Genomic DNA, 115343 nt, shown 5'->3' on the forward strand with positions numbered 1-115343 from the left:
CAAAATGTCTAATAAAAGGGGGTTAATGGACATTTTGAGTTTGGAGTTCTTTCAAAATGTCTAATAAAAGAGGTTTAATGGACGTTTTGAGCAAGGAATTCATTCGAAATGTCTAATAAAAGAGGTTTAATGGACATTTTGAGCAAGGAATTCATTCGAAATGTCTAATAAAAGAGGTTTAATGGACATTTCGATTAAGGATGTCACTCAAAATGTCTAATAAGCAAACACTGTTGGGCGTGCTGCTACTAAAATCAATTTAATGAGTAGAACTCTACCTCTCATCTCCCTTTGTTTTAAATATTAAATCCTCAACAATTCAGACAAGTATTGTTTCATTCCTTAAAATGTGATAAATTTAAAATACTGTTAGCAGTTTTATCGGGAGGTACGTCATGCATACATTGTTAGTTGTTCTTTTAGTGATCGTCAGCATTGCTCTTATTGGAGTTGTTCTTCTTCAATCAGGCAAGAGTGCTGGTCTGTCCGGTGCGATTTCCGGCGGCGCTGAGCAATTGTTCGGTAAGCAAAAGGCAAGAGGCCTTGACCTTGTCTTGCACCGTGTTACGATCGTGTTGTCTGTTTTATTTTTTATCTTGACTATTGCCGTTACTTATTTCGAACTATAATACACACAATGACCCGGCTTCAATAGAGGCCGGGTTTTATTGTGTTTACATAAGCAAAATCCTCACATATTTCTGATGAATGTGGGTATTTACATATATAAAGGCTTTTAATTGAATGTTATAAGCATGTTTGTTAAAACTAAGTAAGATATCTGATAGAGGGAGTAGGAAAATGAGAAAGTTAGTGCCAAGACCTTTTACATTTAAAGCTGGAAAAAGAGCGGTATTGCTGCTCCATGGATTTACCGGCAATTCTGCAGACGTCAGAATGATGGGCCGATTTTTAGAAGGAAAAGGATATACATGCCATGCGCCTGTTTTTAAAGGACATGGTGTCCCGCCTGAAGAACTGATACATACTGGTCCTGAGGATTGGTGGCAGGATGCGCTTAATGGCTACGAATTCCTGAAAAGCGAAGGCTATGAGGAGATTGCTGTAGCTGGTTTATCACTAGGCGGCATCCTTTCGCTGAAACTCGGATATACCAAGCCACTCAAGGGAATCGTGCCAATGTGCGCGCCAATGCATCTTAAGACGGAAGAGTTGATGTACCGCGGTGTGCTTGAGTATGCGCGCGAATATAAGAGGATGGAAGGCAAGCCTGAAGAGCAAATCGAGGCGGAAGTAAAGGACCTCGAACAGAAATCGATGGCCACTTTAAAAGACCTCCAGGAACTGATCAAGGAAGTCCGAGGAAGCATCGACTTGATATATACCCCGACCTTTGTTGTCCAGGCCCGGAATGACATCATCATCGATCCTGACAGCGCCAATATCATCCATGACAACATCGAGTCTGAACATAAAAAGTTGAAGTGGTATGAGGAATCAGGCCATGTCATCACACTTGATAAAGAGCGTGATCAGCTGCACGAGGATGTTTACGAGTTTCTTGAGTCATTAAATTGGAAAGAATAAAAACATAGAAAAATTTATTGAGTTGTTTTTCACACCATGAGCGACAAAATTACGAAAATAGCCCAATAAAGGAGGGATTTATTAATGGATGAGAATATTAAAGGCCATATAGACAGGCTATTGCATTATATGAAGGATGAAGCTTACAAACCTCTTACAGTTCAGGAACTCGAAAGCGCCTTTGGAATCGAGGACTCCTCGACATTCAAGGATTTTGTTAAAGCGCTAGTGGTTATGGAGGAAAAGGGGCTAGTCGTCAGGACTCGAAGTGATAGGTACGGACTCCCTGAAAAAATGAATCTCGTACGCGGACGCTACAGTGCCCATGCCAAGGGGTTTGCTTTTGTCATCACAGAAGAACAGGGAATGGATGACGTCTTCATCCCGCCCAATGAAACAAGCAATGCAATGAATGGGGATACAGTTCTTGTACGAGTTTCATCAGACAGCTCTGGGCAGCGCCGAGAAGGCACTGTTGTACGTATCATTGAGAGAGGTGTCTCGCAAATCGTTGGTACCTATACCGAAAGCAAGCACTTCGGGTTTGTGATTCCTGATGATAAAAAGTTCACGAGTGACATCTTCATTCCTAAAGAGGCTGGAATGGGTGCAGTCGAGGGGCATAAGGTCGTCGTAAAACTGACGAGCTACCCTGAAGGCCGCAAAAGTGCTGAGGGTGAGGTTACCGCGATTCTTGGTCATAAAAATGATCCTGGCGTCGATATCCTGTCGGTTATTCACAAGCACGGACTGCCAATGGAGTTCCCGGATGAAGTTCTCAAGCAGGCGAATGATGCGCCTGACCAGATTAATGAGAGTGAGATTGCGAACCGCCGCGACCTGCGTGATGAAGTCATCGTGACGATTGACGGCGCAGATGCAAAGGACCTCGATGATGCAGTCCAGGTTACAAGGCTTGAAAACGGCAACTATAAACTTGGTGTCCATATCGCGGATGTTACGTATTATGTAACCGAGGACTCACCGATTGACCGCGAAGCAGAAGACCGTGCGACGAGTGTTTATTTGGTTGACCGGGTCATCCCGATGATTCCGCACCGCTTATCGAACGGTATTTGCTCGCTGAATCCGAAGGTCGACCGACTGACGCTTTCTTGTAATATGGAGATCGCTCCAGATGGACAAGTGGTAGACCATGAAATTTACCAGAGTGTCATCAAAACGACTGAGCGAATGACGTATTTTGATGTGAACAGGATTCTTGTTGATCAGGACGAAGAAACTCGCTCACGTTACGATTCTCTTGTTCCAATGTTCGAGATGATGGAAGAGCTTGCTGCTATCCTTCGTAAAAAAAGGATGGAAAGAGGCGCGATCGATTTTGATTTTAAAGAATCAAAGGTACTGGTTGATGAAGAAGGCCACCCAACGGAGGTCGTCCTGCGAGAGCGTTCTGTCGCTGAAAAGCTGATTGAAGAATTCATGCTGGCGGCGAACGAAACGGTAGCTGAGCATTTCCACTGGCTTGATGTGCCATTCATCTATCGTATTCACGAAGATCCAAAAGAGGATAAGCTAAGAAAGTTCTTTGATTTCATTACAAACTTCGGATACCTTGTCAGAGGATCTGCAAATGGAGTGCATCCAAGAGCGCTGCAGGAAATCATCGAGGAAGTCCAGGGCAAGCCGGAGGAAATGGTGGTTTCAACTGTCATGCTCCGTTCGATGCAGCAGGCGAAATACTATCCTGAAAGTCTTGGACACTTTGGTCTTTCAACAGAATTCTACACGCACTTCACATCACCTATCCGTCGTTATCCTGACTTGATTGTCCACCGCTTGATCAGGACCTACTTGATCGATGGCAAGCTTGACCAGGCAACGAAGGAAAAATGGAATGCGATGCTGCCGGATATCGCAGAGCATTCATCTAACATGGAACGCCGCGCAGTTGAAGCCGAACGTGAAACAGATGAGCTCAAGAAAGCGGAGTACATGGAAGACAAGGTTGGAACGGAATACGATGGAATCATCAGTTCCGTTACGAACTTTGGGATGTTCGTCGAGCTTCCTAACACAATCGAAGGCCTGGTACATGTCAGCTACATGACGGATGATTATTACCGGTATGATGAACGCCACCTGGCGATGATTGGCGAGCGAACAGGCAATGTCTTTAGAATCGGTGATGAAATTACTGTCCGAGTCATCAAGGTAAACAAAGATGAGCGCTCGATTGATTTTGAAATCGTCGGCATGAAGGGCACGCCAAGACGTGAGCGTCCGGCCCAGCCAAAGATCTTCAAAACCGGCAGCAGCGACAAAAAGCCGCGCCGCGGTAAAGAAGAAGAAGGCAAGCGAGGCGGCAGAGGTTCAGGCGGAGGCAGAAATGGCTCTGGTACCGGTTCAGGCTCCGGTTCAAAACCAAAGAACAAGAAGAAAAAATTCTTTGAGAACTCTCCGGCCGCTAAACGAAAATCAAAAAAGAGAAAATAGACAACCTAAAAAAAGAGAGCTCCTGGTGAAGGGGCTCTCTGTTGTCCTAGTGATACGAAGTACAAATTTTACTTTGAAAATTGTCTAGCTCCAGCGCCTAGTCAGTTTTCTTCCCTGAGAGAGCTTCTTAGAGTATCTTGCGAGAAGCGTTAGCTTTGAGCAGCTCGAGTCGCTTGTCTAGCTGCGGCTCCTAACTCCTCGAGACGTTTCGGTCCTGCCAATGAAGTCAAAAAGCGACTTCACTGTCTGGCCCTCCAACGCTTGTCGGAGTTGGGTAGTCGCCTCCGCTTTGCGAATTGTCTAGTGTCGCCTCCTAGAAACTCCGAAATTTCAACTCCGCCGGCAGAAGCAAAAAACACTTCTTTGTCGGAGTCTCCAGTTTCTGCGTTTCTGGACAGTCGGCTATACATTTCAATTTCGATCCGCCCAATGAAGTCAAAGAACGACTTCACCGGTCGACCCTCTGAGGCACAGGACGTGCAGACCCGCCAGCCACAGGATGTGGCGTTATAGGCGGGCGGCGCTTGTCGGGGCTGACCAAGGCGCTTTCGCTTTTAATTGTGGGAGAATGGGATATTTGCTAAAATGAGAGAAATAGAAGGGGGAAGTTTTAATGCCAAAAGGTGAGGGTAAAGTCGTCGCACAGAATAAAAAAGCAAACCACGACTATTTCATCGAAGAAACTTATGAAGCCGGAGTGGTCCTTCAGGGAACAGAGATTAAATCAATCCGTAACGGACGCGTCCAGCTAAAGGATTCATACGCAAAAGTCCATAATGGTGAGTTATTCTTATATAACCTTCACATCAGCCCATATGAACAGGGAAACCGTTATAACCATGATCCGCTGCGCACAAGGAAGCTATTGCTCCACAAACGGCAAATCGCCCAGCTGATTGGTGAAACGAAGGAAGCAGGCTATGCGCTTGTACCATTGAAGATTTATCTGAAGAACGGTTATGCGAAAGTTTTAATCGGTCTAGGTAAGGGTAAAAAGAACTATGACAAGCGTGAAACTCTGAAGAAGAAGGAAGCAGGCCGTGATATAGAGCGTGCATTCCGCGAACGCCAGAAAATGTAAGCTTGTCAACTGAGGAAGAGTGTACCAGTTGAAAAAAGTACTCAGTGTGTTATAATAAGAACTGTCACCACGAGTGACACATTACTTAATGCTCGGCTTAACCGAGTTCTCCTAACGTCTGTATCATGTATACAGCAACCTTTTATATGGGGACGTTACGGATTCGACAGGGGTAGTTTGAGCTTAGGTGGCGAGTCGAGGGGATCGGCCTCGTAAAAACGTCAACGCCTATAACTGGCAAAGAAAACAACAACTTCGCTTTCGCAGCTTAATACTGCATAGCGGTTCGCCCCTCCATCGCCCATGTGGTAGGGTAGCGGACTCACTCTAAGTGGGCTACGCCGGATTCCACCGCCTGAGGATGAAGGAAGAGAACAACCAGGCTAGCTGGCCGGCCGCCTGTCGGTAGGCAAAAGGACCAGCGAATCGCCAATATGCCGACTACACTCGTAGAAGCTTAAGTGCCAATATCTTTGGACGTGGGTTCGACTCCCACCGTCTCCACCAATACATATGTTGGTGGATTTTTATTTTTTGTAACTTAAAGCATAAGTTTGCCAATTGGCAGGCTTATGCTTTATTTTATTTTTGGCAAACTTATACTTTATTTATGATGATTAATGAACCATAGAGATAAGGCCAAATAGTCTACAATTAGTAAAATGTGTTTATAACTACGAAGTAAAATTAAACCTGCAAAACGCTATGATGAATCGCTTTTTGTAAAATAAATTACATTTATATCGTAGTGATATGGTCATTACATGGTACTATTAATATAAATGTGTATTTATGTCTAAGTATATTCTTAATTTATATTCAGATGACAAGACACTAATTTTATAGGAGGTAAAGTATGTCAACAGCAAACATTGGTTATGAAGAAAAGTTGTGGTTAATGGCAGATAAGTTAAGAGGAAGTATGGATGCCTCTGAATATAAAAATGTTGTATTAGGATTATTGTTCTTAAAATATGTATCTGATGCTTTTGAGGAGAAATACGCTGAATTACTGGTAGACGAGTTTGCCGATCCTGAAGACCAGGATGAATATCTAGCGGAAAATATATTTTGGGTTCCTAAAGAAGCCCGTTGGTCATATATAAAGGAAAATGCTAAAAAACCGGAGATAGGTCAAATCATCGACCAGGGTATGATTTCAATCGAAAAGGAAAATGATTCATTACGTGGGGTACTTCCTAAGGACTATGCACGCCCAGCACTTGATAAGGCTAGACTAGGGGAAACCATAGATTTGTTTTCCTTTAAAGTCGGAGATAAAGGTAGCCGTTCCAAAGATGTTCTTGGAAGAGTTTATGAATATTTCTTAAGCAAGTTTGCAAGTGCAGAAGGAAAGAACGGTGGAGAATTCTATACCCCTACATCTATAGTGAAATTATTAGTTGAAATGCTCGAGCCATATAAGGGGCGCATATATGACCCATGTTGCGGTTCGGGTGGCATGTTTGTCCAGAGTGAAAAATTTGTAGAAGAGCACCAAGGACGTTTAGGTGATATTGCTGTTTATGGTCAAGAATCAAACCCTACAACATGGCGTTTGTGTAAAATGAACCTTGCAATTCGCGGAATCGATGGAAATATTGGAGAACATAATGCTGATACTTTCCACAATGATCTTCATAAAGGATTAAAAGCTGACTATATCCTTGCCAATCCACCTTTTAACATCAGCGACTGGGGTGGGGAAAAACTTCGAGATGATGTCCGCTGGCAATATGGTATTCCGCCAGCGGGAAATGCAAACTATGCATGGATTCAACATATGGTTTCTAAGCTTGCTCCATCTGGAACTGCAGGTTTTGTCTTAGCGAACGGATCAATGTCTACAAGCACAACAAGTGAATTAGAAATTCGTAAAAATCTTATTCAGAACGATTTGATTGAATGTATTGTCACTCTTCCTGGACAGCTTTTCTATTCAACACAAATACCAGTGAGCTTATGGTTCTTAACTAGAAATAAAGCAGCCAAAGGGCAAAGGGATCGTAAAGAAGAAATCCTCTTCATAGATGCTCGGAAAATTGGCTTCATGGCTGACCGTACTCATAAAGAACTTTCCAAAAAGGACATTGCTAAGGTAACAGAAGTTTTCCATGCTTGGCGGGGTAAAAATGGACAATCCTATGAAGATATTGCGGGATTCTGTAGATCAGTCTCCATTGGTGAAGTTCGAGAACATGAGTATATTCTGACACCAGGCCGGTATGTTGGATTAGAAGAAGTCGAGGAGGATGGTGAGCCTTTTGAAGAAAAAATGCAACGTCTTACTACTGAGCTTGCTGAACAGTTAGCAAAATCAAAAAAACTAGAGAGTGAGATCCGTCAAGCACTTGGGGGCATTGGATATGAAATCTAGTCTGAAATTAAAAAACCTAACTATAAAAATAGGAAGTGGATCTACTCCACGAGGTGGAAAAGATTCGTATCTTGAAGAAGGCGTAATTAGTCTAATCAGAAGCCAAAATGTATATAATCATGAATTTACAACGGATGGTAGAGTTTTTATTTCAGAAGAACAAGCTAAAAAATTGAATAATGTTACACTACAGAAAAACGATGTATTACTTAATATTACTGGAGACTCAGTAGCAAGGTGTTGCATAGTTCCAGAAACAATTCTGCCAGCTAGGGTTAATCAACACGTAGCTATTATTAGGTGTGATACCGAGTTGTTAAATCCTCACTATCTTTTAGCGGTGTTAACATCTCCATTAATGCAACAATATCTTTTGTCCATAGCCCAAACTGGAGGGACGAGAGCTGCATTAACCAAAGGAATGATAGAGAATTTAGATATTCCTTATGTTCCTCTAATTATTCAAAATCAAATTGGTAATCTATTGAATAACATAAATTCAAAAATTGAATGTAATAATGCTTCTATCTCTACACTAAATCAACTTACACAAACAATTTTTAAATATTGGTTCATCGATTATGAATTTCCGAATGAACATGGTGAACCATATAATACTAGTGGAGGGAGTTTTAAAGAGAGCGATTTAGGTTATATCCCCACTGGGTGGGAAGTAAGAAGTTTAGGAGAGCTAATTGAATTTCAAAATGGCTATGCTTTTAAAAGTAAAGAATTATTAAAACAAGACACTGGTGATACCTTTCATGTATTTAAAATGGGTCATATTAACAAAGGAGGTGGCTTAAACAAATCAGGTACCAAAAGTTATATCGAAAGAGAAAAATGTAAAAGGTTAAATAGATATATAATAAAAAAAGGCGATTTATTAATGTGTATGACAGATATGAAAAGTAATGTGGCGTTACTTGGACATACTGCTCTTATGGATGAAGATGACAAATATATATTAAATCAACGAGTTGGGTTAATAAGGACATATAACCCAGAAATATTAAACTATTCTTATTTATATCTTTTGACAAATAGCCCAGATTTTATTGAAAATCTAAGAAATAGAGCTAATAGTGGAGTACAAGTAAATCTCACTACAAAGGAAATTAAAGACTCATTAATAGTCGTTCCTAATTCTAGTGTGCATAAGAAGTTTGATTTATTAGTATCAAAGTTATTCGATAAGATATTTCTTTTGAATCATGAAAATGTAATTCTAAAGAATTTAAGGGATAGTTTACTTCCAAAAATCCTTTCAGGAGAAATCGAAATTCCATTAGAAAGCGAGGAAATGGAACATGTACAGCTTTAATGAAGATGAATTAGAGCATGCTACGCTAGATTGGCTTGAAGAGTTAGGATATGAAGTTGCAAATGGTCCGGTTCTTGCTCCTGATGGCGATTCTCCAGAGCGGCAGGACTATTCCACTGTGTTTTTAGAAGGGCGTTTAATAGACGCTCTTTCTCGTATTAATAATAATGTGAAAATTTCGGAAATTGAGGAAGCAGTTCGGAAAATAACAGTTCCTCAGCATCCCAATCTTTTGATTAACAATCGTGCTTTTCATCGATTAATTACCGATGGAGTTGATGTTGAAGTTAGAGAAGAGGATGGCCGTAATTCAACAAAGAAGCTTTGGTTATTTGATTTTAAGAACCCTAAGAACAATGACTTTTTAGCTTTAAATCAGTTTACCATTATTGAGGGTTCATTAAATAAGCGCCCTGATGTAATATTGTTTATCAACGGGTTGCCGATGGTTGTATTCGAATTGAAAAATTCCACTGATGAACATGTTGGGATTTCTCAAGCTTATAACCAACTTCAAACCTATAAAAAGACGATTCCTTCGTTGTTTCACTACAATGCCTTTATGGTTACAAGTGATGGAGTAAATGCGCGTGCAGGTACACTTTCTTCAAATGAAGAACGTTTCATGATGTGGAGAACGATTGATGGACAGACTACTGCACCTAATAATATTCCACAATTAGAAGTTTTAATTAAAGGGATGTGTCAACCTGCCGTTCTAATAGATTTGATTCGTCATTTCATTCTGTTTCAGACCGATGGGGAAAAAATAGTAAAAATCCTTGCTGCATATCATCAATATTATGCAGTAAATAAAGCGGTTGAAGAGGCTAAGCGTGCGGCCGGTGAAGATGGTGACCGGAAAATTGGAGTCATTTGGCATACTCAGGGATCAGGAAAAAGTTTATCCATGGTCTTCTACACAGGAAAACTTGTCTTAGAAATGAACAATCCAACTATAGTTGTTTTAACAGACCGAAATGATTTGGATGATCAGCTATTTGCAACATTCAGCCAATCTAGTGATCTTCTTAGGCAGTCTCCCAAACAAGCAGAGAAACGCACCGATTTAAAGGAACTGTTAGCTGTTGAATCAGGAGGTATTATTTTTACCACCATGCAAAAATTCGCGCCTGAAGAAGGTTCAGATAAAATGGGCGCGTTAACTGAACGTCGAAATGTTATTGTTATGGTGGATGAAGCACATCGGTCCCAGTATGGATTTCAAGCACAAATGCAACGTAACTCTTCTGAAGCGAATGTAAAATACGGCTTTGCAAAACACCTTCGAGATGCTTTGCCAAATGCGTCTTACGTAGGATTTACGGGAACACCTATTGAAGCCACGGATAAAAACACACCAGCGGTATTTGGAAACTATATCGATATTTATGATATGACTCAAGCTGTCGAAGATGGTGCGACTGTTAAAATTTTTTATGAGAGTCGGATTGTAAAGCTCGATCTTCCAGAGGGTCTTGAGATTGACAGTGAATATGACGAAATCACAGAATATCAAGAAGTAGATGAACGTGAAAAGTTAAAGTCCAAATGGTCCAGGTTAGAAGCGCTTGCAGGTGCAAATGAAAGACTCAAACGTGTTGCTAAAGATGTAGTCAATCACTTTGAAAATCGCCAAGAAGCAATTTTTGGAAAAGCAATGATAGTTGTTATGTCCCGTAGGATAGCCATAGATCTATATAAGGAGATTGTAGCTCTACGTCCGGAATGGCATTCAGAGGACGATGACAAAGGGGTTATTAAAATTGTCATGACGGGATCCTCAAGTGATCCTGAAGAATGGCAAGGATTTATTGGTAATAAGCGTAGGCGTGAATACTTAGCTAAGAGAATGAAAGATACGAATGACGAGTTAAAACTTGTTCTGGTTCGTGATATGTGGTTGACTGGTTTCGATGTGCCATCAATGCATACTATGTATATCGATAAACCGATGAAGGGACATAATTTGATGCAGGCAATTGCCCGTGTAAATCGTGTCTTTAGGGATAAACCTGGCGGTTTGATTGTTGATTATATAGGAATTGCTGATAGTTTGAAAGAGGCATTAAAGCAATATACAGAGAGTGATCGTGAAAACGCTGGAGTCGATACATCGGTCGCTCTAGACCTTATGATGGAAAAATATGAATTGATACAGAGCATGCTTTACAGTCATGATTATAATCATTTTAACTCTGAACGTCCTACTGAGCGTATGAAAGCCATCATTGAAACTGTCGATTTTGTTATTGGTCTAGGGGAAGAGCAAAAGAAGTCATTCCTCCGTCTTGTTACAGAGTTAGCCAAAGCCTTTGCCCTGTGCTCCACAGAAGAGGAAGCACAAGAGTTGAACGCCGAAATTGGTTTCTTTAAAGCAGTTAAATCTGGAATTATAAAGTTGCTTCCTGATGATAAGAAAAAGAAAACTTCTTCACAGTTGGATGCGCAAATCAATCAGCTTATATCTAAGTCGGTTATTTCAGATGAAGTTGTTGATATTTACAGTTCACTCGGACTGGAGAACCCAGATATCTCTATACTGTCCGATCAATTCTTAGCAGATGTGCGTGCATTACCACATAAAAACCTGGCAGTCGAATTGTTAAATCGTTTGCTGCAAGGGAAGGTAAGAAGTGTTCAACGTACGAATCTTGTACAAGCTAAGAAGTTTTCTGACCTGCTGAATAACGCTATTAATAAATACAATAAACGAGCAATTGAGACTTCGAAGGTAATTGAAGAACTAATTGAATTAGCCAAAGAAATGAATGAATCCTACAAGCGTGGTGAAGAAACAGGGCTGATTAAAGAGGAAATAGCATTTTATGACGCGCTTGCATCTCATGAAACAGCTGAAGAGGTTTTAGGTGACGAAATACTAAAAGCTATTGCCCACGAACTTTCCAAGGCTATCAAGGAAAATATGAGTATTGACTGGAACCTACGCGAATCAGCCAGAGCAAAAATGCGTATTACAGTCCGAAGACTGCTTAAAAAGTATGGTTATCCGCCGGATTTACAGAAGATGGCTGTTGAGACAGTTGTAAAGCAGGCTGAGTTAATGGCAGAAAACATAGAGGTTTAGAAAGGTTCCAGGTTAATATAAAACTTGTCACTAAATAGACAAAATGATTATCGACTACTTTAATTCTTTTTATGATACTATTTGGGTGTAAGTCGAGTTGTCTTTTGACGAAAATATTTTGAATATGCCCGGAAATTGAATGGGAAGAATCTGACGCTGAGGAAGAACCACAGGTCGCACTAATTTATTTAGTGCGGCCTTTTTTGTTGGAAAATTAAAGGAATAGAATGAATGTTATTTGGAATAATACCTCAAAAAAAGAGGTTTATCCATGACATACCAATCCTTTTTAAAAAAACGATCAATTCTATACGATATTTCTCCTATTGGTGTAGGTTCGGCTGAAGTAGAAAGCATAACTAGTTACTTAATCAGACTCTCATACGAGCATAATCTATCAGTAGGACAGATTGTTAGTAAAGTGTTAGCCCCTTTAATGAAAAAAAACTCTTTATTAAGGAGTAGTCGAGAAGGAGGGAATCGATTTTATGATGGAGCCAAAACCTTAAATGGATATATGGAATACTCAGTTGATTTAGTAAATACTATTGAGTCGGCAACAGGTAGAGGTAATTTAGGAATTTTAACTCTACAAAAGTGGAAAGAGGTAATCCCTTTAAGAGAGCTACTAGATGAATCTCTTTCTTGGTGTCCTTATTGTTTACGAGAATCGAGTGAGAGCCAACAAACAATTTACTATCCTATGATTTGGAACTTTAAAATCATCACAACCTGTGTTCATCACCAGTGTGAGTTGTTAAAGGTGTGTGTAAATTGTAACAATAAAATTCCTATACTTCATAGACATTCAATTATTGGCTTGTGTCCAAATTGCGGCTCTAAACTAGATCAATTTTGTTCACCGATAGGCGGTAATCGAGAGCAGGATTCTTGGCAATCATTTGTTCTTAAGGAGATAGGAGAACTCCTAGCATTTGATTCTCTAAATGATGATAAACCTATTCGTAACAATATTGTTTCCCAGTTAACGCAAATCAATGATGATGAATTTTCGGGAAATATAACCAGTTTCTCTAAAGCCATAAAAACTCCTAACTCTACAATTAGGAGCTGGATTTCGGGTGATGCAATACCAACATTAGAAAGCCAATTGAGGATTTGTTATGCCCTGAATATTTCCTTAATTGATTTCCTTTTAAATCGATCATTGAGAGTCAGAATGAATTCTCCTATAACGTTTAAGAAGGACAGCAACATAGGGAAAGTAAAAAAGTTTGATCGGGAATTAGCTGAAAAGAAACTAAATGAATACCTAACAGGAAATGAAATTATCTCTATGACTCAAATAGCTATCGAGATTGGATTTAACAAAAGGGTTTTATACAGAAATTTTCCTTGGTTATGTCGTCAATTATCTAAAAGGTATATGGATTTGATTAGTATACAAAAAGAAAAGCGGTTACAGGGACTAAAGGGAAAAGTTAATTTTGCAGTTGAAACTTTGGTTAAGCAGGGAAATTATCCAAGTAGGCGAAAGGTTGAAGGTTACTTAAAGCTACCTGGACTATTGAAAGAAAGAGAGATCCAGGAATTCTGGAAGAAATTAATAACTGATAAAAGATAGTTATTTAACAAAGTTCAGAAGCGTATGGAGGTATTTTAGATGTTAACAAAAGAGCAGTTTAATCAATGGGCAGAAAACTCTGGATTACCTGAAAAGGCGATTAAAGAAATACAACTTATCAGGAATTCTCCTCCAGCAAGGCGAGTAGGTGGCGGGAAAAATAATGTACCTGGTGACCTCAAGAGTGCAAAAATGGGGTTCAGCATTCAATTTGAGAGTAATGATGTCGAGTTACCTACTGTATATATGATGGAAATAGATGAAAATATACTTGAGTATTATGATCAGCCACCATCCTTAAAAGTCAATTATGTAAATGACATTGGTCGTAATATTGGCTATATGTATACACCTGATTACTTTGTCATTAGTAAAAGTGGTGCTTACTGGATAGAGGTAAAAACGGAAGGTGACCTAATAAAGCTATCGCAAAAAAAGAATTCTAAGTACTTCAAAGACAAAGATAAAAGATGGCGCTACTCACCAGGTGAAGAATATGCAAAAAGACTAGGGTTGGACTTTAAAGTAATTTCAACTGAAGTCTTTAGCTGGACATTCATCAGGAATATGATGTTCTTAGAAGACTATATTGTGGATAAAGAGACGATAGTTAGTGAAGCTCATAGGTTGGCAATTCAGGAAAAGCTCATGGGCAATCCGGGTATATCCTTGTATGAAATGATTCATGATTCTGAGGGTAAATATACTGCAGATGATATTTACTATCTAGTAGCAAACCAATCAATTTATGTGAATCTTAATAAATATTTATTGGCTGAACCTATAGACACAAAGATTTTTATAAACAGGTCTCAAAATAAGGCCTTTAATAATCTGCTTGAGTCTACCAAAGAAATTAAGGTTCCGGCAAAGATTGAGTTGTCTATTGGTAACAAGGTCGTTTGGGGCGAGGGACAAATTTGGACGATCCTCAATAAGGATGCAAGTAGTATTTACTTGCTATCCGAGCAAAAGGTCGATATTAAAGTACCGTTAGATATCTTTGAAAATTATGTAAATGATGGTGATATTACTGCCTTAGAAAATGAGAAGGCAATCACATTTAAAGAGGTCGATGAGTTTTTTAGACGAGCAAATGACGATGATCTGGGAGTCGCAAACATGAAATACGACATCGTTCGCTCCGTATTGGAGGGGCAAGATTATGATAAAAAGGGCTACTCAGATAGGACGATAAGAGATTGGGTGAAAAAGTTTAACGATGCGCAAGAGTTGTATGGAAATGGTTTTGTAGGCCTTTTGCCAAAGCATAAGGATAAAGGAAATAAACAAAATCGATTACCTGATAGAACTCATCAACTAATGGATGAGTTAATCTCAAAAAGCTATGAAAACATCAAGTTAAAAACAGCATTAGAAGTACATAGAGAATTAATCGTTATATGCGAGGATGAGGGTGTACCAGCTCCTACTTATCAAAGTTTTTGTGAAAATATAAATAATAGAAGCAAGTATGAACAGGAAAAGAAAAGAAAGGGAGATAGGGCAGCATATAAATACCAGGAGTTCTACTGGGCAATGGAGCCTACAGTTCCTAAGCATGGGGATCGGCCGTTCGAAATATGCCATATTGATCATACACAGTTAGATGTAGAGTTAGTATCTAGTAGTACAGGGAAGAATTTAGGCCGTCCATGGTTAACTTTGTTAATTGATGCATTCACTAGAAAGATATTAGCACATTATATTACTTTTGATGCACCAAGTTATAGGTCAAATATGATGGTAATTCGTGAGTGTGTTAAACGTTACAATCGATTACCTTACTTCTTAGTAGTTGATGGAGGGAAAGACTTCCACAGCATCTATTTTGATACTCTTTTAGCCAAGTATTCTGTTCATAAGAAGACAAGACCAGCAGCTAAAGCGAGATTTGGAAGCGTCATTGAGAGAATATTTGGGATAGGTAATAAAATGTTTATTCACAACCTACAGGGAAATACCCAAATTATGAAGAATGTCCGTCAAGTTACAAAAACTGTTAACCCGAAAAATCATGCGGTCTGGAATCTAGCAGAGCTAAATGAACGGCTAACTTTATGGATAGATGAGGTTTACCATAAGATTGAGCATTCCTCTTTATTCCAATCACCAAATGAACTCTTTAATAGCTCCCTTTTAATGACAGGGAATAGACCTCTTACTTATATTCCCTACGATGAATCATTCATCATAATGACTTTACCTTCACCAAAAAGAAAAATGGTTAAAGTAGATCCAGGTAGGGGAATTAAGGTGAATTACTTTCACTATTGGAATGAAAAATTCCGCAGTCCTAGAATTGAGAGTACCACTGTAGAGGTGAGGTATGATCCATTTAATTTGGGAATAGTTTATGCGTATATTGATAATCGATGGGAAAAGTGCTTTTCGTCGTATCAAGGTCTATTGTGGAATAAAACAGAGAAGCAATTGCAATATATAACAACTGAAATTAGAAAGCAAAAACGGGATCAATCGAGAAACGGTTCTATTACTGCAAAAATGATTGCAACCTTTATTCTAAGAACCGAAGAAATTGAAGATGAGCTTACTGAGAAGCAGAAAGAAATCAAGAAAGTAGAAATGAATTTACAAATAGTTAAAAAGAACGGGGGAGTAGAGGAAAAAAGCAATATTGTAGAAACTCTAATGATCGAAGATGATAAATTTGAGTTTTTCGGTGAGTTCTAAAGACAAACAGTAGTTGGTACTCAACAATGTTTAAAACTAAAGTGACTCAGAGTAAGGTGGGATAGAATTGATAGAAAACGGAAGGGGATTTCCAATTGAATTACTTTCCAAATCTAATGAAGATAAGGAGGAGTTCTTCAGTAACTATACAATAACCCATCCAAAATTATTAGAAGTATACTCCGAATTAAATAGATCAATCAATAATTCTGGGGAGTCAGATATCATCTTAGTAATCGGTCCTTCAGGAGTTGGTAAGTCTCGGGTATTCGAAAAAATGATTGAAAATGTTTACAACGAAATGCTGCCAACGATGGAACTGGATAAATGTATTATCCCATTAGCAGGGATAGAGGTACCTAATCCTGAAACAGGTAAATTCAACTGGAAGGATTTCTATTTCAGAGTATTAGACGCTGTTAATGAACCCCTAATAACTGAAAAAGTAGATGTTGAGAAGTTACTTTTCAAAGACATCGTTAGCAAGAAAAAGATTAGTCCCTATCAACCAGGGACTAGTCCTGAATTAAGAAGATCTATAGAAAATGCTTTTAGGTACAGAAAGCCTAGAGCATTTCTAATAGATGAAGCCCAACATATTTTTAAAACCTCTACAGGAAAAGGATTAAATATCCAATTTGACAGTATTAAATCCCTGGCTAATATGACAAAAACCAAGTTTGTATTGATAGGGACCTATGAGATGAATGAGGTTATCAATCTTAGTGGTCAATTATCCAGACGTGTAAAGGAAATTCATTTCCCAAGATATGATGTACTGGATTCAAAGGATATTAAGCATTTTAGTAGCGTTCTTCATACATTTCAAAAAATTATTCCTGTTGAAGTAGAGCCGGACTTTATTTCAGAGTTTAATTTTCTCTATACTTTCAGTGTTGGATGTGTAGGGATATTGAAGCAATGGTTAGAAAGATCGTTATCCTACTCCCTTGAAAAAAATGAGAAAACAATAACACTTGAAACTTTAAAAAGAAATGCGTTAAAGCCAAGGAAAATTGACACTTTAGTTAACGAAGCCATTTCGGGTGAACAAGGTTTTTCATTTAGTATGGATGTGATTAATTCGATAGAAGAAAAACTAGGTGTTAGGGTGGAACAACAAGTGAAAAAGAAGTCTGGAAATTCAACGCCAGGTAAACGCAAACCGGAAAGAGATACAGTAGGAAGAAACGAAGCTGATGTAGGGTAACACTTCTAGTGATATTGAATTGTTATTTATAACTGCTTGTTCCAATCAATTTCAAAAGGGGAAGTCTAAATTGATTGTTATGCCAGAGAGAAGTATTTGTTATAACTTAGAACCTTATAATATTGAATCAGCTAATGTAGAAAGTCTGACGAATTTCATAAAGAGACTTTCAGAAGAACACGTGATTCCCCCTGGAGCCTTTTTGAGAGAATTTATTCCAAGATATTCAAATGAGGAATCTTACGAAGAAAGAAATAAAACTAATACGATTTATAGTAATTTTACAAAGGGTTATGCAATAAATAGTATTGGAAAAAAGGCTGAAAATCTGTCTGAAATTCTTAATATATTGACTGGGAGAGATGATCTTCAGAATTTGACCCTTTTACCATTAAAAACCTTAATAGAGATTAGTGATATTAGAACTAATCTCTATTGGTGTCCAAAATGCTGGGAGAGTGAAAATGGTAGGTATGAAAAGTTAGTATGGAATTTAAAGGTGGTTCGGGTTTGCACCAAACATGGTTGTTATCTTGAGTCGATTTGTCCGAGTTGTAAAAGAAAGATTAAGCATTTAGACACTAGAACTACGAGAGCAGGGTGTAACTATTGCGGTAAGGAAATTCCTAATGATTTAGTTCCTCAGCAGGTCGAAGAATTAGAGTTGGAATATCAAAAATACATATACCTCTGCCTGGATTTTTTAATTTATGAAGTTTTTGCAACTCAGAAGGGGTTAGAAGGTGAGAATCTATATGGCAATATAAAATATCTAATCGAGAATTGTATGGTTGGACTAAGTATTAAAGAATTAGCCATTAAGAGCAACGTGAATAGACATACTATTTTCTCATGGCTAAATGGTTCAAAAAGAATATCCTTGGAAACTCTATTGAAGTTAGCATTTTCACTTGGCGTTCAATTTAGTGAGATTTACTCTTTAAACCTGACTGACATAAAACTTATTAAAATACTAGAATTAAAAACTACTCCAATTTCAAAACTAGAATCTAAAATTGATACTAGCTTAAAGGTTGATATAACAGAAAGAGAAGTTTATTTAGATAAAGTTATCAATGAAAATTCTAATCCTCCTCAATCATTAGAAGAAGTTACTAGATCACTTGGATATAAGAGTATTGAGTCATTAAGAGAACATTTCCCAGAAAAGTGTTCTTTAATAAGTAAAAGGTATAAAGAATATAAAAGAAACTTACGAGAAAATAATGAAAAAGCAATAGAAAATCAAATAAAAAATGAGGTGTATAAGTGTTTTAAAACAGGAGTAAATCCTACGATACAGCATATAGAAGATATAATAGGGATTAACGGAGTATTTATGGCAAAGAGGTTTAGAGCATTTAGAAGACAAACGATAGAAGAAATTCACAAAATAAAAGATCAAGAATTATAGTAAGTGGTAATTTCAATTAATAATAGAGAGGATTGCTATAACTAGTAATCCTCTTTATTCTATTATACAAACCACATATAATTTATAGTTATTGTAGTTATTGATTGAAATAAGAAAATAGATATACACCCTTTGCATATCTAATATTGCCTTTCCTAAGATATATAAATTGATGGTATAATTTAGTAAATGGTATTTAGGCGATGTTATTCAGTAGGGGGTGTTATATTATGCAGAAACGATTAACTGAGGAAGAGTTAATCGATTTTGGGTTTAAAAAAACTAAATTTGGTGGCTTTGAAACCCTGTTTGGAGGCATATGTTTTACGCTTATTTACGACCCTATTCATCAAAGCTATGAACTAATATGGAATATGGTAAGCCAGCGTAGAGCTATAGAAGGCCAGAAGTTATTACCACAACATGCTACGATAAAAACAATTATTATTGAACTTGCTAGAATAAACGACGAGTGTTATGAATTCATTAATTGTAAAACTAAAGAAGAAGCAGAAAAAATGGTTGTGAAAAGGGGGTTCGAGGTTGACGAATCCACTTTCATAGCAGCGATTGAACACAACTACCCTAATTTACTTAAACTTTTATGCATAGCTGGAATCCAACCCAACAAGGTATATATACATGGATATGATATTCTTCAAGCAGCTATTTCTTATTATAAATATCATAAGGATCCTTCGCGTTTAGAAATCGTGCAAATATTAGTCAATAACTCTAATTTTGATGACATAAATTACTATGAGCATGCTTTGGAAGATATAAATTTGTTGAAGGTATTATTAGAAGGAAACATCGACACAGATGGAAAGATGAAAATGGAAGCATTACATCAAAGTGTTGGATTCGATAAATATGATCCTACTCATCTCCTTTTAAACGACGGGGTAAATCCTAACGAAAAAGATAAAAAGAATGAATCCCTAATTAATAAGGCTATTCGGAATGATAATATTGATATAGTTCATTTACTTTTAAAGTCTGGAGCAGACCCTGCAACCGTAAATGTAGATATAAGATATATTCCGGAAGGTATATTATTATTGCTTTTTCAATATGGTATGCCACTGAAAGATGATAAAGTTTCTACTATTCTTAATAAGATAGATTCTAACCTGGATTCTATTGAAGAGTTACTATGTTACTTAATAAAGTATGGTTATACAAAAAAATATATATTGGAAGAGAACAGTAGTGTACTTTTTGGTAGGGTTTCTGACCTTCTTCTTACTGATGCTACAAAAGCAATCGAAATGAATCTATATTGGGAAGAGTATCTCATATTAACTATTTTTCAAACTCTATATCCTGAAATCCAAAAGGACACACAAATAGCCATTATAAGACTTTTATTGAGTGAGTATCGTGATGAAAGTGCAAATAGAAATGAAAAAATACAACTTATTTTTAAAGCGGTTAACCTTCATGACGAACTTAAAAATAATACATTAACTATTTTTTTGAAGAACTTATATTTTTACCATAAAGAATTCTTGTTACCTGAATTACAAGAGGATTTAGAAAATACAAGAGGCTTTTGGGAATCTATTGAAATTGACACTTCCGATGAAGAAGAGGAAACCGTAAGAACATTAATTAGACGACTTAGTAAATATGTACCTTGGATTCCTTGGAGATATTACTTATACGAATATACTGGCTCTGATGAACCTATTACTTGGCCAGAGATAAGAGTTCCTTATTATTTTTCTGGCATTGCAGGTGAAGTATACCAAGCGTATAAGGCAACGAATGAAGTTGTAAAATTTTAAATACGCCTATACAAAAGATAATTGGTACCTAAAAACCGGTATAGAAGAATTAAAGGATCTCATTCACAAAATGAATTTTAATTAATTATTTTTAGCTATCAAGGAGGAATTTTCATGGCAATAGAACGTTTTGAAAATGAGTCTGTTACTCAATTGTATGAAGGCTGGAGAATAAGAAACCCACATGGTTATGTTCTTAACATAAATATTAAGAATCCAGGAACATCTAATTGTATAAACATTATACATAGAGCGGGAGGATGTGCTTCTTTAGATAGCCCACCTATAGTTAATCGTGATCGCCCAGTAACAATTGAACATCCCAAACTTTGCTCAACAGATGCTCAAGAGCTTATTAAAGAAATGCAGGTTAGGAATTTACCATATAAAGCTTGTGGTAGATGTAAGCCCGAAATTTTATAGTTTTTTTTCCTCTATATTAAAATAATTCAAGAAAGTATTAATATGATGGAGTTTAAGGGTTTTTTACGTGCTATACACTAATCTTGTTTATAGAATAATTATCATATATTCAACAAGAAGGTAGAGATTACTCTCTACCCTTTTGTTTTATCGAATCCTTTTTAAAACATATTTACCTTCGTCAACCCGCTTGAATATCTTTTTAAAGTTCTTGCTATGATCAGGACTTGAGGAGTTTGCTAAGAAGACGTTTAAGTAGTTCTCAGGAGGATACCATCCATTAGAGTTCATATGATTTTTTACATCTTGAGCACTAATAGGTTCTTTTAGCTTACCTTTATTAATAGCATCGATTATTTCATTTCCTAGTCCTCTACCATATTTAGGTGCCATCTTACTTACCCCCTTCTTACAATTAATTTTATTAAAAGATGAATAATTTGGAAATAACAATTTGTATATTTAAAGAGAAATAAAGTACGTGAGTTTGAGTTTGTATCTTTTCATGCGATAAGACTATCTAAATTTAATGTATGAGAACGTTTGTTTTGGGGAAGCTGGAATGATATAATAAAAGAAAAATAGGAATATATTTACAATAGGGGGAGTTAATATGGTTTTATGTCAGACTCAGTTCATAAGTTTCCACGAAGCTATTAAGCTAAAAGAAGAGAATGAAGAGCTTGCTTCGAAGAGAGAAATCATACTTAAGCGACTTAGGGATTGCATGCCTGAAGAGGCAAAGTCTTTTGATGTATTCACTCAAGGATCGTATGCTATGAACACAGGAATTAAACCACTTGATGGGGATTTCGATATTGACGTTGGGTTATGGTTTGATATGTCACGTGAGGATGCCGGACCTGTTGAGGCAAAAGAATGGGTGTTCAAGGCACTCGAAGGCCATACGAAGGATGTGAAAATGAAAACCCCTTGTGTGACAGTAACCTATGCTGCCGGTTATCACGTGGATGTAACAGTATATTCAGCCACAAATGAAAACTGCAAGGTATATCTTGCAAAAGGAAAGACAACGAGTAAAAGGGAAGAAAAATACTGGGATGAGTCCAATCCTAAAGATTTAATAAAAGAGATTAGGGATCATCTAACTGATAAGGACGACCGGAGGCAGTTCCGCCGTGTTGTAAGGTATCTAAAAAGGTGGAAAGATGTAAATTTTAAAAGCGCTACTGGGAAACCGTCTGGTATTGCTCTAACCTCTTGTGTATATCATTGGCTTGATATCCAAAAAGATATTGATCTTTTTAACGGAAAGGTTACCTATCGGGATTTAGATGCTCTTATTTCTCTTATACGAAGCATGATTAGCCGTTTCCAGACTGTTTATGAGGTTGAAGGAGGAGAACTTGTCAGTTATCCAAGGATAAATGTCGAATTGCCAGTATCACCGTGGCCTAACTTGTTTGAGCTAATGACTAATAAACAGATGGTAACATTCAAGGAAAAACTGGAGTGTCTCCTTGATGCTTTGGAAGAGGCGAAGGCGAAAAGCGATCCAACAGACGCGTGCGAAATATTAAGAAAGCAGTTTGGCGATGATTTTCCAGTTCCGCCCCGTCCTATGACAGGAAAGAGGTCTGTTGCACCAGCTGTTCTGCCAAGCACGGAATCCGCCTAAGGAGTCAAGGGGATGGAAATTCTAAACAGCTTGGAACAAGAACTGGAAGTTTTAGATCAGACCCTATTCCATAGATATGAAAGAATAGATGACATTGATCCAAAAGAATTTAGGGGCTGTAGGGTTGCTTATGATATCGAAGTAACCATTAATGGCAAGCAGGCGAAACTCCGGGTTGGAATTCCGCCTCGCTTTCCTGCAGAACTTCCGGACTTTTACGACATTGAAAATTTATTTGGATCGATACCGCATAAAGAATCGGATGGGTTCTTTTGCTATACCAGAAACGAATCTTTAATACTCGATGAACGGTTTCCAGGTTCTATTTTAGTTAACTGTCTGGAGAAAGTTTTGAAGCTTATTGAAGATGGGATAAACGGTATAAATCGTATAGATTTCTTTAAAGAATTTGAAGTTTATTGGAGAAGGCAGAAAGGCTGTGGAACCCTTTTTGGGAACATAAACACCGAACTGAATTATGTCAGACAACTTGATTTTTGGGTGGTCCCGGTGGAAGAGGGACTTGCAATGATTGCAATGGAGAAAGAAGAAGGGTTGACAAGGGTAGTTGAAAGTTTGTTTAAAGTAAATATTAAGGACGGGCACAAAGTACGCTGCATCTATTTACCCCTTGAAAGAGAGCCTTTATTACTTCCGCCTTTATACGGTGAATTATGGGATTTTAAGATGCTGAAAGAGGTAGTCTTATCTAACCTATCATCCGACAACTGGAAGCGGTTTCGGAAGATAACACGAAAAAGTATCCCGGGTGATGTTTCAGTGGGAGGGGAATGTGTTATTTTGGGTGTTCCTTTACCAGAAGGCGGCCATGTATTATTTGGTTCACTTATGACCCTCCCCAACAAAGGCAAACTGAGAGATAGGAAAGGAAGGCAGATGCCTGATCTTCAGATTCACCCATTTGTTCAGAAGCCGGCAGGAATAAAAAATTATCCTTTGAGTATCAAACGTTGGAACAAAGAACATCTCATCGAGCGAACTGGTGGCGAAGCTTCCATTATTGATAAACATGTTGTAATTGTCGGAACTGGTGCTGTTGGTGGTGAAATCACTGTAAGGATGGCAAAAGCAGGAGTGAAAAAGTTAACATTAATAGACAACGACACATATAGCCTTGAGAATATTCACCGCCACCCGCTCGGGAGCGAGCATGTGTATATAAAAAGTAAAAAAGGTATAGAGGTGAAAGACAAAGTCCACGCACTAATGGACGAATTGAATCGAAAGTACCCATTCACATCTGTTGAACCAATCCCCAAACGATGGGACAGAGTTGAAAAAGAAGGAAATATCGATTGGGAAACAGTCGATTTAGTGATTGTAGCCATAGGTAGCCCGAATATTGAAATGGGAATAAATCGTTTTCTCGCCTATAAAAATATTCCAACAATTTTCACTTGGGTAGAACCTCTTGGTATTGGTGGACACGCAATTGTTTCACATAACAACAATCGGAATGGCTGTTATCAATGTCTGTTTAAACCTGAAGAAGGGGATCCCTTGATGAACCGTTCTGCTTTTGCTAAACCGAACCAATCATTTACAAAGGCAATTACAGGATGTGGCTCTACTTTTGTTCCATACAGTTTCTTAGATAGTGAAAGGACAGCAATCCTTGCTACAGAAATCGCTATAAAAACCCTCATAGGCCAAGAAGAGGACAATCCCCTTTTATCATGGAAAGGAGACCAGAATTTATTTATAAAGAATGGGTTTCTTACAACCAGGAGATTCGACTTCTCAGCAGAGGAGCTTTTTGATAAGAGGTACCTGTATAAGGATCCTAATTGTCCTGTTTGTAGCGGAGGTAGAAAAATGTCATGAAAGAACTATTGTTTAATTTACCAGATGGCAGGACACTATTTATTCGTGAACCTGCCATTCAAAAAATGCTTGGATATCAACAGAGCAATGAGAATGATTGCGAAGCAGGCGGGATTCTGATCGGGAGGATTCTCATAGAAAACAATCATTTTATCATTGATGAGGTTTCGGAACCCTATCCAACGGATACAAGGAAGCGGCACAGATTTATCCGGTCTCAAAAAGGGCACCAGGAATATTTTAATGCTCTTTGGGAGGAATATGAGGGGCGCTGTTTTTATCTAGGAGAATGGCATACACATCCTGAAAAAGTGCCTCTCCCTTCTACAGTAGATCGGCGAGGCTGGAGGGAGAATCTAAGTTTACTCTACGAGACGGATTCGTTATTTTTTATTATTGTTGGAACTGAAAAGATAAAAGTCTGGTACGGTAAATGTGGAACAGGGGAAATTGCTTGTATGGAAGGCGGATGGGAAAATGAAAGAAAAACCTCGAAAAAAACCATCTAGAAGGTCACTGTCTCAAGCAGAACTTAATTATTTATGGATGGTTTCTGGAGGGTTATGCTCATTTGAGAAATGCAGGAAGCGCTTGGTCGCTTCTACAAACGGGGCATTAACAAATGTAGGCATTGTCGCTCATATTATCGGACATGCGGAAGGGTCAGCAAGGCATGAACATGCTAATATATATAATTTTGAGACACTCGAGGATGTCAGGAATCTTATGCTAATGTGCTATCATCATTCAAAACTGATAGATGATAAGCATACTAGAAATGAATTTCCTCCTGAAAGGTTGTTTCAAATGAAAAAAGATCATGAAGATTGGGTCCGTTCATGGTCTGGGAATAAGAAGAAGAAAAGCATAGCTTTGATACATAAAAAATTGGGTCCGCCTTTAACTGAGCTTACGTTCGAAGGCGGAGAAGCCCCTTTTATCATGATTGAGGCGGTAGAGGATCAGGAGGAGTTTGTTAATTATACGTATGAATCTTGGGAGAAGGCAAAGCGAAATAATGAAGCAATATACTCGAAATTTAAGAAGAAAGTAAGGGAAAGAGAGGCCAATGTAGCAGAGGTATTCCCTCTTTCACCTATACCGCTTCTCATTCATTTGGGTTTTCTTTTAACGGATACGGTTCCGTTAACTGTTTACCAATATGATCGGGTAAGGGAAGTTTGGGTTTCTGAATTCCAAAATCCGAAAGGAATAGAAAGAGTTCAGGTAGATAAGAGTTTTACTTCTAAAGGAAGCAATGAACTAGCTGTTGCTGTATCGGTTAGTGGGACGATTCATAAGAAAGATATGGAGGAATCGTTAGGAAAGCCTGTAGATTTTTTAAAAATTGGGATTCCGAGTCCTGGTGTAAAAAGGGTTCTCTACAAAGAAGATGTGAAAATCATTCAGGAAGTAATTAAAGATACTACTGAAGAAATTTTCCAAGCCAATGGGTATGAAAAAATTCACTTTTTTTATGCTGGTCCAGCTGGACTAGCAATAGAAATCGGACGGGGGATCAACCCTCGAATATGGAGTGAGGTGCTCCTATATGAATATGCTACAAGAAGCCAACCAAAATATCAATTTGCATTGAAAATATAAAAGAAAAGATGACTAAAAGTGTACGGAATATTAGAAGAATAGCTAAGTAAAGTAGAGCAGCGATTTAACTTTAAGTTTTAAAGGGAAGCAAGAAATTGTAACTTCCTTAAGGAATTATCTATTGCCTGTCAAGGTCAAATCCCTTATTGCGTTAACCGGGAATTAGAGAAACTTAATCTAAGTAAAGAAGCTGTTTCTTTGTATTTCCATTTATTCCTCAGTTTCAGGTGATTTTGTGAAAGAGTTGAAAAAATGATCCCTTACAACTAGGAATAACAAATATTAAAAATAATCGTTAGATTATTTGGAAATGCGTATTGATAAAGTTACCTCTATAGGAAGATAATTAAAGAAAAGTTAATAAAGTGGGGGGACTGCAACACTAGGTTCATTAATATTATTTTTAGAAAATCCATTAAAGGAGGAGTTTAAATTGGAAGAGATTTTTGATGTTTTCAATATAAAAGAAATATCAACAAATACTTCTTTTAACCGGGAGTATTTAGTCAATAAAGCATTGCATGGTGAGTATAACCTTCTTATTGATCAAGCGAGGTATCCTTTAGAAAACTTACCGCTTATTTTTGTTAATTACAATTTAAATCCAGAATATCAGAGAAAAAGAGTGTGGGATATTAAAAGAAAATCAAAATTAATAGAGAGTTGTTTGGTTAATGTTCCTATACCTCCCGTTTTTCTCTATGAGACAGACTATAATAAATATGAAGTAATGGATGGGCTCCAAAGAATTTCAACAATAATAAGTTTCTTTAATAATGAATTTAAGCTAGAGGGACTGGAATTGTGGAGTGAAATAAATGAATATACATATAGCGACTTACCTGAGGAGTTAAGAAATTTAATCCACAGACGCTATTTGTCTGCAATAATAATTTTAAAAGAATCGAACAAGGGAAAAGAAAGAGAGTTAGAGTTAAAACAATTTGTATTTGAAAGACTTAACACGGGGGGGATGGAATTATCTCCACAAGAAATTAGAAACGCACTACATCCTTCTCCTTTTAATAATATGGTAAATGAAATAGCCAACAATCAGATATTTAAATCTATGATAAAGAATACTGAGGATGAACTCATCCGCATGGAAGACAGAGAAATGATTCTTAGGTTTTTTGCATTCAAAAGTGCTATTAAGTGTAATTACAAAAGAGGAATTAAAGTAACCCTCGACAACTATCAAAATGTAGCAACAAATTTTGATGAAGACCAAGTTGAACAAGCATATGAATATTTTTTGAATGTTATTGAAAACGTGCATGCTATATACGGAGATAAGGCATTCATCAAGAGTAATAAAGGTAAGTTCGAAAAAATGGTATACGATACTGTAATGCAATCAGTGTCTAAATTATTAGATGAAGGTTATGATTTGGGGGTGCTTCGTCGGAAGGGTGCTATAAATGCAACTAAAAAATATGGTCTATTTAAAAAAAATAAGGACCAATTTAACGGAAAATATACAGCTTTGGTAAATGTAAAAGCAAGGATAGACATATTTTATAATTTTTTAATTGAGGAATTATCTAATGAGTAAGAAAGTTGCTTTTGAGACATTGGATGAATTACTAAAAACATTAGAACTTAAACGGAAATATCCATCAAAAAGATTGGAAAAAATATTAATTAGAAACTACATTTTATCACTCTATACAATTTGGGAAACATATGCTAAAAATAAGATTTATGACACTTATTCAGACTTCGAGTATATATTGCATACAGAGGAATTTATAAAAAGATATTTAAAGAAAAGTTTTGGTAAATCATATCTTTCTAAGGAATTTTTAAAAGATATAAAAGATACAAAAGTAAAGAAAGAAATTTTATGTCAATCTAATAATCTTAATTGGACTGAATTTGCAGAGTTATTTTCTATTGTAGGTCTTGATATTAATCCGCTGGTTTCATTAATCGATGATTCCGAAGAAATTGAGAAAATAGTTAACTTATTAAAAAGTTCTGGCCTCATTCCTGTTCATACAAATATTTCAACTAGACTTTCAGGATCTGTAAGTGGCTATTTTCAACTTGTTGTAGATTTAAGAAATACAATATCACATACGTATAAGATGGAAATTGGTGAACAGTTAAATTCAAAACAGATGACACTACTTATTCATTTATTTAAGTGTACGATTAACTTAATTGAGAAACATATCGAGACTGAGATTTCAAAAAAATACATAGAGAGTTCAAACTTAAGGCCTGTTATTTCGGTTACAAACGTTATTAGAGGTTGTAATGCTTCCGGGAACCAGGAGGCTATAATTGAGATTAATGTTCTTGACCAAACAATTGACCAAGCTACAAAAAAACTAGTGATAAAAAGTGCAACAAATAGTGGCTATTGTAACATATCTGGAATAAGAATCGGTAATTTCAATCTTAATAAGATACCACTGAATAAAACTTGTACTTTAACAGTAACATCCACAATGAAAATTCGTAATGGATATCAGTATGAGTTATGTATGGGACCACATAAGAGTACAAGAAGTCAAAATATTATTCAATACGCGTAAAAATTCTACTCAGAGGCTATAACTATATTTTTTTATTTGGTGTCATTTAAAGAAAAAGCAACACAAAAAAGATAAGTTTCTTTCAGTTCGTAACTATTCCACCATTAAGGATTACTTTGAGCAATTTCCTAGTGGAAGATAATTCAAGTTAGAACTATGCAACTTGTGTCGACGGAGAAAATGGAATAAATGGAACCTTTGTTGAGGATCCTCCAAAATAAATCAAAAGCTTGCCTAAGTCAAAAAAATAAAGTAAAAAAATGCCTTGTAGAACCAAAAACAAGAAAAATATATATAATTTTGTTTTTGGGTTACCCAAATAAGCTTTTAAAGATATGCCATCACCTTTAGAAGTTCCGCCATATCAAGGGTTGGAAGGTAATTGATTTATTCCTTGGCAATCTTTTAGTTTAAGTCACATTTTTTATGTGACTTAAAGCATAAACTTTCCGATTGGGAAGCTTATGCTTTATTTTATTTCAGGATATTTTAATGCTATATTTTATAAATTTAATAAAAGTATGGTGCTTTTATTGGAGTTAATCTGAGTCCTTTAGGGATACATATTTGTTTTACGATAAAAGTTTATGTCGATAATTTAACATAAAGGAAGGCTGCTTCCGTAATGATTGTTGTTAGTATCATAAAGCGGTTTAAATAACGTAATATAAAGCCATTTTGTAGGTCGGTATTAAGTTTGAATGCTCTTTCCTCATTTCAGGAGTCTACTTTGCGAAGAAAAAATAGTTCATTTTCTTCTATTATGTAGTCATTAGCAACAAAGTTTGAGAAAAGTGCCTAAAGAAAATATCCCAAAAATATGCTTCACTTTGTGAATGGAATGCTTTACGTGATAAACTAATATTAAGTATAAATTTACAAAAGTTAACATAGGGGAATTCAGGTTTATTTTAAAAAGAAAGTTTGGCCCCTTGTTGTTCTCCACAGCGAATTTCTAAGAAGAGTAACTTTCAGACAGGACGGTTACTCTTTTTTCCTTACACTAAAATAAGTTTACATTTTATAAACAATATGTATACTAAAATAGGATTTGGTGAATTTTTAAAGAAGGGCAACGGGTGGTTTTATGAAAGTAGCGGTTTTATTACCTTGTTACAATGAAGAAAAAACAATTGGTAAAGTCATTGATGATTTCCGAAAAGAGTTACCTCATACTGATATATATGTTTATGATAACAATTCAACAGATCGTACCTTTGAAGTTGCTACCGAACATGGTGCTATTGTAAGAAGGGAACCTTTACAAGGTAAAGGGAATGTTGTGAGATCCATGTTCAGAGAAATTGATGCCGATTATTATATTATGGTGGATGGAGACGATACCTACCCTGCCGAATTTATTCATGAGATATTAAAACCTCTTCAATCAGGAGAGGCGAATATGGTCATCGGTGACAGGCTATCAAACCAAACATATTATAAGGAAAATAAACGTAACTTCCATGGTTTAGGAAATAACCTTGTAAAAGGATTAATAAATAAATTATATGGTAGTAAATTATCTGATATTATGACTGGATACCGCGGATTCGACCGCTTGTTTGTTAAGTCCATGCCAGTTTTAAGTCCTGGCTTTGAGATAGAAACTGAAATGAGTATACATGCACTGGATAAACGATTTAAAATTAAAGAGATTCCAATTGATTATAGGGACCGACCAGAAGGCAGTGAATCAAAACTAAATACATTTTCAGATGGCTATAAAGTTTTGAAAATGATCTTTATTTTATTTAAAGATTATAAGCCATTTCTATTTTTTTTAATTTGGGCATTAATTTTTCTGGTTTTTGGGTTGCTTGTGGGAACACCAGTTATTTATGAGTTCTTGAAAACTCATTATATAACAAAAGTTCCTTCGGCTATTTTAGCAGTAGGCTTAGTTATTTTATCTATGCTTTCTTTTAGTTGTGGATTAATACTAGATACAGTTGCTTCAGTAAACAAAAAGCAATATGAGTTAGAATTAAATAAAATTTATAGTAAATTGGTGAAGAATAGTGATGAATAATCAAACAAGGTTTCTAGTTACTATTTTTCTTTCTGCTTTGGCTAGTTTAGGTTTAGGTTATTTTTTTGACGTAAAGGAATGGATACTCTACGTGTTCATTTTCTTAGTCGGAGTTATAGCTATTCATTTTGTAAACAAAAATCTATCTACGTATACGATAGGAAATTATATAATAATATCCCTATTTTCCATTTTTCTATTAGTTAGCACAAAAGGAGAACAATTACTTCTACAAGGTAATCATTTTATTCTATATCTCCTTGTCTTTCTATTGGGGTTTATTTATGTAAACTTCATATTATTGGCCATTTTAACCATTGTTTTAAGGTATAAAGTCGAAAGTAAGGAGCTGGAAATCAGTAAATTCAGAATCCTAATCTATGGATTGCCAACTATTTTAATTGCTCCGCTCTATTTAATTGCGTTTTTTCCTGGGGTTTTAACACCTGACTCTTTTGCGCAATGGGGGCAAGCACATGGGGCGCCTTATAATAACTGGCATCCCCTCATGTATACTCTCCTTATTGAAACGTTAATACAAATTATTGATTCACCTGCTATAGTGGCTGGATTTCAAATACTTTTAATGGTGCTGATCTTTGGCTATTGTCTATATCGTTTTGAGTTACGAGGGGTTCCACGGAAAATCTTATATATAGTAGCTATAGTTTTAGCCCTGCTACCTATGAACGGAATCTACTCAGTTACCGTTTGGAAGGATATTCTTTATAACTTGTTTCTTTTGTTATTTACTATGAACATTATTGAGATGGTCCTTTCGAAAGGAAGATGGATCAGTAAAAGTGGAAATATTAGTGTTTTTATTTTCTCTTCATTAGGCTTAATTTTCTTCAGACATAACGGATTCCCGGTGTTTCTAGTGTTTTCTATGTTTTTATTTCTAGCTTATTGGAGACAGTGGAAACAATTATTACCTATTACACTTAGTATTGTTATTGTTCATTCTATATACACTGGGCCGATTTTTGAAGCGTTGAAGGTAAGGGATTCGGATCCTAATGAGCTGTTGAGTATTCCATCTCAACAGCTAGCTAACGTCATTGTCCATGATGGTATAATGACAGAGGGTCAAAAGAATTACATAAATGAAATCTTTCCTTTAGCTATGTGGAAGGAGTATTACCACCCATATACATCAGATCCTATAAAGTTTTCCGATGAATACAATCGTGAAGCGATATTCCCTAATCGATTTAATGAATATTTAAAGGTTTGGTGGAGTGTTAGCCTGCAAAATCCAACCCTAGTTATAGACGCCTTTGTAAAGCAAACATCTATTGTATGGCAGATAAATGAGCCAGAAGGTCTTGGACAACAATCAACCTATGTAACATATATTCATGAGAATAAATATGGAATTGAACGAATAACAGTAAGTGAAAATATTCGGAACATGATGACCGAATATCTTGAGGTTTCAAAAACAGAAGGAGTAGTAAAAATGGTCATTTGGAGACCTGCACTTCATATGTTTATCGCTTTATATTTTGGATATATCGCGTATCTCAGGTTTGGGATGAAATCTCTATTGGTTCTATTACCTTTCATGCTAAATATCATGAGTATATTTGTTGCTGTTCCAGCTCAGAGTTATCGTTATTTGTATGGGACCACGTTAGTCATGGTCATAATCATCTTGTATAGTTTTCTATCCGAGAAGGAGAAAAGTAAGAATGTTAGCTAATCTTTCTGCCTTCAAAAATAATCAAAAAGGTATAATATTCATGATACTGGCAGCAGTTTGTACATCAACTGGTCAGCTATTTTGGAAAGTCTCAGAAGGACAACTTAGTTGGTCCTTATTTTTAGGGCTTGTATTATATGGCCTAGGTGCCATTACCATGATGGTTGCCTTTCGTTATGGAAAACTGTCTGTCCTTCATCCGCTAATGAGTATAAGTTATGTACTGGCTATCTTACTTGGACAATGGTTCCTTCAGGAAGCGCTATCCTTAATCAATTATGTGGGAATACTATTCATAATATTTGGATCAATTATTATGGGTGGAGAAACAGAATGATTACACCATTTTTAATGATTGTTCTCATGACTATTCTTGGTGCACTTGGGGGATTTTGTTTTAAGCTAGCTACTGCGGGGCAAAAGTTAATTAGTACTAAATTTGTAGTTATGTTTAGCCTAGGTGGGTTGTTGTATCTAACAGCAGCGATTATAAATATATATGTACTAAAATTACTTCCCTATACAGTTGTTTTTCCTTTAACGTCAATCACGTATATTTGGACGTTAATCATTTCTTCTAAATGGTTAGATGAAAAGGTGACTAAGAAAAAAATGATTGGCGTATTATCGATTCTTCTTGGGGCTTACCTTCTTGTCCTGTAAAATGAAGTTCTGATGGGATAGATTGGAAATGAACAAGTATAATGATAAATCATAAATTTTCTTATGTTTCCTAAAGTATGATAATACCTATTATTTTCAAAAGTATTTTTATTTTATATGTAATAAATGCCCGTTTATTAGCTGAAAAGTAGTAATTAAAGCCTTGGGTATTTAGGGTTGGAAACTTTATGCTTTGTTCTTTGAAAATAAATTTGTTTACGTCACGTTTTATAGGAAAAAAAGCATAAGATTGCCAAATGGCAGGCTTATGCTTTTTTTAATTTTTTCATTCTGTTAGACACCCAGAACGGCAAATACAAAATAAAGAATGTAACAAGCGCAATGGCTTCTAATGAAAGGATATACCATGGCCATGGTCCGAGATAGTCAATCAGCGACGGGTTGACTGGTTTTTCGGAAATGTACATATAGTTGCCTTCGATCAAAAAGTTGACGATGAAGACGATGAGTGTATAGACGTTCAGCCAGAGAAATGCTTTCCAGATGGATTTCCCGGTCGGCCTGTATCCAGCCACAAACACCATGAACAGGTTGGCAAACACCGTCCCTCCATGGGATATGAAGAAATGGACATAGCGGTAGTGGGGGAAGGTGTACAGGCTGATGTCTGGCGTGATCATTGCCTGCAGCGCGCTGCCGACTCCGACAAAATAGGTGAATTCAAATAATCTATAACTTTTAGTTAAAAGTAGAATGGCGGATAGGATGAGTGAAATACTGCTCAGATGAAGGGGGAGTGAATATTGGTAGCTCCAATTGCCGCTCCACCAAAGCCATGCTTGCAGGCTAATTTCAGAAATGATCAAAACAAGAAATAATCCAACTCGTGTAATACGGTTGATACTTGGATTTTTCAGCTCTTTGCGAAGCAAGAATAGCATGATGATAATAAACAGGAAAGCCGCGAGCGTAAACAGGTGAACACTGGAAAATAGCTGAAAGACATTTTCTGTACCTGGCTCAAATAGTTCTCTCATAAGCCCTCCTCCAATCGTTTAATAGTTCAATTTTTCCAAATCATACTCTTAATTTAACATATTCTCAGCTGGCATATATATGGTTAGAAAAACACTCTAATAATTTAGTATATGAAAATATGTATTTCATCAGTAAAATAAAGGTAACGAAAAAAGAATCTGGAACAGCCAGTGGATGCTGACTAGTTCCAAATTCTTCATCATCAAAAACAGCTGATGTTTGAGAGGGTTTACCATGAAAGTATTGATTTTTTCCTTTAAAAGAATCATGATCGCCATTCCTAGTTTGCTGCTGACCTCCATGGTTGTCTTCTTTTTGTTCATGATGATGCCAAGGGTGATGGGGACGGACTATGACCTTGCAATTCTATGGGTGGAATATAAAAAGTGGATTGTCAGTTTTCTGACGGGCGATCTGGGGATGTCGTCGTATTATCGTGTGCCCGTTTCGATGATTCTCCGGGAAAAAATGACCAATACCCTTGTTCTCGGAATTGTATCCTTGCTGATTACCTATGTGCTGTCTTTTTTCATGGGGAGGTACGCTGGCCGGAACCCTAATACAATGGGAGACAGGCTGATCAGTGGGTTGAATTATACTGGACTTTCCCTGCCGTTGATTGTTGTTTCCGTTTACTCGATCTATTTCTTTTCGTTCGAGCTGAACTGGTTTCCTTCCAATGGCTCAGTCGATATCACTGTGCCTGAAGGGACATGGGAATATTGGCTGGACAGGGTTCATCATCTCATTTTGCCGGCAACTGTATTGGGGATTGTCGGGACAGCTACATACACACAATTTCTGAGAGATGATATCGTGGAAAACAGTCGAAAGGAATTTGTCAGAACGGCAAAATCCATTGGGCTATCGGAAAAGAGAATTTACAATGTCCATATCTTAAAAAATTCCCTGATTCCAATCGTCACCTTTCTGGGAATTGATTTAGTCAACATCGTGAATGGTGCAATCATTGTTGAAACAATTTTTACTTATCCAGGCATCGGCCAGCTGTTCATCAAGTCGATTAACATGCGGGATCACGCGATGGTAATGAATCTGACGATGATGTTCTCCACCATCATGATCATTGGAAATATGATCTCCGATATCCTCTACGGTATGGTTGACCCGCGAATTAAGCTGGAGTAGCTCATCCAATTGGGTTAGTTTTTTTGTGATAAAACTCCTAGTTTTAAAACTTTCGTTTATAGAAGGATATCTGATATGATTATAATGAAATAGAGAAAAGGAGGAATTTTCCTATGTATGATGTAGCAATTATTGGAGCAGGCCCTGCAGGCGGAAGCGCAGCGATTTTCGCAGCAAAGGCTGGCAAGAAAACAGTCGTGCTGGACAACAATAAAAGTGTAACGAAGCGTGCCTGGATGGAGAACCACTACGGAGCTCCTGAAATCGCAGGTCCTGACCTAGTAGAAACTGGCATCAAGCAGGCGAAAAAATTTGGTGCTGAGTTCGTTGAAACAACAGTGACTTCTGTCAGCAAAACAGACAGCGGCGTTAAAGTCGTAACGGAAAGCGGCGAGTATGAAGCAAAGCATGTCATCATCGCGTCAGGCATGATGACGGATGTAGCTGAAGCATCAGGTCTTGCAACAAAGGATGGCACAGAGCCAAGAATCAAGACAATTTTTGATGTCGATGCTGCTGGTAAAACAAATGTTGAAGGCGTTTGGGCTGCAGGCACATGCGCAGGCGTAAGCATGCACACAATCATCACAGCTGGAGACGGTGCGAAGGTTGCCATCAACGTCATCAGTGAACTGAACGGTGAGCGTTATGTCGATCATGATGTTTTAAAAGCTTAATTGTAAAAAGCCTTGCAGCAATCTGCAAGGCTTCGCTTATTTTAATAGGTTGTTAGAGATATTTGCCATTTGAGTAGATTATGGCGTCCTGCTTAAAATGTCCGCTAATTGTTATATTTAAACTGGTCCTCGATTCTTCCATCCTTATCGTGGATGTAAGCCATCGTGCCAGCATCTTCAGCCATTCGTTTTGCTTCACTCACAGCCTCAGATCTTGAGTCAGTAGTAAGCTCTGGGTCATCCTGGCCTTCCTTCTTTACAGCCCAACCCTTTTCGTCATGAGGCACAGCATGGAATCGTGCATCAACTGTACCGGCACGGTCCTTGAAATATTCCTCACGTTCCATTCCATTTTCCTGATTCTTTGCCATGTAAAAATACCTCCTCGAATGCTGGATTACCTAATAAAGGTATTATAAATTTACCCAGGCTATTTTTAAGGAAACAAGAATATTTCTGCTTTTCACCCAGTTTCATCCATATAATCTATTGTGGAACCAACTGCCTCAATAATGGAGCCTGTAGCCTGAATCCAGCTCCCGGCTGTATTGATATTTTTCCCTTCCCCGCCTTGAAGCTCAATGATGCCTGAGATCGCTTGCATTGAATTCCCGATGATTTGAAGCAGGCTTCCGTATAAATGGTAGAGTGACTCAACGGAATGATCATTTGCTAAAGTATCTTTAAGGACGGCGCTGCCTCCTAGTGCCTGCATCAGATTACCTTTGATATCCAGCACCTGTTCCGTTTCTTCATTCACAGGAAGAAGAATGCCCGCAACCACCGTAATATTCCCTGCCGACTGGATCATGTTTTCCAATCTTCTCCATTGTAAAATAGAGCTCACTGTCTGCAATCAGTGCATTACCCAAAGCCTGAAGCTCGTTTCCCCACAGGTTAAAGCTGGTCAGCTGGCCTTCGGTAAAATTCTTCAAAGGGGTGCTTCCAATTGCCGCAAGAGTGGTTCCGGATGCCTGAATCCACGCGCCAAAAAGTTCCTTCCGCTCATTTTCCATGATTATCGCCGCCTTCGTCCTGATATCATCTTATACGTGCAAAGGGGATTTGTTATGGACTATGAACAAGAAATCCGTATAGCCCAAGCTCTTGAATAATAGGAATAGAAGTGAAGGAGTGTAGCCCTGGAACCAGGTGGGTTATATACCTATGAACGGAGAATCCGATGGTGGAGGTTATGCCATGGCAGTAGTAAAGCATACGGAGGCTGATGTCGATCTGCTGGCGCGATTGTTACGAGCGGAGGCTGAGGCTGAGGGGCAACAGGGAATGCTGATGGTGGGAAACGTAGGGATTAACAGGATACGTGCGAACTGTTCGGATTTTGAGGGGTTAAGGACGGTTCCGCAGATGATTTATCAGGAACATGCTTTTGAAGCAACACAAAAGGGATATTTTTATCAGCGGGCAAGAGAGTCTGAAAAAAGACTTGCGAGGCGTGCACTTAAGGGAGAAAGACTATGGCCGTCAAAATTTAGCCTCTGGTATTTCCGTCCGCCAGGGGATTGTCCGCCAACATGGTACAATCAGCCGCATGTCGGCCGATTTAAGCTTCACTGCTTTTATGAGCCAACAGGTGAAGAGTGTGCGAATATTTATAACACCTTTTAAATAGCTGGACTGTCTGGTTTTGAACCTGGCAGTCTTTTTTTGTTTCCATATTGACATAGGAAGTGGTTAGGATTAAAGTTAAAAAGGTTAATAGTTAAACAGTTGAACAGTTAAACAATGGAATAAGTTTTAGACGGGGTGAATATATAAACATGTGTGATAAATCGATCAAGGATTTAGTTGACCATTATATCCATGTTTCTTTCTCGGTCAACAAGATTGCCGAGGGGATGATCAAGGAAGAAATAAGTTCTGATCTGACCAATGACCAGCACTATACACTGCGTTATATCAATAAAGTCGGCACTTGTACGTCCTCCGAGCTGGCAGAAGTATTCGATGTCAAAAAAAGTGCAATCACAGCGATTATTACACGGTTATGGGAAAAAGGGCTGATACTAAGGACACGAGATGAAAATGACAGACGTCTCGTGCACCTGTCTTTGACTGAAGAGGGAGATGAATTATTCCGGAAGACGGAGGAGCGAATCCAGGCATTGGTAGGATCGTTTATAGAAAAGTTTGATCAAGATGAAATCGTCCAGTTCCTCAAGACTTACGACAAACTGAATGAAATTTTAACAGATAGAAAGAGCAGGGTGGAATAAAAGTGAACTTTATCATTAAACAGAAATGGTTTGTTATCTTTGCTTGGATTTTGGTTGCTGCTGGCCTGTTCATGGCTGCGCCGAACATGGCTGAACTTGTCAGAGAAAAGGGGCAGATTACTGTACCTGACGAGTACTCGTCAACTTTGGCTGGTAAAATAATGGATGACGTAAGAAAACAAGAAGGCGGAGGGGATGATACCCAGGTCGCACTTGTTTTCCATAGTGAAAAGAAATTGACACCGAAGGAAATCGAAGAAGCGGAGAAGGCGATTTCCGAGCTTGAAAAAAACAGCGAAGAAATCGGGATCACCGATATCCTGACACACTTTAATGAAGAGAGTTTGAAGGATCAGCTCGTCTCCGACGATGGGAAATCGATCCTGACCTCAGTCACGGTAAACTGGAACGACCGCGAACCAGGCGAGGTCAGCAAGCTGCTCTATGAAACTATTGAGGATGTTAAAGTGGACCACTACTACACAAGTCAATGGCTAATCAACGAGGATTTGATGAACAGCTCTGAAGAAGGGTTGAAAAAGACTGAGGGAATCACGGTCGTCTTTATTCTTGTCGTGCTTTTGCTCGTATTCAGATCAGTTGTCGCACCTGTCATTCCGTTGTTAACAGTCGGGATGTCCTATCTTGTTTCACAATCAATCGTAGCAATGCTTGTTGATCGGTTCGATTTCCCGCTTTCGAACTATACGCAGATTTTCCTTGTTGCTGTATTATTTGGGATTGGAACGGATTACTGTATTTTGCTCCTCAGCCGATTTAAAGAAGAGATGGCGCATAACGAAAGCGTGCCGGCTGCGATTGTCGCAACATACAAGAATGCGGGACGTACAGTATTTTTTAGCGGTGTAGCTGTTATGATTGGGTTTGCCGCTATTGGGTTCTCGCAATTCATTCTCTACCAGTCTGCTGCAGCCGTAGCGATAGGTGTCGCGATGCTTTTGCTTGGATTATTCACTATTGTCCCATTTTTTATGGCGGTATTAGGACATAAGATATTCTGGCCTTCTAAACAAAGCGCCGAACATGGTGAAAGCAAGCTATGGGGAACGGTCGGCAGCTTTTCACTCGCCCGTCCATTCCTCAGCCTCCTGATTGTAGCCGCGGTATGCGTTCCGTTCCTGTTCGCCTACGATGGGGAGTTAAGCTATAACTCACTGGATGAAATCAGCGGCGATGTAAACTCAATCAAGGCCTTTAACGCCATTGCTGACAGTTTTGGCCCTGGTGAATCGATGCCGACACAGGTCATCCTGAAAAATGACGAAAGAATGGATTCAGCTGAATACATCGAGCTGGCTGAGAAAATCAGCTCCGAATTGGAAAAGGTCAATCTCGTTGATACAGTTCGCTCGGTCACCAGACCAACTGGTGAACCGATTGAAGACTTCTTTGTGTCGAAGCAAGCAGAGACCCTGGGTTCAGGCATTGGTGAAGGAAAAGAAGGCCTGGATAAAATCAGTGAAGGCCTTCAGGAAGCAGAAACTGAGCTGTCTAAATCAGCTCCAGAATTGGAAGGTGCTGCTGACGGTATCAACCAGTTAATTAATGGCACAACCGAAATCAAGTCAGGCCTTGGTGAAATCCAGAACAACCTGGTAAAAATCGAAAATGGTATCCGCCAGGGTTCTTCCGGATCTGATCAGATTCAGGCTGGGTTAGCCGAAGCTAAGGCTGGAGCGGAGGCGTTGCTGGCGGGGTATAAACAGCTTCAGTCTAAATATGTTGAGATGCAGACTGGTTTGGCACAGCTTGAAGGTGGATATCAGCGAATAGGTGATGGGCTTTCTGGATTATCTGCAGGTATATCACAGACACAGCAAACATTATTCAGTCACATTGAAAGTGAATACGGGGCAGACGATGACACATATAAAACCCTTAAAACTAATCTCTTAGGTATGCAGAATCAATTAGCTCAAACATCTGCTGGACTGGATCAGCTGAATGACGGTCTCTCCCAGCTAACCGGCGGCATGGCCCAAGCAAATGAAGCCTTTGCCGGAGCGCTTGCACAGCAAGCTAATTTCGGACCTGGACTTCAGCAGCTCATCGACGGAATCGAGCAGCAACAGGCGGGATTGAATCAGCTCGCTGACGGGCAGGGGCAGATTGTTGCTAACTTCCCTAAGTTATCGGATGGATTGACTGGTATCAATGCCGGCCAGCAACAGCTGCTTGCCGGATTTGGCGGTCTGGGAGGCCAGTTGGACCAGCTTACAGACGGTCTTGGACAGAGTACCGATGGCTTGAACCAGGTATCTGAAGGTCTTGGCTCTGCGCAGGAATATCTGGCTGGACTGGCTAAATCGGATTCCAACAGCTTCTATTTGCCAGCTGATGTTCTTGAGAGTGAAGAATTCACCCGGGTATTTGATGTTTATATGTCAAACGACCGTAAAGTCATGACGATGGACGTCATTTTCGAAGCAAATCCTTATTCAAACGAAGCAATGGCTCAGGTGGCTGAAATCGAGGAAGCAGTCGAGCGTGCGACGAAAGGTACGAAACTTGAGAACGCAGATGTAGCAATCGGTGGCATAACGAGTACGAACGCAGACCTTGATACAATGTCCGGACAGGATTACTCACGTACGGTCATCTTGATGCTGCTAGGGATCGGAATCATTCTGGTATTCCTGTTCCGTTCGATCATCATGCCAATCTACATCATAGGCTCGCTGATTTTAACCTATTATACGGCAATGGCTGTCAACGAGGTTATCTATGTTGATATCCTTGGTTACTCAGGCATCAGCTGGGCAGTACCGTTCTTTGCCTTTGTTATCCTTGTTGCCCTAGGTGTAGACTACAGCATCTTCTTGATGGACCGTTTCAATGAATATAAGAATCTATCAATCTCTGAAGCGATGCTGCTGTCGATGAAAAAGATGGGAACAGTCATCATTTCGGCAGCCATCATCCTAGGTGGAACATTCGCGGCTATGATGCCCTCGGGAATGATGTCCTTGCTGCAAATCGCATCAATCCTCCTAGTAGGATTGTTCTTATACGCCTTTATCATGCTGCCGCTTTTCATTCCGGTACTGGTGAAGAACTTTGGTGAAGCAAACTGGTGGCCGTTTAAAAGAGTGTAGTAAGAAAAGCGTAAGCGCATTGGTCAGTCCCGACAAGCGCTGGAGGACCGACCAGTGAAGTCGTTCTTTGACTTCATTGGGCGGACCGAAAATGAAATGTATAGCCGACTGTCCAGAAACGCAGAAACTGGAGACTTCGACAAAGAAGCGCTTTTTGCTTCTGCCGGCGAAGTTGAAGTTTCGGAGTTTCTAGGAGGCGAAACTAGACATGCGACTCTAGGGGCTAGGCGCTGAAGCTGGACAAGTGGCGAAGTGAATTTTATACATTTAAATATTTTAAAAAGAGGCAGACCACTTTGTGGCTGCCTTTTCTGCTATTAACATCCATCCACTCCACATGATAATCCACCATCGGAGCCTTCCATTTCTGAGTTGATTATTTGTTCCAGTGCTTCTTTGGATCTCATCCCTGGAACGAGCCTGTCGCCAATGATAAAGGTTGGTACAGCGGTTATATCAACCTCGTTATAGGCGTGGTTAAGAGCCTGCTGATGTGCTTCTTTATATTTCCTTGTTTCAAGAGCATCACGGTACTCTATTTTATCCAGTCCAATCTCTTCAGCAAGCATAGTCAATATCTCAATACTCCCAATATCCAGCCCCCTCTGGAAAAAAGCCCTTAGCATATGGTCATTGTACTCATTTCCTTTTCCTTTCTCCTTGGCATACTGATAGCCCTCGAAGGCCAGATGAGTATATGGCTGGGGAGACACATCCGGAAGTACAATATCGATACCCATACGTTCAGCAATAGGGTAAACCGATTGCCTCCACGTGCTTTGCAGATAATGTTCTTCCGGCTTAAGCGTTTTGTTCGGATAAGGCCTTAATTCAAAAGGCATCCATTCAAGTTGAATATCCTTTCTTTTTATCGCCTCCATTAGCGGAAACTCCGCCAAAAAACAGAAGGGTCAAACGTAATCAGAATAGATTTTAATAGTTAATGTCATGGGAACCTCCTGTAAACTTGTTATCTTTAGATTTTGATTGGATTATACCTTTATGCGCAGGAGATAAACTTTCAGGAAAAATTTTCATTGCCTATAATCCCGTGAAACCATAAGATGGAAATATCAAACTTTAAGGGGATAGAATATTGCGTACATATAACTTGTTTTTTTAGATGAAGAGGTGAACTTAATACTAGAATAGGAGAAAAAAATAATGACAACAAATCTTTTTCGTGGACAAACGCTAAAGCTCACAGCTAAAAGGGAAGGGGATACAGAAATCATCGCTTCCTGGGATGAAGACCCGGAGTACCTGAGGAATGTTGACACGGATATTGCGATACCGCGCCCGGTGGAACATTTTGAAGGCGAGGGGGATCCTGGTTCGAACAGCTTTTACTTCCGCTTACGGACGATAGAGGATGACAGGCTGATTGGATTTATCGTCATCCACAGCATCGAATGGAATAACAGGGCTGGAATGCTTGCGATGGGCATCGGCAACGCCAATGATCGGGGAAAAGGATACGGGTCCGAAGCGTTGCAGCTCATCCTTCGCTATGCATTTCATGAGCTAAACCTGCACCGTGTCGGCCTGGACGTCATCGAATATAATGAGCGGGGGATACGTGCCTATCAAAAAGCCGGTTTTCAAATTGAAGGAAGGAGCAGACAAGCAGTCCATCGTGATGGCAAAATTTACGATCGAATCAATATGGGAATCCTGCGGTCGGAGTGGGAAGAAATCTTTCAATAAAAAATAAAGGACCGGGCATCTTCATGCCCGGTCCTTTATTCCATTTATTCTGAAGCTGTCTTTAACTCTTTAGACGATACTAGCCTGTCAAAAGCCCAACCGGCAAGTGCACCAACTAGCGCAGGCAGAAGCCAGCCTAATCCCTCCGCATAAAGCGGCAGTGATTTTAAAAGTGTTGCCAGCGCTTCTGACTCAACTCCGAATGTCTTCAATCCGTCGACTACGCTGACAAGTGTGGTTGCTAACACCGACCCGACATATACTCCACGTGCTCCTTTGAAGAAACGGTCCAGGAAGCTCAGGATGACAAGCACGATTGTGATCGGATAAAGAACGATCAAAACGGGTACCGAGATTGAAATGATCTGGTTAAGCCCAAGATTTGCGATCAATAAGCTGACCAATGTTACAACCACTGTGAAAGTCTTATAAGGAACCTTTGGCATCATCTTGGCGAAAAATTGGCTTGTCGCCGCTACAAGGCCAACTGCCGTTGTAAAGCAGGCAAGCGTTACAATCAAGCCGAGCAGCAGCATGCCAGGTGCCCCGAACATCAGCTTTGCGAATTCTGTTAAAATTACACCGCCATTTTCATATTCGCCAACTGAGGCCATTTTAGCACCAAGAAGGCCTACCGTTATATATACAAAAGCCAGTCCGATGCCAGCGATTATGCCAGCTTTCAATGTTTCCCTTACAACCTGCTTGCGTTCAAGAGCTTTTTTTTGCTGGATAGCTCCGACCACAATGATACCGAAGGCCAAAGCAGCAATAGTATCCATCGTGAGGTACCCTTCCAGGAATCCCTTAGCAAATGGAGCTGATGAATATTTTTCAGATACCTGCCCAAACGAACCGTCCAGTTTGAAAAAGCTGCCAATCACGAGCAGGACAATCGCTGCAAGTAAAACAGGCGTCAAAATGCTTCCAATTCGTTCAACCATTTTTGAAGGGTTTAACGTAACCCAGTAAACTAGTGCAAAAAAGACTAATGTAAACAGTAAAAGTACTATCGAATTTGTTCCAGATTCACCAAGGAACGGCTTAACGGACATTTCAAAAGCAACGTTGGCGCTTCTAGGAATACCGAAGAAAGGCCCAATCGACAAATAAACAGCAGCGCTGAAAACGATCGCAAAAACTGGGTGTACCCTAGAACCGATTTCTTTTATCCCATCCTTAGCCATTGAAATGACAACAACAGTCAATAACGGCAGTCCAACTCCGGTTACAACAAAACCAAGCATCGCTGGCCAAAAATTCGCTCCGGCTTCCTGCCCCAGGAACGGCGGGAAAATCAGATTCCCTGCTCCAAAGAATAATGCAAATAACATCAGACCGATTGTGAGTGTTTCTTTACCCCTTAAGCTTCCCATCCTTTTTCTCCTCCTAAAATAATGTTTTGGCACTGAGAGTATAGGAAATTTGGAACGGAATGTTATGAAATGAAAAACAAAAAAACTCGCCCCTATAATAGGGACGAGTTGTGCTCGCGTTACCACCCTGATTCCGCACAAACATGCGGCTCTCATCAACGTACCATCATACGTGTTCCATTTAACGGCGGACAAGCCGGCAAAAGCTTACTACGTCTAGGTTTCAGCTCTGCATCTCAGAGATGATGTTCCTCTACAATCTGAACACCGGCTTGCAGCAAATCACCGGCTCTCTGTGGATCAGGTTCCATAAAGGACGTGTTCTCGTCATCGATTTTTATTATTGTAAAATATATTAACAAGAACTATATTAATATTCAGATAATAATATGTCAATACTGTTAGCCAAGGAAAGTTTTTCTTTTTAAGCTCGATACCCTCGGAATGGCTATGTGACCCTGCATAACAGACACTTTAAAGCCTGTTTTCTTAGAAAGGTCTAAGAAGCTCTGTTTAATAGACATTTTGACGTCCGTTACTCTTCGAAAGGTCTAAGAAGTGCTGTTTAATAGACATTTTGAAGTCGGTTACTCTTTGAAAGGTCTAAGAAGTGCTGTTTAATAGACATTTTGACGTCCGTTACTCTCCGAAATGTCTAAGAAGTGCTGTTTAATAGACATTTTGATGTCCGTTACTCTCCGAAATGTCTAAGAAGTGCTGTTTAATAGACATTTTGACATCCGTCACTCTTCGAAATGTCCAATAAGCTCCTGTTAATAGACATTTTGATCGCTGTCACGAAGTAAAATGTCTAAGATATGCTGTTGAATAGATACTTTGACGCCAGCCATCCCATAAAATGTCTAATAAAATCTTTTTAGCTAAAATTTATTGTCCATATCAGGGCAATTCGTATTAATATTGGATTATATAATATGTCTGGAATTGGAGAAATGCATGAATCTAAAAAAGCTAGAGGCATTCATAATGGTTGTCGAAAAGAATAGTTTTTCCGAAGCAGCAGCCGCGCTTAAAAGCTCACAGCCTTCTGTCAGCCTGAAAATCAAAAGCCTTGAAGATGGGCTAGGATTTGAACTGCTTGACAGGGGAGCGGCAGGAATCAGGCCAACGCCAGCAGGTATGCTTGTTTATACAGCGGCAAAGGACATTGCCAATCGGTGGAGGACTCTTGAGGACGAACTCGGAGAATTCCAGGGAACCCTGACAGGCACACTGACAATTGGGGCGAGTACCATACCCGGAACCTATTTGCTTCCTGGCTGGGTTAAAAAGTTCCGCAGCCTTTTTCCAAAGGTGGATGTCAAAATTGAAATCGGTGATTCGAAAAAGGTCGTAGAAAAACTGCAGAACCACCAGATCGATGCTGCGATCATCGGGATGAAGGTAGAATCCCGATTGTTACAAAGCAACCCGGTTGCCGTTGATTCCCTTGTTTTAGTCACGCCAGAAGATCATCCATTAGTCCATACGCCATCAGCCGATTTTTCGCAACTTCAACAATATGATTTCGTACTCCGTGAAGAGGGATCAGGCACACGCAAAATGATGGAGCGTTACTTAGCCGAAAAAGGGCTGTCGCTTAAAGATTTGAAAGTTGCCGTATCGATTGGAAGTACGGAATCCGTCATCGCTGCAGTTGAAGCAGGGCTAGGCATCAGTTTTATTTCAAGGCTGGCGGCTATGCCTGCAGAAAGAGCTGGCCGCATTAAAATCGTCGATACTTTCGAACCATATGAGCGAGAATTCTATCTCGTGACTCATTCAGATGCTGAAAATCGGCCGATTATCAGACAGTTTTCAGAGATAGTCGATTAAGAGTGAAGGATCCGGACTGAAAGAGATAATGACATTTTTCATTTTTCAATTTATTATTACATTAAGGAGAAAGGGGCGTTCGGGATGCAGGTTAAGGTATTTGCTAATCTTAGGGAGATTTGCGGAGGCGTGACCGTCGAAGTGAAGCCTGATGGAGACAGGGTAATGGATGTACTTGATAAAATGTGCGAAATGTTCCCGGAATTACACGAAGAAATTTATACAGAAGAGAAGACGCTCAAGCCATTTGTACATGTCTATATTAATGGCCGTAACATCGTCCATGATCAAGACCTTGAAACTCATGTAAAAGAAAGCGACCAGTTTGCGCTGTTTCCTCCGGTTGCCGGTGGCTGATATGGTTGATAGAATACTAGAATTTCGCGGAATCAACAGGGAACATCTTGGTATGTATTTTGAAGAACTAGGCGGCACGCTCGTTACCGACTCCTTCCCGTTTGTTTACGAGGCGGCAGGATGGAAAGCGGAGATTTTAAGCGAGGATGAGCTTGCTTTTACAAAAACATTCATCGTCAACGCTGTACATATCCGTTTTGCGGCAGAAAGTATGGAAGAACTCGAGCAACTGATTAAAAATTACCGTTATAAAACAACCCGGGTAGGCGGGTAGCAGTGGTTTCGGCATATGATTGCCGGAACCTTTTATTTTTGCTTAAAAATTTTGTGTGAAACTCTTATTTTCTGGCTTGAATTGAGGAGTATGGCACAGGAAATGGTTTTCTGGTCGTTTATTATGCAAAAAACTGCTAATTGTAAGGGGAATTTACACCTCAAAGGAGCCCACTTTAGAACATATCGACCACATTTTGGATTTTATTGGCGAATTTCAAGGTAATTCGACCACATTTCCAATTTATTTGGCGGATTTTAAAATAATTCGACCACATTTCCAAATATTTCGACCAAGTTGCTCCATCCGCTTTATTCAAGTCTATCAAAAAAAAAACCAGGCAAAATCGCCTGGTTTTCTTCAAAACTATTAAACTTCCTCTGTAGCTGGAGTTGTTTCTTCGCCAATGATGCCTAGTTCGCGAAGTTTTTCTTCTGTAACAACGCCATCTTTCCAGCCGCGGACATTGTAGTAATCATCAAGCATGATATCCATGCGTGAAACAAGTCCTTCACTGTTGCCTGAAGCACCTTCTTCAGTAAAGCGTTTTGGCAGGAAGTCGTCCTCACGCTTGTTGAAGCCGGCTAGGTTGTTATAGTAACGCTCAAGGTTGTAAATTCTTTCCCCTGCAAGCATGACATCATCAGCTGTCATAGGGATGCCTGTCATTGTGCTGTATTGCTCAGCATAGTGCTCTGCATTTTCAGAGAAAGAAGAGAACTTACAGATATTCATAGAGTCAGAGAATGAAAGCAGGTTCTGGAATACATTCAGAAGCTCAGCTTTGCCTTCTGCTACTGTACGGTCTGTCGGCTCAGGAATGCCAGCGATTTCAGATGCGATTGTGTAGCCGCGAAGGTGGCAGGCACCACGGTTACTTGTCGCATATCCAAGGCCGATACCCTGGATGCCGCGTGGATCGTAAGCCGGGATGGACTGGCCTTTAACTGACATTGACAATTCAGGAACGCCCCATGCAGCCGTCGCGCGTGCAGGACCTTCAGCAAGGATGCCGCCGAAGCCTTCACGGAATGCGATTTTGCGAGCGATTTCAATCATGCCGTCAGCGTCGCCCCAATCAAGCTTCTCGTCAACGATGCCTTTTTCATAGGCTTCCATTGTCACAGAGATGGCGTGGCCAAGCTCGATTGTATCCATGCCGTATTCGTTACAGATGTCGATTAAGTATGCGATTGCTTCAGAGTCGCTCAATCCGCTGTTCGCACCAAGTGCCCATGCAGATTCGAACTCAAAGCTCTCAACGCGAGTCTTATATTTGCCTTCTTTTACTTCAACTTCAATTTTACAGCCAACCGGGCAAGCGTGGCATGTGTTGTTGGCAACAAGCAGGTGCTCGTTTACCCATTCACCAGAGTGCTTTTCTGCTTCATCCCAGTGTGTCAATTGAGAGTTGCGAGTTGGAAGCGCTCCCACTTCATTGATCAAGTTAGTAAGGACGTTTGTTCCATATACGGATAATCCGCCTTTGTTAGGAGCAGTCAGGCCGCCTTCAAGAATCGCTTTAACCGCTTTCTTGTTAGCCTGGTTGTAATCATCTTTTTGTGCCGGCTCAGGCATATTGCCTTTTTGTGCAGCTTTGATGACGATTGCTTTCAATTTCTTGAATCCTGCAACCGCACCAGTACCGCCTCGTCCTGCAGAACGGTCATGCTCGTTCATGAAACCAGCAAAACGTACTCCGTTTTCGCCAGCCTGGCCGATTGTCATTACGCTTAAATTTTCTTCGCCATGTGCATCTTTTAAAGACTGTACAGTCGCACGCGTGCTCAATCCCCACAATTGAGAAGCGTCGCGGATTTCAGCCTGACCATTTTCGATGAAAAGATAAACCGGCTTGTCACTTTTGCCTTTGAAAATAACGTTATCGATGCCAGCCCACTTCAAACGAGCTGCAGTCCATCCACCCATGTGCGAGTCAGTAACCGTGCCAGTCAATGGAGACTTCGTTACGACTGCAAGACGTCCGCTCATCGATGAACGTGAACCTGTTACAGGGCCAGTCATGATGCATAGAATGTTTTCTTCAGATAGAGGCTCTACTTCAGGTCCGTTGTCAAGAACATACTTAACCCCAAGACCGCGGCCGCCGACATACTTCTTTACGTCGTCCTCGTTGATGCCTCTGTAATCGACAGTGCCATTTGACAAATCAACTACTACTTCTTTGTTTTTAAATCCCCCAAAATTCATCTTAACTAATCCACCTCTTTCTTTTAGTATGGATAAAAAATAATACAAGAGGCCTATTTTCCTCTTAATCTTAAGTATAGTGAAAATTCAGGCTAAAAAAAAGCTTTATTTAAAGATATAATGAAATAGAAATGAGGGGATATGGATGAAAGATTTGGAACGTTATTCAAGGCAGATTTTATTCCAGCCAATTGGAAGTGGAGGGCAGGATAAGCTATTGAGAAGCTCTGCCGTCATCGTCGGCATGGGGGCACTGGGAACGGTGATTTCCAACCATTTAGTCCGATCAGGTGTCGGGCATGTCCGAATTATCGACCGTGACCTGGTGGAGCTTTCCAACCTTCAGCGCCAGACTCTCTATGATGAAGATGATGCGCTCGAGAACCTTCCGAAGGTCATCGCCGCTGAAAAAAAACTGAGAAAGATCAATTCAGAAGTTAAAGTAGAAGCCATCATCGCTGATTTAACGCTCGACAACGCAGAGGACCTGCTTGCAGGCTTTGATGTAATCGTCGATGGAACCGATAATTTCATGGCCCGTTATCTTATAAATGATGTTGCCGTCAAGCATGGCATTCCGTGGGTTTATGGCGGTGCGGTCAGCTCGAGGGGGATGTTCGCGGCCATCAAACCGGGCGAGACCCCTTGCTATCGTTGCTTATTCCCATCCGTTCCAGCAGGTCTTGGAGAGACATGCGACAGCATCGGTGTGCTTTCACCGATTACGGATATCATTGGATCCTTCGAAGCAGTCGAGGCAATTAAGCTCCTCGTAGGGGCAGAGTCGAACCCGAATCTTGAGCAGATGGATATCTGGTACAACTCCTTTTTGCAAATGGACATCAGCCAGGGGCGCAATCCAGAATGCCCGGCATGTGTCCATCATGAATACGAATTCTTGGATCGGTCATCACACCAGCAAATTAACTATGCATCCTTATGCGGCCGAAACACCATCCAGATCAATCCGAGGCAAAAAACGAAACAGGATCTGGAGAAGCTCGCTGTCCGCCTGAAAAATAATGGCGAGGTAAAAGGCAATCCATTTTTGCTGCGCTTCATGCCGGATGATGAAATCACGATGGTGATTTTCCAGGACGGAAGGGTGCTTGTCCATGGCACGAATGATACTGTAAAAGCAAAATCATATTATACAAGATACCTTGGTTCATAATGTATGATACGGTAAAGGCAATATTCTGATATGAGACAAACCTTGGCTCATAACTTTTTATAAAAGGGGAGATTGAATTGGCAGGCTACATAGATGAGTTGAAGAAAGTCATAGATGAGGAACTTGTAACTGTGAATGAAACAATTTTGGAGCTTCACGGCCGGGATGAGTCCTATCACGAACCACGCCTGCCGGATGTCGTTGTATTTCCGCGGAATAAAGAGGACGTCAGCAAGGTACTCCAATTCGCGAACGAGCGGAAAATTCCTGTTGTGCCATTCGGATTGGGAACGAGTCTGGAAGGACATGTCATTCCGGTGAATGGCGGAATCTCGCTTGACCTTTCACAGATGAATGCAATCGTTGAAGTGAAGGAAAGTGACTTTCTCGTAAAAGTCCAGCCTGGTGTAACGCGTTCTGTCCTGAATAAGGAGCTGAAGAAGTATGGCTTGTTTTTCACCGTTGACCCAGGTGCAGATGCGACGCTTGGCGGGATGGCGGCAACGAATGCGAGCGGCACGACGTCTGTGCGCTATGGCATCATGCGCGACCAGGTCAGAGACCTTGAAGTGGTGCTTGCGAACGGTGATATCATCCATACCGGCAGTCTTGCTGCTAAATCTTCATCAGGAATCCACCTGAACGGCATGTTTGTCGGCTCTGAGGGAACACTTGGTGTCATCACTGAACTTACGCTGAAAGTATACGGCATTCCGGAAGCAATCACTGCGGCACGGGCTGTTTTTCCTTCTGTAAAAAATGCCGTCGACGCAGTGGTTGGCATTTTAGCCGGCGGCATACCGGTGGCCCGGATTGAGTTTGTCGATGCAGAGTCGGTGAAAAAAGTGAATGAATACATGGAAACAGATTACGAGGAAAGCACGACGCTGTTCATGGAATTCCACGGCAACGAAGCGGGTCTGGCGCAGGATGTTGAGTTTGCCACTGAGATTTTGAAGGACCACGGCTGCTTGAACTTTCAATTTGAGGCAGACTCAAAAGCACGCAACCAGCTTTGGGAAGCCAGGCATAATCTGCTTTACGCTTATAAGCACACAGCCGGCAAGAAAAGCATCATGCTGACAGATGTCAGTGTCCCTGTTTCTGAATTGACCGGCGCAATTCTTCACACCCGTGGGTTGATTGATGCTTCAGCGATTGAAGGCTCAATTGTCGGCCATGTCGGGGACGGCAACTATCATGTTTTGCTGCTGATGGACAAAGAAAATCCTGAAGAGGTAAAAGAAGGCGAACGGATCAATGAAGAAATCGTCCACTACGCACTGAAGCGTGGCGGCACCTGCACCGGAGAACATGGAGTCGGACTAGGGAAGGCAAAATACCAACGACTTGAGCATGGCGCTGCCTATGAAGTCATGAAATCCATTAAGAAAACCCTCGATCCAAACGGAATTTTGAATCCTGGGAAGATTTTTGTAGATTAGTAGGATTGAAAGCGGCGGCAAGTGCCCCGCTTTTTATCTTTCTCTATGAAATGAACGTTAATCTCTATGAAAAAGCTGTTATTCTCTACAAAATGAACGATAATCTCTATGAAAAAGCTGTTAATCGCTACGAAATGAACGATAATCTCTATGAAAAAGCTGTTAATCGCTACGAAATGAACGATTAACCTCAATGAAAAGGCTATTGATCTCTACGAAATAGATGATAATCTCTACCAAAATCCACATAATCTCTACGTTTTTAACGATAATCTCTACTTTTTCCAAAACAATGGGAAGGTTTAATTCTGGAATTTTCGTAAATAAAGAGGTTAAGAGTCTTTTTAGCGAGGAGCATGTGGAATGAACAACGAAGCAATCCTGCAAAAATCAGCGGAACAGCAGCAGCTAAAAGACATCCAGAATAAAATTGTTGAAGACATATACAGTGATGAGGATCTGGTTCGATTACTTGATTTGCTGAAGGAAAATACCGATAAAATGGATTATCTTCAGACGAGAAAGCTTTGTGAGCTGGTGCAGTACTTGTATACGAACGAGCGGGAGGAACGCCAGGCAAACAAACTTCTCGACATCATCAATGGGATGTTTTATAAGCAGTGAACTACCCACCACTTACCACCCTTACAGGTTGCTTGAAGTGGGGGCTTCTTGGGTAATCGCCACTTTTGGTAGCTGACGAAATGGACCAAGCTAACCCTCTTGTTCCAAGAGTTTTATTTTTTCACTAGGCACTTGCTAATAAGCGAATGCCTTCTTTTTTGATATTGATTGCTGAATTGTAGTCTCTATCGAGATTTAGCCCACACGAACAAGTGTATGTCCTCCATAGGCATTGGCTGGGTATTTCCACAACTGGAACAAGTTTTGGTAGACGGGAACCATTTATCGATCTTGATCAGCTGTTTTCCCTGCTCTTTTAGTTTGTACTTCAAGTAGGAAGTGAACATACCCCAACCGTTGTCTGCAACGCTTTTACCGAATTTTAGTGCCTGTGACATACCTTTCATATCCAAATCTTCAATCACAACAGCATCATAGTTAGTGACTAATTCTTTTGATTTATGGTGAAGAAAATTTTTGCGTTGATTGGCGACTCTCTCTTGAATTTTAGCTACTCGAATACGTTGTTTATTCCAATTCAAAGAGCCTTTCTTTTTACGAGAAAGGTTACGTTGTTCGATAGCTAATTTATCAAGCATTTGTCGATAAAACTTAGGGTAATTGGCTTTCTCACCCTCACTATCGACAAACAACCCATCCATCGCAAAATCTAATCCAACTATCTTTTCAATTTCCTTGCTTTCAATCTCCTTCTTGTACTCTGTAAGGATCGAAATATAGTATTTTCCTGATGATGTCGTCGATACGGTACATGATTTGATTTTGTATTCCGCAGGGATCTCTCTATGTTGTCTGATTTTGACCATTTTCATTTTAGGTAACTTGATATGACCATCCAACAATTGAATATTCCCGTTTACTACATTTGTTGTGTAACTTTGTTTGTGGCGTTTACTTTTATATTTTGGGAACTTGGCATTCCCCTTGAAGAATGCTTTATAAGCATTATCCAAATTTAGTTGTGCGTTCGCTAACGCTAATGAATCAACTTCCTTTAGCCATTCATACTCTTTTTTGTACTTGGCAGGCGTTGGATGTTTCATCTTCTTCAATGCTTCTTCATCATCTTTCAGTAACTCATAGGTTTCTTTTCGTTCAGCTAACATCTTGTTGTAAACGAACCGAACACAGCCGAATGTTTTGCGAAAAATCAAAGCCTGTTCATCATTTGGATACAATCTGAACTTGTATGCCTTATTTTGTCTAGCCATATCAAACCACCTACTCACACGAACGTTTGTTCTGATTTTACCATAAAAATGACCTTTGGGCTATCACCCAACCGAAATTCCTCTCCCCCTTACCATTGGGCTATGCCCTTCACGCGCTTGAAGAGGGAGACTTCTTTCGAAAGTACGTTAAAAAAAGGGAAAGCAGCCAACACAATCATGGTTTTGGCTGCTTTTTCGCATTTTTAAGTGAAACGAAGAAATTGATCAGGAAACTGCATAACAATAAGGCAAGCAGCACCGAAGAATTCAGGCTGTTCCAGATTGTTTTAAGGATAATAAAGATTATGAGTGAGCTCAGCACGGCTATGAGCCACGATGATTTTTGCATAAAATTCACTTCCCATTAAAGTAAAAGAACAACTAACAAATACCCAAAAAACGATAGCAGCACAGAACCAGCAAGTCCTGCCGACAATGCTTTTCCGCCCATTTGCTTGAATGATTTAAAGTCGACATTCAATCCAAGTCCGGCCATTGCCATGCCGATGAGCAAATAGGCAAGGCTGACGATGGCAGACGCAGCACCATCGCTGACAACTCCTGTCGTATTGAACGCACTCACCGCAAGAAATCCAAGAATAAACCAGGGAATCGGCAAGGTAGACAGCGTCATTTTTTGGCCAGCCGCACCGGATTCCTTACGCTGGATAAGGAATCCTATTAAAATAGCAACCGGAACAAGCAGCGCTACCCTGGTCAATTTTACGATAATGGCGAGGTCGAGGGCAGCCTGTCCAGCCGGGTCGGCAGCAGCGACGACATGGGCGATTTCATGCAGGGTGCCACCAGCAAATACCCCATAATCAAGTGCTTTCAAGTCAAGGTACGAGAAGATCAGGGTATAAAGGATTGTGAAAATCGTTCCGAGCACTGCCACATTGGCTGCACCCACAGCGGTTTCTTTTTCATTGGCCTTGATGACTGGCGCGATGGCGACAACTGCGGCTGCTCCACAAATCGCTGTCCCGCAGGCAGTCAGGATGCCAAGTCTTTTCTCCACCTTGAAAAGTCTGCTCAACGCATAGACGACCACCAGAGCAAACACCAGATTAGCAAATGCAATTAAAAATACCGTCGATCCTGCATTGTAAATATCATACAGATTAAGCCTGAATCCAAGCAATATGATTCCGAGACGGAGCAGCTTTTTGCTGGAATATGAGGCACCTTCCAACAGGCCGCCGTTCACTCCGGCAGACGCCCGCCATATCATCCCTAGCATGATGGCAATGACAAGCTGGCCCAAGATCGAAAAGAATGGCAGGCCGGCAATCAACCGGGCAGCCAGCGCAAGCGCCAGAGTTAATAAAATACCCTTGATGACGGGCACGGTAAAACGAGGCAGTAGATCATTTATTTTCATTTATTACACGTCCTTCAAATCTATCTAACTAACACTTTACCGAATAAAAGAAAAATAGCAAAACCCATATGTGTATCTATCCGGAATTGGCAATATTCACAAAACGGCTATATGTAAGCTGAGCAGGGGTATTGGATGGTGCTTATAATAAAGGTAATTATATCCTCCCTAAGCAGGTGAGCAAAATGGAGAAGAGCATGTCGGAGGGAAGGTTTCTCATATATATTGTAGCTGCGGTCATGCTTTTGATGGTGATCCATCTCTATCATGCCGACCTTTCGTCCTATTTGAACCCTGAAAATTATATTGCCATCCATACGATTTTGGAATTTTTCAGTATTGCTGTTTCCTTTTCGATTTTCTCATATGGCTGGAAAGCGTTCGGCTTCTCGCAGTCCAGGAAAATCCTGATGCTGAGCTTTTTGTTTTTCATTGTCGGAATGCTAGATTTATTGCATACACTCACATTCCAGGGAATGCCCTTTTTTATAACTGAAAGTTCCATCGCGAAGGCGACATGGTTCTGGGTTTCGGCCCGCAGCATTGAATCATTATTGATCGTGCTGGTACTCGTCCTGCCCGAACGGAAGCTGCAACAGGATCCAAGGCGCATTTGCCTGGCAGTTTGCACTGCGGTTATAGGAGTCATTATGTTTGTGATTTTCAGGTATGAACAGAGCCTTCCGCTACTCGTCATTGAAGGTGAAGGGACAACCATCTTGAAAAATCTCATAGAATACGCTGCCAGTTTCCTGCACTTCATCTCAATTGTCATTTCGCTTTACTTTTACAATGAAGGAAAGAATGGCCAGCATCTGTATGTAGCGCTGGCATTCACGTTTCTGTTTTTGTCCGAACTCGTTTTCACGATTTACCAGAGCGTTTATGATATCGACAATTTCACCGGTCATCTGTACAAGGCGCTTGGCTACTTTTTCATCATGAGAGGTTTCTACTTCTCGACGATTGCGGATGACAGCTTTCTGAAGGATCCTCATGAAAAAATGTGGCGACAGACGGAAGAGATGATCCAGAGCCATTATGGAATCATTTTCAAGCTATCAAAGCAGGGTGAGGACTTTATCCACCACATCGTTGGCGGCGGGCTGCTGAATGATCTTGGCTTCACCCCGAATGAGATTAATGGCAAGACCCTCGATGAATTCCTGCCCGATAAGGCGTGGAGAATTGAAAGGTACTATGACTGTGTCTGGAAAAATAATGAGAAGATTGTCTTTGAAATTGAAATTGGCGGACAAACGTATGCGATCTCGCTCGTGCCTGTTATGAACAATGGCGAGGTAGTGGAGATAGCCGGAGCCGTTATGGGGATCGTCAAATATTCGCGGTTGGACCGCTGTTCACGAAACACGAAAGAAAATGCTATGTAAGATTGAATTAACCCGCCGGAAAGCTGGTTTTTCTTTTGGATTGAACCTGCAGAAATGCAGGTTTTTTTGTTTCTACAATGCCCTCCAGTACCGAAAGGAATTTTATAAAAAACGGCGAATAAGCTATAAGTATCAGCCCTGTCCGATTACGAGGGTGACATACTCAGGAAGGGAGCGCCGGAACTTCTGAAGTCTAAATATTAAAAATAGTCTTTTTTTAGGATATTATTTAGAGAGTCGAAGTGTTAAACTGGGTGTATGTTTACAAATTTCTACAATGTTCCTGAAAAATGTAAGCATTTACAATTATAACGGAAGAGGTGTTGAAGGTGCTAGGATTTTTACAAAGAATCGGGAAGGCTTTGATGCTTCCAATCGCTGTTTTACCTGCAGCTGCGTTATTGCTGCGTCTTGGGCAGCCGGACTTATTAGATATTCCTTTCATTTCTGCAGCAGGTGACGCAATTTTTGCGAATCTTGCATTGTTGTTCGCGATCGGTGTGGCAGTCGGTATTTCGAAGGATGGTCACGGTGCTGCCGGGCTCGCTGGTGCAATAGGCTATTTTGTTTTGACAAAGGGTGCAGGTGCTGTCAATGAAAGCATCAATATGGCGGTGCTCGGCGGGATTTTATCCGGGGTAATCGCCGGTTTGCTATACAACCGTTTTCATGATATTAAGCTGCCGGACTGGCTCGGTTTCTTCGGTGGTAAACGTTTTGTTCCGATCATTACTTCATTGGTGATGATTGTTTTAGCCGGTATTTTCGGTTATGTTTGGCCGCCAATCCAAACAGGCATTAACAATGTCGGTGAATGGATTGTTGGTGCGGGTGCAGTTGGAGTAGGCGTATTCGGTTTCCTGAACCGTCTATTGATTCCAATGGGCCTTCACCACGTTCTAAATACGCTTGTGTGGTTCGAATTTGGTGAATTTACGAATGCGGCAGGGGATATTGTAAAAGGTGACCTGAACCGTTTCTTCGCAGGTGACCCTAAAGCCGGTATCTTCATGAACGGTTTCTTCCCAGTCATGATGTTCGGCCTTCCAGCTGCAGCATTCGCGATGATTGCCGCGGCGAAAAAGGAACGCAAGAAGGCTACTGCAGGAGCGCTTATTGGTTTAGCGTTCACATCATTCCTGACAGGGATCACAGAGCCAATCGAATTCTTGTTTATGTTCCTGTCTCCAGTCCTTTACGGAATTCACGCCGTTTTGACTGGTCTGGCAATGTCGATTACCTACATGCTCGATATCCACCATGGATTCGGATTCTCAGCCGGTGCAATCGACTTTGTGCTGAACTACGGGATCGCCCAAAAGCCACTGCTGCTGCTCGGTGTCGGCCTCGTGTACGCAGTGCTCTATTTCGTGATTTTCTACTTCCTGATCATCAAGCTTGACCTCAAGACGCCAGGACGGGAAGACGAGGTTGAGGGTGAATTCACGGAAAGCGGCGCGTCAAAAGGAAATTACGCAGAGCTTGCAGATCATTATCTTGCGGCACTAGGCGGCAAAAGCAATCTTAAGGAACTGGACAACTGCGTAACCCGCCTTCGTTTAAAAGTCGATGATATGGCAAAAGTAAATGAAGCAGAGCTGAAGCGCCTTGGCGCAAAAGGTGTGTTAAAGCTTAATAAAACAGAACTTCAAGTCATTGTTGGAACCGATGTAGAATTTTTGTCCAATGAAATGAAGCGAAAATAGAAAAGCGGAGGCGACTGCCCAACTCCGACAAGCGTTGGAGAGCCTGACAGTGAAGTCGCTCTTTGACTTCATTGGCAGGACCGAAATCGAAAAGTATAGCCGACTGCCCAGAAACACAGAAACTGGAGACTCCGACAAAGAAGCGCTTTTTTGCTTCTGCCGGCGGAGTTGAAGTTTCGGAGTTTCTAGGCGGCGACACTAGACAACCGTCTCGAGGAGTTAGGAGCCGCAGCTAGACACTAATCTAAGTGTGAAAATTTATACATTTAAATAAGAAAGACAGACTTGGCGGTGGGTAACACTGCCAGGTCTTTTTTACAAGGCTGTTTTCGTAAAAATTGTTGTTAAAATCCTAAAGCCGATTTTAACGTGATAAAAGGCTATTTTGCAGGTCGGTATTAAGAGTGCAGGCTCTTTTCTCATAATAAGCTTCAATTTTGTAAAGAAGCATAGGTCATTCAATCCTATTTTGTAGTCAATAGCAACAAAGTTTGAGAAAAGAGCCTTTTTCAAAGAATGATTTTGCTTGGAGAAATTGGTGAAATAGAACCTATACATATATGGAGGGTTATTCATGAAGCGTCTACTGGATTGCACAGCATCTGATTTTGAACAAATGACGGGACAGGATTTGAAAAAGGCGATCATCGCTTCGGAGGGTCGGACGATTTTATCTGAGGTCATCGGGGCATTCTCACCGCTTTATCCGGCAGTGACGAATGCGGAAATAGCAGCAGCATTCGGTGCTGACCTTATCCTGTTGAACTTTTTCGATGTGATGAACCCTTCGGTCGAGAGCTTGCCGGAAGCAACGCCTGCTGAAGTGGTCCGCCAATTAAAGAAGCTGGTTGGCCGTCCAATTGGCCTGAACCTTGAGCCGGTCGATCTCCAGGCGGATAAGCTTGAGGCACTGCAGCAGCTTCCTGAAGGAAGAATGGCTACCGATGCTTCACTTAAAAGAGCGAAGGAACTTGGCTTTGATTTCGTCTGCCTGACAGGCAATCCAAAAACAGGTGTGACGAATGCTGAGATCACAAAAGCGATTGAACTAGCCCGTGCAGCATTTGGTTCAGACGGATTGATCATTGCTGGCAAAATGCATGGTGCAGGGGTGGCAGGTGAGACGGGAAGCTCAATGATGACGGAAGAAACCTTGCATAGTTTTGTCGAGGCGGGTGCGGACATAATCCTGATTCCTTCGCCGGGCACTGTGCCGGGTTTTACGGTTGAAAAGACGGCGAAGCTTGTTGAGCTTGTCCACCAAAAAGGGGCGCTCGCCATCCTGACGACCGGAACCAGCCAGGAGGGGGCGGATGAGCAAACAATCAAACAAATCGCCCTGAACAGCAAGATGGCGGGTGCTGATCTCTACCATATCGGGGACGCTGGGGCAGCGGGCATCGCTTCTCCTGAGAACATCATGGCCTATTCGATTGTCGTACGTGGCAAACGGCATACTTATGTCCGGATGGCAGCCTCTGTCAGGAGATAAATTCCTGATTTTTCAAGTTGTTATCAGCTTTAATCCGGGTAAAAGTAAAGTCTAACGCTGATACTAACTTCAGGAGGGATACAACATGGAAAAGGACAAGTTGGTTAATATCAATCCAAAAGCAAAGCCTGTCAATCCAGGTTCTGAACAAGAGCAAATGGAAACAGCGGAAGCGAACATGAAGCTCCAGGACGCTTTTTACGATGAAAATGAAAGCAACGGAGTAGATCCGGCAAACCTGAATAACCAGACAGCCATCCTGACTGATATGGACTAAAAGCCGGCAAGTTTGATTGCCGGCTTTTCCTTTTATCAAATTCCAGAAGCCTAATGATGTCGGTCTGTTTTGTCGCTCTGGTCTTTGTTGTGTTTGTTCCCCTTGCTGTTGTCACCGCTCGTCAATTCACCGGAAAACTCGGCCATCTGGTTACCGAGCTTTGGGGAGTTTTGATTTTTGCTGCCTTTATTGAACTTTTTCGTCATTGTAAGCCCTCCTTTTAGTGAGTACTAAGCTAGTTTTCCCGGTAGAAGGGGGGCAATATGTAAAAACTTTTTAAACTGTGGTTCTGTTACCTCATTTCTCCAATAAAAAAGGACAGCTTGCAATCAGCTGCCCTTTAAAACTCATTTTTTAACTAACTGGTCAATCTCTTCCTCGCTCACTAACTCAACCTCTGCGAGACCTTTCAACTCCTGGATCAGCCCGTTCGCTTCCTCATACAGTGTGTCATCCGTAAATACTTCTGAGTAATAAAGGGTATCATTCAGCAAAGCTTTCACGTGGAGCCTCGTGCCGGATTCTGTGTCTTCGTCACCCAAAGTGACAGCGGAGCGTGAGGTTTCGTGCTGATTGAGCAAGACTTTATTGCCATTGCGTTCTTTCTTCACAGCTTCAACAATTTCCACCAACGAATTAACTCGTTTCAATGACATCACCCCTCTAGTTATGTATTCCATGTTTCACACATTTAAAACCACTCAAAGAATTATTTCGAACGTAGTTCCCTTGCCTAGCTCGCTGCGCAGGGTGATTTTTCCGCCATGCGCTTCTACAAGTTCCTTTACGATCGCAAGTCCGAGCCCTGAACCTCCCAAAGCTTTCGACCGTGACTTGTCGACCCGGTAAAAGCGGTCAAAAACCCACGTCTGGTCTTCATCAGGAATGCCTTTTCCTTCATCCATGACGGTGATATGGGTATGGCCATTCTTTTTAAAAACCTGCATTGTGGTCGTAGTTCCTTCTTCTGAATACTTTCTGGCATTATCCAGCAGATTAATGAGAATTTGTTCAAAGCGGACCGGGTCAGCCTCGATATAGACTTCCCCGTGACAGGCAAAATTAAGCGTCATATTTTTCTCGGTAAAAGATGGTGCCATCCTCGAGTGAATTCCGCGCATGAATGTACAGAGTTCCAAACGTTCTTTTTCGATGGTAAAAGTGTTCTCATCCATTTTTGCGAGGTCAAATAACCCTTTTACCAGACCAGTAAGCTTGGTTGCCTCTTCGTGGATAATTTGCAGGTAGTGGCTTCTATCCTCAGATGTTGTTCCTGCTTTACCGGCGATGTCAGCATACCCTTTAATATAGGTGAGCGGTGTCCGCAATTCATGTGAAATGCTCGCGAGGAACTCATTCCGCTGCCTCTTCATGTGGCTAAGGTCGTCTGCCAGCACCTGAATCGATTCTGCAAGCTCGCCCAATTCATCATTACCACGGCGGGGCAGAGTGACAGAATAGTCGCCCTGGCGGATTTTTGAAGTCGCTTCATTCATCTTAATGACTGGCTTAGTAATAAATCTGGATAGGAAAAGGGTAATCACGGCCATTGATGTCAACAGCAGGATTCCGGCAAGCCAGAAGTGCTTGTTCAACTTGGCAATCAGGCTCTGGACCCGCTGGGTATTCTTGAACATATAAACAGCACCGTCGTTCTCCAGGGGGCTTACCGACGCAATATATTGCTTGTCCTGCCAGTCATCTTCTAAAATCAACCCAGCTCTCGGAACATCTCCTGGCGTTTCTGTTATGATGTCCTTCATTGAGGAATCGGCCGGTACGGAAGAAGAAACGATTACGCCTGTTTGATCCGTGATAATGACATGGGTGTCCGTCCGTGATTCCATTGTCGTGATATGGTGGATGGTTTCCTGAGAATAGGAAGTTTCCAGAATATCACGATGGTTATTGCCGCGAGTCTGCAGGGAAGCTAGCTCCTCGTCGATCCTAGAATGGATGATAGAAGAGTGCAGGTAGTAGAATAACACACCTTCGACCAGCAATATCGTTATGAAAAAAACAACCCCGATTTTAAAAGAGATCCGATCCATTTATGCCACTCCCATGATCAATCTTAGGTTTATCATACTAAAAAAGTATCCAGAAACAGAGCAGAATGAGGTTGTAGAAGGAAATATAGATAATTACTTAAAAGGTGGAAAAACGAAATTTTATGCAAAAAGGCGAAGAAGCATTGCTCCTCCGCATTTTGTGATTATAACAAGTCATTCACCTTATAAATCTTCCCGTTTTCGAGGTTATCAGCCAGTACTAGTTTTACAAGCGCTCCAGCAACAGTATCAGGACTGCGAAGACTGCCGCTTTCTTTGTAATTCCTGAAGGTATCCACATCGGCGAATGATTCTTCGGAGGAAGAACGGATTGTCACCTGCATATCAGTATCCATGATTCCCGGGCTGAAGGCGATAACCTTACTGCTGCTTCCGCTGTTCTCAAGCTCAAGGCCGGCGGTCATCGTGAACATATTGACGGCGGCTTTCGTACTGCAATAAATGCTCCAACCCTGGATTGGGCGCTCACCAGCACCGGAGGTTACATTTGCGATGATGACTCTGGTGCCGGTTTCTTTTGCTTTTTGTAAAAACAAATTACTGATCAGGATTGGCGCTGTCAGATTGACCTGGACATTCGTCTGGACTAAAGACGAATCAAGCTCACCGGTCATATCAATCGGCTCGATGACTCCGGCATTATTGATGACATAGACGGCTTCCGCATTTTTAAAAACATCAGCTGCAATCGCAGTGAATACACTTTGGACCTGAACCTCGGAGCTAAGATCGCAGCTGTGATGGATATATCCGGCCCCGGCTTTTTCCGCAGCCTGCTTCAAACTGCTGTTTTCATTACGGGAAACAGAAATAACATGGATTCCTTCTGCCAGCATTTGCTGTGCGGCAGATGCCCCAAGTCCCCTCGATGCACCTGTGATGATGGCGTATTTCATTCCAGACACTCCTTTATGTAAGGCTTTTATGATCAACCTCCGGGTTCGTAAAATAGCTTAATCTGGACTAGTAACAATTATTTTTCACAATCAGACTGGAATCGCCCCGGTGCTGACTGATGTAATATTTTTCAAAAGCCAATTTTTATTGTCTTCCTGTTCCACTTTTTCAGCACATTTCAGTGCCAATGAAAGATATCGTTCCTGTTCGTCGGAATTTCCGGCAGCATGATAGGCACGCGCCAATGCTTCATAAGCGAATGCGAGGTCAAAATCACCAAGCTGATGCTCAGTGCAAAGGCTTAATGATTTCCTGGCGTGATGGAGAGCAGCCTCGCTTCTTTCAAGTATCGCATAGACTCTTGAAATCTGCCATTCACCTCGGGCAAAGTTCAGCGGAGTGCCGACAACACTCCAATGGTAGCGAGAGGCATTAGCCGCATAGAGCATCATATCATCGTCATTTTCCGTCCGGTCAGTTTTCTCAATCAAATCCCAGGTCAGGTTGAACAAGTCCATTGCCATTTGCTTATGTGTCGTAAAATCCATAGTGATTTCCATCCGAGAGGTCTCCTTTGAAAACTTTTTATATAATAATATATTTCACAAATTTTGGAGGAACCCTTTTTTTGGTTAAAAGAAAAGCATGGCGTGTCGGCCATGCTTGCAGCAAATCAATTTAATAGGCTCTGCCAATCGTTGATGAACCCGGAGGTGGAAGAATTGGGGGATGCCAAAACTTCTTCTGTGGGACCGGTCTGCTTTAGATCCCCATCCATCAGGATTGCCAGCGTATCTGCGAGGAACTTCAATTCCATAAGATCGTGGCTGACAAAAACAGTCGTCGTGTTTGTCTGCTGGATGATGGACTTGATATCCTTCAATAACTGGACTTTGGTGGGGAAGTCAAGGGCTGAGAATGGTTCGTCCAGAAACAGAACTTCCGGCTCAAGTACCATTGCCCTTGCCAAATTGACTCGCTGTGCTTCTCCACCAGAGAGGTTTGCTCCATGTTTTTTCGCAAGAGAGCTGATTTGGAATTTTTCCAGCCAGTAGGCGACCTTTTGTTTCACTTCTTGTCGGGGCAGCTTGCGAAGCTTTAAGCCGACCGCGACGTTTTGGAAGACTGTTGTATCAAGGAGAAGCGGCTGCTGCATCGCGACAGCGAATCTTCTGCGCATATCCAGCGTCAAGTCATTCGTAATATCCTTACCTTTAAGAAAAATCGTACCCTGTGAGGGCTTTTCCAGCAGAGCCAGCGCCTTGATGAACGTACTTTTTCCAGCACCGTTCGGGCCCATGATCCCGAGCACTTCACCCTCTTGAAGCTCAAAGTGGGGGATGGAAAGAAGAACTTTTTTACCGGCTCTCACTTCTAGATTTTTTGCAGTGATCATAGGCTCCGCTTCCTTTGCTGTAAGTAAGTTAAGCTGAATGTAATGATGAATGCCAGCGTCATCAGGATGAACGAAAGCGCTAGGGCGATGTCAAAGTTACCTTTCGAAACCTCCATCACAATCGAGGTCGTCAAAATCCGGGTTTCGCCGCTGATATTGCCGCCGACCATCATTGCGGCACCGACCTCGGCAATAACCCGTCCGAACCCTGCGATGATGGCTGCAAGGATGGCAAGCTTTACCTCTTTCGTCAATATCCAGTACAGCTGCAGTTTTGTGGCGCCAAGTGCCTTCACCTGAAGGATCAATTTAGGGTTGATCTGCTGAAATGCTGTGCTTGTAAGCGCGGTAACAATCGGCAGCGACACTAAAATCTGTGCCATGATGATGGCTGTTGGCGTATAAAGCCAGGCTAAATCGCCAAGCGGTCCTGACCGCCAGAGGAATAGAGTGATCCAAAGGCCGGCGACCACCGGAGGAAGGCCCATGCCAATGTTAATGATGGCGAGTATGAACTTCCTTCCCGGAAAGCGGGCAAGTCCAAGAAACATGCCGACCGGGATGCCGATCAATGTGCTGATCAAGACAGCAGTGATCGACACCTTTAGAGTCAGCAGGGTGATCTCGAGAATCTCCGGGTCACCAGAGAGAATCATTTCTATGGCTTTTTTTAATCCTTCTAGTAAAAGTTCCATATGCAATCAGGCTTTCTTTTTAAAATTTTGCGCATGGTAAAATTATACACCACTTAGATTATTCGAATAGAAAGAAAAGAGGCTCGCCGTATTCGTCTACACCGAATTCCTTGATCAACTTCTTTGTGTCTTCTGCAATCATGAATTCTACAAATGCTCTTGCACCCTCTGCATTCACTTTTTCATGCTCATCGTTGTTGACCTGCATGACGTGGTAAATGTTCAGCAGACTTTCGTCACCTTCTACTAAAATTTCAGTTTCAGGCATATTTTTCTTCTGCGCAAGGAAAGTAGCACGATCCGTCAAAGTATAGCCTTTTTTCTCTGCTGCAATCTGGAGTGTCGCCCCCATGCCTTGTCCAGCCTCCATATAAGCTTCTCCAAGAGCTTTCGGGTCAAGGGACGATTTCTTCCATAGTTCAAGTTCCTTTTTATGAGTACCGGAATCATCGCCGCGAGAAACAAAAGCATTTTTGGAATCGGTGATTTTCTTCAATGCCTCTGGAACTGATAACCCTTTTACTTCAGCCGGATCTTCTGCAGGGCCGACCAGGATGAAATCATTGAACATGACCTTCTGGCGGTTGATCGCATCGCCGCTTTTTACTAATTCCTCCTCTGCTGCAGGTGCGTGGACAAGCAGGACATCCGCTTCGCCGCGCGTACCCATTTCAAGTGCCTGGCCTGTCCCTACAGCAATGATTTTAAGGTTATAATTATGCTTCCCCTCAAATTCAGGACGAAGGACATCGAGCAATCCGCTGTCCTGGGTGCTCGTTGTCGTCGCGAGGATCAGGTCCGTTTTTCCTTCTTTTACGGAAGTTTCCTTAGTAGATGAATCGGAACAACTGGAAACGATAGCAAGCATGAGTACAATCATAAAAGAAAGAAGTGGTTTGAGTTTCATGTTCTATGCCTCCGTTAAGTGGTTTCCATAAATGATTTTTCCGAAATCTTCAGCATCATAGCCATCGAGGTCTGCGATGCTTTCTTTAAAATTGGTGAGCTGAATCAGGTCGAGCAAGTGCTGCAGTGCTCCTTTATTTTCAGGAGTCCAGCGGAACACGAGATCAAACTGTTCTTTTGTCAGCGGGATGAAATCCAATCCGAGCTGGCTCGCCGCGCATCTGATTCCAAAAGCGGCATCTGCTGATCCTCTGCTGATATGTGCTGCGGCACCCAGGTGAGTCCATTCCTCAGTTGCATAGCCTTTTACAGCTGCAGGCTCAAGTTTTGCATTGGCAAGAAAGTAATCGAGCAGGAAACGGGTTCCGGCTCCTTTTTGGCGATTGATGAAGGTGATATCGCTCCTTGCCAGGTCTTTGACCCCGGTAATATTCTTTGGATTTCCTTTAGCCACGATCAAGCCCTGTTCCCTTGATGCGAATCTCATTACCGTTATAGGCTCATGGACAAACAATTGGCGGATGAAGGGAAGATTGTATTGCTGTGATGCCGGATCCAGCAAATGAATTGCGGCGATGTCAGCGCTGCCACGATAAATCATCATCAACCCTTCCAGGCTTCCGATGTAGGAGGGGGTGATCGAAAGTCCCGTTCCCTCTGATGCTATGTACTTAACAAGCTGCTCAACAAGGAAATCATGGCTGCCCGCCAGCTGCAAGGTATTCAGTTCCTTTGATTCCTTGGCTCTGGCTGGATTTGCGGACATACTGGCTTTATATCTTTCAAACTCACTTTCTTCTATTCGCATTTTATTGCCCACTTTAAAGGCAGACAGATCCCCACGTTTGATTATTTCATAGACGGTATGCTTTGATATTTTCAGCATGGCAGCAATTTCGTCAGGAGTATAAATTTGCAAAGAGATTCCCTCCTTTTCTTCCTAAACTAAATATAATAAAATATTTGATAGATAGGTATAGTTTTCGTTAAGTTTTGTTATGTTTTGTTTAGTTTTATTGTGAGATTATCGAAAAATGTTCACAATTCAGGTAGGGAATTGCCAATACAGTGCCGGTTACTTCCAAATATAACCTTCACAAAATACTCCGGGCAGTATTATGTATTTCTTGTAGATACCATGGTAAACTAAGCATTAGACAGAATTGATGTAGAAAGGAACAGGGAGAATGCAAATTTCAGATAAAGCGCGCGACATTTTAAAAGAAATCCTCGCTGAGCGCAACGCAGCAGGTATCCGCGTCTACTTCGGCGGCTTTGGCTGAGGAGGCCCGCAGATTGGCCTGGCTCTGGAGGAGCCGGAAGAAGATGATCATGTAACAGTAATCAATGAAATCCAAGTCGCAATTGAATCCAATATCGTCGACTATACTGAAGGTATGGCGCTTGAATATGACGAGTATCGCGAAGGTCTGGTCCTGATGGGCGGAGACGGCGGCTGCTGATAAAAATAGCGAAAACACGAAACACGTTGAAGCTGCTGATAAATGAAGAAATGCACACCATTTTGAGGATGGTGTGCATTTTTCGGTTCAAGAACTGGAAAAAACATGTCGGATTTTCCAGTTCGCGAATAAATCTTAATTATCGCCAATAAAGTTGTGAAAATCGCCAATAAAACGAAATTATCGCCAATAAAATTGTGAACTCCGCCAATAAAATCAAATTATCGCCAATAAACCTTTTTAGAACTGCCCAGTAAACTGAAAATACAAAACAACAAGCCCCATTATCCACACATAAATCGCAAAAGGCTTCAAAGAATGATTTTTCAGGTAGCCAATCATCCATTTTACGGCGATATAACCAAAAATCGCTGCTGAAATGATCCCAATCAACAACGCCTGAATCGAAATCGTCTCACTTCCGCCGCTGAAAAGGTCTTTGCCCTGTAGGACGATTGCTCCAAGAATCGCTGGTGTCGACAGCAGGAAGGAGAAGTATGCCGCAGTCTCGCGGTCTAGCTTACGCCAAAGCGCCGCGACAATCGTCAAACCGGATCGGGAAATCGCCGGAAAAATCGCCGCCGCCTGGAAGCTGCCAATCACCAGTGCATCTGTATAACTGATATCATCCATTTTTTTGCGGCCATTCTTGATAGAGTCGGCAAACCACATCAATGTCCCAGTAATCAGAAATTCCCAGCCAATCGTCACGCCAGTTTTGGAGATCTCATCAAAGTAATCCTCAAACAGCAATCCGACAACGACAGCCGGCAGCGTACCGACAACAAGGAGGAAGGTGAGCTTCCCAAACGGATTTTTCAAAATCTTGATGAATTCATATCTATAAAACACAAACACCGCCAGCAACGTACCCACGTGAAGCATCGTGTCGAGCAGCAGGCCGGCCTCTTCCAGACCGAATAAATTCCTGCCTAGATAAAGGTGTCCGGTACTGCTGATCGGCAAAAACTCAGTCAGACCCTGAATAATTCCAAGAAAGAAAGCTTCAATTTTTGATAGCATACAGAATCCCCACTTTTTCAAAGACTTTGTCCCTTACAAAGCTATGAAACATGTCCCAACTCTATGCACGTAAAATTTACAGCGGTCACGATGACGGACACAAATCCGGAAAAATCAGGGGAACTGTCAGTCATCAAAGTCATGACGGACACAAACTCCGAAAAAATCAGAAAAACTGTCCGTCATCAGTGTTATGACGGACATAAATCCGGGAAAAAATAGAAAAACTGTCCGTCATGAGGGTTATGACGCCCACAAATCCACGACAAATCAGAATACCTGTCCGTCATTCTATTTCCTTTATAAAATAAATCAGCCCAACAATCAAAAAGTAAGCTACATCCATTTACCTGCGTCAAATTGCCTGAATAAAAATATTCTGATATGTAATAATAACCATTTCATAGTCAGAAGTTGTGATTTATTGTCGAAAAAAATATAATGAAGTATTGAACAGTTCTTCAATTAAGGCTCGATTCTATGCCTTATAAAATAGCTTCCTTAGTTCTCAGTTGGAAATTGCCTTCATTTTAAAAGGGGAATAAAAATGACTTCGAATCCGAAAACGAATTCCCGGCTCGACTATGGGCTGGTTACGATATTGATCCTATTATTTCTTTCAAGCTGCGTTGCCATTTACAGTGCCCAGACGACGGGACAGTATGGCTCGGAAAACTTTTTAATAAAGCAAATTATCTGGTACGTCATCGGTGCTGGCATCATTGCCGCGGTCATCACCCTGGATTCCGATCAGCTGCAAAAACTCAGCTGGTATGCATATGGCTTTGGGCTCGTCCTGCTGGCAGGGCTAATCGTCGCGCCTTCAAGCATTGCTCCTGTCATCAATGGGGCGAAAAGCTGGTACAGGGTGCCGGCAATGGGTACCCTGCAGCCGTCGGAGTTAGTGAAGGTGTTCATCATCCTGGCACTTGCTAGGGTGATTGTCGACCACCATCAGAAATATCGGCTTAAAACGATTCAATCGGACTTTTGGCTTTTGCTCAAAATCGGTATTGTCACGATGGTGCCGCTCATGCTCGTCATGCAGCAGCCTGACCTTGGTACATCGCTTGTTTATATTGCGATCATGCTTGGGATGATTTTCATCTCGGGTATCACCTGGAAGCTGCTTGTGCCAATTTTCGGGACAGGACTTACACTTATTTCGATCATATTTTATTTTGTGATCTGGAAGCCTGAAATCCTTGAAAAATATCTTGGTGTAAAGGAATATCAATTCGGAAGGATTTATTCCTGGCTTGACCCTTATAATTATCAGAGCACGACCGGCTTCCAGCTGACGAGGTCGCTGCTGGCCATAGGCTCAGGTGAAACAGTGGGGAAGGGCTATGGTACAAGGGAAGTGTACCTGCCTGAGAGCCATACTGACTTCATATTCAGCATCATCGGCGAGGAGTTCGGCTTCGTCGGTGCAAGTATCATCGTAAGCTTGTTTTTCCTGCTGATTTACCAAATCACAAAAATCGGTATGGAAACGAAAAATGATTTTTACACCTATATTTGTGTAGGAGTCATCAGCATGATCACGTTCCATGTATTCCAGAATATCGGTATGACGATCGGCCTGCTGCCAATCACGGGTATCCCTCTGCCATTCATCAGTTACGGAGGCAGCTCGCTAATGGGAAATATGCTGGCGGTAAGCCTGATTTTCTCAATACGGTACCATTACAAGAAATATATGTTCTCGACGACTGCATAAGCAAAATGAAAGGGTGTCCCAAAGTACTTTGGGACACCCTATTTCGATTTACTCAACAATCCCTACCTCTGTTATAATCATATCGGTTTTAACATTGACGGTTAAATTCTTATATTCGTCTTCCCATCTTTTAAAATCGAAGCCTCTTGTCTTGCTTTTGATGAACTGGCCAAATCCCACGGGATCGATGCCCTGCTCCTGGAAATCCTTGATCATCGCGCTGGCTTCTTTGTTGACCTGTTCTTCGAATTCTTTTTCGATCTTCTTAATAATCTCTGGTGTTACAATATGTCCTGTGTATTCACGGATTAGGCCTTTGATCTTGATTTCCACGGTAATGTTGTAGGGATCCCGTTTCGTCAGCTTGATTTTATGTTTTGAATCCAAATCTTTTATTACCACCTTCTCCTTACCGACATCCAGTTTATATGCCCCTTCGCTGAACTTGTCCGTAAGCAGCTTAAAGAAGAACATTTTATCTGGAGGAAGTTCGCTCTTGAGCTTATCATCTTTAAATAAAGCAATCCCAACTATATCAATAATTTCGGGCTCTACCTTTTTTAAAATAGGAAGGTAGGGGTCTTTCCCTTCCTGATAGAGGTCAAATAAATAAAGGTGCATGTTTGTAATTGGAAGATTCCGTGTTTCCATATTGTGTTTAATCAGCTGGGATAAATGGACTGCGTTCCCCCTGTTGCCATATGTCCCTGATAAGATGCTTTTTGCTGACTCATCAGCGACAGCAAAATAAACCCTCGCACCGATGCTTGCATCGCGTTCGAATGCATCTGTAAACTCTCTAATTCCCTTTTTAGCAATGCCTTCTCCAAATAAAGCAATTTCCAATGACCCAGTTACGAGTGGCTGAGCCGATTTTCGCTGAACTTCCTGAATGAGGTCCCTGCTGCTCGCGGCAGTCGCAGAATAGGTGAAATTGCCAATTTTTTTATCAGGATTGAAAATGGGAATCATGACCGTACCTTCAATTTTGTCATCCTCAACAAAATCATAGCCAACGCCCATCTCAATATTGACATCATCAATGATTTCTTTTTCGACACAACCTGAAAGTGTGATGCCTGCTGCTAAAACCCAAAAAAAACTTCTAATTCTCATTTTTATTCTTCACCTTCTTGGCGATCAAAGTGGCGATAAATAAAATCGGTATATAAACATAGGTAACAGCGAAGCCGATTTTTGCAGTCCAATCATTTAAAAGATTGATTTTCGCACGAGTATCAAAAAAGGAAACCGCAACCAGACAGATCAGTGCTAATAATATGACGCCTTTCTTTTGGCGCAATTTATATGCCCTCTTTAAAATCATGCTGCCTCCCCAAAGTGCTATGCAGATATTTGGCAGGATGATCAAGTTCCAGTTGGCAATACCGATATATTCAAAACGCTCGACAAATGGCATGCTGACAATCTTCCACATTTCCAGTGTGGCCCAGATGGATTTGGCCAGCTGAGCTTCTGAAAAATAAGTGAAAGTAATAATTGCTAGAACAGTGTAGATGATTGTCGTCAAAAAGACCCCTAAATGTGCCCACTTCTGGGACTTGGGTGCATCTTTTATAAAAGGGTAGAAAAACAAGGGTATTTCGAATCCGATATAGGTAAGGGACATGTTATATGCACTAGTAGCGAATTCTTTAAGAGAATGATCAAAAATTGGCAGTAGATTCCTGTATTCTGCGTACTTGAGCGCGAACCCGAATGTCAGCAGCAGATAGCTCGGCAGGACTATACAGAAAAAAGCAATACCTGTCACGGTCCGGAAACCGCCAAATACGATATAAACAGACAGAAGCAAAAAGACAAGGCTGTACCAGAAAGTACTGATCTCTGGGAACATCCATACCTGAATGACTTCGATAAATGTCCTTAAGACAGCCAAAGCAAAAATTAGCAGGTAGAAGATAAAAACAGAACTTATGACATTGCCGATTTTTTTACCGAAAACATAGGCATTGGCAGCAACAATATCTCCTTCAACCGTACCGCAAATTTTATAAATCATCCAAATGATAATATGGATACTCAAGCCAGCAGCAAGGACCGATATCCATGCATCATAGCCAGCATCCTTCGCGATGATTCGCTGGTAGCCAAGGACCCCGATGCCAATCTGCATGGACATGATCAGGTAGAGAACGAGAAATGGTGAAACTTGCAATCTTTCGGGTACTGGCTGCTGCATTCATCAAACCTCCAATGCTCATTCATCGATGTCCTTCTTTTGCTTCGCTTTTTTTTCACTGAAACGAACCGGGTTTTCTGTCCTCAAATATTGTGGCCGGTTATACTGCATTGTAAAAGGCAGCCGAATAATTGCATCTTTGAAGTCTGTTATCCTTGGAGGATACAGCGGTTCCAAAAATGGCCTTCCCAATGATGTCAATTTGAGTAGATGCGCCAAGAGAAAAGAAAACGAAACGACGATTCCAAGCATTCCCCAAAGCTCAGCGAAGAACAGGAACGGGAACCGCAGCAGCCTGATAGTATTGCCCATCCGGTATACTGGAGTAGTGAAAGACGCCAGCGCTGCCAATGCGACAATGATCAGCAGGACGTTACTTGTCAGGCCGGCTTCAACGGAAGCTGTACCGATTACGATTCCGCCCACGATACCGATCGTCTGGCCGACTTTTGTCGGCAGGCGGGCACCGGCCTCACGCAATAGCTCAATTGTCAGTTCAAGGAACAAGGCTTCAAGAATAGGAGGGAGCGGAATTTCCCTCCTTGATGTAATCAACGTACTTAATAGATCCTTTGGTATCAATTCATAGTGATAGGAAAGGGCTGCTACATAAATAGGTGTAATCAAAATCGAGAACGCAACGGCGAATAGACGGACCAAACGGAAAAAGGAAGATAGTAAATAATTAAGGAAATAGTCTTCGAATGATCCGAAGAATTCTACTAAGGTCGTTGGCCCAATCAATGCGTGGGGCGAACCATCTACAAGGATGGCGACTTTACCTTCTGCAAGTATTGCAGCAATGCGATCCGGTCTTTCTGTATCGAGCAGCTGCGGGAAGGGAGAGTTCTGGTTATCTGAAATCAACTGGACGATATAAGAGCTATCTGTGATTTCATCAAACTCAATATCTTTGACCCGCTGAACTACAGTATTGACGTTATCTTTATTTGTAATTCCATCAATATACAGGATGGCCACACCCGATTTGGAAAGCGAACCTACCGTGTAATTCTCAATGATCAGCTCTTTCACAGGGACCCTTTTGCGAATCATATTTAGATTATGATCCAGGGACTCAACAAAAGATTCCTTTGGCCCGATAACACTGAATTCTACCTCAGGCTGGGCAACGTTTCTGACAACTTCTTTTTGGGCTGCAATAAAGGCAAAATATTTTTCTTCACCCTCAAGCGTCAGGAGTACATATCCGTTAAATAATTTCGTTTCAATATCCTCATTGTGGTCTGAAACCTGGACATCAGCAATAGGAATCAGGCTTTTAACATCTACGATTTCCGTTAATTCGCCTTCCAGCAGATAAGGGAGGGCGTTGTTCTGAAGAATGCTTTCATCTACTAGAGTTGATATAAAAGAGAAGCAGAACTTTTTTTCTGTTTTTTGATTCACGTAAAAAGTCCTTTTAAAATCATGTGATTTTAAAAGTGCTTTTTCCCATTCGTGCTCATTGAGGTATTGCTCTGGCTTTTGTCCTTCGGTATCTTGACGTGCCGCTTCCTTCTCAATATCTTGCATCAGTTTTTTTTTGAATAGCTGTCTCATGAATAATCTCCGCCAATCTGGATTTACGCTTATTCTTTCCGAAAATGGGAGGATTATGAAGACTGTTTACGAATTTTCATTTGTATAGGCAAAAAGAAAAACCCGCAGGTTTTTGCGGGTTTTTTCAACTTATATATAGGGAAGGGGGATTAGTTTAATAAAATCTTGGGGGGATTTTATTTTAACAAATGTTTTTCAAGATCATCCAGCATCAAATTAGCAGCTTTTACGCCGCCAGCTGTATTCCAGATAGCGTCATTTACTTTATGGACTTCACCTTTTTTAGCTACCTCAAGATTTTGGAATAGCGGGTCCTCAATCCATTCCTTTTCAACTTCAGTCGCTTTCCCATCACCTTCATCATATGTGAAGTAGAAGAGGATATCTCCGTCCATTGCCGGAATTCTTTCCTTAGTCACACCTTTTTCAGCAAAGTCTTCTTTATCCTGGCTTTCAGGACGAGCCATTCCGATTTGCTCCAGGATTACGCCCGAGAATGAATCCTTGTGGTAAATACGTACGTCACCAGCCATGAAGCGAACCATAGAAACTTCCATATTTACTTTATCACCAAGTTTTTCTTTTAGGTCTTCGATTCGCTGGTCATAAGCAGCAAGTACTTCCTTGCCCTTTTCTTCTTTGTTTACAGCTTTTGCATAAAGTTCAAAGTTGTTTTTCCAGTTTCCGCGGAGATCCTCTGCAAACACAGTTGGGGCAATTGCTTTAAGTTGTTCATAAATATCTTCCTGGCGCATTTTATTGCCGATAATCAAGTCAGGCTGCAATGCCGCGATTGCTTCTACATTAACCTGGCTCTCGACACCAACAACCTGGACATCCTTCATTTCATCAGCGATATGGTCATACCAAAGGTCGCCTGTCCATGACTGAACGGCACCAACTGGAGTAACTCCAAGCGCAAGAAGGGCTTCAGTACCTTCGTTCGTTAAAATCACGACTTTTTCTGGTGTTTTTTCTAATGTAGTGGAACCCATGGCATGTTCAACAGTGTAGCTCGTTTCTTCTTTTTCTTTTGGTTGTTCAGCTGTCTCCTTTTCTTTATCCTCATTACCGCCGCATGCTGCCAAAAGCAGGACAGTGAAGATTGTAATAAGAGTCAGCAATAATTTTGAAGCTTTCATATGTATTTCCTCCTAGAATGTGATTGATAATCATTTTCAATTACTGCTCCTTTATGATAAAATGCATAGGGAGACCTTGTCAATAACTAATTGATAATGATTTTCATATTCATTGACGATTTTGTGAACTTTCCCATGAACTAATGAAAATGAATCTCATATAGCTTAAAGTTAAATAACAATATAAACAACTTCCTTAAAAAAGAAAGGTAAATTGAAATGCTGCTAAAAACCAATGGACAAAGATTGGGCGGATTATTGATTGCCACACTATTAATTTTATTTTTAATATGTGCAAGTATCGTGTACGGATATACGGACACATCGTGGGGAACCGCGTTTAATGCTTTCACGAATTATAACGGGTCAAATGAACATATTATTATCCAATCAGTACGCCTTCCACGGGCGCTGATTGCCGCGGCTGTCGGTGCCAGCCTGGCGATTGCGGGTGTCCTGATGCAAACATTGACGAAAAACCCTCTAGCTTCACCGGGGATTTTCGGTGTGAACGCCGGAGCCGGTTTTGCTGTTGTCATCGCTGTGACGCTTTTCTCAGTCGGCAGTCTGCAGGCCTTTGCCTGGATTTCCTTTCTGGGTGCGGCCATAGCGGCAGTCAGTGTGTATGTGATCGGTTCGGCAGGCCGGGAAGGGCTGACTCCGATGAAGCTGACGCTTGCCGGTGCAGCGATGACGGCCATGTTTTCATCGTTCACCCAGGGGTTGCTCGTATTGGATGAGGCTGCTCTTGAGCAGGTACTGTACTGGCTCGCAGGCTCAGTACAAGGACGCAAGCTGGAGACTCTCATTGGGGTCATCCCATATTTAGCGATTGGCTGGATTGCAGCTGTTTTGATTTCATCTAAAATGAATGTTTTATCAATGGGGGAAGATGTAGCTAAGGGACTTGGCTTGAATACTAGTTTTGTGAAGCTTGGCGCTGGAGTCATCATCGTTCTTTTATCAGGTGGGGCAGTCGCTGTTGCTGGTCCAATTGGTTTTATCGGGATTGTGATCCCGCATTTGACGAGAGCGGTTGTTGGCATTGACCACCGCTGGGTCGTACCTTTCTCGGCGATTTTTGGAGGGATGCTGTTATTAGCGGCGGATATCGCTGCCCGATATGTGTTAATGCCGCAGGAAATCCCTGTTGGTGTCATGACGGCAATGATTGGAACTCCATTTTTCATTTATATTGCGAGAAAGGGGTTCAACGGAAAATGAGTCAGTTTAAAAGTTTAAGGCTGTTTAAGGATAGAGTATCCTTCTTGATTGATCAAAGGGCGGCGGCGATTTTTGCCGGGCTGCTTGTTACGGCATTTGCCGTGTTTGTCATCAGTACAGGATTAGGTGATATGGATATAAGTCCATTAAAAGTCCTTGCCGTGTTTTTTGGCGGGGGAAGCGATATGGAGAGGTTGGTCGTACAATCTTTCCGGCTGCCAAGAATCATAGTAGCTTTGATGGTCGGGGTAAGTTTGGCTGTGGCAGGTGGCCTGCTGCAAGGAATGATCAGGAATCCACTTGCGTCACCTGATATTTTAGGGATTACCGGCGGTGCTTCTGTAGCAGTAGTTGGATTTTTGGCTGTTTTTAGTGATGATAAGAATGCATTAACAGTAAGTATAGAATGGATGCCGGTCGCAGCATTTGCCGGTGCTTCACTGGTAGCATTCCTTGTCTATTTCCTATCATGGAAAAACGGAGTCTCGCCTGTTCGTCTAGTTTTGATTGGTATTGGCATTTCGGCGATGATGCAGGCATTGACCACGTTGATGATGATCATGGGGCCAATATACCGGGCAAGCCAGGCGAATATCTGGATAACAGGAACAGTCTATGGATCAACATGGGGAAATGTAGCAGTGCTCGTTCCCTGGACAGTTGTTATGTTATTGATTGCATTTATTCTTTCAAGGAATGTAAATGTTCAGGAGCTGGGGGAAGATATTGCAACCGGTGTTGGAGGGCATGTTCAGCGCCAGCGTTTTGTCCTGCTGCTTGTCAGCACGGCGCTGGTTGCAAGCTCAGTTGCTTTTGCCGGCGGAATTGGTTTCGTTGGCCTGATGGCTCCGCATATGGCAAGGAGACTGGTTGGCTCAGCATTCGGTGCTCTTTTGCCTGTATCAGCATTAATTGGCGGAATCCTTGTCATGCTGGCAGATTTGGTTGGCCGCACAATGTTTTCGCCATTAGAGGTTCCAGCGGGCGTTTTTACCGCAGGTATTGGCGCTCCCTATTTTGTTTACCTGCTATTCAAGACACGAAATTCTTAAGTTGAGAGAAAGGGGAATGAACATGACCCAGGCAATTGAAACGGAAAAACTGACGCTATCCTATGGAGATTCCATTATTATAAATGAACTAGACATACACATTCCTAAAGGCGAGATTACTGTCTTTATCGGAGGGAATGGCTGCGGAAAATCGACCTTGCTGCGTTCAATTGCAAGGCTCCTTAAACCACAGTCAGGATCAATCCTTCTTGAAGGCGAGGCAATCTCGAAGCTGTCGACAAAGGAAGTTGCCCGCAAGATGGCCATCCTTCCCCAATCGCCTTCAGCACCGGAAGGCTTGACGGTTCTGCAGCTTGTAAAACAAGGCAGATATCCTTATCAGACGTGGCTGAAACAATGGTCGGAAGAGGATGAAAAAAGTGTTGAAAACGCTTTGAAGGCGACAGGTATCGATCACCTGAAGGATCGAACCGTCGACTCCTTGTCAGGGGGACAGCGGCAGCGTGCCTGGATTGCGATGACCCTTGCCCAGGATACAGATATCATACTCCTTGATGAACCGACAACCTATCTGGATATGACGCACCAGATTGAGATTTTGGATTTACTTTATGAACTAAATGAAACTGAAGGAAGAACCATCGTCATGGTGCTGCATGACTTGAACCTTGCCTGCAGATATGCCCATAATATTGTTGCAATTAAGGATCAGAAGATCTTTGACCAGGGGAAGCCGGAAGTGGTGATTAACTGCGGGCTTGTCCAACATGTTTTCGGCATGGCATGTGAAGTGACAATTGACCCGCTTTTCGGCACGCCACTTTGCATCCCTTATGGAAAGGGACGCTGCATCCTTAAGGACAAAGTTGGAGTATGAACATGAAAGCTGACCTGACCCCCAAGGAATTAGCGATTCTCGCTAACTATCGTTTTGTGGTTTCTGAACCAGACAAAGATGTCCAAATTAAGTTCAGCCCTTTTTTAAATGAGTCAACGATGAGCAGCTATCTGAACAAGTTCAAAAACGAGCTAGAGGCTCCTGACCTGAAGACTGCAGCTTCTGTATTCATGAAGAGACATGCTTTTCTTGCAGCTCTATATTTATATTCAATGAGCGCTTTTAACAAAAAGATGGATGTATCACCTGAGAATATTATTCTGGAGGATGCCATTCAGGATGGTCTTTGGCTGCCTGGGTTTTATCTGATAAACAAAAGTACAGAAGTATGCCCGGCAGATAGACGCGATGAATGGAGAACGGAAGCAGTCAGGCACTTGTTCGCAGAAAATTTATTCCCGGTTATGGATGCCATCTCGAAATCTGCGAAAATCTCAAAATTGATTCTATGGGAAAATGTCGCTGTCTATATTTTCTGGCTTTATGAAAAAATCTTAAGCCAAACCGAGGATCATGCTGTGAAGACGAGAGCTGCAGAGGACTTTTCTTTTCTGGTCGAGTCGGCCCCTGGAAAACTATTTGGACGGTATAATAACAATCCAATTACGAGATATTACAGTAAACCAGTCTATCAGGAAGAGACCGATTCTTATAACAGGATACGAAAAACCTGCTGTTTCAGCTATATGCTCAAGGAGAAAGGAAGTTACTGCAAAACCTGTCCTCGAACATGCGGAATGTAAATTAGGGAGTGTGAAAATGGATAAAAATTTTACAGAACAAATTGATGGATTACTGGAAAAATACACAGAGCTTTTGGTTGGCGAAGGCTCAGCTGAAAATGTCGAGAAGGTAAAAACATGGATAATTTACAGCCATATCGCCAAGTCGATGCCGCCGCTGGCAAAGCACTGGAATGCAGAATATCCTGATGCCAAGGACCAAATCAAGAACGTAATCGCAGAAGTCAAAGAACTGAATGAGAAGAACCGCCAGAAATAAGGAAGAACCATCTCAATCATGAGGTGGTTCTTTGTTTGCATAATGCAACTGAAGTTTAAGTATCCAAATGATGGTGAAAGGACTAAGAAATAGAAAACAACAAAGTTTCTACTGGGCCCCAGCCTGCAAGTAAATCTATGTAATTCATGAAAAGAACCGGACATTGTTTGCCCGGTTCAAAAATGCTGAAGAATTAAGCTTAGACATGATTATTGAAGCTGCTGGCCACCGTAAGGGAATTGGTTTGAGTATCCCTGGAATTGCTGGTGTGACTGGTGCAGTTTTTGTGCGTCTGCCGCTTCTACTCCATACCAGCCTTTTTTAAACATGAGATTATAAATGCTGCGCTGGGCATTCGCTGTTTCTGTGTAGATGGCAAGTACATCCTGGTAGAGCTGATCGTGGCTTACTTCATTTAGCGCAGTATCATAACCTCGAGTCATGTATTTTTCAGTCGTTAAAATATCATTGATAAAATCACGGTCATTCATCTGCGGTGTTTTTTGGACCTGTGTTTCTGGATTCTGGATTTTTTGCTGGTTCTGGTTCTGATTCATCCGCTTTTCCTCCTGTAAAGTTCAGATATTTTGCAGCTTTCTTTATTGCATACCTGGAGTTCCTGAATAGTTTTGGTTCTGCGGGCTATTAAGGTGGGTTAGGATTTTTTGGTAGTGCTTCTGGTGCATTTGGCCGCACTTTTCAATTTCCATCTTCAGCTCCTGGTCCTGGCACTGCCCTGCAAAGAAATGTGCTTTTTTCATGGCAAGTAAATTCCATGAAAGCATATCAGTTAAATATAGAGAGTCTTTAGTTGAAACTACTGAAGGCGGTGTCTGCATGATCCCTTGCTGCTGACCCTGAAAATTCATGTTTTGCTGCTGCATAATTGAACCTCCTGATTTTTGATAATTCCATCGGATATTATCGTTCCCGAGGCAAATTAAAGTATGCAAAACAAGATTCGTCAAAAAAGAACATTTTTCTACGAAAGTAATATTCAAACTTCTGAAAAAGTGATAAAATGATTCTGCAAAATAGATATAGATGAAGTAATTTTTTTAAAGGACAATGTAATCGTTTTCATTAAGGGGAGGAAAAGCTATGGAACAACTAATGAGGAACTTTTTTCTTTTTCTATCGAAAAATAAATTTTTCACGAAGATGGCCAAGAAATACGGCCTTCGTCTAGGGGCAAAACGCTTTGTTTCCGGAGAAACGGTCGAGCAGTCTGTGGAAGTCATCAAAGAGCTAAACAGCAAGAATCTTGCGGCAACCGTCGATTTTTTGGGCGAATTCGTCGACAATGAAAGAGAAGCGAACGAGAGAGCCGAAAGTTCAATTGCAATGATTAAAGCGATTGGGCGTGAAAAACTAAATTCCCAAATGAGCGTTAAAATGACTTCACTTGGCTTTGACATTTCTGAAAAAGTTGTCATGAATAATATGCGCCGAATCATGGATACAGCCAAAGAGAATAATGTATTTGTGACCATCGACATGGAGGACTACGAGCGCTGCCAGAGGACTCTGGATATTTTTAAGCAGCTGAAGTCTGAATACGACAACATTGGCACAGTCATCCAGGCTTATTTATACAGAACTGAAAAAGATATTGAGGACCTGAATCAATATTCACCAAACCTCCGCCTAGTGAAGGGTGCCTATAAAGAGTCACCGGAAGTTGCTTTCCCAGAGAAGAAGGATGTCGATGAAAACTTTAAGAAAATCATCAAGATGCATCTGCTGAACGGCAACTATACAGCTGTTGCCTCACACGATGACAATATCATTAACTTCACGAAGGAATTCGCGAAGGCAAATAATATCCCGAAAAGCCAGTTCGAATTCCAGATGCTGTTTGGAATTATGCCGGAAAGGCAGCTCCAACTTGCCGAAGAAGGTTACACTATGAGGGTTTATGTCCCATTCGGAACTGACTGGTACGGCTACTTCATGCGCCGCCTTGCAGAACGTCCGGCAAACGTGGCATTTGTATTAAAAGGAATGTTAAAGAAATAATGACCAACAGGCTGACAGATGTCAGCCTGTTATATTTTATTTCATATAGGAAGGTGTAAAACTTTATTTTGAGAATTATCCAGCTCCAGCGCCTAGCCTCTCGAGACTTGTCTAGCTGCGGCTCCTAACTCCTCGAGACGCTTGTCTAGTGTCGCCTCCTAGAAACTCCGAAACTTTAACTCCGCCGGCAGAAGCAAAAAGCGCTTCTTTGTCGGAGTCTCCAGTTTCTGCGTTTCTGGACAGTCGGCTATACATTTCGGTTTCGGTCCTGCCAATGAAGTCAAAGAGCGACTTCACTGTCAGGCCCTCCAGCGCTTGTCGGAGTTGGGCAGTCGCCTCCGCATTTCGATTTCGTTCCGCCCAATGAAGTCAAAGAACGACTTCAATGGTCGGCCCTCCAACGCTTATCGAGGCTGACCGAGGCGCTTACGTTTTTATTTTTTGTACTGGCTATTCTGGCTGTTCTGCTTTCTTTCGCCACCCTGTCCCATTGACGGGCCTGCGTTTCCTTTGACGCTGGCTGCGCTGACTCCAGCCTTTGACGGATCCTTTTTCAATCTTGCCATGATATTACCTCCGTGTTTTTAAAAAGATAATAGTAACGCTTTTTTATGTTGCCCAAGTCTGTCGAAATAAGCATGAGATTTAAAGATTCAAAAAATTTTCTTTTTTCACCACCTTATTATTGCGGAAATTTTTTAAATATTTTATTATAGTAAATAACAGAACTCATTTATATGCATATTTTTTTTGGTGCAAAAATGAATGAGTATTCATTCAAAAAGAGTCAAAGGGGGAGACAAATTTGATGCGACAAATTCAAAAGGCAGCGGTGCTTGGTTCAGGTGTCATGGGATCAGGGATTGCCGCACATCTGGCAAACATCGGGATTCCGACATTGCTGCTTGATATTGTACCTCGGGAATTAACGGAACAGGAAAAAGCGAAAGGCCTGACACTTGAAGATAAGCAGGTGCGCAACCGGATCAGTGCAGGTGCACTGCAAAAGTTATTGAAACAAAAACCAGCACCTTTGGCCTCCAAAAAGAATCTTGCTCTGATTGAAGCGGGCAACTTCGAAGATGATATGGAAAAACTCAAGGATGTAGACTGGGTAATCGAGGTAGTTGTTGAAAACCTTGATATAAAAAAGAAAGTTTTTACTGATGTAGATAAATACCGCAAGCAAGGAAGCATCATCAGCTCTAACACGTCAGGGATTTCTGTCGAGGCAATGGCTGAAGGGCGTTCAGAAGATTTCAGGAAACATTTCCTGGGCACGCATTTCTTCAACCCGCCGCGCTATCTGAAACTGCTTGAAGTAATCCCTACTAAAGATACCGACCCTGAAGTCCTTTCATTCGTGAAGACTTTCGGTGAAGACCAGCTAGGGAAAGGTGTCGTTGAAGCGAAGGATACACCTAACTTCATCGCCAACCGAATTGGTACTTACGGATTGCTGGTAACAGTAAGAGAAATGGTAAAAGGCGGTTACAGTGTTGGTGAAGTTGACTCCGTAACTGGCCCAATGATCGGCCGTCCTAAGAGCGCCACATTCCGTACGCTGGATGTAGTCGGTCTTGATACTTTCACGCATGTTGCGAAAAACGTGTATGACCAGGTTGAAGGTGAAGAAAAGGAAGTCTTTGAAGTACCTGAGTTCATGAAGAAGATGCTTGAGAACGGCTGGCTTGGAAGTAAGTCAGGACAGGGCTTCTTCCTGAAACAGGGCAAGGAAATCCTTGAACTTGACCCACAGACTCTGGAATATGGACCGCGCAAAAAATTAAAGACAGCGTCTACTGAAATGGCCAAGCAGGAAAAAGGCCTTGCCAATAAAATGAAAGCGCTTGTTTATAGTAAGGACCGCGCAGGCGAGCTTTTATGGAATATTTTCAGCCCTGTGCTCGTTTACTCAGCTGATCTGCTGGGCACAATTGCCGACGATATCGTCGCCGTGGACCGTGCGATGAAGTGGGGCTTCGGATGGGAAATAGGACCTTTTGAAGCATGGGATGCACTAGGTGTAGAAAAGGCAATCAGCAAAATGGAGTCTGAAGGCAAGACTGTTCCTGCATGGGTAAAAGAAATGGTCGAGAAAGGCCACACTTCATTCTATAAAGAAGAAGATGGCAAGCTGAGCTACTACCATAATGGTGAGTATGTTGCTGTAGAAGAGAACCCTAAAGCAATCAACCTTAAGCTTCTAAAGAAGCAAAATGGTGTAATTAAAAAGAATGGCGGCGCAAGCCTGATCGACCTTGGAGATGGCATCGCATTGCTCGAGTTCCATTCGCACAGCAATTCTATCGGGCCAGACATCCTTCAAATGATCAACTTCGCGATTGATGAAGTTGAAAAGAACTTTAAGGGACTTGTAATCGGCAACCAGGGCAAAAACTTCTCAGTTGGTGCAAATCTGGCCATGATCCTGATGGAAGCGCAAGACGATAACATTTGGGATCTTGATATGGTCGTTCGCCAATTCCAGCAAACGACTATGAAAATCAAATATAGCTCTAAGCCAATTGTAGCTGCTCCATTTGGAATGACGCTGGGCGGAGGCGCTGAAATGTGCTTGCCGGCGGCCCATATCCAGGCTTCTATGGAAACATATATGGGACTTGTTGAAGCCGGTGTAGGCCTGATTCCTGGCGGCGGCGGAAACAAGGAGCTTTACATCAAGCATCTTGAAGGGCTGCCAAAAGGCGTTGACTTTGACCTTCAAAAGGTTGCCAATAAAGTATTTGAAACAATCGCAATGGCTAAAGTCTCCACTTCAGGGGAAGAAGCCCGTGAAAATAATTTCTTGAATGAAGCAGATGGCATCAGTGTGAACAGCGATCACTTGTTATATGATGCGAAACAGGCTGCATTGAATTTATATGAAAGCGGTTATAAGGCGCCAGTGAGAAAGAAAGTCCCTGTAACGGGTGAGCCAGGATATGCAACCTTGCTGTTAGGTGCTCAAACGATGCAGCTATCAGGTTACATTTCTGAGCATGACTTAAAAATCGCGAAGAAGCTTGCGTATGTTATCGCCGGCGGAAAAGTGCCATATGGATCCGAAGTAGATGAGCAATACTTGCTTGATCTTGAAAGAGAAGCGTTCCTAAGCCTTGTGGCAGAACCGAAATCACAGCAGCGCATGCAGCATATGCTCGTAAAAGGCAAGCCGTTGCGCAACTAATAGATTGATAGTTTTGAAGTGAAATATAAAATTAACATCCGAGGAAAGAGAGGGAATGAGATGAGAGAAGCGGTAATCGTAGCCGGAGCCAGGACACCGGTCGGAAAAGCAAAAAAAGGAACTCTTGCTAATGTCCGCCCTGATGATCTTGGAGCTCTTGTAGTAAGAGAAACTCTAAAGCGAGCAGGCAATTATGAAGGGAATATTGATGATTTAATCATCGGCTGTGCAATGCCAGAAGCAGAGCAGGGCTTGAATATGGCGCGGAATATTGGTGCACTAGCCGGTCTGTCACATGAAGTGCCGGCGATCACAATCAACCGTTATTGTTCTTCAGGACTGCAGGCAATTGCGAATGCATCGGAAAGAATTATGCTTGGGCATACAGACACAATCATCGCCGGCGGTGCGGAGTCAATGAGCCTGGTGCCAATGATGGGCCATGTCGTCCGCCCGAATTCAAAGTTGGCTGAAACTGCTCCGCAATATTATATGGGAATGGGCCATACAGCTGAGGAAGTAGCCAAGAAGTACGGCATTTCCCGTGAAGACCAGGATGCTTTTGCAGTAAGAAGCCATCAGCGCGCGGCAAAAGCAATCCAGGAAGGCAAATTCGAGGATGAAATCGTTCCTGTCGATGTAACCCTCCGTACAGTAGGAAAAGACAATAAGCTTGTTGAAAAGACAATCCAATTCAAGCAGGATGAGGGTGTACGTCCTGACACGAACATGGAAACACTTGCGAAACTGCGTCCGGCCTTCAATATTAAAGGCACAGTAACTGCAGGAAACTCCTCACAGACTAGTGACGGAGCAGCGGCTGTCATGGTGATGGACCGTGAAAAAGCGGAATCTCTAGGATTGAAGCCACTCGCTAAATTCAGGTCATTCGCACTTGGCGGAGTACCGCCTGAAATCATGGGAATCGGTCCCGTGGTAGCGATTCCTAAAGCATTGAAGCTTGCTGGACTGCAAGTCTCAGATATCGGTGTATTCGAACTGAACGAAGCATTCGCTTCGCAATCAATCCAGGTAATCCGTGAGCTAGGCCTTGATGAAGATAAAGTCAACGTCAACGGTGGAGCGATCGCATTGGGCCACCCACTTGGAACAACTGGCGCGAAGCTGACATTAACAGTGATCCATGAAATGAAACGCAGAAATGAGCAATTCGGTGTCGTTACAATGTGTATCGGCGGCGGCATGGGTGCAGCTGGAGTCTTTGAACTACTATAAAACAATATATGGAGGGGCCTCAGCCCCTCCCAAAAATAGATAGGAGGAACAATAAATGGGTAACCAAACAGAAAAGCTTGTAAAAGGCGGAAGCTTCTTAATCGAGGATGTAACATACGACCATGTTTTCACTCCAGAGGATTACACAGATGAGCACAAAATGATTGCAAAAACAACTGAGGATTTCGTCACGAACGAAGTATTGCCTCAGGTTGAATATATCGAGCAGCACGAGTTTGACCGCACTGTAAAACTATTGAAGGAAGCTGGAGAGCTTGGCCTTCTTGGAGCAGACGTTCCTGAAGAATACGGTGGTTTAAGCCTTGATAAAATCAGCTCAGCTTTGATCGCTGAGAAAATGGCAGTTGCAGGCGGCTTCTCAATTTCCCACGGTGCACACGTAGGAATCGGTTCATTGCCAATCGTGCTTTTCGGTAATGAAGAGCAAAAGCAAAAATACCTTCCTTCACTGGCAACTGGCGAAAAGCTTGCAGCTTACGCTCTTACTGAGCCAGGTTCAGGTTCAGACGCATTGGGTGCAAAGACAACTGCTAAGCTGAATGCTGAAGGCACTCACTATGTACTTAACGGCGAAAAGCAATGGATTACAAACGCTGGCTTTGCGGACGTATTTGTTGTTTATGCTAAAATCGATGGCGAACAATTCACAGCCTTCATCGTGGAAAGAGAATACCCTGGAGTATCAGTAGGCGCAGAAGAAAAGAAAATGGGAATCAAAAGCTCTTCTACACGTACATTGATTCTTGAGGATGCTCAAGTTCCAGTGGAAAACCTTCTTGGTGAAGCTGGAAAAGGCCACCTTATCGCCTTCAATATTCTGAACATTGGACGCTACAAGTTAGGTGTAGGCGCAACTGGCGGAGCTAAGCAGGCTTTCGGATTGACTGTAAAGTATGCTAACCAGCGCCAGCAGTTCAAGACGCCGATTTCTCAATTCAACCTTACAAAAGAAAAGCTTGCGACAATGGCTTCAAAAATCTATGCAACAGAAAGCTCTGTATACCGTACAGTAGGCTTGTTCGAAGAAAGAATGAACCAGTTGTCTGAAGAAGAAATCAATAACGGCAAAGCAGTTGCTGATTCAATTGCTGAGTATGCGATCGAGTGCTCAATGAACAAAGTATTCGCGACTGAAACTCTTGACTATGTTGTTGATGAAGGTGTTCAGATCCACGGTGGATACGGCTTCATGCAGGAGTATGAAATCGAAAGAGCTTACCGTGATTCAAGAATCAACCGTATTTTCGAAGGAACAAACGAAATCAACCGCCTGTTGGTACCTGGAACTTTCTTGCGTAAGGCAATGAAAGGCGAACTTCCATTATTGCAAAAAGCACAGCAGCTTCAAGAAGAGCTAATGATGCTTATGCCTGAAGAGCCAGGCGATGAGCCGCTTGCACAGGAAAAGTACCTTGTGAAAAACGCGAAGAAAATCGGCTTGCTTGCAGCTGGCTTGGCTGCTCAGAAGTTTGGCAAAGCATTGGAAAAAGAGCAGGAAATCCTCGTAAATATCGCGGATATCATCTCAAATGCTTATTCAATGGAATCTGCTGTTCTTCGTACCGAGAAAGCAATCGCAAAAGACGGAGTGGAGAAGAGCAAGCAAAAGCTTCTTTACACACAAATCTTCTGCCAGGAAGCTTTTAATGAAATCGAGCGTGACGCAAAAGAAACTCTTGTTGCAACAGAAGAAGGAGACGCGCTTCGCATGCTGACTTCAGCATTGCGCAAGTTCACAAGACATACTCCAATCAACGTAATTGCTAAGAAACGTGAAGCATCTGAAAAGCTGATCGAAGCAGAACGTTTCATCGTTTAATTTGATGATAATCGAACACTTCTCCTGTTTTCCAGGAGGAGTGTTTTCACTTTTTATGAACGACCATTTTAATTCATGCAGGAATTTTGCGAATTATGTTGAATAAAGTAATGGATGCCGAAAATATCGGGGAAATTAAACACGGAATGTTAGTATTTTTCAGTCCTATTATGTTACTATCCGATTAGAGGGTTTCATTAATGGGATACTAGCAAAGGGTGGTGAAAAGTATGGCAAAGACGTTTTATTGGTACCCTAAATGCGGTACATGCAGGAACGCCAAGAAATGGCTGGACCAGCATGAAGTGGACTATAATGAAGTACATATTGTCGAAAATCCGCCTTCCCAATCCCAGCTTGAAGAAATGCTGGAAAAAAGTGGCCTTGATATTAAGAAATTTTTCAATACGAGCGGCCAAAAGTACCGGGAACTGGGGATGAAAGACAAAGTCAAGACAGCATCTAAAAGTGAGCTGCTGGAACTGCTTGCATCTGATGGCATGCTCATCAAACGCCCGCTGATGACAGACGGTGAAAATGTAACTGTAGGTTTCAAAGAGGAAGAATTCGAAAAAGCCTGGCTGTAATTTTGGTCCCATCGATATTAATCGATAGAGATATACAATTTGGAGGGATAGTCAATGAATGCACCGAAAGAGTTGCGTTATTCTGAAGAACACGAATGGGTAAAAGTAGAAGGAGAAAAGGTTACCATCGGAATCACTGATTTCGCTCAATCTGAACTTGGCGACATCGTATTCGTCGAACTGCCAGAAGTAGGCGACGAAATCACTGTTGACCAGCCATTCGGAAGTGTAGAATCCGTAAAGACGGTATCAGAGCTTTATGCACCAGTAAGCGGCAAGGTAGTGGGAATTAACGAAGAGTTAAATGACAGCCCTGAATTCGTTAACGAATCTCCTTACGAGAAAGCATGGATGATTACTGTCGAGCTATCTGACAACAGCGAAGTAGAAAAGCTTATGACAGCTGAACAATACGAAGACATGATCAAAGAATAAATCTAACTGACGCCTTGATGCTTTCAAGGCGTTTTCTATTGTGAAATATACTTATGTAAAATTTCATCGTCGAAAGTTTTCCAGCTCCAGCGCCTAGCCTCTCGACGTTTCGAACCTCCCAATGAAGTCAAAGGGCGACTTCAGTGGTCGGCCATCCAACGCTTTTGGGGATGAACAAGGCGATTCCGCTTTCCTTATAAACTCCTTCATTTTACCATCAATTCATTGCCTGAATTCGGACAAGCTAAAAGTAATCAACTATCGAAGAAGGGTGAAATTCATGACACTGAATAAACAAAAACTTGATATAACAGACAGAGTGACAGGAAAACTTGAAAACGGCCAGGTACAACTTTACCTGGAAAACGAGCACATTGGATCCATAGAGCTTCCAGAAGGAATGCAGTTGAAATTGGAGCATCACTTTGAAGCAGAACAGAATAAGATTTACCAGCATGTATCAGTGCCGGATCAATCAGAACCTCGGTATACTGATTGTGATGAAGGCGGCTGGTGTTAAGTATATCCAAACAGCGGCCATCCATGCCGCTGTTTTTTCTTTAAATTCACACATAAAAGTTCAGCAGCTTTCCTTAAAGCAGGCTAGTTTAATCTTTTGCATTCTCCTTTAAAAACAGTGACAATAGAAATATGAACATAACAGCACAAATTCAGTATACATGTTTATAATATTGTAAGGTAATTATCTCTGGTGCATAGGTGGTTATGATGATGGACGAAAATCACAAGGTGATCATAGTAGAGGGTTCGTCTGACAAAAAGAAAGTGCAAGCCGTGCTAAATGAACCGGTCGAAATTATTTGTACGAATGGGACTATTGGTGTTTCAAAGCTTGATGAGCTGATTGATTCCCTTTTTGATAAAGATGTATATATCCTCGTGGATGCGGATGCGTCAGGGGAAAAATTGAGAAAGCAATTTAAGAGGGAATTTCCTGAGGCGAACCATTTGTACATTGACAGAATGTACAGGGAAGTGGCGACAGCACCGGAAAATCACCTTGCTACAGTTTTAATTGGAGCAAATATCGACGTTCATGCAGAGTACTTAGAAAAAGGATGACTGTAGATGGAAGAATGGACTAAGGGAGATATCGAAACCTTCCTGGAGAAAAAACAAACAGGTTACCTATACTTTTACACGCCAATGTGCGGAACTTGCCAGGTGGCCAGTAAGATGCTGACGGTTATAGAGCAGCTGTTACCTGATGTATCTTCAGGGAAAGCTGACTTAAATTACCTCCCTGAACTGGCGGAGCGTTTTGAAATCGAAAGTGTTCCATGTCTGATTTTATTAAAGAAAGGAGAAGAGCAGGAGAAAGTCTATGCTTTTCAGTCCGTTCCTTACCTTTATGAAAAGCTTAAAGACTTAAAAATATAAAACGAACGGCTAAGCTGTTTGTTTTTTTTTGCTTAAATTGCCGATTCAATCGTACAACAAAAAGATTTACATATCGTTCCAAAAACATTATTATACTTAGTGTATCGAAATAATCGAGGAGCGAAATACAATGGCTCTATACCAGGAATGGGCGGCACAAATTAAAACTTATAATCGAAACATACGACTGACCTTCGTTGCTAACATTTTGACACAGGTTGGCCTTGGGATTTTCATGGTCATCTATAACTTTTACATCAGGGAATTAGGCTATAATGAGCTTGTAAACGGTAAGGTCATTGCCATGACCTCGCTGGCAACTGCTCTCATTCTTATTCCGGCAGGCATACTGAGTGATAAAACAGGCAGGAAAAAGCTGATGCTGTATGGAGCGGTCGGAACAGGGTTGATCTTATTCACCCGGAGTATCGTTGAGAGTCAGTCATTATTAATTCTTTTTGCGTTTGGAACAGGCCTCGCTTCAGCATTTATCCAGGTGTCGATTATTCCGTGGCTAGCGGAGAATTCGAAGCCTGAACAGCGTGTGCATTTATTCAGTATTCATTTTGCGGTGATGACGGGTGCCAATGTAATAGGAAGTCTTTTGGGCGGGATTCTCACAGACCTATTCGGAATGATGATCCCGGGACTTGAAAGTATCAGATATACATTGATCATTGGATCACTCTTGTTTATGGCTGCTCTGATACCGATTATGAAGTTGAATGAAAATCGGCAACCACGCATATCGGCTAGCGATACAAAAGAAAAAACAAAAGGAATTCCCCACAAAGCCAGTTTCAAAATCATACTGCTGTTTGCGGTTGCGCAATTGATGATAGGCTTTGGAGCCGGATTGGTCATTCCATATTTGAACCTTTATTTTGCGGACCGATTCATGGCATCGAATTCACTTATTGGTCTCGTGATTTCACTTGGACAGGGAGCGACTGCTGTGGCGATGATTATCGGACCTATGGTTGTTCGCAGGCTTGGGGAAGTGAGAGCAGTGGTTGTTTTGCAGATGCTATCCCTGCCGTTTCTGCTGCTGACAGCGTACACACAGAATTTTTGGCTCGCTGCTCTAGGGTTCTTATTTCGTCAGGCACTAATGAATGCTGGAAATCCAATCCAGATGTCGTTAATGATGTCGAAGGTTGATGATTCCATGAAGGGTTTGGCCAACTCGGTGAATCAAATGGTGTTTAATCTCGGATGGGCCGTTATGGGACCAGTATCGACTGGAATCGTCTTGAAATATGGTTCCTATTGGGGATATGCAACTGTATTTTCCATTACTGCAGGTCTTTACTTAGTAGGATCCACGTATTTCTTCATAGTTTTCAAAAGTATGGATAAGCCAAAATCCGTCATGGTAAATTCAAAACCAGCTTGATTACTGTATTTGTTTGGATATATTTCTCGGGAAATGAAAGACGGTGCCGAAATAACATGCGGCATTGTCTTTTTTTTACGTTATTCACAATGTAAATTCAACTTTAATCGAATTATTTGTCGAAGGGTTTTAACAGGTTTTTCCCTGATTACAAGGAATATGTATTTTAAGGGAGTTGATCGGAATGCGAGAACGAATCGACAGGTTTGCGAGTGAAATCCAGAATAAAAAGCATGTTCTGCTACTAGTAAATAAACTGGAATTATGTTTAAAAATTGAAGCAGAAAGTGGTACATTCTACTTGTCTTTCAAGGATGGCAGGGTGGATTTCCATGAAACCTGCATGCATGCCGGATACACTGCAAGTATTTCTGGAAAGGATGCGCTTTTGGAACAATTATTTGATGGAGACCTGAAACTGCGTCAGGGAGTAAATATGAATCATATCTCAACTGATTGTCCTTTTCGCTCCCAATTGGTGCTGGAATCGTTATTTTATCTTGCGAGACCACTTCCTGTATAAAATTTTATCTGAATAGTCGAAATATATTGACCGGTACATTGCGACGTGATATTATCACTTTAACGCAGTAAAAACGAATTGAATATACTTATCCAGAGAGGCGGAGGGACTGGCCCTATGAAGCCCGGCAACCGGTTGTGAAACACGGTGCTAATTCCAGCAGAGTTTTTTGCTCTGAAAAGATAAGGAGAGATGATAAATGACCCTCTTCTTAGGAAGAGGGTTTTTTGTTTCAGTTTTTTTAAAAAAATTTTTGATTGGAGAGATGGAGATGGCTAATGAGCAAAAAAACTACAGAATTGAAACGCTGGGGGTACATGGTGGTCAGTCACCAGATCCGGTAACAGGAGCGAGGGCAGTTCCGATTTATTCGAGCAATGCGTTCCAATTTGAAAACACAGAACATGCAGCGGATTTATTTGCGCTTAAGGAAGCGGGCTATATTTACTCACGGATACATAATCCGACAGTTACTGCCCTGGAAGAAAAGGTGGCTCTTCTTGAGGGCGGTATAGGTGCTCTTGCGTTATCCAGCGGGATGTCTGCCATCACGATGGCGATCCTGAACATTGCGCATGCGGGTGATGAAATTGTTGCTGCATCAAATCTATATGGAGGTACTTACAATCTATTTGCTGTAACACTGCCGAAGTATGGAATAAAAGTTCATCTAGTTGATCCAGCTGATCCTGAAAATTTTAGAAAGGCGATCACTCCGAAAACAAAAGCAGTCTACGCAGAAACAATCGGTAATCCAAGTCTCAGAGTTTTGGACATTGAAGCTGTAGCGGAAGTTGCCCATGAAGCAGATCTTCCGCTAATCATTGATAACACATTTGCAACTCCTTATCTTTGCCGGCCAATTGAACATGGCGCCGATATCGTTGTCCACTCAGCTACCAAGTGGCTATTAGGAAATGGTACAGTCATGGGCGGAATCATTGTGGATGGAGGAAAGTTCGATTGGAAGTCGCCTAAGTTTCCGGGCTTCAATGAGCCGGACTCTAGTTACCATGATCTTGTCTATAGTGAGGCAATCGGAGCTGCCGCATTTATCGTAAAGGCAAGAGTCCAGCTGTTGCGTGACCTTGGACCGGCGATTAGTCCTCAAAGCGCCTTCCAATTCAATCTTGGAATAGAAACTTTGCATGTCCGTATGAAGGAGCATGTTGCAAATACACGTAAAATCGTAGACTACCTTGAGTCCCACCCTGCTGTTACCTGGGTAAGTTATCCTGGCCATGAATCACATCCTGATAAAGAACTCGCGGATCGATATCTTCCAAAGGGAGCAGGGGCAGTTGTCATATTTGGGATTGAAGGCGGCAGGGAATCCGGTGCAAAGCTGATCAACTCATTAGAATTGTGGTCCCATGTCGCGAATGTCGGTGATGCAAAAAGCCTGATCATCCATCCAGCAAGTACGACACACCAGCAGCTGGATTCAGAGGGTCTCAAAGCTGCAGGAGTTCCAGAAGATTTAATCCGCCTCTCTGTCGGGATTGAAAATGCCGAGGATATCATCGAGGATCTGGAGCAGGCAATCGAAAAAGCGACTGGAGTGCCAGGAATACCGGCTAGGGCTTAATATCCATAAACATCCAAAAAATATTTGAAAATAATTTTATTGACACTCTTTTTTACTACGTGCTACAATCACACTCGTAACTTAAAACCGGTTAGATAATTTAATAGCGTGCTCTTATCAAGAGAGGTGGAGGGAAGTGCCCTATGAAACCCGGCAACCGTCAGTAAGCATTGCTTGCTGAAATGGTGCCAATTCACACAAAGCGAATCGCTTTGGCAGATGAGAGAAAGGAATCCACTATGACTATGCCTTTCTGCTCACTTGCAGGAAGGCTTTTATTTTGCCCTTTTCGAAAAACGCTTTAAAAGTTATAGCCAAAAAGCTTGTTCGAAAAGAATTTATAACTAGAGCATAATCATCCCCGTTTAAGATAGAGTCTATTACCCATTTTTACTGGAGTTTGAATTTTTTCGGTTAGGGAATGGGAAACTAGATTGATAACCTTCTTAATTTTCGGGGGAATTTAACGGTTTTAATAAGTGTAGATGTAAAGAGGGGGAGTCAATTGATTACGATAAAAAATGCCAGAAAGATTTACCCTTCCAACAAGGGAGAGGTTAAAGCGGTAGATGATGTCAACCTTGAAGTCAAGGAAGGCGAAATCTTTGGAGTCATCGGCTATAGTGGCGCCGGCAAAAGTACTTTGATCCGGATGCTAAACGGTCTGGAGATCCCAACTTCAGGTTCAGTCGTGGTTGCAGGCAGGGAAGTTTCAAGAATTAAGGGAGCGGAACTGCGGAAGGCTCGACAGGAAATTAGCATGATTTTCCAGCACTTCAACCTGCTCTGGTCAAGAACAGTAGCAGAAAATATCGCTTTCCCGCTTGAAATTGCCGATGTAGCTAAAGCTGAAAGAGATAAACGGGTAAAAGAGTTAATCGAACTTGTTGGCCTTGAGGGCAGAGGAGATGCTTATCCTTCCCAGTTGAGTGGGGGCCAAAAGCAAAGGGTCGGAATCGCGAGGGCACTGGCTAATAACCCTAAAGTACTTCTTGGGGATGAAGCAACTTCAGCGCTTGATCCGCAGACAACTGACCAGATTCTGGATCTGCTTGTTGATATCAATAAGAGGCTTGGTCTTACAATCGTCCTGATTACGCACGAAATGCATGTTATCAGGAAAATCTGTCACCGAGTCGCTGTCATGGAAGGCGGAAAGATTGTTGAAACAGGGCCAGTATTGGATGTGTTCAGAAACCCGCAGCAGCCTATTACGAAAAGATTCGTCCAGCAGGTGACAGAACCTGAGGAAACAAAGGAAACTGTTGATCACTTGCTTGAGCGATATCCACATGGTCGCGTTGTCCAGCTGACATTCGTAGGTGAAGGAACTGAACAGCCGCTGATCACCAACTTGATTCGTGAGTTTTCCATAACGGTCAATATTGTTCAGGGTAAAATTTCGCAGACACAAGATGGTTCATATGGAACCTTGTTCATCCATCTTGATGGTGAAGAGGGCGAAGTGGCCCGGGCAATAGAGTATATTGGCCAGCATGAGGTCGGTGTGGAGGTGATTTCGAATGGCTGAAAAATTGTTTCCGAATGTTAACTGGGACCGAATGTGGGAAGCGACAGTTGAGACACTGTATATGAGTGCCATTTCTGTAGTGGCTACCTTCATCCTTGGTGCAATCCTTGGACTGCTGCTCTTTTTGACTTCGAAGGGAAATATATGGGAAAACAGGCCGGTCAATTTAGTATTGAGTGCAGTCGTTAATATTTTCAGATCAATACCATTCATTATTTTAATCGTCCTTTTGATTCCTTTTACAAAGTTCATTGTGGGATCGATGATCGGGGAAAACGCTGCATTGCCTGCATTGATCATTGGATCGGCTCCATTTTACGCAAGGATGGTTGAGATTGGCTTGCGTGAGATTGATAAAGGTGTCATTGAAGCAGCAAAATCTATGGGAGCCAGGACGACAACGATCATATGGAAGGTGCTGCTCCCGGAATCGATGCCAGCGTTGGTATCCGGTATAACGGTAACGGCAATCGCGCTTGTAAGTTACACTGCGATGGCAGGAGTCATCGGGGCAGGCGGCCTCGGAAACCTAGCTTATATGGAAGGCTTTCAGAGAAGCCGGAATGATGTCACCTTGATGGCAACCATCATTATTTTGATTATCGTGTTTTTAATTCAGTTTGTTGGTGATTTCTACACAAGAAAATTAGATAAGAGATAAAGGAGAGATTTGAATTGAAAAAATGGTTATTAGCTCTATTCGTATTAGTATTAACTGCAGGACTTGCAGCTTGTGGAACTTCTGAGGATAACACATCGGGAGAAGGCGGCAAGGAAGAAAGTAAGAAAATTGTCGTTGGTGCTTCTAACGTACCACACGCAGAAATTTTGGAAGAAGCAAAAGCGCTGCTTGAAGAAAAAGGTTATGAAATGGAAATTAAGACTTTCAACGATTATGTTGTTCCAAACCAGGCACTTGATTCGGGAGAACTTGATGCAAACTACTTCCAGCACATCCCTTACCTTGAGTCTCAAATGGCTGAACACGGCTATAAGTTTGAAAACGCAGGCGGAATCCACATCGAGCCAATTGGTGTCTATTCCCAAGACCATACTACTCTTGATGACCTGCCAAAAGGTGCGCACATTATCATGAGCAGCTCGGTAGCAGACCATGGCCGTATCTTGACAATGCTTGAAAAAGAGGGCTTGATTACTCTTAAAGAAGGCGTAGAAAAAGTAAAGGCTACAATTGAAGATATCGCAGAAAACCCTAAAGAATTGAAGTTTGATACAGAATATGAAGCAGCATTGCTTCCACAAATCTTCAACAATGGCGAAGGCGATGCAGTTCTAATCAATTCTAACTATGCAATTGATGCTGGACTTAATCCATTAGAGGATTCTATCGCGATTGAGGAAAGCGATTCTCCATACGTGAACGTAATTGCAGTCCGTGAAGGAGACAAAGACAAGCCGGCAATCAAGGCGTTAGTTGAAGTACTTCACTCAAAAGAGATCCAAGATTTTATTCTTGAAAAATATGAAGGTGCAGTTGTACCGGTAAAAGAATAATGAGATAAAAGCAGGCGTGCAGCCTGCTTTTTCTTTTTGCCGAATAACCGACTGTGAAAATTAACATACTAACCGAGAAAAAAGCAGAATGGAGTGGAAGCAATGGAGCATCATTATGAACCTCGGAATTCAACGGAAGCAGCACTGCATGAATATAAGCAAGGCCTGGGTGTCTTTACGCAAAGGATGCCGGAGCTTGCCAGACATTATAATGCGTTTACTGAAGTTTGTTTTCAGGAAGGGACTTTGACACAAAAAGAAAAGCAGCTGATTGCTTTGGGGATTTCATTGTATTCACAGGATGAATATTGCATTATATATCATTTAAAAGGCTGCCTTGACCAGGGAGCATCGGAAGAGCAAATTCTGGAAGCTGTTGGAGTGACGGCTGCTTTTGGTGGCGGTGCGGCAATGAGCCAGGCAGTGACACTCGTCCAGGAAGCAATGGCCGAACTTAATACTTTGAAGCAGTAAAAGCTGTCTTATACAGCATAATGGGCTGTTAAATAACAGGAAAGGCTTCATTTGGGAGGATATTGCCAGTATTCTAAGAATGGCAGAGGTGAAGTCGCGTTAGGACCCCTTACTCCATCACATCCAAAAATTAACGGTTTTAACCGCTTTGATAGTGGTAAATAAAAGGTGTTAAGATTGCACTATCAAAAAAATCGCTTATTAAAGCGAAAAACCGAAGGGATGATTCACTATTAGTCAGCTAAAACTGAACTACACAAGTGAAATGGAAAAAGCAATGCATGGAGCTCATGGAATTAGTTACGAGGTATACAGCATGAACCATGACGCAAGAATGGAAGTCGAAAGAAAACGCGAAAGAGACTATATCAAAAGCCAACGGATGGTCGCTGACCTGGACAGAAAAGTCCACTCGTAAGCGAGAGCATATATATATAATAGAAGAAATGTTTTGGGAACCAGTGTGATTTATGCACTGGTTTCTTTATTATGTAATGTTGAATTAACCTGATCGAGATCGGTTTTCCTTAGATGTCCTTTATCAGCCGTTATTGTGACAGGTTCGGGGTGTTAGAGGGAAAAGCTGTCAAGAAAAGGCCGTTATTGTGACAGGTTTGGGGTGCCAGGACGAAAAGCTGTCAAGAAAAAGCCGTATTGTGACAGGTTTGAGGTGTCAAGACGAAAAGATGTCAGAAGTAGGATCAAGTTCAGACAGGTTTGGAGAATCAAGTGAAAAGTTGTCAGAAGTCGGTCTAACTCTCTAACTTCTCATCGGGCTGGGCCTATCCTCCGCAATTAATCCAGCAGGATACTACATTGCTTCGGCCATCTATGTACATTTTTTTATAACAGAAGGTGAAAAATAAAATGATGTACAACCTGTGAGCGGCATATCCGACTTTACATTGCTTGTTCTGGTAAAATGGAATTGTGTTTTGTCGTCGCTTGTCGCCATTCAGCGAGCTGAACGGCGGGGTGGGGGAAGTGGAACGAAGACAAGGGAATCAATGTGCAGAATTAATGTATATCAGGATTCCTGCTGATTTTTGGCTCACTTCGTGAAGCTGACGCTTCACTGGCTTTTCCGCTGACGCTGAAAAGCTGCCGAGAGTAATTGAAACGCTGCGGGCAAATACCTTTGCCCGGTCGTTTCACTCACTCTCGGCATGAACCAAAAATCAATGGCAATTATCAACAGGGTTCTTTGTTTTTCTTTCCACTTTTAAGGTGTTGCTAACACTTTTCATTTGTTATAAGATTGTAATGAGAATAAAATGAGAATAGAGTTAAAGACGGCAAAAGTCGGCTTAAAATCTTTTCTATATTGACGGAGGTAATATTATGGCAGGATCTGTATTATCAATTAAGGACCTTCAAGTTGAGATTGAAGGCAAGCAGATATTAAAAGGTGTGGATATTGAAGTTAAGGGTGGAGAAATCCATGCGATAATGGGACCAAACGGTACTGGTAAATCCACTTTGTCTTCTTCTATCATGGGACACCCTAAGTATGAAGTAACAAATGGAACAATTACGCTTGATGGCGAAGATGTTCTTGAAATGGAAGTTGATGAAAGAGCACGCGCGGGTTTGTTCCTTGCTATGCAATATCCAAGCGAAATCAGCGGTGTAACGAATGCTGACTTCTTGCGTTCTGCATTGAACAGCCGTCTTGGCGAAGGAAATGAAATTTCTCTTATGAAGTTCATCCGCAAGATGGATAAGCAAATGGAATTCCTTGAAATGGACCTTGATATGGCACAGCGTTACTTAAACGAAGGTTTCTCCGGCGGTGAGAAGAAGCGTAACGAGATCCTTCAATTGATGATGCTTGAACCAAAAATCGCAATCCTTGACGAAATCGATTCAGGACTTGATATCGACGCATTGAAGGTTGTTTCTAAAGGTATCAATCAAATGCGCGGCGAAGATTTCGGCTGCTTGATTATCACTCACTACCAGCGCCTTCTTGACTACATCACTCCTGACTATGTTCACGTTATGATGCAGGGCCGCATTGTGAAGTCCGGCGGACCGGAACTTGCACAGCGCTTAGAAGCAGAAGGATACGACTGGATTAAGAAAGAACTGGGCATCGAAGACGAAACAGTTGGGCAAGAAGCTTAAGCGTTGGGGGGATTTATAATGACTACGGAAACGAAATGGGCTTTTGACCAGGAGTACATTACTTCCTTCTCAAAAGAAATGAATGAACCGGAATGGCTAACAGAGCTTCGTGTACAATCTCTTGCAAAAGCAGAGGATCTCTCAATGCCAAGACCGGATAAGACGAAGATTGATAAATGGAATTTTACACAATTCGAAAAACTGCTCGTAAAAAGCGATGTTTTTTCATCAATCGACGAGCTTCCTGAAGATGTAAAAGCACTTGTCGACCTTGAAGCAAAGGATAGCAGCCTGTATGTTCAACGCAACAACAAGCCTGCATATCTTCAGCTTTCAAAGGAAATGCAAGAACAAGGCGTCATTTTCACGGATATTTTCACAGCGGCTCGCGAATACAGTGATTTGCTGAAGAAATATTTCATGACTGCCGTTAAGACAGATGAGCACCGTTTGACTGCTCTTCACACAGCATTCATGAACGGCGGAGCATTCCTTTATGTTCCGAAAAATGTTCAAATCGAAAATCCTATCCAGGCGATCTTCCTGCATGATGATGCAGAAGCAAACCTTTTCAACCACGTGCTTGTCGTTGCAGAAGACAATAGCTCTGTAACATACGTTGAGAACTACATCTCAACAACTGGCAAAGTGAACGGATTGGTGAATATCGTAACAGAAGCTATCACAGGCCAAAATGCTAAAATCCAGTATGGCGCAGTAGATACACTTGCTGAAGGTATTACTACGTATGTGAACCGTCGCGGTCACGCTGGAAGAGACTCCCGTATCGAGTGGGCTCTTGGCATGATGAACGATGGCAACACAATTTCTGAAAACACTACGAACCTTGTTGGTGACGGTTCATACGGCGATACGAAGACAGTTGTTGTCGGTCGCGGAGAACAGACTCAGAACTTCACAACAGCCATCATCCATTTCGGTAAAAATTCAGAAGGCTATATCCTGAAGCACGGTGTTGTGAAGGATAGCGCGACTTCTATCTTTAACGGAATTGGAAAAATCGAGCATGGTGCTTCTAAGTCAAACGCAGAACAAGAATCTCGGGTACTTATGTTAAGCGAAAAAGCTCGTGGGGACGCTAACCCAATTCTTCTAATTGATGAAGATGATGTAACAGCTGGCCACGCGGCTTCTGTTGGACGCGTTGACCCGCTTCAGCTTTACTACTTGATGAGCCGCGGTATTCCGAAGCACGAAGCAGAGCGCCTTGTCATCCACGGATTCCTTGCACCAGTTGTAAATGAGCTTCCGATCGAGGGAGTTAAAAAGCAGTTGGTTGAGGTAATCGAAAGGAAAGTTAAATAATGAACGCCCGCGAAATTCGTGAACTATTTCCGATTTTAAATCAGGAAGTCAATGGCAGCCCGCTTGTCTACCTAGACAGCGCGGCGACATCACAAAAGCCTGTGCAGGTTATCGAAGCACTGGACAAATATTATCGCGAATACAACTCCAACGTACACCGAGGTGTCCATACTCTTGGAACAAGAGCAACTGATGGTTACGAAGGATCAAGGGAAAAAGTCCGAAAGTTCATTAACGCAAAATCAATCGAAGAAATCATTTTCACCCGTGGTACCACTACAGCCATCAACACGGTAGCTGCAAGTTACGGCCGTGATCATCTTAAAGAGGGTGATGAAATTGTCATCTCCTACATGGAGCATCACAGCAATATCATCCCTTGGCAGCAGGTGGCAAAACAAACGGGTGCAACATTGAAATATATCGACTTGCAGGAAGATGGCACAATCTCACTTGATACTGTAAGAGAAGTGGTTACAGAGAATACGAAAATCGTCTCCATCATGCAGGTTTCTAATGTGCTTGGTGTCATGAATCCGATCAAGGAGATTGCCGAGATTGCCCACCAAAATGGTGCGATCATGGTTGTCGATGGCGCTCAAAGCGCTCCGCATATGAAGATTGATGTTCAGGACCTAAACTGCGATTTTTTCGCTTTTTCCGGACATAAGATGTGCGGGCCGACCGGTATTGGCGTATTATATGGCAAGAAGGCACTTCTTGAAAAAATGGAGCCGGTTGAGTTTGGCGGTGAAATGATTGATTTCGTAGGTTTGTACGAGTCAACATGGAAAGAGCTGCCGTGGAAATTCGAAGGCGGAACTCCGATCATCGCAGGTGCGATCGGTCTTGGGGCCGCAATCGACTTCCTGAATGAAATTGGTCTCGATAATATCGAGAAGCACGAACACGCTCTTGCGGCTTACGCAATGGATAAAATGTCTGAAATCGATGGCATGACCATCTATGGACCGAAGGAAGCCGGCAAGCGTGCTGGACTTGTAACATTCAATATTGATGACGTACATCCGCATGATGTAGCGACAGTACTTGATGCTGAAGGAATCGCCGTCCGCGCGGGGCACCATTGCGCACAGCCGCTGATGAAATGGCTGAAGGCGTCCGCGACAGCACGTGCAAGCTTCTACCTGTACAACACAGAAGAAGATATTGACAAGCTCGTAGCCGGACTTGTCAAAACAAAGGAGTATTTCAGCGATGTCTTTTAATAATTTAGATAACCTTTATCGGCAAGTTATTATGGATCACTATAAGAACCCTCGCAATAAAGGTGTTTTGGAAGAAGGCAGCCTGACAGTCAATATGAACAACCCGACATGCGGCGACCGCATCCAGCTGACGATGAAAGTCGAAGACGGCATGGTAACGGACGCGAAATTTGAAGGGGAAGGCTGCTCGATTTCCATGTCCTCTGCTTCTATGATGACGCAGGCGGTCAAAGGAAGACCCATCGAGGAAGCTTTAAAGCTTTCAACGGTTTTTTCTGACATCATGCAGGGAAAAGAATATGAAGAGGATGATGATCTGGACCTCGGGGATATCGAAGCACTGCAAGGTGTTGCGAAATTCCCTGCAAGGATCAAATGTGCTACTCTTGCATGGAAGGCAATGGAGAAAGGCCTCAAGGAAGAGGAAGACAGCCAATAAGAAATCATCGCATGATGATTTCTTTTCGAAACAGCTGTGGGGGATTGGCCTGCAGCGAACAACTACAAAGCGGGAAACCCCGGTTTCCCTGCTTTAAGAATGGAGGAATTCGACGATGGCTAAAAAAATGCCAGAGATCGGTGATTATAAATACGGATTTTCCGATAAAGACGTTTCCATCTTCCGGTCTAAGCGCGGTCTGACGCGTGAAATCGTTGAAGAAATTTCAAAAATGAAGGAAGAGCCCCAGTGGATGCTGGACTTCCGTTTAAAATCTTTGGAGCACTTCTACAATATGCCAATGCCTCAATGGGGCGGAGACATGGCTTCATTGAACTTTGATGAAATCACATATTACGTAAAACCTTCTGAGCGCTCTGAAAAATCATGGGATGAAGTTCCTGATGAAATCAAGGCGACCTTTGATAAACTTGGGATACCTGAAGCTGAACAAAAATACCTTGCGGGTGTTTCTGCACAGTACGAATCAGAGGTAGTATACCACAACATGAAGGAAGAGCTTGAGGATCTTGGAATCGTCTTTAAAGACACAGATTCAGCCCTTAAAGAAAATGAAGATATCTTCCGTGAGCATTTCGGAAAAGTCATCCCTCCGACAGACAACAAGTTTTCAGCATTGAACTCTGCGGTTTGGTCTGGCGGATCTTTCATCTATGTTCCTAAGGGAATCAAAGTGGATACTCCGCTTCAGGCGTACTTCCGCATCAACTCTGAGAACATGGGTCAGTTCGAGCGTACTTTGATCATCGTTGATGAAGGCGCGCACGTACACTATGTTGAAGGATGTACAGCTCCTGTTTACACAACGAACTCACTTCATAGTGCGGTCGTTGAAATCATCATCAAAAAAGACGCGTATTGCCGTTATACAACGATCCAGAACTGGGCAAACAACGTATTCAACCTTGTTACAAAGCGTGCGGTCTGTGAAGCGAACGCGACAATGGAATGGATCGATGGCAACATCGGTTCCAAGCTGACAATGAAATACCCAGCAGTCATCCTTAAGGGTGAAGGCGCACGTGGTATGACATTATCAATCGCGATTGCTGGTAAAGGCCAGCACCAGGATGCAGGTGCGAAAATGATCCACCTTGCTCCAAACACATCATCAACAATCGTATCAAAATCAATCTCAAAGCAAGGCGGAAAAGTAACATACCGCGGTATCGTCCACTTCGGACGCAAAGCTGACGGCGCCCGTTCTAACATTGAGTGCGATACGTTGATCATGGATAACAAGTCTACTTCAGACACAATTCCATACAATGAAATCCTGAACGACAACATTTCTCTTGAGCATGAAGCTAAGGTTTCCAAAGTATCAGAAGAGCAATTGTTCTATCTAATGAGCCGCGGAGTCTCCGAAGAAGAAGCAACAGAAATGATCGTAATGGGTTTCATCGAGCCATTCACAAAAGAATTGCCAATGGAATACGCAGTCGAAATGAACCGCCTGATCAAGTTCGAAATGGAAGGTTCTATCGGTTAATAATGATAGATACGGGAATCCACCTGCCTCGGCAGGTGGATTTTTTGCATGCTAAAATCATATGTATTTTACAGAGATGAAGTTTTTCTCCAGTCATATGGAAGATTTTGCGATTATGGGAGATGTTTAGCGCAATAAAAGGGTTTCATTAAGAGATTCCGTCGTTTTTCGGTGCAATTAAGGGGTTTGAGTGTGCGAATTTGCTTTAGTAGTGTGCAATTCTGGATTTGCGGATTGACATTTTTATGTAAAAAGTAGTGATTATCTAGAATTTCGTAGTGATTCGGTCTAATTTCGTAGTGATAAACATCAAAAGTGTAGTGATTCCTGGCAAAAACGTAGTGATTCATCTCAAAAACGTAGTGATTAGCAATTACCAAAGCCAACCCGTCAATAAAAAATGTGTTTTTCCCCTTTTAGAAGGGGGAATTAAGGTTAAACGAAGTCTTAGTTCTTATTCAAAAGTTAATTATGCTATCATGAAGTTAAAACGGAGGTGCACAGATGATTATTGTTGGCTTAACGGGCTGGGGAGACCATGACAGTTTATATGAGGGCAAGGTTTCCCCGCGTGATAAACTGAAGGAGTACTCCAGCCACTTTCCTGCAGTCGAGGTCGATGCCTCTTTTTACGCTGTGCAGCCTGTGAAGAATGCCGCGAAATGGGTAGATGACACACCTGACAATTTTCAATTTATAGTTAAAGCGTACCAGGGAATGACCGGGCACCAGCGCGGTGAAATTCCTTTTACTGATAAAAATGAGATGTTCACTGCATACAAAGAATCGCTAAAGCCTTATCTCGAAGCGAATAAGCACGCAATGACGCTTTTTCAGTTTCCGCCGTGGTTTGACCTGCGCAAGGAAAATGTCGATTATTTGCGCTGGTGCCGCGATCAGATGGGGGAAATCGACTGTGCGCTCGAATTCCGCAACCAGTCATGGTTCACAGATGATATGCGAGAGAAGACTCTGGATTTTATGAGAGAGGAAAAATGGATCCACAGCATCTGCGATGAACCGCAGGCAGGTGAAGGCTCAATTCCAACGGTTCTTCAATCTACATCGAAAGATAAGGTGCTTGTCCGTTTCCATGGCCGCAATATCCATGGCTGGAACAAGAAAGGAAAAGGCGAGGACTGGCGCGAAGTTCGCTATTTATATCGCTATAATCAGGCAGAACTAACAGAGTGGACAGAAAACCTGAAGAAATTAAACGAAAGCACATCACAGGTTTTCGCATTGTTTAACAACAATTCCGGCGGGGATGCTGCGGATAATGCTAAACAGATGGTTGAGCTATTGGATATCGAATATGAAGGGTTAAACCCGAGGCAGTTGGATTTGTTTTAAAACTCCAGAACCCTCCTGGCAATTTACAGGGGGGCACTTCATTTTAAAAAGAGGATGGATGGTTAAATGGAAGAAGTTATTCATATTTACCATACGAATGATTTGCATAGCCATTTGGAGCACTGGCCAAGCATCCATAAGCTACTGACTGAGCGCCGGCGCTGGCACGAGGAAGAGGGCGACGAGGTTCTTGTTTTCGATATTGGCGATCATATGGACCGCTGGCATCCATTATCAGATGCAACCAGGGGAAAGGCTAATTGCCGTCTTTTGAATGAAGCTGGCTATGATGCAGCGACCATAGGAAATAACGAAGGCATCACTCTTCCTTTCGAGGATTTGGATTCGATGTATCTGGAAAAAAATTTCGAACTGCTTGCGGCGAATCTTTTTAAACAGGATGGAAACAGGCCCGAGTGGGCGAAGCCTTATCATGTATACATAAGCAGCAGCGGGACGAGAATCGGTGTCATTGGCATTACGGTTAATTTTGCGAGGTTTTATGAACAGCTGGGCTGGAAGCTGAACGACCCGATTGATGAGCTGAAGAATTGCGTCGATCAATTAAAAGGAGAAACGGATGTTATTATCCTTCTATCGCATCTTGGAATCCATGATGATGAACTGGTTGCAAGGATGTTCCCTGAGATTGACGTCATTCTCGGCGGCCACACCCACCATATTTTACATGAGGGAAAAGAAGTTGGTTCCAGCTTACTGGCGGGAGCCGGGAAGTTTGGGTACTACACCGGGCATGTGACTTTGAAGCTGGATGGGAATACAAAGGAAATTCTACATAAGAAAGCGTTACTCTATGATATGAACGAAGCAGATCAAGCTCAGGACGAGCAGCATATGGCAGAAGGGTACTTCATGGAAGGCAAAAGGCTGATGGCAGAAAGTGTTGCTTTACTGCCAGAGGATTTAAAGGCAGACCCATTGCAGCATTCTGAGCTTTCCAAGATGCTCACTCAGGCGTTACGGGAATGGTGTGATGCCGATTGTGCGTTCATGAATGCCGGGATGATTCTTAAAGGCCTGAAGCAGGGAAATGTAACAAAGTTCGACCTGCTCGAAATTTGTCCACATCCAATCAATCCTTGCACGATCAGGATGTCAGGAGCAGAGCTGAAAGAGGTGCTCCTGCAGACCAGTGATGAAAAATGGCCACATCTCCAGATCAAAGGTCTTGGCTTTCGCGGCACCGTCATGGGCGTCATGGAGTACGATGGAATCGAGTTTCAGCAAAAAGGGAATTACACTCAAATCTTCATCAATGGCAAGCTGATTGAGGCGAAGGAACACTACACACTGGCGATTCCTGATATGTTCACCTTCGGACGCTTTTTCCCTGAGATTCAACGAGCGGAGGAAAAGAAATACTGGCTGCCGGAATTTCTCCGCAACTTGCTAGAGTGGAAGCTTGCGTCTTATTAAAATAATCCCGCATGCTTTAATGGACTTTTGTCGAATTTAATAAGCTGAAATTTCCAACCAACTTTCACCAATATCTGATCAAAATATCACGCTTTTCGCCTCTCCTTCATAGAGTGTTATTGGGATTGAAGGAAGGAGTTGTGGTCATGATCGACATGTCACCTATTGAAATAGAAGGCAGGACGTTTTTATGTATTTCAGTAAAACTGCCGAAGACAAACCTGCTTGTCGTTACAGGAGATAAAGGATACATTATGTGCGGAGCTCTGGATGTCGCACTTCTCAATGAAAAACTTAAGGGCAGGAAGGTTATTGCCGGCAGGGCGGTTGGCGTAAAAACAATCGAGGAATTGCTCGATGCCCCGCTGGAGTCTGTCACGTATGAAGCGGAGAACCTTGGTGCAACAAAAGGTATGATCGGCAAAGAAGCATTGCTGCTCATGAATTAAAAAGACAGCCTGTTTTGGCTGTTTTTTTGCTTTTATAAGAAACTATTAACTCTTTACACTTAGATTAGTGTCTAGCTCCAGCACCTAGCCCCTCGAGTCGCTCGTCTAGTTGCGGCTCCTAACTCCTCGAGACGCTTCGGTCCTGCCAATGAAGTCAAAGACTTCACTGTCAGGACCTCCAGCGCTTGTCGGGGCTGAACAAGGTGCCTGCGCATTTCTAGTTATCATGTGAACATATTGTGGCAATTTGTTAAGAATCAATGGAGTTATCCGATATATTAGTTGAACTGCTATTTTCCCAACTTAAAAATACAAAAGGTATCACCACTCTTATAATTATTGTGATAGAATATAAGAAAATATTGTCGTTTTATGTAAAATTTTCTTGTTACTCTGGTTTTTTTCGCAAGTTATCGCCGAAATTAGCCACCACCAACTAACAGATAAAGTGGGAATTGACATGAGACTCGTAGCCACCACTTCGGTAGAGGAAGGGGCTTTACTTGGAAAAGCCATCTATAATGACAAGGGCCAGGTTCTTTTAAACGTAGGCGCACGGCTAGAAGGCAAAATTCTTAGCAGACTTGAAGAGTTTGGTATTGACTATATTTATATCAAAGACCCTGATACAGACGATATCATCGTGAGAAACTCCATATCAGATGAATTGCGCGTCAATGCGATTATGACGATTGGGGATACATTCAAGCAAATTCAGCTGGATTCGAAGGTTTCACAAACCTTTGTACTGGAAAAATCAGCGAGGAAATTCAAGAAGTTGATCAGTGCTTTGCTTGATGAGCTTCAAAGAAGCAAAGAACTGTTGAATTTGCTGTCCGATGTGTTTATGCATGACCACTATATTTTTTCTCATTCATTGAATGTTACTTTATATGCCTTGGCGATTGGCATCGAAATGAAGCTGACTCCAAAAGAGCTTGAGCAGCTGGGGCTCGGTGCGATTTTACACGATGTTGGAAAAATGATGGTTCCAGAAGAAATCCTATCAAAACCAGGCAAGCTGACTGTGGAAGAGTTCCAAGTCATTAAAGCCCACGCTGAGGATGGCTTTCAGATGCTCAGGAATATCCCGACCGTTCCGCTGATAGTGGCTCATTGTGCCTATCAGCATCACGAACGCTTGAATGGTGCAGGATATCCACGTGGATTGAAGGATGACGAAATCCACTTATTCGGAAAGATACTTGGTGTGGCTGATGTGTTTGATGCCGTTACTTCTAATCGTGTATATCGGCCAGCGATGCTTCCGCATGAAGGCCTTGAAATCCTCTATTCGGGTTCAGGCAGCCTGTTTGATCCGAAGATAGTCGATGCCTTCCGAAGAGCAGTGGCGATATATCCGGTCGGACTTACCGTTATGTTGAGCGATGGGCGAAAGGGAGTAGTGGCTGAGCAGAATCCTGGTCTGAGTGAACGCCCTATTATTCGTATACTCGAGGAAAGCGGCCGTAAAGTAGAGCCATACCAACTTGATTTGCAATCGAACCTATCCCTGATGATTGTTAGCTGTGATACGATTATTAAATATGAGTACGCCGCTAATTATTAACTTTTCCGGATTGGTATTTTAGAAATGCGGACACAAACTTTAAATACTTTTTAGGCTAGTTCCCCCCTTTAAAGCATACACATAGCTTTAGAGGGGGGATTTGTTTTGGCAAAATTCGGCCGGCGGCTGCCTCGAAAAGGGCCCTTGCCTTTCAGGTATGTATTCCTGCTGACATTCGTTTTTTTTCCTTTTCAACAGCAGCAGGACTCTGGATCATAGATAAAGGGCTCGAGCCCACATTGATGAAATATGCAGAATCCCAGACTAGGAAAATTGCTACGCTTGTAATCAATAAGGCGATCAATAAGAAGATTGCCAACGGGATGGATATTGATAAAGTAATTGAATTTGTTCCGGTCGACGGCGGAACGACCACTGTAGTGAAATTCAATACTGAAATCATCAACAGGGTAAAAGCAGAAACGACTAACATTGTGCAAATGAACCTGAAGGAAGCAGAAAGAGGGCATCTCACTTCACTCGAGATGCTGACAGATGTCGAGCTTGTCACCGATGAAGAGGACAGGGAAGCAGGAATCATTTATTACGTTCCATTGGGCCAGGCCACCAATAATGCACTTCTTGGTAATATGGGCCCGAGAGTTCCTGTGAAATTCAATGCAATCGGGGATGTGACATCGGATGTGGTCTGGGATACCGAGGAGCACGGAATCAACAATACGTTAATCAATGTTTCAGTCAGAGTCAAGGTCAACGTCCAAATTATTATACCGTTTGCGACTAAAATAGCCACTGTGCAGGAAAATATTCCGATTGGCAGCTTCTACTACCCTGGAAAGGTTCCGCAGTTTTACAATGGCGGCGGTGGGGCCGTACCACCTGCTATTCAGGTTCCTGGTACGCCTGGGCAATAAAAACAGTTGTCAAGTTAGCGATATTGTTATATTATAAAATCAATTGAATAATAAACCACATCATTCCGATGGGGTAGAGGCGCAGGATTCAAGAGTAAGCTGTGTGAGGATGACAACGTTGATCACAGCTAAAAGGGAATTTTGCCGAAGCAATAATCAGTGAGTCACATTTTTTATTGCTGGGGATACTTTGAACAAGAGTATCACTGTCATTATGGAGGTATATCCATAATGGGGAGCTACAGATCGTGATGGAGACACTAGTTGCTTATTAAGGGCAGCGATAGAATGTTCTCTATCGTTGCCCTTTTTTATTTATTTTTAAAAAGTAGCTACAACTCTTTTCATGTAAAAGTTTCCCCCTGTCAAAAACAAGGAGGAGAAAGAAAGAATGGAGAACACAATTTTTTCATTGCTGCCGCCATTAGTGGCAATCTTAATGGTAGTGATCACAAGGCGAGTGCTATTGTCTTTGGGGACAGGCATCATCGCAGCGGCTTTTTTGCTCGCTGAATTTAATATCGCAGAAACATTTGCTATTATGTGGGACGCGATCAAGGGGATTGTCGTCGCAGATGGCGAACTGAACACATATAGCTTGTACATCATCCTATTCTTATTATTATTGGGTACAATCACAGCGTTCATTTCCATTTCAGGCGGAAGCCGTGCGTTTGGCGAATGGGCGATGAAGCGTGTGAAAACAAGAGTCGGAGCACAGCTTGTCGGCGCATTTTTAGGAGTTATTATTTTCATTGATGATTATTTCAATGCTTTGGCAGTCGGGCAAATTACACGCCCAATCACAGACCGCCAGAAGGTTTCGCGTGCAAAGCTTGCTTACTTGATTGACTCTACTTCTGCACCTGTCTGTGTTATCTCACCGATTTCGAGCTGGGGTGCTTACATTATTGCGTTGATTGGTACGATCCTCGCTGCTCATGGAGTTAGCGAATATACGGCATTTTCAGCGTTCATGCAAATGGCGCCAATGAACTTTTACGCACTTGCAGCATTAGCTATGGTCTTTATCGTAGCGCTAAGAAATATTGAAATTGGACCTATGAAAAAGCATGAAGAACGTGCAATCACTGAAGGAATCGTCGTTCCACAGGACAAGCCTGTACCGGGCGAACTGAAGGATGACCTTCCTACAAGCACAAAAGGGACAGTTGGAGACCTTGTATGGCCGATTGTAGCCCTTGTCGCTGGAACGGTAGGCATGATGCTTTGGACTGGAGCAAGCGCTGTGGAAGGCAATGTTACCATCTTAGCGATTTTCGAAAACACAGATGTAACGAAGTCTCTTGTTACTGGCGGATTGCTGGGCCTAGCTGTTGCACTGCTTCTGTTTGTAAGGCAGGCAGTAGTGTTAAAAGGCGTCAATGCCAATGTTTTTGGCAAAGGAATGGTTGAGGGCATTAAGTCAATGCTCCCGGCTATTTATATCCTGGTCTTCGCATGGGTCATTGTTGATTTGATTGGAAGACTTGAAACTGGCAAGTATCTTGCTGGCATTGTTGAAAGCTCTAATATTAATATCTCATTCCTGCCGTTCCTGCTATTCCTCGTAGCTGGAATCATGGCTTTCTCAACAGGAACTTCATGGGGGTCATTCGGCATCCTGCTTCCAATTGCCGGAGACATCGCTGCTGCAGCTGATATCACGCTCATGCTGCCAGCATTAGCAGCTGTATTGGCGGGCGCGGTTTTTGGTGACCACTGTTCACCAATTTCCGATACGACGATCCTATCTTCAACAGGGGCTGGCTCACACCACTTAGACCATGTCATGACCCAGCTGCCATACGCTTTGATTTCTGCTGCGATTGCATCTGTTGGATTTCTGATCCTTGGTTTCACTGGCAGCACTTTAGGAGCACTTGCGGTTGTGGCAATCTTGCTTGTTGCCTTTGCTTTTATTTTTGGAAGCAAGACAACCCAGGAAGAAGTGTTAAAAGAAAATCTTGCAGAATAATGTTAAGGCTGTCTGACTTTCAGACAGCTTTTTTCATATTTTTTAAAAAGTGGGAATAGAATCCTAATTAATAGGGTGTTTTGGTATAGTTGGGAAAATATTTTACGAAAAATTTTATTATGACCTAAATAATATTTTGACAAGCAATTAAAAACTAGCTATACTATTCCTAGACTAAATAATCTGAAAATATAAAACTTTCTAATTATCAACATTTTCCAGGTGATTAGAAGGCGAGGGGGATTAAAAATGGAAAATCGTCCACAGTGGGGAACGAGGGCAGGATTCATTCTTGCCGCAGTAGGATCGGCAGTCGGGTTGGGAAATATTTGGCGCTTCCCGGGAGTAGCATATGAGAATGGCGGGGGAGCATTCTTCTTCCCATACCTATTCGCACTCTTGACAGCAGGTATTCCAATTTTGATATTGGAATTTACAATCGGTCACAAGTATCGTGGTTCTGCACCATTAAGTTACTTTAGAATGCGTAAAGGTGCTGAATGGATTGGCTGGTGGCAGCTTGCCGTTTCCTTTGTCATTTCAACTTATTATGCAGTCATCATCGCATGGGCAATGTCTTACGCTTATTTCTCACTAAGCAAGCAGTGGGGAGATGACCCGCTATCATTCCTTGTAGGTGATTATCTAAAGGTGGTTGACGCTGGTCAAGTCGGAAGTATCGTACCTGGTGTATTCCTTCCATTGGTCATTGTATGGGTCATCACTCTTGGTATTTTGTTCAAGGGAGTCAAGAAAGGTATTGAAGTTGCGAACAAGATTTTTATTCCTGCACTTGTTATTTTATTCATGGTTATCGTTGTTCGCGCATTGACTCTTGATGGAGCTGTTGATGGTATCAATGCATTCTTCAAGCCAGACTGGAGCCAGATCTTTAATGGTAAAGTATGGGTTGCGGCTTATGGACAGATTTTCTTCAGTTTATCCATTGCTTTTGCAATCATGATCACTTATTCAAGTTATCTTCCAAAGAAATCTGACATTACAAACAACGCATTCATTACAGCATTTGCTAACTCTTCCTTTGAGTTGCTGGCTGGTATCGGGGTATTCGCAGCATTGGGCTTCATGGCAATGCAGTCGGGTCAACCAATCGACCAAGTAGTAAGCAAAGGTGTAATCCTTGCATTCGCGGTATTCCCGCAGATCATTAATGAGTTACCGGCATTCAGTGCAGCGTTCGGAGTATTGTTCTTCGTCAGCTTGACACTGGCGGGATTGTCTTCATTAATTTCAATCGTTGAGACTTATGTTGCTGGTGTGCAGGATAAATTCAATGTTTCTCGTACAAAAGCTGTTGCAATCGGCGGCGGTCTATCTGCTTTGATTTCTGTCCTGTTTGCAACTCAGGGTGGTTTGAACTTCCTTGACTCAGCGGATGCATTCATCAATAACTATGGTGTTGCTCTTGCTGGTCTGGTAGAAGTAGTCTTCATTGTATGGGTAGCAAAGGAACTGAAAAGCTTGCAAAGCCATGCTGATGCCATCTCGGATATTCGCCTTGGAAGCTGGTGGGTCATTTCCTTGAAATATATCACACCAATCGTTTTGGGTATCATGATGGTCATGAATATCATGACAGATATTAAAACAAGCTACGGCGGCTACCCAGTGCTGTTTAACGTTTACTCTGGCTGGCTAGTTGCAATCGGTGCGATCGTTGCCGGATTTGTCTTTGCCAATGCAAAGAAATGGGATAAAGCGCTATACGAAATTCCAGAAGATAAGGGGGTTTCAAAATAATGGATCTTAGTGCATTAGTAATGATGGTTGTAGGTATGGTAATTATCTGGGGAGGACTTGCAGCGAGTGTCATTCACGCGGTAAGGAAAGCTCGTTCATAAAATGGGAAGGCCAACCGGAATGGTTGGCCTTTTTGTTTACTTATTTCTTCAGCCTTGCTCTTTCCTGCCTGGCCCACATTTTCAGATGTGGATATGGATCAAATGACCATTCAGTGTAGCCGTTGTCCTTATACATACCGTAATGCAGATGAGGAGGGAATTTACCGCTTGTTCCTGGAGGCCCATACCCCGAGCTGCCGACACCGCCAATCACAGTTCCTGGCTCGACTATCTGCCCTACCTTAAGGTCTTTCGCGAAGCCGCTCAAATGGGCGAAATAATGGTAAGTATTATTGATATCTCGAATTCCGACACGCCATCCGCCATACTTGTTCCAGCCCTTCATTTCAACGATTCCATATCCTGTCGCGCGTACAGGGACACCATAACCAGCAAAAATATCTGTTCCTTCATGAATCCGCCTGCCGCCCCAGCCACGGGCGTCGCCCCATGTATTGTTATAACTGTGGTTGCTCCTTAGTGGCATAGGAAAGACATGAGTATCAAGGTCTAAACGCCCAAAGTGCTTGTAAATCATCGCTTTGCCAATGATAATCCCAACAGTTTTATCGCGCTTATAATAGTTCCACAGCCCAATTTTCAAGTTCTCATGATCGGTTCCATATGAAAGCAAGTATTGTGCAAAAGCCTGGAGTACATCTTCATCATCCTTTAAACTTGCTTTGCCATCACCGTTTCCGTCGAAACCAATTCCATTGAAAAATTGAATGGAAACGGGATTATTATCTTCAAGATTAGGGTTCAAGAGCCCTGCCCATTCTTCCGGTTTGAAATAAACCCCAGCAACTCCTTCTGCCTTGGGCAAATCTTTTCTTGCCTGGCGGACATTTCGCTCATATTGGTCCACCGCGGCAATATAATACCAGGGGATCTGGGTAACAGCTTCTACTTTGGTATAGAGTTCCATCCTTTTTTTATAAACATCTTCTTGATCCTGCTCAGCTGCAGTTGCTTTATCCATGAACAGGCAAGGGGATAGTAAAAAAAGAACGATAACTGCTTTAAGGAATTTCACCGTAATCCTCCCTTCATGATCTAGCTCCTTTAATTTCCAGCGTTAACGCTTCATTTTGGAAATAGCAAGCGTCTCCGCTTTTCTTGTTATAGTTTGCGATGATGAGGATTTTTCATAAATATCAAATAATGGTAATCGCAAGGTTATCGTACTTGTCGATAGTTTTTCATTGTGTTAAAGTGACATCAGAAGCTGTATACCGGCCTTGATTTTTACATGGTGTTCTTGATGTAATGCAGCAGGAATGGAGTGAAAATAATGAGCAAAAAAGAGGTACAGAGAAAGCCTGATTGGCTGAAAATAAAGTTAAATACGAATGAAAACTATACAGGCCTAAAAAAGATGATGCGCGAGAAAAATCTACATACTGTATGTGAAGAAGCAAAATGCCCGAACATCCACGAGTGCTGGGCAGTTAGAAGGACCGCGACCTTCATGATTCTTGGGGATGTATGTACACGTGCATGCCGTTTTTGTGCTGTAAAAACTGGCCTTCCAACTGAGCTTGACTGGCAGGAGCCAGAAAGAGTGGCGGATTCAGTTACACTTATGAACCTTAAGCATGTCGTAGTAACTGCCGTTGCCCGCGATGACCTGAAGGATGGGGGAGCAGCAGTTTTTGCCGAGACGGTCAGAGCGATTCGCAAGAAAAATCCATTTACCTCAATTGAAGTATTGCCTTCAGATATGGGCGGAGTTGAGGAAAACCTGAAAACTCTAATGGATGCACGTCCAGATATCCTGAACCACAACATCGAAACGGTTAGAAGCTTGACGCCAAGAATCCGTGCACGTGCAACTTATGAGCGTTCACTTGAGTTCCTGCGCCGCGCTAAAGAAATGCAGCCTGATATTCCGACGAAATCCAGCATCATGGTTGGCTTAGGCGAAACGAAAGAAGAATTAATTGAAGCGATGGATGATTTGCGTGCCAACAATGTGGACATTCTTACGCTTGGTCAATACCTGCAGCCTTCCAAGAAGCATCTTGAGGTTCAAAAATACTATCATCCGGACGAATTTGCCGAGCTAAGGGAAATCGCGATTGAAAAAGGCTTTAGCCATTGCGAAGCAGGCCCACTTGTACGTTCATCGTATCATGCGGATGAGCAGGTTAATTCAGCTGCAAAACATAGACAGCAGCTTGCAGAGCAGGAAGCTCAACAGGCGTAATTTAGAGTGCGTATAGACACTATAAAATGTTATCTTTTTAAAAAAGAGTTCAGCATACACCACATGCTGAACTCTTTTCATTATTTACCTTGTTTCATCTGTCTTGAAATATCGTCTTTGTCCGTTTCTTCATTCAATTCGCCCTCTGCTTCACCATTGGCATTTTCACCTGAGGTCATATCACGACCTTGAGGAGACTTAAGCATTTGTTTGACGACGCCATCGACCAATTCGTCCACATCGCGGCTATCTGTATCGAGTGAGGCAAAGTTCTCGACTTCATTGCGCAGGTTTGTATCATCTGATACGTACACGTGGAACCAGCGTGGTACAACTG

General features: G+C 41.9%; 108 protein-coding genes, 1 other RNA gene, 1 pseudogene, 3 riboswitches and 1 other annotated feature (1 of these 114 running past the window's edge). Of the genes and pseudogenes, 79 read left to right on the top strand and 31 right to left on the bottom strand.

The annotated features are described in order from the left end of the window. Nucleotides 1–395 precede the first annotated feature (395 nt). From secG to rnr, 3 genes are all read left to right on the top strand, one after another. Nucleotides 396–629 (top strand): preprotein translocase subunit SecG, encoded by a 234-nt coding sequence (gene secG, locus TY49_RS11370; RefSeq protein WP_041966032.1) that lies wholly within the window; start codon nt 396–398, stop codon nt 627–629. A gap of 172 nt (nt 630–801) precedes the next feature. Next, nucleotides 802–1548 (top strand): alpha/beta hydrolase, encoded by a 747-nt coding sequence (locus TY49_RS11375; protein ID WP_041966033.1) that lies wholly within the window; start codon nt 802–804, stop codon nt 1546–1548. Nucleotides 1549–1632: 84 nt separating this feature from the next. Further along, entirely contained in the window at nt 1633–4005 is a 2373-nt protein-coding gene (rnr, locus tag TY49_RS11380; RefSeq protein ID WP_041966034.1) for a ribonuclease R, read from the top strand. 239 nt (nt 4006–4244) lie between these two features. Here rnr and TY49_RS11385 read toward each other — a convergent pair whose 3' ends face one another. Continuing rightward, nucleotides 4245–4457: a hypothetical protein gene (locus tag TY49_RS11385; protein ID WP_041966035.1), complete on the bottom strand. Its 213-nt coding sequence runs from the start codon at nt 4455–4457 to the stop codon at nt 4245–4247. 161 nt (nt 4458–4618) lie between these two features. Here TY49_RS11385 and smpB point away from each other — a divergent pair, with 161 nt between their 5' ends. The 11 genes from smpB (at nt 4619) to TY49_RS11435 (ending at nt 20991) form a co-directional block, all read left to right on the top strand. Then, entirely contained in the window at nt 4619–5086 is a 468-nt protein-coding gene (smpB, locus tag TY49_RS11390; protein WP_023613945.1) for an SsrA-binding protein SmpB, read from the top strand. A 148-nt stretch (nt 5087–5234) separates the two neighbouring features. Then, nucleotides 5235–5593: a transfer-messenger RNA gene (gene ssrA, locus TY49_RS24250) on the top strand. Between the two features lie 349 nt (nt 5594–5942). Next, on the top strand, nt 5943–7463 hold the full coding sequence (locus tag TY49_RS11395) for a class I SAM-dependent DNA methyltransferase (RefSeq protein ID WP_041966036.1): 1521 nt from the start codon (nt 5943–5945) through the stop codon (nt 7461–7463). Beyond that, the gene (locus TY49_RS24985) at nt 7453–8787 is read left to right on the top strand and encodes a restriction endonuclease subunit S (protein ID WP_052442165.1); all 1335 of its coding nucleotides are present in this window, start codon (nt 7453–7455) and stop codon (nt 8785–8787) included. The genes TY49_RS11395 and TY49_RS24985 overlap by 11 nt, the downstream gene beginning before the upstream one ends. Beyond that, the gene (locus tag TY49_RS11405) at nt 8774–11875 is read left to right on the top strand and encodes a type I restriction endonuclease subunit R (protein WP_041966037.1); all 3102 of its coding nucleotides are present in this window, start codon (nt 8774–8776) and stop codon (nt 11873–11875) included. The genes TY49_RS24985 and TY49_RS11405 overlap by 14 nt, the downstream gene beginning before the upstream one ends. Nucleotides 11876–12146: 271 nt before the next feature. After that, complete coding sequence (locus tag TY49_RS11410; protein WP_041966038.1) at nt 12147–13460, top strand: TniQ family protein; 1314 nt, start codon at nt 12147–12149, stop codon at nt 13458–13460. A gap of 39 nt (nt 13461–13499) precedes the next feature. Next, complete coding sequence (locus TY49_RS11415; RefSeq protein WP_041966039.1) at nt 13500–16154, top strand: TnsB C-terminal domain-containing protein; 2655 nt, start codon at nt 13500–13502, stop codon at nt 16152–16154. Between the two features lie 67 nt (nt 16155–16221). Beyond that, the gene (locus TY49_RS11420; protein ID WP_052442166.1) at nt 16222–17364 is read left to right on the top strand and encodes an AAA family ATPase; all 1143 of its coding nucleotides are present in this window, start codon (nt 16222–16224) and stop codon (nt 17362–17364) included. A 79-nt stretch (nt 17365–17443) separates the two neighbouring features. Continuing rightward, the gene (locus TY49_RS11425; protein WP_232310447.1) at nt 17444–18778 is read left to right on the top strand and encodes a helix-turn-helix domain-containing protein; all 1335 of its coding nucleotides are present in this window, start codon (nt 17444–17446) and stop codon (nt 18776–18778) included. Between the two features lie 230 nt (nt 18779–19008). After that, nucleotides 19009–20568 carry an ankyrin repeat domain-containing protein gene (locus TY49_RS11430; protein ID WP_041966041.1) on the top strand — a complete coding sequence of 520 codons (1560 nt, stop codon included), beginning with the start codon at nt 19009–19011 and terminating at the stop codon, nt 20566–20568. Nucleotides 20569–20682: 114 nt separating this feature from the next. Further along, nucleotides 20683–20991: a hypothetical protein gene (locus TY49_RS11435; protein ID WP_041966042.1), complete on the top strand. Its 309-nt coding sequence runs from the start codon at nt 20683–20685 to the stop codon at nt 20989–20991. A 147-nt stretch (nt 20992–21138) separates the two neighbouring features. Here the strand turns inward: TY49_RS11435 and TY49_RS11440 are convergent, their stop codons facing one another. Beyond that, nucleotides 21139–21384, bottom strand: a complete 246-nt coding sequence (locus TY49_RS11440) for a hypothetical protein (RefSeq protein ID WP_041966043.1) — start codon at nt 21382–21384, stop codon at nt 21139–21141. 220 nt (nt 21385–21604) lie between these two features. Between TY49_RS11440 and TY49_RS11445 the strand changes: the two genes are divergently transcribed. From TY49_RS11445 to TY49_RS11490, 10 genes are all read left to right on the top strand, one after another. Beyond that, nucleotides 21605–22630 (top strand): nucleotidyltransferase domain-containing protein, encoded by a 1026-nt coding sequence (locus tag TY49_RS11445; RefSeq protein ID WP_041966044.1) that lies wholly within the window; start codon nt 21605–21607, stop codon nt 22628–22630. Nucleotides 22631–22642: 12 nt separating this feature from the next. Next, the gene (locus TY49_RS11450) at nt 22643–24475 is read left to right on the top strand and encodes a ThiF family adenylyltransferase (protein ID WP_041966045.1); all 1833 of its coding nucleotides are present in this window, start codon (nt 22643–22645) and stop codon (nt 24473–24475) included. Beyond that, nucleotides 24472–24984, top strand: a complete 513-nt coding sequence (locus TY49_RS11455; RefSeq protein ID WP_052442167.1) for a Mov34/MPN/PAD-1 family protein — start codon at nt 24472–24474, stop codon at nt 24982–24984. The genes TY49_RS11450 and TY49_RS11455 overlap by 4 nt, the downstream gene beginning before the upstream one ends. Further along, nucleotides 24953–26080, top strand: coding sequence for an SAVED domain-containing protein (locus TY49_RS11460; protein ID WP_041966046.1), 1128 nt, complete (start codon nt 24953–24955; stop codon nt 26078–26080). The genes TY49_RS11455 and TY49_RS11460 overlap by 32 nt, the downstream gene beginning before the upstream one ends. 433 nt (nt 26081–26513) lie before the next feature. Further along, on the top strand, nt 26514–27635 hold the full coding sequence (locus tag TY49_RS11465; protein WP_052442168.1) for a DUF262 domain-containing protein: 1122 nt from the start codon (nt 26514–26516) through the stop codon (nt 27633–27635). Continuing rightward, a complete protein-coding gene (locus tag TY49_RS11470; protein ID WP_041966048.1) occupies nt 27628–28623 on the top strand; it encodes a hypothetical protein in 996 nt (331 codons plus the stop codon). The genes TY49_RS11465 and TY49_RS11470 overlap by 8 nt, the downstream gene beginning before the upstream one ends. A gap of 1087 nt (nt 28624–29710) precedes the next feature. Next, complete coding sequence (locus tag TY49_RS11475) at nt 29711–30652, top strand: glycosyltransferase family 2 protein (protein WP_041966049.1); 942 nt, start codon at nt 29711–29713, stop codon at nt 30650–30652. Next, nucleotides 30645–32357, top strand: a complete 1713-nt coding sequence (locus TY49_RS11480) for a DUF6020 family protein (RefSeq protein ID WP_052442169.1) — start codon at nt 30645–30647, stop codon at nt 32355–32357. Before TY49_RS11475 ends, TY49_RS11480 begins: the two co-directional genes overlap by 8 nt. Further along, nucleotides 32347–32694, top strand: a complete 348-nt coding sequence (locus tag TY49_RS11485; protein ID WP_041966050.1) for a DMT family transporter — start codon at nt 32347–32349, stop codon at nt 32692–32694. The genes TY49_RS11480 and TY49_RS11485 overlap by 11 nt, the downstream gene beginning before the upstream one ends. Continuing rightward, nucleotides 32691–33020, top strand: a complete 330-nt coding sequence (locus TY49_RS11490) for an EamA family transporter (RefSeq protein WP_041966051.1) — start codon at nt 32691–32693, stop codon at nt 33018–33020. The genes TY49_RS11485 and TY49_RS11490 overlap by 4 nt, the downstream gene beginning before the upstream one ends. Before the next feature lie 266 nt (nt 33021–33286). Here TY49_RS11490 and TY49_RS11495 read toward each other — a convergent pair whose 3' ends face one another. Continuing rightward, nucleotides 33287–34018, bottom strand: coding sequence for a YwaF family protein (locus tag TY49_RS11495; RefSeq protein ID WP_041966052.1), 732 nt, complete (start codon nt 34016–34018; stop codon nt 33287–33289). Nucleotides 34019–34253: 235 nt separating this feature from the next. Here TY49_RS11495 and TY49_RS11500 point away from each other — a divergent pair, with 235 nt between their 5' ends. Together TY49_RS11500 and TY49_RS11505 are read left to right on the top strand one after the other, a co-directional pair. After that, on the top strand, nt 34254–35168 hold the full coding sequence (locus TY49_RS11500) for an ABC transporter permease (RefSeq protein WP_041966053.1): 915 nt from the start codon (nt 34254–34256) through the stop codon (nt 35166–35168). Between the two features lie 113 nt (nt 35169–35281). After that, nucleotides 35282–35845: an FAD-dependent oxidoreductase gene (locus TY49_RS11505; RefSeq protein ID WP_041966054.1), complete on the top strand. Its 564-nt coding sequence runs from the start codon at nt 35282–35284 to the stop codon at nt 35843–35845. 104 nt (nt 35846–35949) lie between these two features. On the opposite strand, the gene TY49_RS11510 is transcribed toward TY49_RS11505, so the two are convergent. The 3 genes from TY49_RS11510 to TY49_RS23925 form a co-directional block, all read right to left on the bottom strand. Beyond that, nucleotides 35950–36216 carry a DUF2188 domain-containing protein gene (locus TY49_RS11510; RefSeq protein ID WP_041966055.1) on the bottom strand — a complete coding sequence of 89 codons (267 nt, stop codon included), beginning with the start codon at nt 36214–36216 and terminating at the stop codon, nt 35950–35952. Between the two features lie 92 nt (nt 36217–36308). Beyond that, nucleotides 36309–36656 (bottom strand): DUF6944 family repetitive protein, encoded by a 348-nt coding sequence (locus TY49_RS23920; RefSeq protein WP_198135614.1) that lies wholly within the window; start codon nt 36654–36656, stop codon nt 36309–36311. Then, nucleotides 36598–36861 carry a DUF6944 family repetitive protein gene (locus tag TY49_RS23925; protein WP_052442171.1) on the bottom strand — a complete coding sequence of 88 codons (264 nt, stop codon included), beginning with the start codon at nt 36859–36861 and terminating at the stop codon, nt 36598–36600. Before TY49_RS23925 ends, TY49_RS23920 begins: the two co-directional genes overlap by 59 nt. A gap of 184 nt (nt 36862–37045) precedes the next feature. Between TY49_RS23925 and TY49_RS11520 the strand changes: the two genes are divergently transcribed. From TY49_RS11520 to TY49_RS11535, 4 genes are all read left to right on the top strand, one after another. After that, complete coding sequence (locus TY49_RS11520) at nt 37046–37474, top strand: cell wall hydrolase (protein WP_041966163.1); 429 nt, start codon at nt 37046–37048, stop codon at nt 37472–37474. Between the two features lie 152 nt (nt 37475–37626). Then, nucleotides 37627–38082 carry a MarR family winged helix-turn-helix transcriptional regulator gene (locus TY49_RS11525; protein WP_041966056.1) on the top strand — a complete coding sequence of 152 codons (456 nt, stop codon included), beginning with the start codon at nt 37627–37629 and terminating at the stop codon, nt 38080–38082. Between the two features lie 2 nt (nt 38083–38084). Then, nucleotides 38085–41198, top strand: coding sequence for an MMPL family transporter (locus TY49_RS11530; RefSeq protein ID WP_041966057.1), 3114 nt, complete (start codon nt 38085–38087; stop codon nt 41196–41198). 54 nt (nt 41199–41252) lie between these two features. Continuing rightward, nucleotides 41253–41432: a hypothetical protein gene (locus tag TY49_RS11535; RefSeq protein ID WP_041966058.1), complete on the top strand. Its 180-nt coding sequence runs from the start codon at nt 41253–41255 to the stop codon at nt 41430–41432. Nucleotides 41433–41515: 83 nt separating this feature from the next. Here TY49_RS11535 and TY49_RS11540 read toward each other — a convergent pair whose 3' ends face one another. Then, nucleotides 41516–42148 carry a DsbA family oxidoreductase gene (locus tag TY49_RS11540; protein ID WP_084135454.1) on the bottom strand — a complete coding sequence of 211 codons (633 nt, stop codon included), beginning with the start codon at nt 42146–42148 and terminating at the stop codon, nt 41516–41518. A 214-nt stretch (nt 42149–42362) separates the two neighbouring features. On the opposite strand from TY49_RS11540, the gene TY49_RS11545 reads away from it, so the two are divergent. Next, on the top strand, nt 42363–42905 hold the full coding sequence (locus tag TY49_RS11545; RefSeq protein ID WP_041966059.1) for a GNAT family N-acetyltransferase: 543 nt from the start codon (nt 42363–42365) through the stop codon (nt 42903–42905). Nucleotides 42906–42949: 44 nt separating this feature from the next. Here the strand turns inward: TY49_RS11545 and brnQ are convergent, their stop codons facing one another. Further along, nucleotides 42950–44281 (bottom strand): branched-chain amino acid transport system II carrier protein, encoded by a 1332-nt coding sequence (brnQ, locus tag TY49_RS11550; protein WP_041966060.1) that lies wholly within the window; start codon nt 44279–44281, stop codon nt 42950–42952. Nucleotides 44282–44377: 96 nt separating this feature from the next. Next, nucleotides 44378–44621: a binding site (T-box leader), on the bottom strand. A gap of 617 nt (nt 44622–45238) precedes the next feature. On the opposite strand from brnQ, the gene TY49_RS11555 reads away from it, so the two are divergent. From TY49_RS11555 to TY49_RS11565, 3 genes are all read left to right on the top strand, one after another. Continuing rightward, a complete protein-coding gene (locus tag TY49_RS11555; protein WP_041966061.1) occupies nt 45239–46117 on the top strand; it encodes a selenium metabolism-associated LysR family transcriptional regulator in 879 nt (292 codons plus the stop codon). 84 nt (nt 46118–46201) lie between these two features. Continuing rightward, complete coding sequence (locus tag TY49_RS11560; protein ID WP_041966062.1) at nt 46202–46474, top strand: ubiquitin-like small modifier protein 1; 273 nt, start codon at nt 46202–46204, stop codon at nt 46472–46474. 1 nt (nt 46475) lies between these two features. After that, nucleotides 46476–46748, top strand: coding sequence for a MoaD-like domain-containing protein (locus tag TY49_RS11565; protein WP_041966063.1), 273 nt, complete (start codon nt 46476–46478; stop codon nt 46746–46748). 369 nt (nt 46749–47117) lie between these two features. Here TY49_RS11565 and TY49_RS11575 read toward each other — a convergent pair whose 3' ends face one another. Beyond that, a complete protein-coding gene (locus tag TY49_RS11575) occupies nt 47118–48959 on the bottom strand; it encodes an aldehyde ferredoxin oxidoreductase family protein (RefSeq protein WP_041966065.1) in 1842 nt (613 codons plus the stop codon). Nucleotides 48960–49104: 145 nt separating this feature from the next. Between TY49_RS11575 and TY49_RS11580 the strand changes: the two genes are divergently transcribed. The 4 genes from TY49_RS11580 to TY49_RS11595 all read left to right on the top strand — a co-directional run bounded on the left by TY49_RS11580 (nt 49105) and on the right by TY49_RS11595 (nt 52202). Next, nucleotides 49105–50133 (top strand): ThiF family adenylyltransferase, encoded by a 1029-nt coding sequence (locus tag TY49_RS11580; protein WP_041966066.1) that lies wholly within the window; start codon nt 49105–49107, stop codon nt 50131–50133. A 77-nt stretch (nt 50134–50210) separates the two neighbouring features. Beyond that, a complete protein-coding gene (locus tag TY49_RS11585; RefSeq protein WP_041966067.1) occupies nt 50211–51578 on the top strand; it encodes an FAD-binding oxidoreductase in 1368 nt (455 codons plus the stop codon). A 5-nt stretch (nt 51579–51583) separates the two neighbouring features. Further along, a complete protein-coding gene (locus TY49_RS11590) occupies nt 51584–51766 on the top strand; it encodes a hypothetical protein (protein WP_041966068.1) in 183 nt (60 codons plus the stop codon). 175 nt (nt 51767–51941) lie between these two features. Further along, entirely contained in the window at nt 51942–52202 is a 261-nt protein-coding gene (locus TY49_RS11595; RefSeq protein ID WP_041966069.1) for a hypothetical protein, read from the top strand. Between the two features lie 124 nt (nt 52203–52326). Here the strand turns inward: TY49_RS11595 and TY49_RS11600 are convergent. Then, nucleotides 52327–53434, bottom strand: a pseudogene (locus TY49_RS11600) (RNA-guided endonuclease TnpB family protein). A 364-nt stretch (nt 53435–53798) separates the two neighbouring features. Then, nucleotides 53799–54818, bottom strand: coding sequence for a YeiH family protein (locus TY49_RS11605; protein WP_041966070.1), 1020 nt, complete (start codon nt 54816–54818; stop codon nt 53799–53801). A gap of 185 nt (nt 54819–55003) precedes the next feature. On the opposite strand from TY49_RS11605, the gene TY49_RS11610 reads away from it, so the two are divergent. The 4 genes from TY49_RS11610 to TY49_RS11630 all read left to right on the top strand — a co-directional run bounded on the left by TY49_RS11610 (nt 55004) and on the right by TY49_RS11630 (nt 59684). Continuing rightward, nucleotides 55004–56209: a membrane-associated sensor domain-containing protein gene (locus TY49_RS11610; RefSeq protein WP_041966071.1), complete on the top strand. Its 1206-nt coding sequence runs from the start codon at nt 55004–55006 to the stop codon at nt 56207–56209. A gap of 329 nt (nt 56210–56538) precedes the next feature. Beyond that, on the top strand, nt 56539–57915 hold the full coding sequence (nagE, locus tag TY49_RS11615; protein WP_041966072.1) for an N-acetylglucosamine-specific PTS transporter subunit IIBC: 1377 nt from the start codon (nt 56539–56541) through the stop codon (nt 57913–57915). 574 nt (nt 57916–58489) lie between these two features. Further along, nucleotides 58490–59407 carry a DUF7916 family protein gene (locus tag TY49_RS11625; RefSeq protein WP_041966074.1) on the top strand — a complete coding sequence of 306 codons (918 nt, stop codon included), beginning with the start codon at nt 58490–58492 and terminating at the stop codon, nt 59405–59407. 85 nt (nt 59408–59492) lie between these two features. Beyond that, a complete protein-coding gene (locus TY49_RS11630) occupies nt 59493–59684 on the top strand; it encodes a hypothetical protein (protein ID WP_041966075.1) in 192 nt (63 codons plus the stop codon). Nucleotides 59685–59734: 50 nt separating this feature from the next. Here the strand turns inward: TY49_RS11630 and TY49_RS24990 are convergent, their stop codons facing one another. The 10 genes from TY49_RS24990 to TY49_RS11675 all read right to left on the bottom strand — a co-directional run bounded on the left by TY49_RS24990 (nt 59735) and on the right by TY49_RS11675 (nt 68136). Further along, nucleotides 59735–59890: a hypothetical protein gene (locus TY49_RS24990; protein WP_023626523.1), complete on the bottom strand. Its 156-nt coding sequence runs from the start codon at nt 59888–59890 to the stop codon at nt 59735–59737. Nucleotides 59891–60031: 141 nt separating this feature from the next. Then, complete coding sequence (locus tag TY49_RS11635; RefSeq protein WP_041966076.1) at nt 60032–60334, bottom strand: hypothetical protein; 303 nt, start codon at nt 60332–60334, stop codon at nt 60032–60034. A 51-nt stretch (nt 60335–60385) separates the two neighbouring features. Continuing rightward, entirely contained in the window at nt 60386–61735 is a 1350-nt protein-coding gene (locus TY49_RS11640) for a sensor histidine kinase (protein WP_041966077.1), read from the bottom strand. A gap of 164 nt (nt 61736–61899) precedes the next feature. Beyond that, nucleotides 61900–62652 (bottom strand): (S)-benzoin forming benzil reductase, encoded by a 753-nt coding sequence (locus TY49_RS11645; RefSeq protein ID WP_041966078.1) that lies wholly within the window; start codon nt 62650–62652, stop codon nt 61900–61902. A 90-nt stretch (nt 62653–62742) separates the two neighbouring features. Continuing rightward, complete coding sequence (locus TY49_RS11650) at nt 62743–63213, bottom strand: tetratricopeptide repeat protein (protein ID WP_041966079.1); 471 nt, start codon at nt 63211–63213, stop codon at nt 62743–62745. A gap of 113 nt (nt 63214–63326) precedes the next feature. Further along, nucleotides 63327–64049 (bottom strand): ABC transporter ATP-binding protein, encoded by a 723-nt coding sequence (locus TY49_RS11655; RefSeq protein ID WP_041966080.1) that lies wholly within the window; start codon nt 64047–64049, stop codon nt 63327–63329. Beyond that, the gene (locus tag TY49_RS11660) at nt 64046–64744 is read right to left on the bottom strand and encodes an ABC transporter permease (protein WP_041966081.1); all 699 of its coding nucleotides are present in this window, start codon (nt 64742–64744) and stop codon (nt 64046–64048) included. The genes TY49_RS11655 and TY49_RS11660 overlap by 4 nt, the downstream gene beginning before the upstream one ends. Nucleotides 64745–64802: 58 nt before the next feature. Next, the gene (locus TY49_RS11665; protein ID WP_041966082.1) at nt 64803–65651 is read right to left on the bottom strand and encodes an ABC transporter substrate-binding protein; all 849 of its coding nucleotides are present in this window, start codon (nt 65649–65651) and stop codon (nt 64803–64805) included. Between the two features lie 3 nt (nt 65652–65654). Further along, nucleotides 65655–66569, bottom strand: coding sequence for a helix-turn-helix transcriptional regulator (locus tag TY49_RS11670; protein ID WP_232310444.1), 915 nt, complete (start codon nt 66567–66569; stop codon nt 65655–65657). A 784-nt stretch (nt 66570–67353) separates the two neighbouring features. Further along, entirely contained in the window at nt 67354–68136 is a 783-nt protein-coding gene (locus TY49_RS11675; protein WP_041966083.1) for an undecaprenyl-diphosphate phosphatase, read from the bottom strand. A 547-nt stretch (nt 68137–68683) separates the two neighbouring features. On the opposite strand from TY49_RS11675, the gene TY49_RS11680 reads away from it, so the two are divergent. Beyond that, entirely contained in the window at nt 68684–69859 is a 1176-nt protein-coding gene (locus tag TY49_RS11680; protein WP_041966084.1) for an FtsW/RodA/SpoVE family cell cycle protein, read from the top strand. A gap of 48 nt (nt 69860–69907) precedes the next feature. On the opposite strand, the gene TY49_RS11685 is transcribed toward TY49_RS11680, so the two are convergent. The 4 genes from TY49_RS11685 to TY49_RS11700 all read right to left on the bottom strand — a co-directional run bounded on the left by TY49_RS11685 (nt 69908) and on the right by TY49_RS11700 (nt 74767). Continuing rightward, on the bottom strand, nt 69908–70975 hold the full coding sequence (locus TY49_RS11685; RefSeq protein ID WP_041966085.1) for a Ger(x)C family spore germination protein: 1068 nt from the start codon (nt 70973–70975) through the stop codon (nt 69908–69910). Beyond that, nucleotides 70965–72062, bottom strand: coding sequence for a GerAB/ArcD/ProY family transporter (locus TY49_RS11690; protein WP_041966086.1), 1098 nt, complete (start codon nt 72060–72062; stop codon nt 70965–70967). The genes TY49_RS11685 and TY49_RS11690 overlap by 11 nt, the downstream gene beginning before the upstream one ends. An 18-nt stretch (nt 72063–72080) precedes the next feature. Beyond that, nucleotides 72081–73598 carry a spore germination protein gene (locus TY49_RS11695; RefSeq protein ID WP_041966165.1) on the bottom strand — a complete coding sequence of 506 codons (1518 nt, stop codon included), beginning with the start codon at nt 73596–73598 and terminating at the stop codon, nt 72081–72083. A 203-nt stretch (nt 73599–73801) separates the two neighbouring features. Further along, nucleotides 73802–74767 (bottom strand): ABC transporter substrate-binding protein, encoded by a 966-nt coding sequence (locus tag TY49_RS11700; protein ID WP_041966087.1) that lies wholly within the window; start codon nt 74765–74767, stop codon nt 73802–73804. A gap of 219 nt (nt 74768–74986) precedes the next feature. Here TY49_RS11700 and TY49_RS11705 point away from each other — a divergent pair, with 219 nt between their 5' ends. The 5 genes from TY49_RS11705 to TY49_RS11725 are packed head-to-tail and all read left to right on the top strand — an operon-like array spanning nt 74987 to nt 78904. Next, entirely contained in the window at nt 74987–75991 is a 1005-nt protein-coding gene (locus TY49_RS11705; RefSeq protein WP_041966088.1) for a FecCD family ABC transporter permease, read from the top strand. After that, nucleotides 75988–77043, top strand: a complete 1056-nt coding sequence (locus TY49_RS11710) for a FecCD family ABC transporter permease (protein WP_041966089.1) — start codon at nt 75988–75990, stop codon at nt 77041–77043. Before TY49_RS11705 ends, TY49_RS11710 begins: the two co-directional genes overlap by 4 nt. 22 nt (nt 77044–77065) lie before the next feature. Beyond that, entirely contained in the window at nt 77066–77881 is an 816-nt protein-coding gene (locus TY49_RS11715; protein ID WP_439646164.1) for an ABC transporter ATP-binding protein, read from the top strand. A gap of 2 nt (nt 77882–77883) precedes the next feature. Next, complete coding sequence (locus TY49_RS11720) at nt 77884–78645, top strand: IucA/IucC family C-terminal-domain containing protein (RefSeq protein ID WP_041966091.1); 762 nt, start codon at nt 77884–77886, stop codon at nt 78643–78645. A gap of 16 nt (nt 78646–78661) precedes the next feature. Then, entirely contained in the window at nt 78662–78904 is a 243-nt protein-coding gene (locus TY49_RS11725; RefSeq protein WP_041966092.1) for a YusU family protein, read from the top strand. Between the two features lie 209 nt (nt 78905–79113). Here the strand turns inward: TY49_RS11725 and TY49_RS11730 are convergent, their stop codons facing one another. Both TY49_RS11730 and TY49_RS11735 read right to left on the bottom strand, forming a co-directional pair. Beyond that, nucleotides 79114–79461 carry a spore coat protein gene (locus TY49_RS11730; RefSeq protein ID WP_041966093.1) on the bottom strand — a complete coding sequence of 116 codons (348 nt, stop codon included), beginning with the start codon at nt 79459–79461 and terminating at the stop codon, nt 79114–79116. Between the two features lie 42 nt (nt 79462–79503). Then, nucleotides 79504–79788 carry a hypothetical protein gene (locus TY49_RS11735; RefSeq protein WP_041966094.1) on the bottom strand — a complete coding sequence of 95 codons (285 nt, stop codon included), beginning with the start codon at nt 79786–79788 and terminating at the stop codon, nt 79504–79506. Between the two features lie 217 nt (nt 79789–80005). Here TY49_RS11735 and TY49_RS11740 point away from each other — a divergent pair, with 217 nt between their 5' ends. Beyond that, on the top strand, nt 80006–80923 hold the full coding sequence (locus tag TY49_RS11740; protein ID WP_041966095.1) for a proline dehydrogenase family protein: 918 nt from the start codon (nt 80006–80008) through the stop codon (nt 80921–80923). 111 nt (nt 80924–81034) lie between these two features. On the opposite strand, the gene TY49_RS11745 is transcribed toward TY49_RS11740, so the two are convergent. Further along, complete coding sequence (locus tag TY49_RS11745) at nt 81035–81220, bottom strand: hypothetical protein (protein WP_041966096.1); 186 nt, start codon at nt 81218–81220, stop codon at nt 81035–81037. Nucleotides 81221–81357: 137 nt separating this feature from the next. Beyond that, nucleotides 81358–81489: a YuzL family protein gene (locus TY49_RS24255; RefSeq protein ID WP_079507049.1), complete on the bottom strand. Its 132-nt coding sequence runs from the start codon at nt 81487–81489 to the stop codon at nt 81358–81360. A gap of 239 nt (nt 81490–81728) precedes the next feature. Between TY49_RS24255 and TY49_RS11750 the strand changes: the two genes are divergently transcribed. The 29 genes from TY49_RS11750 (at nt 81729) to TY49_RS24260 (ending at nt 112797) form a co-directional block, all read left to right on the top strand. After that, a complete protein-coding gene (locus tag TY49_RS11750; protein ID WP_041966097.1) occupies nt 81729–84113 on the top strand; it encodes a 3-hydroxyacyl-CoA dehydrogenase/enoyl-CoA hydratase family protein in 2385 nt (794 codons plus the stop codon). Nucleotides 84114–84173: 60 nt separating this feature from the next. Further along, nucleotides 84174–85349 carry an acetyl-CoA C-acetyltransferase gene (locus TY49_RS11755; RefSeq protein ID WP_041966098.1) on the top strand — a complete coding sequence of 392 codons (1176 nt, stop codon included), beginning with the start codon at nt 84174–84176 and terminating at the stop codon, nt 85347–85349. A 55-nt stretch (nt 85350–85404) separates the two neighbouring features. Continuing rightward, on the top strand, nt 85405–87189 hold the full coding sequence (locus TY49_RS11760; RefSeq protein ID WP_041966099.1) for an acyl-CoA dehydrogenase FadE: 1785 nt from the start codon (nt 85405–85407) through the stop codon (nt 87187–87189). 230 nt (nt 87190–87419) lie between these two features. Further along, nucleotides 87420–87776, top strand: a complete 357-nt coding sequence (locus tag TY49_RS11765; RefSeq protein ID WP_041966100.1) for an arsenate reductase family protein — start codon at nt 87420–87422, stop codon at nt 87774–87776. 54 nt (nt 87777–87830) lie between these two features. After that, complete coding sequence (gene gcvH, locus TY49_RS11770; protein WP_041966101.1) at nt 87831–88211, top strand: glycine cleavage system protein GcvH; 381 nt, start codon at nt 87831–87833, stop codon at nt 88209–88211. Nucleotides 88212–88491: 280 nt separating this feature from the next. Next, nucleotides 88492–88731, top strand: a complete 240-nt coding sequence (locus tag TY49_RS11775; protein WP_041966102.1) for a YusG family protein — start codon at nt 88492–88494, stop codon at nt 88729–88731. A gap of 212 nt (nt 88732–88943) precedes the next feature. Next, nucleotides 88944–89294 (top strand): toprim domain-containing protein, encoded by a 351-nt coding sequence (locus TY49_RS11780; RefSeq protein WP_156972672.1) that lies wholly within the window; start codon nt 88944–88946, stop codon nt 89292–89294. 6 nt (nt 89295–89300) lie between these two features. Then, nucleotides 89301–89612, top strand: coding sequence for a thioredoxin family protein (locus TY49_RS11785; RefSeq protein WP_041966104.1), 312 nt, complete (start codon nt 89301–89303; stop codon nt 89610–89612). 130 nt (nt 89613–89742) lie between these two features. Further along, nucleotides 89743–91008 carry an MFS transporter gene (locus tag TY49_RS11790; RefSeq protein ID WP_041966105.1) on the top strand — a complete coding sequence of 422 codons (1266 nt, stop codon included), beginning with the start codon at nt 89743–89745 and terminating at the stop codon, nt 91006–91008. Nucleotides 91009–91192: 184 nt separating this feature from the next. Beyond that, nucleotides 91193–91531 (top strand): SCP2 sterol-binding domain-containing protein, encoded by a 339-nt coding sequence (locus tag TY49_RS11795; protein WP_041966106.1) that lies wholly within the window; start codon nt 91193–91195, stop codon nt 91529–91531. Between the two features lie 85 nt (nt 91532–91616). Beyond that, nucleotides 91617–91720, top strand: a riboswitch (SAM riboswitch). A gap of 82 nt (nt 91721–91802) precedes the next feature. Continuing rightward, nucleotides 91803–93119 (top strand): O-acetylhomoserine aminocarboxypropyltransferase/cysteine synthase family protein, encoded by a 1317-nt coding sequence (locus tag TY49_RS11800; protein ID WP_041966166.1) that lies wholly within the window; start codon nt 91803–91805, stop codon nt 93117–93119. A 111-nt stretch (nt 93120–93230) separates the two neighbouring features. Next, nucleotides 93231–93345, top strand: a riboswitch (SAM riboswitch). 279 nt (nt 93346–93624) lie between these two features. After that, nucleotides 93625–94650, top strand: coding sequence for a methionine ABC transporter ATP-binding protein (locus tag TY49_RS11805; RefSeq protein ID WP_041966107.1), 1026 nt, complete (start codon nt 93625–93627; stop codon nt 94648–94650). Continuing rightward, nucleotides 94643–95311, top strand: a complete 669-nt coding sequence (locus TY49_RS11810) for a methionine ABC transporter permease (protein ID WP_041966108.1) — start codon at nt 94643–94645, stop codon at nt 95309–95311. The genes TY49_RS11805 and TY49_RS11810 overlap by 8 nt, the downstream gene beginning before the upstream one ends. A 14-nt stretch (nt 95312–95325) precedes the next feature. Next, entirely contained in the window at nt 95326–96165 is an 840-nt protein-coding gene (locus TY49_RS11815) for a MetQ/NlpA family ABC transporter substrate-binding protein (protein ID WP_041966109.1), read from the top strand. 102 nt (nt 96166–96267) lie between these two features. Then, nucleotides 96268–96639: a carboxymuconolactone decarboxylase family protein gene (locus tag TY49_RS11820; protein ID WP_041966110.1), complete on the top strand. Its 372-nt coding sequence runs from the start codon at nt 96268–96270 to the stop codon at nt 96637–96639. 277 nt (nt 96640–96916) lie between these two features. Then, nucleotides 96917–97057 carry a YuzK family famiily protein gene (locus TY49_RS25635; protein ID WP_167833588.1) on the top strand — a complete coding sequence of 47 codons (141 nt, stop codon included), beginning with the start codon at nt 96917–96919 and terminating at the stop codon, nt 97055–97057. Nucleotides 97058–97980: 923 nt separating this feature from the next. Further along, complete coding sequence (gene sufC, locus TY49_RS11825) at nt 97981–98766, top strand: Fe-S cluster assembly ATPase SufC (protein ID WP_041966111.1); 786 nt, start codon at nt 97981–97983, stop codon at nt 98764–98766. A gap of 18 nt (nt 98767–98784) precedes the next feature. Then, the gene (gene sufD, locus TY49_RS11830; RefSeq protein WP_041966112.1) at nt 98785–100092 is read left to right on the top strand and encodes a Fe-S cluster assembly protein SufD; all 1308 of its coding nucleotides are present in this window, start codon (nt 98785–98787) and stop codon (nt 100090–100092) included. Further along, nucleotides 100092–101321 (top strand): cysteine desulfurase, encoded by a 1230-nt coding sequence (locus TY49_RS11835; protein WP_041966113.1) that lies wholly within the window; start codon nt 100092–100094, stop codon nt 101319–101321. The genes sufD and TY49_RS11835 overlap by 1 nt, the downstream gene beginning before the upstream one ends. Beyond that, a complete protein-coding gene (gene sufU / locus TY49_RS11840; RefSeq protein WP_041966114.1) occupies nt 101311–101760 on the top strand; it encodes a Fe-S cluster assembly sulfur transfer protein SufU in 450 nt (149 codons plus the stop codon). The genes TY49_RS11835 and sufU overlap by 11 nt, the downstream gene beginning before the upstream one ends. A gap of 115 nt (nt 101761–101875) precedes the next feature. Further along, a complete protein-coding gene (gene sufB, locus TY49_RS11845) occupies nt 101876–103273 on the top strand; it encodes a Fe-S cluster assembly protein SufB (RefSeq protein WP_041966115.1) in 1398 nt (465 codons plus the stop codon). Between the two features lie 504 nt (nt 103274–103777). Next, nucleotides 103778–104626: a DUF72 domain-containing protein gene (locus TY49_RS11850; RefSeq protein ID WP_041966116.1), complete on the top strand. Its 849-nt coding sequence runs from the start codon at nt 103778–103780 to the stop codon at nt 104624–104626. 66 nt (nt 104627–104692) lie between these two features. Beyond that, complete coding sequence (locus tag TY49_RS11855; protein WP_041966117.1) at nt 104693–106063, top strand: bifunctional metallophosphatase/5'-nucleotidase; 1371 nt, start codon at nt 104693–104695, stop codon at nt 106061–106063. 146 nt (nt 106064–106209) lie between these two features. Then, nucleotides 106210–106512: a YunC family protein gene (locus TY49_RS11860; protein WP_041966118.1), complete on the top strand. Its 303-nt coding sequence runs from the start codon at nt 106210–106212 to the stop codon at nt 106510–106512. 460 nt (nt 106513–106972) lie between these two features. Beyond that, complete coding sequence (locus TY49_RS11865) at nt 106973–108082, top strand: HD-GYP domain-containing protein (protein ID WP_041966119.1); 1110 nt, start codon at nt 106973–106975, stop codon at nt 108080–108082. A gap of 239 nt (nt 108083–108321) precedes the next feature. After that, nucleotides 108322–108957: a sporulation protein YunB gene (yunB, locus tag TY49_RS11870; protein ID WP_369389895.1), complete on the top strand. Its 636-nt coding sequence runs from the start codon at nt 108322–108324 to the stop codon at nt 108955–108957. Nucleotides 108958–109023: 66 nt separating this feature from the next. Next, nucleotides 109024–109207: riboswitch (Lysine riboswitch) on the top strand. 141 nt (nt 109208–109348) lie between these two features. Beyond that, nucleotides 109349–110935: a Na+/H+ antiporter NhaC family protein gene (locus TY49_RS11875; protein WP_041966120.1), complete on the top strand. Its 1587-nt coding sequence runs from the start codon at nt 109349–109351 to the stop codon at nt 110933–110935. Nucleotides 110936–111184: 249 nt separating this feature from the next. After that, nucleotides 111185–112696 (top strand): sodium-dependent transporter, encoded by a 1512-nt coding sequence (locus TY49_RS11880; protein ID WP_041966121.1) that lies wholly within the window; start codon nt 111185–111187, stop codon nt 112694–112696. Then, the gene (locus TY49_RS24260; protein WP_023626578.1) at nt 112696–112797 is read left to right on the top strand and encodes a methionine/alanine import family NSS transporter small subunit; all 102 of its coding nucleotides are present in this window, start codon (nt 112696–112698) and stop codon (nt 112795–112797) included. Before TY49_RS11880 ends, TY49_RS24260 begins: the two co-directional genes overlap by 1 nt. 40 nt (nt 112798–112837) lie before the next feature. Here TY49_RS24260 and TY49_RS11885 read toward each other — a convergent pair whose 3' ends face one another. Then, nucleotides 112838–113779, bottom strand: a complete 942-nt coding sequence (locus TY49_RS11885) for a M23 family metallopeptidase (RefSeq protein WP_084135459.1) — start codon at nt 113777–113779, stop codon at nt 112838–112840. Between the two features lie 312 nt (nt 113780–114091). Here TY49_RS11885 and lipA point away from each other — a divergent pair, with 312 nt between their 5' ends. After that, a complete protein-coding gene (lipA, locus tag TY49_RS11890; protein ID WP_439646165.1) occupies nt 114092–115006 on the top strand; it encodes a lipoyl synthase in 915 nt (304 codons plus the stop codon). A gap of 80 nt (nt 115007–115086) precedes the next feature. Here the strand turns inward: lipA and TY49_RS11895 are convergent, their stop codons facing one another. Continuing rightward, nucleotides 115087–115343 carry the end of a YhcN/YlaJ family sporulation lipoprotein gene (locus tag TY49_RS11895; protein WP_041966123.1) on the bottom strand. It continues 442 nt past the right edge of the window, so the window shows 257 of its 699 coding nt (coding positions 443–699); the start codon falls outside the window, past its right edge — the gene reads right to left on this strand; its stop codon occupies nt 115087–115089.

The organism is Mesobacillus selenatarsenatis SF-1, assembly GCF_000813125.1.
Lineage (GTDB): Bacteria > Bacillota > Bacilli > Bacillales > Cytobacillaceae > Mesobacillus > Mesobacillus selenatarsenatis.

Coding starts and splice junctions, on each gene's coding strand:
- TY49_RS11690 (WP_041966086.1), bottom strand. CDS start 72,062: ATGCAGCAGCCAGTACCCGAAAGATTGCAAGTTTCACCATTTCTCGTT.
- TY49_RS11580 (WP_041966066.1), top strand. CDS start 49,105: ATGAAAGATTTGGAACGTTATTCAAGGCAGATTTTATTCCAGCCAATT.
- TY49_RS11865 (WP_041966119.1), top strand. CDS start 106,973: ATGAGACTCGTAGCCACCACTTCGGTAGAGGAAGGGGCTTTACTTGGA.
- sufB (WP_041966115.1), top strand. CDS start 101,876: ATGGCTAAAAAAATGCCAGAGATCGGTGATTATAAATACGGATTTTCC.
- TY49_RS11655 (WP_041966080.1), bottom strand. CDS start 64,049: ATGATCACTGCAAAAAATCTAGAAGTGAGAGCCGGTAAAAAAGTTCTT.
- TY49_RS11785 (WP_041966104.1), top strand. CDS start 89,301: ATGGAAGAATGGACTAAGGGAGATATCGAAACCTTCCTGGAGAAAAAA.
- TY49_RS11795 (WP_041966106.1), top strand. CDS start 91,193: ATGCGAGAACGAATCGACAGGTTTGCGAGTGAAATCCAGAATAAAAAG.
- TY49_RS11470 (WP_041966048.1), top strand. CDS start 27,628: ATGAGTAAGAAAGTTGCTTTTGAGACATTGGATGAATTACTAAAAACA.
- TY49_RS24985 (WP_052442165.1), top strand. CDS start 7,453: ATGAAATCTAGTCTGAAATTAAAAAACCTAACTATAAAAATAGGAAGT.
- TY49_RS11855 (WP_041966117.1), top strand. CDS start 104,693: ATGGAAGAAGTTATTCATATTTACCATACGAATGATTTGCATAGCCAT.
- TY49_RS11780 (WP_156972672.1), top strand. CDS start 88,944: ATGGACGAAAATCACAAGGTGATCATAGTAGAGGGTTCGTCTGACAAA.
- TY49_RS23920 (WP_198135614.1), bottom strand. CDS start 36,656: ATGATCCAGTCGGCAGGGAATATTACGGTGGTTGCGGGCATTCTTCTT.
- TY49_RS11605 (WP_041966070.1), bottom strand. CDS start 54,818: ATGAAAATAAATGATCTACTGCCTCGTTTTACCGTGCCCGTCATCAAG.
- TY49_RS11760 (WP_041966099.1), top strand. CDS start 85,405: ATGGGTAACCAAACAGAAAAGCTTGTAAAAGGCGGAAGCTTCTTAATC.
- TY49_RS11645 (WP_041966078.1), bottom strand. CDS start 62,652: ATGAAATACGCCATCATCACAGGTGCATCGAGGGGACTTGGGGCATCT.
- TY49_RS11740 (WP_041966095.1), top strand. CDS start 80,006: ATGGAACAACTAATGAGGAACTTTTTTCTTTTTCTATCGAAAAATAAA.
- TY49_RS11880 (WP_041966121.1), top strand. CDS start 111,185: ATGGAAAATCGTCCACAGTGGGGAACGAGGGCAGGATTCATTCTTGCC.
- TY49_RS11700 (WP_041966087.1), bottom strand. CDS start 74,767: ATGAAAGCTTCAAAATTATTGCTGACTCTTATTACAATCTTCACTGTC.
- TY49_RS11545 (WP_041966059.1), top strand. CDS start 42,363: ATGACAACAAATCTTTTTCGTGGACAAACGCTAAAGCTCACAGCTAAA.
- TY49_RS11820 (WP_041966110.1), top strand. CDS start 96,268: ATGGAGCATCATTATGAACCTCGGAATTCAACGGAAGCAGCACTGCAT.
- TY49_RS11730 (WP_041966093.1), bottom strand. CDS start 79,461: ATGAATCAGAACCAGAACCAGCAAAAAATCCAGAATCCAGAAACACAG.
- TY49_RS11425 (WP_232310447.1), top strand. CDS start 17,444: ATGCCAGAGAGAAGTATTTGTTATAACTTAGAACCTTATAATATTGAA.
- TY49_RS11505 (WP_041966054.1), top strand. CDS start 35,282: ATGTATGATGTAGCAATTATTGGAGCAGGCCCTGCAGGCGGAAGCGCA.
- TY49_RS11450 (WP_041966045.1), top strand. CDS start 22,643: ATGGAAATTCTAAACAGCTTGGAACAAGAACTGGAAGTTTTAGATCAG.
- TY49_RS11630 (WP_041966075.1), top strand. CDS start 59,493: ATGGAAAAGGACAAGTTGGTTAATATCAATCCAAAAGCAAAGCCTGTC.
- TY49_RS24255 (WP_079507049.1), bottom strand. CDS start 81,489: ATGGCAAGATTGAAAAAGGATCCGTCAAAGGCTGGAGTCAGCGCAGCC.
- TY49_RS11885 (WP_084135459.1), bottom strand. CDS start 113,779: ATGGATAAAGCAACTGCAGCTGAGCAGGATCAAGAAGATGTTTATAAA.
- TY49_RS11475 (WP_041966049.1), top strand. CDS start 29,711: ATGAAAGTAGCGGTTTTATTACCTTGTTACAATGAAGAAAAAACAATT.
- TY49_RS11455 (WP_052442167.1), top strand. CDS start 24,472: ATGAAAGAACTATTGTTTAATTTACCAGATGGCAGGACACTATTTATT.
- lipA (WP_439646165.1), top strand. CDS start 114,092: ATGAGCAAAAAAGAGGTACAGAGAAAGCCTGATTGGCTGAAAATAAAG.
- TY49_RS11500 (WP_041966053.1), top strand. CDS start 34,254: ATGAAAGTATTGATTTTTTCCTTTAAAAGAATCATGATCGCCATTCCT.
- TY49_RS11715 (WP_439646164.1), top strand. CDS start 77,066: ATGACCCAGGCAATTGAAACGGAAAAACTGACGCTATCCTATGGAGAT.
- TY49_RS24990 (WP_023626523.1), bottom strand. CDS start 59,890: ATGACGAAAAAGTTCAATAAAGGCAGCAAAAATCAAAACTCCCCAAAG.
- TY49_RS11405 (WP_041966037.1), top strand. CDS start 8,774: ATGTACAGCTTTAATGAAGATGAATTAGAGCATGCTACGCTAGATTGG.
- sufC (WP_041966111.1), top strand. CDS start 97,981: ATGGCAGGATCTGTATTATCAATTAAGGACCTTCAAGTTGAGATTGAA.
- TY49_RS11660 (WP_041966081.1), bottom strand. CDS start 64,744: ATGGAACTTTTACTAGAAGGATTAAAAAAAGCCATAGAAATGATTCTC.
- rnr (WP_041966034.1), top strand. CDS start 1,633: ATGGATGAGAATATTAAAGGCCATATAGACAGGCTATTGCATTATATG.
- TY49_RS11790 (WP_041966105.1), top strand. CDS start 89,743: ATGGCTCTATACCAGGAATGGGCGGCACAAATTAAAACTTATAATCGA.
- TY49_RS11440 (WP_041966043.1), bottom strand. CDS start 21,384: ATGGCACCTAAATATGGTAGAGGACTAGGAAATGAAATAATCGATGCT.
- TY49_RS11665 (WP_041966082.1), bottom strand. CDS start 65,651: ATGAAACTCAAACCACTTCTTTCTTTTATGATTGTACTCATGCTTGCT.
- TY49_RS11495 (WP_041966052.1), bottom strand. CDS start 34,018: ATGAGAGAACTATTTGAGCCAGGTACAGAAAATGTCTTTCAGCTATTT.
- gcvH (WP_041966101.1), top strand. CDS start 87,831: ATGAATGCACCGAAAGAGTTGCGTTATTCTGAAGAACACGAATGGGTA.
- TY49_RS11485 (WP_041966050.1), top strand. CDS start 32,347: ATGTTAGCTAATCTTTCTGCCTTCAAAAATAATCAAAAAGGTATAATA.
- TY49_RS11460 (WP_041966046.1), top strand. CDS start 24,953: ATGAAAGAAAAACCTCGAAAAAAACCATCTAGAAGGTCACTGTCTCAA.
- TY49_RS11560 (WP_041966062.1), top strand. CDS start 46,202: ATGCAGGTTAAGGTATTTGCTAATCTTAGGGAGATTTGCGGAGGCGTG.
- TY49_RS24260 (WP_023626578.1), top strand. CDS start 112,696: ATGGATCTTAGTGCATTAGTAATGATGGTTGTAGGTATGGTAATTATC.
- TY49_RS11375 (WP_041966033.1), top strand. CDS start 802: ATGAGAAAGTTAGTGCCAAGACCTTTTACATTTAAAGCTGGAAAAAGA.
- TY49_RS11710 (WP_041966089.1), top strand. CDS start 75,988: ATGAGTCAGTTTAAAAGTTTAAGGCTGTTTAAGGATAGAGTATCCTTC.
- TY49_RS11625 (WP_041966074.1), top strand. CDS start 58,490: ATGAAGCGTCTACTGGATTGCACAGCATCTGATTTTGAACAAATGACG.
- TY49_RS11685 (WP_041966085.1), bottom strand. CDS start 70,975: ATGAGAATTAGAAGTTTTTTTTGGGTTTTAGCAGCAGGCATCACACTT.
- TY49_RS11575 (WP_041966065.1), bottom strand. CDS start 48,959: ATGAATTTTGGGGGATTTAAAAACAAAGAAGTAGTAGTTGATTTGTCA.
- TY49_RS11860 (WP_041966118.1), top strand. CDS start 106,210: ATGATCGACATGTCACCTATTGAAATAGAAGGCAGGACGTTTTTATGT.
- TY49_RS11610 (WP_041966071.1), top strand. CDS start 55,004: ATGGAGAAGAGCATGTCGGAGGGAAGGTTTCTCATATATATTGTAGCT.
- TY49_RS11775 (WP_041966102.1), top strand. CDS start 88,492: ATGACACTGAATAAACAAAAACTTGATATAACAGACAGAGTGACAGGA.
- TY49_RS25635 (WP_167833588.1), top strand. CDS start 96,917: ATGCATGGAGCTCATGGAATTAGTTACGAGGTATACAGCATGAACCAT.
- TY49_RS11565 (WP_041966063.1), top strand. CDS start 46,476: ATGGTTGATAGAATACTAGAATTTCGCGGAATCAACAGGGAACATCTT.
- TY49_RS11705 (WP_041966088.1), top strand. CDS start 74,987: ATGCTGCTAAAAACCAATGGACAAAGATTGGGCGGATTATTGATTGCC.
- TY49_RS11695 (WP_041966165.1), bottom strand. CDS start 73,598: ATGCAAGATATTGAGAAGGAAGCGGCACGTCAAGATACCGAAGGACAA.
- secG (WP_041966032.1), top strand. CDS start 396: ATGCATACATTGTTAGTTGTTCTTTTAGTGATCGTCAGCATTGCTCTT.
- TY49_RS11850 (WP_041966116.1), top strand. CDS start 103,778: ATGATTATTGTTGGCTTAACGGGCTGGGGAGACCATGACAGTTTATAT.
- TY49_RS11510 (WP_041966055.1), bottom strand. CDS start 36,216: ATGGCAAAGAATCAGGAAAATGGAATGGAACGTGAGGAATATTTCAAG.
- TY49_RS11835 (WP_041966113.1), top strand. CDS start 100,092: ATGAACGCCCGCGAAATTCGTGAACTATTTCCGATTTTAAATCAGGAA.
- TY49_RS11650 (WP_041966079.1), bottom strand. CDS start 63,213: ATGGAAATCACTATGGATTTTACGACACATAAGCAAATGGCAATGGAC.
- TY49_RS11675 (WP_041966083.1), bottom strand. CDS start 68,136: ATGCTATCAAAAATTGAAGCTTTCTTTCTTGGAATTATTCAGGGTCTG.
- smpB (WP_023613945.1), top strand. CDS start 4,619: ATGCCAAAAGGTGAGGGTAAAGTCGTCGCACAGAATAAAAAAGCAAAC.
- TY49_RS11490 (WP_041966051.1), top strand. CDS start 32,691: ATGATTACACCATTTTTAATGATTGTTCTCATGACTATTCTTGGTGCA.
- TY49_RS11735 (WP_041966094.1), bottom strand. CDS start 79,788: ATGCAGCAGCAAAACATGAATTTTCAGGGTCAGCAGCAAGGGATCATG.
- TY49_RS11800 (WP_041966166.1), top strand. CDS start 91,803: ATGGCTAATGAGCAAAAAAACTACAGAATTGAAACGCTGGGGGTACAT.
- TY49_RS11480 (WP_052442169.1), top strand. CDS start 30,645: ATGAATAATCAAACAAGGTTTCTAGTTACTATTTTTCTTTCTGCTTTG.
- sufD (WP_041966112.1), top strand. CDS start 98,785: ATGACTACGGAAACGAAATGGGCTTTTGACCAGGAGTACATTACTTCC.
- TY49_RS11725 (WP_041966092.1), top strand. CDS start 78,662: ATGGATAAAAATTTTACAGAACAAATTGATGGATTACTGGAAAAATAC.
- TY49_RS11520 (WP_041966163.1), top strand. CDS start 37,046: ATGGCAGTAGTAAAGCATACGGAGGCTGATGTCGATCTGCTGGCGCGA.
- TY49_RS23925 (WP_052442171.1), bottom strand. CDS start 36,861: ATGGAAAATGAGCGGAAGGAACTTTTTGGCGCGTGGATTCAGGCATCC.
- TY49_RS11640 (WP_041966077.1), bottom strand. CDS start 61,735: ATGGATCGGATCTCTTTTAAAATCGGGGTTGTTTTTTTCATAACGATA.
- TY49_RS11415 (WP_041966039.1), top strand. CDS start 13,500: ATGTTAACAAAAGAGCAGTTTAATCAATGGGCAGAAAACTCTGGATTA.
- TY49_RS11430 (WP_041966041.1), top strand. CDS start 19,009: ATGCAGAAACGATTAACTGAGGAAGAGTTAATCGATTTTGGGTTTAAA.
- TY49_RS11720 (WP_041966091.1), top strand. CDS start 77,884: ATGAAAGCTGACCTGACCCCCAAGGAATTAGCGATTCTCGCTAACTAT.
- TY49_RS11435 (WP_041966042.1), top strand. CDS start 20,683: ATGGCAATAGAACGTTTTGAAAATGAGTCTGTTACTCAATTGTATGAA.
- TY49_RS11445 (WP_041966044.1), top strand. CDS start 21,605: ATGGTTTTATGTCAGACTCAGTTCATAAGTTTCCACGAAGCTATTAAG.
- TY49_RS11595 (WP_041966069.1), top strand. CDS start 51,942: ATGAACAACGAAGCAATCCTGCAAAAATCAGCGGAACAGCAGCAGCTA.
- TY49_RS11755 (WP_041966098.1), top strand. CDS start 84,174: ATGAGAGAAGCGGTAATCGTAGCCGGAGCCAGGACACCGGTCGGAAAA.
- TY49_RS11555 (WP_041966061.1), top strand. CDS start 45,239: ATGAATCTAAAAAAGCTAGAGGCATTCATAATGGTTGTCGAAAAGAAT.
- TY49_RS11875 (WP_041966120.1), top strand. CDS start 109,349: ATGGAGAACACAATTTTTTCATTGCTGCCGCCATTAGTGGCAATCTTA.
- TY49_RS11410 (WP_041966038.1), top strand. CDS start 12,147: ATGACATACCAATCCTTTTTAAAAAAACGATCAATTCTATACGATATT.
- sufU (WP_041966114.1), top strand. CDS start 101,311: ATGTCTTTTAATAATTTAGATAACCTTTATCGGCAAGTTATTATGGAT.
- TY49_RS11765 (WP_041966100.1), top strand. CDS start 87,420: ATGGCAAAGACGTTTTATTGGTACCCTAAATGCGGTACATGCAGGAAC.
- TY49_RS11395 (WP_041966036.1), top strand. CDS start 5,943: ATGTCAACAGCAAACATTGGTTATGAAGAAAAGTTGTGGTTAATGGCA.
- TY49_RS11680 (WP_041966084.1), top strand. CDS start 68,684: ATGACTTCGAATCCGAAAACGAATTCCCGGCTCGACTATGGGCTGGTT.
- TY49_RS11525 (WP_041966056.1), top strand. CDS start 37,627: ATGTGTGATAAATCGATCAAGGATTTAGTTGACCATTATATCCATGTT.
- brnQ (WP_041966060.1), bottom strand. CDS start 44,281: ATGGGAAGCTTAAGGGGTAAAGAAACACTCACAATCGGTCTGATGTTA.
- TY49_RS11810 (WP_041966108.1), top strand. CDS start 94,643: ATGGCTGAAAAATTGTTTCCGAATGTTAACTGGGACCGAATGTGGGAA.